The organism is Klebsiella sp. A52 (assembly GCF_018388785.1).
Lineage (GTDB): Bacteria > Pseudomonadota > Gammaproteobacteria > Enterobacterales > Enterobacteriaceae > Klebsiella > Klebsiella aerogenes.
In genome coordinates this window covers 4,017,728-4,130,744 of record NZ_CP074437.1, presented here as the reverse complement: position 1 = coordinate 4,130,744, position 113,017 = coordinate 4,017,728, and the positions used below count along the sequence as shown (strand labels likewise).

Here is a 113,017-nt window from a genome sequence, read left to right as displayed (position 1 = left end):
CAGATTGCATTAGACAAATAACAAGGAAAATCAATTTATTGATTTTCGGCTGATAACCACAAAGAAGGAAAAACCACGCTTTTTCCTTCTTTGTCAGCAGCCTGAAGGGCGCGAATGCGCCCGAATTAACTTAGTTGCCGAGACCTTTTCCGGCATCTTTCTCTTCGATCAGCTCAATTTTGTAGCCGTCCGGATCTTCAACAAAAGCGATAACCGTGCTGCCGCCTTTCACCGGACCTGCCTCGCGAGTGACATTGCCGCCGTTCTGACGAATACGTTCGCAGGCTTCCGCCGCGTTATCGACGCTCAGCGCAATGTGGCCATAGGCGGTACCGAGCTCGTAGCTATCAACGCCCCAGTTATAGGTCAGTTCGATAACCGCGGTATCGCTCTCTTCGCCGTAGCCGACGAAAGCCAGCGAGTATTTGTATTCAGGGTTTTCGCTGGTACGCAGCAGCTTCATGCCCAGCACGTTGGTATAAAACTCAATAGAACGTTGCAGGTCGCCAACGCGCAGCATGGTGTGAAGTAAGCGCATAATTTCCCCTATGCAGTTTGTTTTGATACATCAGAGTCTTGAGTATAGCGGCGATGGTACGCCGCTATCAATGGAGGGATTACAGGGTTGGATAATCGGTATAACCTTCCGCGCCGCCGCCGTAGAAGCTTTCCGGGCGCTGCGGGTTCAGCGCCGCTTTCTTCTGCAGACGCGCCACCAGATCCGGGTTGGCGATGTAATCGCGGCCAAAGGCCACGGCATCGATCAGTCCTTTATTGATAAGGTCGTTGGCTTTCTCCACCGTGTAGGCGCCAGCGCCGATAATCGCGCCCGGGAAACGATCGCGAACTTTCTGGCGGAATTCGTCGCTATATGGTTGGCCGCCGGCCCAGTCTGGTTCGGACATATGCAGATAAGCGATACCGCGTTTCGCCAGTTGCTCAATAAGATAGAGCGCATCGGCTTCTTCGTTCGGGCCGTTATCGACGTTCTGGAAACTACCGATTGGCGACACGCGAATGCCGATACGGTCGGCGCTCCACTCTTTGCTGACGGCATCGACCACTTCCAGCACCAGACGGGCACGGTTTTCAACGCTGCCGCCGTACTGGTCAGTACGCTGGTTAGAAGAAGGCGACAGGAACTGGTGCAGCAGATAACCATGCGCGGAGTGCAGCTCTACCAGATCGAAACCCACATCGCGGGCATTGCCTACCGCCTGACGGAAGTCATCAACGATGCCTGGGATTTCGTCCGTTTCCAGCGCGCGCGGCATCGACGTATCGACGCGAATGGCATGACCGTTTTCATCACGCAGCGAAGTACGCGTGCCTGCGCTCAGCGCCGATGGCGCAACCGGCGCGGCGCCGCCCGGCTGCAGACTGTTATGAGAAATACGCCCGGTGTGCCACAGTTGCACGGCGATATGACCATTTTCAGCATGAACGCCAGCGGTGATTTTTTGCCATGCGGCCATTTGCTCTGGGCTATGCAGGCCCGGCGCGCCGGCATAGCCTTTCGCCTGGGCGGAAATTTGCGTCGCTTCGGTGATAATCAGGCCGGAGCTGGCGCGCTGACGATAGTACTCAGCCATCAGCGGAGTAGGGATGTCGCCAGGCTCGATGCTGCGCAGACGGGTCAGCGGAGCCATAAATACGCGGTTAGGTACGGTCACCGCACCGACTTTTAACGGGCTGAACAATTTAGATTCTGACATAATGACTCCTGAGTAGACCGGTCGTCTTGTAACTGGTTAAATAAAACGCCTGTTAAACCGCAGGCGCTGCAATGATCTGTTTGGCGTGAGCAAGGGCGCTTTCCAGCGGCGTTGCGCTACGCGTAATTTTGGCCTGTAAATTGGCTCCCAACCACAACGAGTACAGCACCTGTGAAAGGGTAATTGCTTCCCCCTCAAACAGCAGGCTACCCTCCAGGCGGCCTTTTTCCAGCGCTTCGCCCAACAGGGCGATAATCTGGCTGGCGCCTTTATCCATGGCGGTACGCATATCTTCCGACAAGTCGCACACCTCTGCCGACAGCTTCACGGTTAAGCAACCGCTGATAATGCCCTGTTGGCAAAACTGATTCAGCGTGTGCTGATAGTAGGCCAGCAGTCGGTCGCGGTAGTTGCCTTCGCCATGGTCAAAATGGTCAACCAGGCGCTGCAGATAGCCGGTGTAGTGATGTTCAAGCAACGCGACGCCGAAGGCTTCTTTTGAGCGAAAGTAGTGATAGAAAGAGCCTTTCGGCACTTCCGCGGTTTTCAGAAGTTCACTTAAGCCCATTCCGGTAAAACCACGATGCATGCATAGTTGTTCGCCGGTGACGAGGATGTGTTCTCGGGTATCGCATTCGCTGTGTCTGTTCATGGGGCACACTGTAGTAGACCGATTGGTCTAATGCAAGCAAAATGATCATTCTGCGAGGATAACAAACCAACAAAAGTTGCGCGCGAGCGGCAGAGCGTCTTCAATGAGAGACAGAGAGAATAAACGGGAGAGCGGTGGTGGCAGAGCAGCTTGAGTTTTTCCCGGTACAGAGTCCGTGCCGGGGAATATGTCAGTCCGATGAACGCGGTTATTGTCGCGGCTGTTTTCGTAGCCGTGATGAGCGCTTCAATTGGCAAAAGCTGAGCGATGCGCAAAAACAAGAGGTCCTGCGTCTGTGCCGCCAGCGTTTACTGCGTAAAATTCGCGCGGCTAAGCAGGCGCCCGCGGAAGAACCGCAGCAACCCTCACTGTTTTGACGACAAATATGCGTATACTCAGAACACTTTTTTGTCGAGGAAGCGTTTATGGTTCAGCGTATTGCTATGGCTCCGCAGGGGCCGGAATTTTCACGTTTTGTTATGGGTTACTGGCGGCTAATGGACTGGAAAATGTCCACAGACGCGTTGGTTGGTTTCATTGAGCAGCACCTGGATCTAGGAATTACTACCGTCGACCACGCCGATATCTACGGCGATTACCAGTGTGAAGCCGCTTTTGGCGAAGCGATGAAGCGAGCGCCGCACCTGCGTAGCCGTATGGAAATCGTTAGCAAGTGTGGGATTGCGACTAAAGCGCGTGCGGAAAATACCATTGGTCACTATATCACCGATCGCGACCACATCATTCTTAGCGCCGAACAATCGCTGCGCAATCTGGCGACCGATCATCTCGATTTACTGCTGATTCATCGCCCGGATCCGCTGATGGATGCCGACGAAGTCGCAGAGGCTTTCCTCGCGCTACATCATAGTGGGAAAGTGCGCCACTTTGGCGTATCTAACTTTACGCCGGCGCAGTTTACGCTATTACAATCGCGCCTGCCTTTCACCCTGGCTACTAACCAGGTCGAGATCTCACCGGTACATCAGCCTCTATTGCTTGACGGTACCCTCGATCAGCTCCAGCAGTTGCGCATTCGACCGATGGCCTGGTCGTGTCTCGGCGGCGGACGCCTGTTCAATGACGAGAGCTTCCAACCGCTGCGCGACGAGCTGGCGCAAATTGCCCAGGAGCTCAATGCAGATAGCATTGAGCAAGTCGTCTATGCGTGGGTGCTGCGCCTGCCGTCGAAACCGCTGCCGATTATCGGCTCGGGCAAAATCGAGCGCGTGCGCTCGGCGATTGTGGCGGAAAAACTGCCTATGACGCGCCAGCAGTGGTTCCGCATTCGTAAAGCGGCGCTGGGTTACGACGTTCCTTAAACCATCTTACGCCTCCGGATGCCGCTACCTGGTTTACACTTATCAGGGATACGGCTAATCCGGAGGTGTTATGCAACGATGTTTACTCGCTATTTTCACTCTCGCATTTTGCGCTGGCGCGCAGGCCGCCAGTGAAGATGTCTCCCTCAATCTTGTCACCAGCCAGAGCGTTGGCCAGGCCGTCGGTAGCGTTAAAATTACTGAAACCGACAGAGGCCTTGAATTTACTCCCGATTTACGCGCGCTTCCGCCGGGCAAACACGGTTTTCATATCCACGCTGAGGGAAGCTGCCAGCCTGCGATAAAAGACGGTAAAGCGGTCGCCGCCGGCGCGGCGGGAGGTCATTTCGATCCGCAACATACCGGTAAGCATGAAGGGCCGCTGGGCGCGGGGCATCTTGGCGATCTTCCACTGCTGGTGGTCAACGACAATGGGGTGGCTAACCAACCGGTTATTGCCCCGCGTCTGAAAACGCTCGCGGAAGTGAAGGGCAAAGCGCTGATGGTTCATGTCGGCGGCGATAATATGGCCGATAGCCCGCAGCCGCTGGGCGGCGGCGGCGAGCGTTTTGCCTGCGGGGTGATTAAGTAGTCCGTTCAGTAATGGTGCCGGCAATCGGCGCCTGTTCCAGCTGCGATAGCGAGCAGTATAACCGCCAGATTATCGCCGCCAGCTCTTTAGCCGCCGGCTGATGATGATGGTTAAGGGTATCGCAGATCCGCTGCAACTCCAGCAACGTCGAGGCAAGTGGACGTTGCTGGACGCCGCGTTCGCTCATGACGTCGCGAAGCAGGCTGATACACAAGTCGCGTACTTGTGAGAGGGGGTCTGAACGTGTCTCCCAATCACGTAGTTGCCACACGACATGCGAGCAGTTGAGCAGCACTACGCCCCAGCGCAGCAGCCAACGCCGCGCCAGCGCGTCCTGGCTGCTGCTCAACTGGCTAATGTGGTGATACACCAGAGACTCAAATTCGTGCTCGCTATGCTGCGGGCGGCGGCTCAACTGATCGACAAAGTGACGCCGTAACGCACGGATATGGCGGCGACTTTTCCGCGCATCTGAGCCGGGACTGATAACCGCAAAGGCAAGCCACGCCAGACCAACACCGATAATTTTGCCGAGATTATCATTAAGAAACGAGGCAAAGTCATAAACCGGAGGGTTGGTGACCGAAATAAACGATCCCATAAAGACGATTAACTGCCCCCATAGCCCAGCGAACTTCGGCATCTGGAGTTTCAATAACTGCATGGTGGTGAGCAGCGGGAACAGAAACAGTAAAAACTGCCACAGGTCGGTTATCTGCACCATTAAGCCAAACTTCACCACAAAACTGAACAGCGACAACAGCACCAGGGTACGCATCAATAAGGTGAGCGATTTAAAGGGCGACGGCGATATTGAGTAGAGTACGCAGCTAATGGCGGCGAGGGTGAGCGCGGCGGCGCAGGCCTGCCATTGGGTGCTGATACCCCAGGCGCCCACGGCCACCAGCGCGCAGAAGGTACGTAAGCCGTTCCATAACGCTTCAGCCTGATCGGTATGACGCGACAGCGCCGGCGCTGAAGGGACATTAAACTCGGTGATAGCGCTGGCGTTCTCGATGCGGCGAAGCCAGCGGCTGCTTTCGAGATAGATACGACAGAAATAACGCAGCCGTTTCCAGAACGCCAGATGGCGATAGTCGGCGTTAGGGCCGGGGGCCAGCGGCACCAGAATCCGCGCCACGCTATAAACATTTGCGTGCGGATTGGCGAGCTCGCTGAGTAGCGTTTCGAGCACCGCCCGCGTATTGCCAGGCGCGTCCGGCCAGTTCAATAACATTCTTCGCAGGCTGGAGATGACGCTGGTCATTCGCAACTGCTGATGCAGCAGATAATTCAGCAAGGGATTCTGCCGTCTGAAACGGTAGTGGCTCCAGAAGGCCTGGATACGCAGCAAATTCATGGTCAGGATCTGGCCGATGACGCTTTCATGGGCGCTACGAATCGCATCGGTGGTTTCCGGCACCCACAGCAGGCTGGCATGCTCTAATAGCCGGGAATGCATATTCTTCAGTGCCGTCAGCAGCGTGACGCCATCTGAGGTACTGGGCAGGATCATCATCATGAACCCGCCGGACAATATCCCCACAATCACTTCACAAACTCGCGACTGAGCGATAGTCCACAGTTCATTCGCGTCGGCAACATTAATAACCGGGAAGGCGATAATTGCGCAGGTATAGCCTGCCAGTTGAAAAGCGTAGGCGACGTTATTGGTGAACATCGCGCAGGCCCAGGTACAGAGCGCAATCCAGGCTGAGATACTGAACAAGAATAGCCACGGGTCGTTAAGGGTATGGCCGGCCAACAGCAGGGCGGCGCAGGCGCCGAGCAGGCTGCCGGCGATACGGCCAAAGCTCTTGCTGATAACGCCGCCAACGGTCGGGAAGCTGACGACTGCGGCGGAGGTCATTGCCCAGTAGGGCTCATCAAGATCCAGCGCATAGGCGATGCTAAGCGCCAGACACATCGCAATGCCGTTGCGTAACGCGTAGCGCCATTGCGGACGGCTGGCTTTAAACCACGGCAGTGATTGCCAGCGCAGAGCCTGCAGCTTCATTACTGTCCGCCAATCGATACGGTGCAAGTGGTACCTGAAACCAGTGTGACGTCCGCAGGCAGCTTATCGAACTCAATACGTACCGGTACGCGTTGCGCGAGGCGTACCCATGGAATGTTGGGTTTAATATTAGCGACCAGCGCCGAACCGCCTTCGACGCTCTGATCAACGATGGCGCGGCCGATGCTGGAAACGTGACCCTGTAACGTTTGTTTGCTGCTATAGAGAACGACCTGAGCGCTAGCGCCTTCGCGGATGTGACGCAGTTTGGTCTCTTCAAAATAACCCAGGACATAAAAAGAATGACTATCAACCAACGCAAATACCGGGTGGCCGACGGAGGCGTAATCCCCGACCCGCGTTGACAAATTAGTGATCCAGCCATCAACCGGCGCTTTGACCTCGGTTTGCGTCAGCTGCCACTGCGCATGTTCCAGCGCGGCTTGCGCCACGCCAACCACCGCTTTAGCCGCCTCATAAGTGGTATTGGCGGTATTCAAAGCGGTATTAACGGTTTCCATATCTTCAGCGGAGATGAAGTTTTGCGAAAGACTGCGGCGGCGAGTAACGTCGCTGGCGGCCTTGGTTTGCTCGGCTTTGGCTTTTGCCAGTTCCGCTTTGGCTTTTGCCAACTGCGCCTGAGCGTTTAAAACCGCAATGCGATAGGGGGTATCGTCAATGCGGAACAAAACGTCGCCGGCTTTGACCAACTGGTTGTCTTTAACATTCAACTGCAAAATACTGCCGGAAACCTGAGGCGTAATGCCGACCTGTTCGGCGCGAATTTTGCCATCCCGCGTCCATGGTGACTGAGTGTAGTAATTCCATACCAGCCAGGCGGCGATAATCGCAATAGCGGCAATAATTAAGGTTGAGAGATATTTTAGTTTCTTCATGAAATGAGCATCACAAGAGAGTCAGGAGAACCAGCGCCAGGCAAACGGCCAGCGCAAACAGGGAAAGGTCCATCAGCAGGGGATGCCAGATTTCGCCGGCGTACATCCAGTCGCGTAGCTGACGATGAACGATTAACCAGATAAAGAAACCAAGCACGACGGCTTTAAATAACGGGGGAAAATAGATAGAAGCGCCGAACACCAGGTCCTGTAGCGACAATCCGGGAGTGTTAAGACTCAGTTTCACAAGCAAAAATCCTTTGCCGTTGCAGGGATAATGTTCTTGGTGATGAATTAGTTCACATTGTAAATCATTGTCTTGAATTTAGTGAATCAAGTAATTCATTTGTTTTGGTAATTTAAATGCTGCACACTATTCTAAAAGCAGTATAATAACTTAGCAAGCTAATTATAAGGAGATGAAATTGGAATCGCCACTTGGTTCTGATCTGGCACGTTTGGTACGCGTTTGGCGCGCGCTGATCGACCATCGCCTAAAACCTCTGGAGTTAACGCAGACGCACTGGGTCACGCTGCATAACATTCATCAGCTACCTCCTGAGCAGTCGCAAATCCAGCTGGCCAAGGCTATTGGTATTGAACAGCCCTCTTTGGTGCGCACGCTGGATCAACTGGAGGAGAAAGGGCTTATTTCTCGCCAGACTTGTGCAAACGATCGCCGGGCGAAACGTATCAAGCTCACGGAAAAGGCGGAACCGCTGATCAACCAAATGGAAGACGTGATCGGCAAAACGCGTGATGAAATCCTTGCGGGTGTATCTAAGCAGGAAGTCGAAACGCTGCTCAACTTAATCCGTAAACTTGAAAACAATATCCTCGATCTTCAGGCAAAAGACTAGCCGGGAAAAGGGCTTTGCGTTCGCAAAGCCCTTTCTCTTATTCCTGCCAGACCACCACGCGATTGCGGCCACCGTTTTTCGCCGCGTACATAGCCGCATCCGCGCGTTTGACGCACTCTTCAGCCCCAATGTTGGAGCTCGAAACGGTGTAGACCCCCATACTAATAGTCATCCGTTCCGGCAGTGATGCCTGCCCGGCGCTGACCCACTGGCGAATTCGCTCGGCTATCGCCAGCGCATCATCAGCATCAGTATTTACCAGCAACAGGGCAAACTCCTCGCCGCCGATACGGGCGGCAATATCCTCACGGCGCACATGAGTTTGTAGTACGCTGGCGGCAAACTGAATTACCTTGTCGCCCTGAACATGGCCGTAGTTGTCATTGATGCGCTTAAAATGATCGAGATCGCTGACGATGACCGATAGCGGTCGTGTTGCTGAAGTCTGCGGTAGCAAACCGCTGAGCGTGTCGTAAAAGTAGCTGCGGTTGTACAGTCTGGTCAGCGGATCGCGGATAGAGTTCTGATACGAATTGATGTATTTGTTGTTAGAGTCGCGATAGAGAATAAAAACGTCACTTAACAGTACGAACAGCATAAATAACGTACTCAAAGTTTCGAACAGACGCGCCTGATTCCAGGCGATAATATGCTGACTACCTGTCGCTGTGAGTAATACGTTTAGCGTAAATATATAGGCAGCACAGAAAAATGCGCCGCTATACCAGAAGATATTACGTAGCTTGGTTAGTATAACCAATAATATCAACGTAAATACCCAGGAGAAAAATAGCAGCCAGCCCATCCAGTTATGCCATAACGGAGTAAAAGTGCTGGTGATGTCGTCGATAAAATCGATGCTTAATAATGGGCTGTTACTGGAGTGTAACCACGATAAAATAAGAATAGTAGCGCTAAAAATAAAACATCCCGTTAATATTAAAGTATGCGCGCCGGCCGCTTGATTAAGATACTGACGGTAGCGGTATATAATAATGGCAGTGATGAACAACACGACCATCAAAATATTACGGAATGAGTAAAAAATCAGCGCGTCATTTTGTTTAACAATATATTCGCTGTTGCACAGGAGCCAGCCGGGATAGCTGCTCAGGGTGCCCAGCATCAGTAAGGCGGAGCTGGCAAAGGCGAAGGCGATAGGCATCAGATAGAGACGGCTTTTATCACACCAATACTTCATGCTCATGAAACATGAAATAGTAATGTGAAAAATCATTAATATAATTGTCAGCAAAGGAAAAAGTGGTGATGAAGTCGTAGGGATACGATTAACGACTGAATCAGATAGTATATCAATCGTAATAATTGCCAGGCTGCAGGCGATGATATAAGCAAATAAGCGGTGCGATAATCGATTTAAATTCAGAGGCACAGGTAAACTCCCGCGATAAAAATGGGGGGTAAAAACGACGCGCAGGTCGCTAAATGAGAAAATCCACTTCAGGCTAACGAATTAATTAACGGGAAATATTGCGCAAACGCAAGTTGCCGTGCAGAAATATCAATAATATTGATATATGTATGATGAATATTTTGTGGTAAATAATGAATCTGGAGAATTAATGCGGCCAATTAAGGCCGCATTAGAGAGGCTTAACGCGGGGAAACCGTCACTTGACTGCCGCTGCCGGCAATGGCTACGCGCTGACCAACGGAGAACGGGGTGCTGCCCTGTTTCTGAACCACCATGATGGTATTGCCGTCATCTTTGCGGATTTCCAGCTCAACACCTTGCGTTTTGTTCATCGCGCCCTGTACGCCCTGACCGGCTACGCCGCCGGCAACCGCGCCTGCAGCGGTTGCAAGAGAACGACCGGTGCCGCCGCCGATGGTATTACCAAGGAAGCCACCGAGTACCGCGCCGCCAATCGCGCCGATAGCATTGCTGTCATCGCCGCTTTGGATCTGCACCGCACGGGTATGTACGATGGTACCGTAGGTCACGCTTTGCACCTGCTTGGCTTCTGATGCTGTGTAAACATCGCCAGATAGACCGCTGCTGCTAACGCAACCCGCCAGGGTTAAGCCAATCATCGAGACAGCCAAAACACGTAAAATCATTTATGAATCTCCTGTGTACCAAAAATGTTCCAGTGAACTTCCATGTGGTCAATTATATGGCATTTAAGCGTTCGCTGGCATAGCTTCCTTATGGACTGTTTAAAAATAATAAGGTTCGCTTTAACGACGAATAAACGTAAGTACTTTACCTAACAAATTGTCGCGGCAGAACTATTGTTAAAAAGTATTAGTGCGCCATAGCATTGAACCCTGCTTTATGATGCACTGATGGTTCTGCAAAAGTCATGGAATGAGGGTAGGCGTATGAAATCAGGTCGTTTTATTGGCGTAATGTCTGGCACCAGCCTTGATGGCGTAGATGTCGTTCTGGCGGCGATAAATGAAAACATGGTGGCGCAGCAGGCGAGCCTCTCGTACCCCATCCCGGTCAAACTGAAAGAAGAAATATTAGCGATTTGCCAGGGGCAGCAGCTGACCTTGTCGCAACTGGGACGTCTGGATACCCGTTTGGGGCGGCTTTTTTCGGATGCAGTATTAGCGCTGATGCGCCAGCAGAACCTTCAGCCTGAAGATGTTGTCGCCATCGGTTGCCATGGTCAGACGGTGTGGCATGAACCGACCGGCGATGCCCCGCACACCATGCAAATAGGCGATAACAACCAGATCGCTGCGCATACCGGCGTGACCGTTGTGGGGGATTTCCGCCGCCGCGATATGGCGCTTGGCGGCCAGGGCGCGCCGCTTGTCCCGGCCTTCCATGAGGCTCTGTTGGCGCACCCGGTTGAAAGGCGCATGGTGCTTAACATCGGCGGCATTGCCAACCTCTCGTTGCTGGTTCCTGGGCAGCCGGTACGCGGTTATGACACCGGGCCGGGGAATATGCTGATGGACGCCTGGATCTGGCGCCAGTGCGGTAAACCCTACGATAAAGACGCGCAATGGGCCAGTGAAGGCAAAGTCTTACTACCACTTCTGCAGGATATGTTAAGCGACCCCTGGTTCGCGTTACCCGCGCCGAAGAGCACCGGTCGTGAGTATTTCAACTATGGTTGGCTGGAAAAGCATCTGGCGCGCTATACCCATCTGCGGGGGCAGGATGTTCAGGCCACGCTGACAGAACTGACCGCGGTGTCCATCAGTGAGCAGGTTTTGTTAAGCGGCGGCTGCGAGCGTTTGTTAGTTTGCGGCGGCGGGGCGCGGAATCCGCTGTTGATGGCGCGTCTGGCGGCATTGCTGCCAGGGACTGAAGTCACGACCACCGATGACGCCGGTATCAGCGGCGACGATATGGAAGCGTTGGCCTTTGCGTGGCTGGCGTGGCGTGCGCTTGCCGGTCTGCCGGGGAATCTTCCCTCCGTCACCGGCGCCAGCGAAGCGACAATTCTTGGCGCCATCTATCCCGCGAATCGAGCGCAGAATCAGAGTTAACTGAAGTCGCTATTTTTTATTTACCGGTAAACTGGACGAAATTCCGGGAGGGCGGTTTGCTCTCCTGACCGGGAAAGTCGAAGGCATACACATGAAAAAAATTCTTATTGCGGTAGTTCCTTTTATGCTCGCTGGGTGTAGCTATTACAACCAATTCGTTGAACGGATGCAGACCGACACCCTTGAATATCAGTGCGATCAAAAACCGTTGACCGTCCATTTGAACAACGCTCGTCAGCAGGTGAGCTTTATCTATGATAATCAGCAATTAAACCTGACCCAGGGGCTCTCGGCTTCCGGGGCTCGTTATACTGATGGCGTTTATGTGTTCTGGTCGAAAGGCGACAGCGCCACCGTTTATAAACGCGACCGCGCGGTGTTGGATAACTGCCAGTTACAGACCGCGAAACGTTGAGATTTCCGTAGCGGGGGCGCACAATAACGCCACCCTATGACAACGATCTCAATGGTTATGTCTGATAACGACGAATTGCAGCAAATCGCGCATCTGCGCCGTGAATATACCCGTGGCGGCCTTCGTCGCCACGATCTTCCCGCTGAACCCCTGACGTTATTTGAACGTTGGCTGCGTCAGGCCTGCGACGCTAAGCTCGCAGACCCGACGGCGATGGTAGTCGCGACCGTTGATGAAAACGGCCAGCCCTATCAACGCATCGTATTGTTAAAGCACTATGACGAAAAAGGGCTGGTGTTCTATACCAACCTGGGTAGTCGCAAAGCACATCAAATCGAAAAAAATCCCCGTATCAGCCTGCTGTTTCCCTGGCATATGCTGGAACGCCAGGTCATGGTAATAGGTCAGGCAGAACGTCTGTCGACGCTGGAAGTGGTGAAGTATTTCCACAGCCGACCGCGCGATAGCCAGATTGGCGCGTGGGTCTCCCAACAGTCCAGCCGTATCTCCGCTCGTGGGATCCTGGAAAGTAAATTCCTCGAGTTGAAACAGAAATTCCAGCAAGGCGAAGTGCCGTTGCCAAGTTTCTGGGGCGGTTTCCGCGTTAGCATCGAACAAATGGAGTTCTGGCAGGGCGGTGAACATCGTCTGCACGACCGCTTTTTATACCAGCGGCAAAATGATGGCTGGCAAATCGACCGTCTGGCGCCATAAAGGACGCAAAATGTTGTTTTAAGCGCTGGTGCTACGTGCTCCGGCGCTTTATTCTATGTACCTTTCGCGTCTGGCGAAAAGTCGTGTACCGGCAAAGGTGCAGTCGTTAATACATGGAGAATTTGATGGCAAGCAGTAACTTGATTAAACAATTGCAAGAGCGGGGGCTGGTAGCCCAGGTGACGGACGAAGAAGCGTTAGCAGAGCGACTGGCGCAAGGCCCGATCGCGCTCTATTGCGGCTTCGATCCTACCGCTGACAGCTTGCACTTGGGGCATCTTGTTCCATTGTTATGCCTGAAACGCTTCCAGCAGGCAGGCCATAAGCCTGTGGCGCTGGTCGGCGGCGCGACCGGTCTGATTGGCGACCCGAGCTTTAAAGCCGCTGAGCGTAAACTCAATACCGAAGATACCGTGCAGCAGTGGGTGGATAAAATCCGTAAACAGGTTGCGCCATTCCTCGATTTCAACTGCGGCGACAACTCGGCGATTGCCGCGAATAACTACGACTGGTTCGGCGGCATGAACGTGCTGACCTTCCTGCGTGATATCGGCAAGCACTTCTCTGTGAACCAGATGATTAACAAAGAAGCGGTGAAGCAGCGTCTGAACCGTGACGATCAGGGGATTTCTTTCACCGAGTTTTCCTATAACCTGCTGCAGGGTTATGACTTTGCTTGCCTGAATAAACTGCACGGCGTGGCGCTGCAAATCGGTGGTTCCGATCAGTGGGGCAACATCACTTCAGGTATCGACCTGACTCGTCGTTTGCACCAGAATCAGGTCTTCGGTTTGACCGTTCCGCTGATCACCAAGGCCGACGGCACCAAGTTCGGTAAAACCGAGGGCGGCGCGGTATGGCTGGATCCGAAGAAAACCAGTCCGTACAAATTCTACCAGTTCTGGATCAACACCGCGGACGCAGACGTTTATCGCTTCCTGAAGTTCTTCACCTTCATGGACATTGCCGAGATCAATGCGCTGGAAGAAGAAGATAAGAACAGCGGTAAAGCGCCGCGCGCGCAGTACGTACTGGCAGAGCAGGTGACGCGTCTGGTCCACGGCGAAGAAGGCCTGGAAGCGGCTAAGCGCATTACCGAAAGCCTGTTCAACGGCAATCTGAGCGACCTGAGCGAAGCGGATTTCGAACAGCTGGCGCAAGACGGCGTGCCAATGATCGAAATGGAAAAGGGCGCCGATCTTCTGCAGGCGCTGGTGGATTCCGAGCTGCAGCCGTCCCGCGGTCAGGCGCGTAAAACCGTAGCCTCCAACGCGGTGACCATTAACGGTGAAAAACAGTCCGATCCGGAATATGTATTCAGCGATAGCGACCGCCTGTTCGGCCGCTACACCTTACTGCGTCGCGGTAAGAAGAATTACTGCCTGGTTTGCTGGAAATAAAAAATAAAACCAGGGCGTGGGAAACCACGCCCTTTTTTCTTTTTAGGGTTGTGGTAAGAAAATGAAGAACATCCTCGCCATTCAGTCTCACGTCGTGTTTGGCCATGCGGGCAACAGCGCCGCTGAATTTCCGATGCGCCGTCTCGGCGCCAACGTCTGGCCCCTCAATACCGTACAGTTCTCCAACCATACGCAATACGGCAAATGGACCGGCTGCGTCATGCCGCCTTCGCATTTGACCGAAATCGTGCAGGGGATTGCCGATATCGATAAGCTGCAGAGCTGCGATGCGGTACTGAGCGGCTATCTTGGTTCCGCCGAGCAGGGCGAACATATTCTCGGCATCGTGCGTCAGGTGAAAGCGGCGAATCCGGCGGCAAAATACTTTTGCGATCCGGTTATGGGGCATCCGGAAAAAGGCTGCATCGTCGCTCCTGGAGTGGCTGAATTCCACGTACGCTATGCGCTGCCGGCCAGTGATATCATCGCGCCGAATCTTGTCGAGCTGGAGATCCTGTGCGGCCATCCGGTGGCCAACGTTGATGACGCCGTTAGCGCGGCCCGTGAGCTTATAGCGCAAGGGCCTCAGGTAGTGCTGGTGAAGCATCTGGCGCGGGCGGGTATGAGTATGGATCGCTTTGAGATGTTGCTGGTGACGGCGGATGAAGCCTGGCATATCAGCCGCCCGCTGGTCGATTTTGGCAGCCGTCAGCCGGTCGGCGTGGGCGATGTGACCAGCGGCCTGCTGCTGGTTAAGCTACTGCAGGGCGCCAGCCTGCGCGACGCCCTTGAGCACGTCACTGCGGCAGTGTATGAAATCATGCTGACAACCAAAAATATGCAGGAGTATGAACTGCAGGTGGTGGCGGCGCAAGACCGCATCGCCAAACCGGAACATTACTTCAGCGCAACGCAACTGTAAGCGCGATGGCATGCCCGCTTGCGGGCATGCCGATGATTTACTTCAGACCTTCCGCCGACAGCGCCGCCGCAACGGACGGACGCGCCGCGACATGCGCCATCCAGGCGCCAATATTAGCATAAGCTTCCATATTCAGTTTCACCGCATAGCCCCAGCGCAGGACCGTAAACAGGTAGCCATCGGCGATGGTGAAGCGATGCCCATTCAACCACTGTTTATCCTGTAGCGCCTCATCGACATACTGTAGCTTTTTCTCCAGCAGGGCGCGCACCGTTGGCTTGTAGTCTTCCGGGGTGTCCGGACGGAACAGCGGAGTAAAGCCTTTATGTAGTTCGGTGGCGACGTAATTCAGCCATTCCAGCGTCTGATAGCGGGCAATGGTGCCCACTGGCGCCAGCAGCTGGCGGTCGGGCACGCGGTCGGCAATATACTGCATGATGGCCACACCCTCGGTCAGCAGCACTTCATCGTCAAGCAGCAGCGCGGGAACCTGCCCCTTAGGATTAATCAGCAGGTAGTCATCGCCGTTTTCGAGGCGTTTCTTCGCCAGGTCGACGCTATCGATGGTAAAGTCGAGGCCGCTTTCGCGCAGGGCGATATGAGAGGCAAGGGAACAGGCGCCGGGCTTGTAGAACAGTTTCATCAGTAACTCCTCGTGGCTGCAGTTTCCTGTATGTTAGTCCCCCGTGGGGCAAAAAAAAAGCCGCTAACAAACGTTAGCGGCCTAAATTTATTGGTTTTCCCGGAGCATTTAAGCGGTTGCGGTTTCGTGCGCTTTGGCGACAGCGTCGTCATCCAGCGTCATACGGTTTAGCTTCGGCGCGGTCAGCAGCATCAGGAAGGCGATGACTGCGGTCGCGATACCAATTTGCAGGAACACGTGGCCGTAAACATCCAGAGAAACCAGCGGGTCGGTCACGTTTTCCGGTACTGCCATCAGGTTAGCGATTTTACCTGCAATGATGGCGGCGCCTGCGGTGGTCAGGAACCAGCTACCCATGATGAAGCCCATCAGACGTTGCGGTACCAGTTGAGCAACCATTGCCAGGCCGAGGCCGGAAATCATCAGTTCACCGATACTCTGCAGCGCGTAGCTGAGGATCAACCAGTTGACGGAGACGATACCGGCATCGCTGGCGAATTTGGTACCCAGCGGCAGCACCAGGAAAGCGCCGGAGCACAGCACCATACCGATGGCGAACTTATGCGGCATCGGCAGGCGGTCACCCATCTTGTTATAAATCGCGGCCAGAATCGGGCTACCAATCATAATCCAGAACGGGTTCAGCGCCTGATACTGCTCAGGTTCGAACGCGATACCCAGAATCGAGTGCTCAACGTTACGGATCGCGAAGAAGTTCAGCGAGGTTGGCATCTGGCTGTACAGTACGAAGAATACAATCGCTTCAACCATCAGCAGGAAAGCAACGATCATTTTACGACGCGCCGCGCCCTGCAGCGCCATGGCTTCTTTAGCGAAGATGATAACGATGCCCAGTGCAATGACGCCCAGCGCCATACGTGCGATGCCCTGATTGTGCAGCAGCCAGGTGGCAATAGCGACCAGCACTACCACGCCGACGATGGTCGCCAGCAGTTTGCCGACATGCACCGGAGCGAAGTCAGGTTTGGAACCGTACTGTTTAACCCACTTCTGGCAGAAGGCGAAGTTAACCACGGTGATCAACATGCCCACGACGCTCAGCGCGAACGCCACGCTCCAGCCGAACTTCGCTGCCAGCCACGGCGTGGCGAGCATAGAGAAGAAGGAGCCGATATTGACGGACATATAGTACATGGTAAATGCACCGTCCAGACGCGGGTCGTTCTTGTCATAGCAGGTGGAGAGCAGGGAAGATGGGTTAGCTTTGAACAAGCCGTTACCGACGGCGATAGTCGCCATACCCATATAGACGATGGCGGCATCGTGACCGGACCAGGCAACCAGCGCATAGCCGATAGCCAGAACAATCGCGCCAAGCATAATGACGCGTTTGGTGCCAAGCACCTTGTCGCCGAGCCATCCGCCGATAGCGACCAGGCCATAAACCAGTGCACTAAAGGAAGAGAACAGGGTGATAGAATCCGCTTCCGACATACCCAGCTGTTTTACCAGGTAAACGGCCATGATCCCTTGCAGGCCGTAATAACCAAAACGCTCCCATAACTCAATGGAGAAGATGAGATAAAACGCTCTTGGTTGTTTGAAAGCGTTCAAACTCACGCTTTCTGCTGGTTTATTGTTTGCAGTTGACACATATACCTCTTTTTTTACATCCCATATTAACGGGGGCTGTTTGGGGCGCAATCCCGGAGGACCGCCGCCTTTATAGTTATTCTTGGAGGGAAAACGGCAAGTAATGTTCACTATCCTGCCCCATCAGGCAATAGCTTTGTAATACTCTGTTACACATAACTAAGCCACTATAATTAGCCAGTCATACAAATGTTATACAGAGTTAAATTTCACCTTTTCGTTAAACCTGATATTTTAATCTACGCCGGGCGGCCATTGTGGGGATAAAGGCGATATATTCTGCTTTTTGACCTTGAAGGCAGTGGGATGACCTATATTCCTAAAAATAAGCAGGCTATTCTCCTGGTGACTGAGGCTCTGATATTGAAATTGCTGGCTTTTTGCAGCATTTTCGCAACAGTAATTTAACGACGAGTTGCGTGGATGATCTTGATCACAAATACATAGAAAATTTTCAGCGGTAAAAAACGATTGCGCTGATTGCTGGTTATATAACCGCATAATTATCCATCTAAATGGCAAAAGTATGGAGTCATTGTCGGTATGATTGATGAAAAATAGAACCATAACCACAGGTTAGGTTATGGCTCCGGGCGATCGTTGGTGAAAATAGCGGTGACTGACGAGGACGGTAATATTCAGCAGATATGCAAAAATCAGGACTCAACCTTCTCTTTATACTCGCACAAATCTTCTATCAGGCAGGAACCGCAGCGCGGTTTTCGCGCGACGCAAGTGTAACGGCCGTGAAGAATAAGCCAGTGGTGACAGTCAACTTTAAACTCCGCCGGAACCACCTTTAACAACTTTTCTTCGACTTGTTCAACGTTCTTACCGGGAGCAAATTGTGTCCGATTGCAAACGCGGAAGATATGGGTGTCGACGGCAATAGTCGGCCAGCCAAAAGCGGTATTCAGCACGACATTGGCGGTCTTACGACCGACTCCTGGTAGCGCTTCCAGCGCCGCCCGGTCTTCCGGCACCTCACCGTTATGTTTCTCCAGTAAGATGCGGCAGGTCTTAATGACGTTTTCGGCTTTACTATTAAACAAACCAATGGTTTTGATATAGGACTTCACGCCGTCAACGCCAAGCTCCAGCATCGCCGCCGGCGTATTGGCGACCGGATAGAGCTTCGCCGTCGCTTTGTTGACGCTAACATCAGTGGCCTGCGCTGACAGCAGCACCGCAATAAGTAGCTCGAACGGTGAGGTGAAATTGAGTTCAGTGGTTGGGTGCGGGTCGTTATCCCGCAGCCTGGTCAGGATCTCCAGGCGTTTGGCTTTATTCATCTTACGCTTTCCCTGTCACATCAGTTGGGGCGACGGAGACGGCCTGCGCCGCTTTCGCCTTACGCTGCTTAGTACGCTCATCGATGAGGTATTTTACCGCCAGCATCATACCGAGGCCAATGAAAGCGCCTGGCGGTAGCATCGCCAGCAGGAACGGCGTATCGGTATGGAAAACTTCAATGCGCAGGACTTTCGCCCAACTGCCTAATAAGCTATCGGCACCATCAAACAGCGTGCCATTACCGATTATTTCGCGCAGCGACCCCAGCACAAACATGGCGCAGGTCGCGCCCATACCAATGGAAAAACCATCGAGCGCTGACAGCGCCGGTCCTTTTTTGGCGGCGAACGCTTCGGCGCGCCCAACCACGATACAGTTGGTCACGATAAGCGGAATGAAGATACCCAGCGATTGATACAGGCCGAAAGCGTAGGCATTGATAAGCATTTGTACCACGCTGACTACCGAGGCGATAATCATCACGTAGATCGGAATACGGATCTCCGCCGGTGTCCAACGGCGCAGGCTGGAAATGGTGAGGTTGGTGAGCGTCAGCACCAGCGTGGTCGCCAGACCGAGGCCCAGGGCATTGGTAGCCGTCGAGGTAACCGCAAGCAGGGGACACATCCCCAGCAGCTGGACCAGCGCCGAGTTATTCTTCCACAACCCTTGAACAATGACGTCTTTTACTTCGCTCATGGCTTAGTCTCCGCAGGCGGTGAATTCAGGGATCTGCGCGGGCAGCGTTTGCGCATACAGTCCCGCGCGTTTAACGGCGTTTACCACCGCGCGTGGGGTAATGGTCGCGCCGGTGAATTGGTCGAAATCACCCCCGTCTTTTTTCACCGCCCAGTGGCTATCATTTTGGCCATGGATAACCTTGCCGCTGAAGTGGGTGATCCAGTCAGAAATACGCAGTTCAATCTTATCACCGAGCCCGGGGGTCTCATGATGCTCGGTGACGCGTGAGCCGAGAACGGTGCCTTTAAAGTCAGCTGCGACCAGAAGTTGAATCGCCCCGGAATAACCATCCGGCGCCGTGGCTTCCATCACCGCGCCGACCGGCGCATCGTTATGCTTTGCAATCCATACTTTATGCTGACCTTTGCCTAACTGCGGCGCGGTCACCAGATAACAGCTTTTCAGCAGATCGTTATTATAACTCTCCGCTGGCAGGACCTGATCGAACAGGGCCTTTTGCTGTAGCGCGGCCTGCTGCTCAATGGTGTTCTTGGTTAATTCATTGATGGCGGCCGTCAGTCCGGTAGAGCCAGCGGCAAAGAGCGCCAGCGTGATGCCGTGTTTACGCATGCTATTTAACATCGCGACTCCTCAACGGTGGCCATACACGCGCGGACGCGTGTAGTAGTCAATCAATGGGACGGTAATATTCGCCAGCAGCACGGCGAAGGCGACGCCGTCCGGATAACCGCCGAAGCTGCGGATTAGCCACACCAGTAAACCTGCCAGCGCGCCGAAAATCAGGCGTCCGCGGTTGGTAGTGGATGCCGTCACCGGATCGGTAAGGATAAAGAACGCTCCAAGCATGGTGGCGCCGGAAAGCAGATGCATCTGCGGCGATGCCAGGCTTTCCGGTGAGAAAATCCAGCCGAGAGTGGCACAAACGGCAAGGCTTAACAGGAAGCTTACCGGAATATGCCAGCGAATGGTTTTTTGCCAAAGCAGGAACAGACCGCCAGCCAGCCAGGCGAGGTTAACCCACTGCCAGCCGAGACCAGCCAGTTGGCCGCCGTAAATTGGATACTGCAGGATCTCTTTTGCGCTGTGTCCGGCATGCAGGGACGTTTTAAACGTATCCAGCGGCGTGGCCTGACTGATACCGTCGATTCCCATACGCAGGCTGTTCATATCGCCGCCGCTGGCGGTATGGCCGCTGAAAATAACCTGCAGCGCATCCATAAAACCAGGCACCTGAGCGGCAATCTCATGCGGTGGTAACCAGGAGGTCATCTGCACCGGGAAAGAGATCAGCAGAACAACATAGCCGATCATCGCCGGGTTAAAGGGGTTATGCCCTAATCCGCCGTACAGTTGCTTGGCAATCACCACCGCAAAGGCGGTGCCTAACACCACCATCCACCACGGCGCCAGCGGCGGAATACTGACGGCCAGCAACAGCCCGGTCAGCAGGGCGGAGTTATCCGCAAGGGTTGCCGCAATATTTTGTTTGCGCAACTTGAGAATAGCCGCTTCGGTTCCCCATGCGGTGAAGGCCGCGAGGATAATCTGCAACAGGGTACCCCAGCCGAAAAACCAGCTCTGGACGATAATACCAGGGATCGCCGCCAGCAGCACCAGTAGCATAATTCGCGAGGTCTGGCGCTGGTTGTGGGTATAAGGGGAGCTTGCAATTCTGAAAACCATTTATTCCTCGTTAACTGCCTGCTGTGTTGCTTTACGCGCCTGAACGCGAGCGATAGCTGCCGCGACGGCCGCCTTACGCGGATCGTCATTGGCGGCATCCGGCGCGGATTGTTGTTCTGCTTGTTGTGCGGCCTTTCGCGCTTTGGCACGGGCGATAGCGGCCTCAACGGCGGCTTTACGCGGGTCGACCACGGGGGCAGCCTCAACCAGTGTTTCACTTTCGGCAGAAGGTGCTGCGCTTTCAACTTGCTGTGCGGCCTTACGCGCTTTTGCACGGGCGATAGCGGCTTCAACGGCGGCTTTACGCGGGTCGACCGCGGGGGCAGCCTCAACCGGTGTTTCACTTTCGGTAGAAGTTGCGACGTTCTCAACCTGCTGTGCGGCCTTACGCGCTTTGGCACGGGCGATAGCGGCTTCAACGGCGGCTTTACGCGGGTCGACCGCGGGGACAGCCTCAACTGGTGTTTCACTTTCGGCAGAAGGTGCGACGTTCTCAGCCTGCTGCGCGGCTTTGCGCGCTTTGGCACGGGCGATAGCGGCCTCAACGGCCGCTTTGCGCGGATCGCTTGCTTCGGCTGTTGATTCAACAGCGGCTTGCTGTTCGGCTTTGCGCGCCCGAGCCTCGGCTTTACGCGCTTCGCGGGCGGCAATCGCTTCGCTGTTGTCCGGTTTGCTGCCGGACTGAATGACAATCGGCTGCGCCGCGTCACGCTGCTTATCGCGTACGCGGGCCAGCGCGGCGTTAATGGCATCCTGATCTTTCGCCGCCGGTTGTACGGCTGCTTTTTTGTGCCGCTCCTGACGCGCGGCTTTTTCACGTTCAAGACGTGCCTGTCGCGCTTCAAAACGAGCTTTCGCTTCGGCGGCGCGCTGTTCTTCCAGGCGAATGGCGGCTATTTCCGCTTTTTCCTGGCGGAAATATTGCACCAGCGGAATATTGCTGGGACAAACCCAGGCGCAGGCGCCGCATTCGATGCAGTCCGCTAAGTTATGCGTGGTGGCTTTATCGTGCTGCTGGCCTTTACTAAACCAATACAGCTGCTGGGGGAGTAGGTCTGCCGGGCAGGCATCCGCGCAGGCGCTGCAGCGGATACAGCCTTGTTCTTCCTGCGTTTCGCCCATCTCAGTTATCGACGGCGCCAGCAGGCAGTTAGTGATTTTCACGACAGGAACGTCAAGCCAGGGCAAAGTGAAGCCCATCAGCGGCCCGCCCATGATGACCATCGGCTCCGCGCTGGCGCAGAAACCGGCATCGCTCAGCAGATGACGCACCGGCGTACCAAGGCGCGCCCAAACGTTGCCCGGACGGCTAATCGCTTCGCCGGTTAAAGTGACGACGCGCTCGGTTAACGGCTCGCCGTCGATAACCGCGCGTTTAACAGCATAAGCGGTACCAACGTTCTGCATCAGGACGCCAATATCGGAGGAGCGGCCGCCGTGCGGCACCTGCTTACCGGTAAGAATTTGCGTGAGCTGCTTCGCGCCGCCGGAGGGATATTTCGTTGGGATCACCCGCAGCGCTATGCCATGGGCGTCGGATAATACCGCGCGCAGCATGGAAATAGCCTGCGGTTTATTATCTTCGATACCAATCAGCACCTGTTTGGGCTGCAAAATATGCGCAAGGATGCGGATCCCTTCAACGACCTGCGCCGCGCAGTCCTGCATCAGGCGATCGTCGGCGGTGATATAGGGTTCGCATTCCGCGGCATTGATAATCAGGGTGTCGATTTTATCACCGCCGCCGCGCAGTTTTGTTCCCGTGGGGAAGCCAGCGCCGCCTAGCCCGGCAACGCCAAACTGGTGGATACGCTCAATCAGTTCTTCACGTGATTTGTTGTGGTAGTCGCTCCAGCCGTCGCGCTCGATCCAGCAGTCATCGCCATCGGCGTCGATAATAACGCTCAGTTCCGCCAGCGCGGAAGGATGGGCGGTCGAGTGAGGCTCGATGGCCGTCACCGTCCCGGAAGTTGGGGCATGGACCGGCAGCATTCTGCCAAAACCGCGGGTCAACGGTTGGCCGCGCAGAACCTTATCGCCCGGTTGTACGCACAGTTCGCCTTCAGCACCGATGTGCTGCTTCAGCGGAATGACGAAACGCTGCGGCAGAGGAACCTGACGCAGCGGCGTGCCGTTGGACTGAGTTTTCATTTCCGGCGGATGAATACCGCCGTTGAAATTCCAGATCTTGTCTTTTCGGAAAGCGGAAAATAACTTAAACATGTTGTTCCACAGGAATATTGCGTACTGGGATGGTTTGCAGGTCCCATTTCCAGGTTTCGGTGGTCTGGGCGACTGGACGCAGGTCAATACACTGAGTCGGGCAGGGGGCCACACAGAGATTACAGCCGGTACACAGGTCGCTCATTACCGTATGCATGGCGCGGGTCGCGCCAACGATGGCATCGACCGGACAGGCCTGAATACATTTGGTGCAGCCAATGCAGTTGGCTTCATCAATCACCGCCAACATGCGAACCGGCTCTTGCTGCTGCTCGTCGCCGTCAATAGGCTGCGGATCGACATTCAATAACGCGGCGATTTTTAACATGACTGCTTCGCCGCCGGGGGCGCAGCGGTTGATTTTTTCACCCTGGGTGCCTACGGCTTCCGCGTAGGGACGGCAGCCCGGAAAACCGCACTGACCGCATTGGCTTTGCGGCAGCAGTTCATCAATTTTTTCTACCACCGGGTCGTCTTCCACCGCAAAACGGCGCGACGCGTATCCCAGTATTAAGCCGAAAATCAGCCCGAGCAGGCTGATGGCGATCACGGCTATCCAGACAGCGCTCATTACAACTTCACCAAACCACTAAAGCCCATGAATGCCAGTGACATTAATCCAGCGGTCACCAGCGCAATCGCGTTACCGCGAAACGGCGCGGGAACATCGGCAACCACCAGGCGTTCGCGAATGGCGGCGAATAACACCATCACCAGCGAGAAACCGACGGCAGCGGCGAAACCGTACAGCGCGGACTGCAGGAAATTATGCCCGAGGTTAATATTCAGCAATGCCACGCCCAGCACCGCGCAGTTGGTGGTGATTAACGGCAGGAAGATCCCCAGCAGACGATACAGCGCCGGACTGGTTTTACGGACCACCATCTCGGTAAATTGCACCACCACTGCGATGACCAGGATAAAGGCCAGGGTGCGCAGATAAACAAGGTTCAGCGGGATAAGGATCCAGGTATCAATCAACCAGGCGCAAATCGAGGCCAGCGTCATCACGAAGGTGGTGGCCAGTCCCATCCCCATAGCGGTTTCCAGCTTTTTGGAAACCCCCATAAACGGGCACAATCCAAGAAACTTCACCAGCACGAAGTTATTAACAAGGACAGTACCGACAAAGAGCAGTAAATAATCAGCCATTATTGGACCTGAAACGAAAAAAAGCCGCCTATTATCGAATAAATCGATACCGGCGACAACAGGTGAACTGTGTGGTTATTACGGATTGACGAAGGTCCGCTTAACCCGCGCAGAGCGTCGAAAATAGGGCGCAAACAACGCTGCGGCAAGCAACGGAAACAACAGCTGGCGCATGGCCAGAAGATCCGAAATCGGCGAAAAAGCGAACGCCTTAATCGCCAGCAGCAGAGAAATAAGCAGCCAGATAATGTAGTGCTTAGGTACCACCGCGCGGCGTTTGAAAAAAGCGATTGTCAGCCACAGGGTATAATACCACATCGCGACGGCGAACAGCAGGGAAGCCAGCCATAGCGCCAGGTGGCCGAAGCTCATTGCTTTCAGCAATGCCCAGGTCTGCGGCGCCATCAGCGCATTCGCGTACAGTATTAATGATAGAGAGGTGCTGAACAGCGCGAGCAGTAACCACGCCAGCGGCGCCAGTAGCCAGCCGCCGATACGTTCTGCAGATTGAGAGGACATCGTAACCCCCGGATTCAACGCCAGTTAGTTAATTTCAGGGCGGGAAGTATAAGCAACTGGCGTGAATGATAACAGCCTTTATTGCACGTAACGCCATACCGACTTCGGCACCTGGCCTACATCGAACAGTTTTCCGCCAGAGACTAACTCGGCGCGGCGGTGATCGGCGGCGCGATACATGTTGACGATTTCATTGGTGTCAGAGAGAGAATAGTTAAGATGATCAAAAAGTTTTTCCAGGCTTTCCAGCGAACTAATTTTGCGGAATTTTAATAAATAATCCTGTACGGTCATTTGTGTATCCATTTAATAATCGGAATTAAGTCGAATATTACCAATTTTCTGTAAACCGTGTTTCAACTAACAGCGCCTTCTTGATGGGCCGGCGGAATTATTTCGGTTGCCAATACTAAAAACAAGAACTGATTAGGGTCCTGGCATCGTAAAAAGAAATTTAAGAATATTCTACAACCAGATCAGGCGCCGGACGGCGCCTGGGAGGGAAGATTAACGCTGTTCGCCTCGGCTGGCAATAACGTTTTGATACCAGAAATAACTCTTTTTTCGTTTGCGAGCGCGGTTCTGCTGGTGATCGACGTAGACAAAACCGTACTGCTTCTGATAACCGTTGAGCCAGCTTAGCAGGTCAATAAAGGACCACGGGTAAAAACCACGGACATCCGCACCTAATGCTATTGCTTTTTCCAGCGCATTAATGTGGCTACTCAGATAGTCAATTCGCGGATCGTCGACAATTTCACCGTCAATTATCGGATCTTTTGCCCCCAAACCATTTTCGGTGATATAGATTGGGATATCGCCATAGCGCTCTTTTATCATCATGATGCCGTCGGTTAATCCCTGCGGCCAAATTTCCCAACCCCATTCAGTATAAGTACTTTGCGGATTGCGGACGAAATAAAATAATCCATCTACGCCGGACTCGCCGACGCCTGGACCCTCCTGCGGCGTGGCGGAGACCGTCTCCCGACGGTAATAATTCAGGCCAATAAAATCACAGCGGTTTTCCTTAAGCAGCGCATCATCGCCCGGGGCGAAGCGCGGTACATTCCACAGCGCCTGAGCCTGACGAAGCAAATCGTCTGGATAGACGCCTTTCAGTACCGGATCGTAGAACCAGTGGGTATGAATAGCATCGGCCAACGCAGTGGCCTTAATATCCTCCGCGCTTTGCGTCAACGGCGTATGGGGCTGCAGGACATTAACGAAACCAACCTGACCGTCAATGTTCATTTCACGAAAGCTCTTAACGGCCAACGCGTGGGCGATAAAGACATGGTGACAGGCCTGGATGGCGCGCGCCGGGTCGCGAACCGCCGGTGGGTGGCAGCCATTTATATAACCGTGGCCAATAAATACGATAGTTTCGTTAAAGGTGGCCCACAGTTTGACCCTGGAACCGAAGCGCTGATAGCACAGACGTGCGTATTCAGCGAAGGCTTCCGCGGTGCTGCGGGCCTCCCAACCGCCTTCGTCCTGCAATGCCTGCGGCAAATCCCAGTGATAAAGGGTGATCATCGGTTCGATATTGTGCGCCAGCAGTTCGTCGATCAGATCGCTGTAAAACTGTACGCCGGGTTCATTGACTTCGCCGCGGCCACGAGGCAATAACCGTGGCCAGGAGATAGAAAAGCGGTAGCTTTGGAGCCCCATTTCCGCCATCAGGGCGACATCTTCACGAAAACGATGGTAGTGATCGACTGCGATATCGCCATTGGTACCCTGAAAGGTGGTTCCCGGCTGGTGCGAGTAGATATCCCAAATAGAAGGGCCTTTGCCATCGGCATCGTGCCCGCCTTCAACCTGGTAGGCGGCCGTTGCGGCCCCCCAGAGAAAATCTTGCGGAAATGCGCCCATCAAAAAAACTCCTTATCAAGTGATAAAGAGAGTGTATTGAATGGCGCGACAAATCTGCAACCGGTTTCTGAAACCGGTTGCAGATTTGCGGCGAGTATCACTTTTTGCCGTTACTTTGCCTGAACGGTGCTGGCCGGAGGCGGGGACTGATAATCATCGATTTGATGCGCAACCACCAACAGCACAGCCGAAACGCCAAAAACAACCCAACCAATAAGTTCTACAATGCGGGTAAAAACAGTCGTCATAATTCTAAAGCAGAAAGTTAAAATGGACTGAAATGTTACTAAACCGCGGAAACAACGCAAGTACTACCGCCCATGCATTGCGCAAATGGCGCAAAGATGAACACCGTACACTGATAAGTGGAAGATTGCGGTTTATAGTTAAAGTCATGTTGCCTGTGAGGATGACGCCATGAGTGATGCTATACGGGTAGGGCTGATAGGCTACGGTTATGCAAGCAAGACATTTCATGCGCCTCTGATTTCCGGTACGCCGGGTATGGCGCTGTCGGCTGTGGTCAGTAGCGACGCGCAGAAAGTGCTGGCAGACTGGCCGGCGACCCAGGTGGTGGCTTCCGCGAATTCGCTCTTTGCTGACCCCGATATCGATCTCATTGTCATTCCGACCCCCAACGATACTCATTTTCCGCTGGCGCGAGCGGCGCTGGAGGCGGGCAAACACGTCATTGTTGATAAGCCTTTTACCGTGACACTGTCACAAGCGCGTGAGTTGGATGCCATCGCCAGAAGCCGTGGGCGTCTGTTATCAGTATTTCACAACCGGCGTTGGGATAGCGATTTTCTTACACTGAAGGCCTTGATTGCCGCTGGGGAATTGGGAGAGGTCAGTTACTTTGAATCACATTTCGATCGCTATCGTCCGCAAATTCGCGATCGCTGGCGTGAGCTAGGCGGCCCTGGCAGCGGTATCTGGTATGACTTAGGCCCTCATCTGCTGGATCAGGCGGTCAATCTGTTTGGCCTGCCGGTGAGTATTGCCGTCGATCTGGCGCAGCAGCGCCCCGGCGCTCAGGCGACGGATTATTTCCACGCGGTGTTAATTTATCCGCAACGACGCGTGATTTTGCACAGTACGCTGCTGGCGGCGGCGGAAACGGCGCGTTATATCGTCCATGGTTCACGAGGAAGCTATGTGAAATATGGTCTCGATCCGCAGGAAGAGCGTTTGAAAAGCGGCGAGCGGCTGCCGCAAGAGGATTGGGGCTACGATATGCGCGACGGCATATTGACCCGTGTTGAAGGTGAAGAGCGCGTCGAGGAAACCTGGCTGACGCTGCCGGGAAATTATCCCGCTTATTATGCGGCGATCCGCGATGCGCTCAACGGCAGCGGTGAAAACCCGGTACCCGCAAGCCAGGCGATTCAGATTATGGAACTGATTGAGCTGGGGATTGAATCGGCACGGCACCGGACGGCGCTGTGCCTGATTTAACCGCTTACTCCGCCTGTGCGGCGGAGCTTTGACTTAATGAGCCTGCAGGACGCGTTGCATTAGTGCCTCTTTTTCCTGACGACTCAGGAACGCCAGCTCCAGACCGTTAATTTGCGCCTGGCGGATCTGCGCACGGCTGAGGCCTGCCGCCGGTGCGGCGACATTGTACTCATGAATGATATCCACACCCTGTACCGCCGGATCATCGGTGTTAATGCAGGCCAGAACGCCGTGATCGAGGAAGGTCTTCAGCGGGTGCTGCGCCAGTGAGGCGACGGTACTGGTCTGGATGTTTGATGTCAGGCAGGATTCAATGCCAATACGTTCAGCGGCGAGGAAGTCCATCAGCTTCGGATCCTGCACCGCTTTCACCCCGTGACCGATACGTTCGGCGCCCAGTTCACGAATAGCCTGCCAGATACTTTCCGGCCCGGCGGCTTCACCTGCGTGGACGGTAATACGCCAACCCGCGTCACGTGCGCGGCGGAAATGATCCATAAACAGCGCGCCAGGGAATCCCAGCTCATCGCCAGCCAGATCCAGCGCGGTGATACCATCGCGATGGGCCAGCAGGGCGTCGAGTTCTTCTTCACAGGCCGCTTCGCCGAAGGTGCGGCTCATGATGCCAATCAGACGCGCTTCGACGCCAAAATCACGGCAGCCCTCACGTACTCCGGCAATCACCGCTTCGACGACGCCGGCGACCGGCAACTGATGGGTCATCGCCATATAACGCGGAGAAAAGCGCAGCTCAACGTAGTGCAGGCCGTTGCGCGCGGCGTCTTCAACGTTTTCCCAGGCAACACGCCGGCAGGCTTCCAGAGAAGCCAGCACCTTCACGCCCCAATCGAGTTTCGCCAGGAAGCTGACCAGGTCTGGTTCATTGCTGGTGACCTGCACATGCGGACGCAGCGTTTCAAGCGTGTCTGCCGGGAGAGTAATATTGAACTGGCGGCCAAGATCGAGAATGGTTTGGGCACGGATGTTGCCGTCAAGATGGCGGTGAATGTCAGTTAAAGGCAAAGTTGAATCAATCATGGACGCACTCGTTTTTTAGTTGAAGTGCACGACATTATACATCAGCAGCGGAACTGTTTAAAAGTAGGGAAAAAATCCTGTTGATACAGAGAGATGACTTGAACAAAGTCTGTTTTTGCGCAAATAAAGAGCCATTTTTTCTTTTTGTTGCGCAATTCGGCTGATGGACTGCCCGCCACAAAACTAACTGCGGGCCGCCTGAATATCCGGATGAGCGTTTAATAATTTTGCGATTAAAATGGCAGAATCATATTTTCCATATGCAATAACGTATTATCTTTTGACCAGTAATGGCGCGTTTTTTCATTAAGATCAACCACCCACTTGAATACCCCTGCATTTGCCAGTTCAGCGCAATAGATATCAAAAGGGGTGATACCGCTAAAGTGGCGTCGCGCAGCTTCTCGGGTAAGCGTTCTGCAGGCCTGCGAGTTAACACGCAGCAACTTTCTGTTGCTTTTCAGGGAAACGAAAGTATCTGATGACATAACAAAATTCACATTCCCGGTAGCGACAAAATAAATGTAATAAGAGACATTATTTTCAATAAGTACTTCAGTAAATGAAATAAAATCCGCATCAGTACGTACTCGCTCAAAAATGGTTCTGAGCAAATCCAGAAGCTCCATGGTTTTCCTTGTGGGCGTGAGACGGCTTCATATACGGTTGGTGTATATAAAACGTTCACATATCTATTTATTATAATGCTAATTATATAGACTTAATTTTAATGTGTGTAATGGTGTTGGAACAGTGTTTCAAGTGTTACAAAATATTGCTTCAGCGTCAGATATCGCGGTTGAGCTGGCAGGGAGTAAAACAGCGCGGCGACTTATCAATAGCATTTCGCTATTAGTCATAGAGAATCAGTATTTAATCTTAATATGCCGCTTTTATATAGTGTCACGGACTACTATTCCTGCCATCGTTAGCATGCTATTTTATAAAGGACGCTGGGAAAATGGCATTTACTCTGAAAAATTTGACGCATTCATTGGTTTTCGCTGGCGCATTGCTGCTGGCAGGCTGTGGGCCAAAAGATCAGGATCCGAATCATATTAAAGTGGGGATTAGCGCGGGGATCGACCAGCAAGTCTGGGCGGTGGTGCAAAAGGTCGCCAAACAAAAATATAACCTCGATGTCGAGGTGGTGACTTTCAATGACTTCGTCCTGCCAAACGAGGCGCTGAACAATGGCGATCTCGATATCAATGCTTTCCAGCATAAACCCTATCTGGATAAACAGATTCAGGAGCGCGGCTATAAGCTGGTAGATGTCGGTACCACATTTGTCTATCCGATAGCCGCTTATTCAAAGAAAATCACCGCCATTTCACAGCTTCCGGACGGCGCCCAGGTGGCGGTGCCTAACGACCCAACCAACCTTGGACGCTCACTGTTATTGCTGGAGAAGCAGGGGCTCATCACTCTGAAAGAGAGGGTTGGCCTGCTGCCAACCGCGCTGGATATCGTGAAAAACCCGAAGAAGCTGAAAATCGTCGAGATTGAAGCGCCGCAGCTGACCCGCGCGCTGGATGATAAACAGGTGACCATGGCTATCATTAATACCACCTTTTCCAGCCAGATTGGCCTGTCGCCGACGCGCAATGGTCTGTTCATTGAGGATAAAAATTCGCCGTACGTCAATATCTTCGCCAGCCGTGAAGATAATAAAGACAGCGCAAAGGTAAAGAACCTGGTGAAAGCCTATCAGACCGACGAAGTCGCCAATGCCGCCGCCGAATTGTATAAAGGTGATGCGGTGAAAGGTTGGTAGCTATTCTTCCCTCGCGGTCTGGCCCTGCGTATCCAGCACCTGAGTTAACACGCGCCGCGCATTAGCGGCGCAGTCAATGTCATCCGGCTTCTGTTGTATCTCATCAATAACGCTTACCAGCTGCGCTTTGCTGTGCGCGAGTTTCTGTTCCAGTTTTTCAATATCCGCCACTTTTTGTTGCAGGGTGGTGAGAAGCGTTTGTCGGTCCCAGTGGTTGAGATCGGACGGTAACAGGGCGGCGATTTCTTCAAGAGTAAATCCCGTCGCCTGAGCGGTAGTAATCAATCCCAGCACCACCAGCGCCTCTTCCGGGTAGCTGCGATAGCCATTGGCTTTACGCTGCACGGTTTTGAGGATCCCGGCGCGCTCGTAATAACGGATCCGCGAAGGCGTAAGGCCGCTGCGTTTTGCCAGAGTACCGATGTTCATTTTTATTCCTCATAAGCTGCTTGACCTTAAACTTAACTTTAAGGTTATGGTTTGTCCAGTACACTGACTGGAGCCCTGACATGACACTCTTTACTCCGCTGCGACTGGCCTCTGGCGTCGTCATTAACAACCGCATCGCTAAAGCGGCGATGGAAGAAAATATGGCCGATGCCGATCATGCGCCGTCAACGGAATTACTCACTCTCTATAAGGCCTGGGCGCAGGGGGGCGCCGGGGTGATTATTACCGGCAATGTGATGGTGGACGCCAGGGCGATGACCGGCCCGGCGGGCGTGGTGCTGGAAGATGAACGACATCTCGACAGGTTCCGCGCCTGGTCGCAGGCGGCGCGGGCGAATGGCGCGCAGGTGTGGATGCAGATCAATCATCCTGGGCGACAGATGCCTGCGGGCCTGGGACAGACGACGCTGGCCCCTTCGGCGTTGGCGCTGGATCTTGGGTCGCAATCTTCGCGCTTTCGCCTGCCGCGGGCCATGGATGAGAAGGATATCGCCGATGTGACGCGACGGTTCATCACCACCTCCCGGTTAGCGGAACGCGCTGGATTTCACGGCGTCGAAATCCATGCCGCCCACGGTTATTTGCTGAGCCAGTTCCTCTCGCCGCTCAGTAATCAGCGCACCGATCGATATGGCGGGAGCATTGAAAATCGCGCCCGTCTACTGCTGGATATCGTGCGCGGCGTACGCGAGACGGTGGCGGCGGATTTTACCGTTGTGGTCAAACTCAATTCAGCGGATTTCCAGCGCGGCGGCTTTTCGATTAACGATGCGAAGAGGGTGGTGCAAATGCTGGCGGAAAGCGGCGTCGATCTGGTCGAACTTTCCGGCGGCAGCTACGAAGCGCCGGCGATGATGGGCGCCATGCGCGATGAGCGGACGCTGGCGCGGGAAGCTTACTTCCTGCAGTTTGCCGAGCAGATCGCCGAAGTGGCGACGATTCCTTTAATGGTCACCGGCGGCGTGCGGCGGCGTGAAGTGGCGGAAAGGGTGGTGAATAGCGGGGTTGCGCTGGTGGGCATCGCCACGGCGATGGCGATTGTCCCCAGTCTGCCGCAGTACTGGCGTGAGGGGGAGTTCGATGCGCCACTGCTGCGTCAGGGTAACTGGAAGAACAAGGCCATTGCCGCCACCGCGCATATGGCGGCGGTGAAATATCAGCTGCAGCGGCTAAGCCGCCATCGCGCGGCGCGGCCGCAGGTCTCACCGCTATGGGCGCTGCTGACGGCGCAACTGACGGCGAAACGGCAGGCTAAACGTTATCGGCGCTGGATGGCGGGAAAGTAATGACAGCCGGTAGCGTGCTACCGGCCCCTCGCGTCACTTTTGAATCAGATAGCGGATTGTCGGCCCGTCCTGCTGAATATCCAGCACGGTGTAGCCGTGATTTTTAGCATCGTGCGGGATGTTGTTGATTGACTGCGGACAGTCGCTCACCACTTCCAGTATTTCCCCTTTTTTTAGTGCCGGCATCGCTTCAAGCGTGGCCACGGCTGGGTAGGGGCAAGGTTCGCCAACCATATCGAGGCGGTAATCAGGAACGATCTCTTTCATGCGGTTTCCTTAATACGGGTCGCCGAAGTGTTTTTCTGGCGAAAGAAGTGTTTTTCCCAGGTGATGACCAACATCAGCGCGATAAACAGCAGCAGGTAGGTGATAAGCAGGCCGCCGAACGGACCAAAAGTCGTCAGCAGGTTAATCTTATCCCAGTTGGTGGCAAGCGTCGGCGATAAATCATCCCAGAAGTAAGCCAGCAGGGTGGAGCCGATAACGTTGCCTAACCCGACCCACCAATAATGTACCTGGCCTTCAACGGCGCGATACATCCAACCGGTTTCGCAACCACCGGCCAGTACGATGCCAAAACCGAACAGCAGGCCGCCAATTACCGCGTTTGGCCCGGCCCACATGATTTTGGGCTCCATGCCGAGCTGCACATAGCTAAAGATACCGATAGCGCTGGCCGCCATCCCGAAGATGATTGCTTTGGCCATATAGGTGCGTCCGGTCACCCACATATCGCGAAAAGCGGAGGTGAAACAGATTTGCGCTCGCTCGATGAGCAGGCCAAAAGCAACGCCGAACAGCAGGGCCAGGCCCAGTTTAGGCTGATTGGCGGCGGTCAGTAGCCCCCAGCCGATCATAGCGACAAATACCAGCATTCCCAGACGAAAGCGGCGACGCGCCTGCGCGGGTTTTTGAGTTAACGGTGAGGCCGCGAAGACTTTCTCAATTTTGACCGGGATACGGAAAACAGGCAGCAGCGTAAAGCGCGCGCCGAACCAGGTCCCGATAGCGGTGGCGATGGCGAAGAACCATGCGTGCAGGGAAAACTGCGGGATCCCGGTGAAGAAAGCCGCCAGGTTACAACCCATTGCCAGCCGGGCGCCGAAGCCAGCGATAATGCCGCCGGCCAGCGCCTGGAAAATGCGAATGCGGCTACGCGGCATCCGCAGCTTGACGTTATTCGCCCACAGCGCGGCGGCCAGGCAGCCGCCAAACATGCCAAGGATCATCATGCCGTCGATACGCGTTAACGGCGTACCTTCGAGATGAATTAATTGGTAGTAACCCCAGTTTTCGGCCGGAACGCCCATCATCTGCAGCAATTGGCCGCCCCAGCGGGTAAATTCGCCGGTGACTGCCCAGAATGTACCGGTAATGCCAAAATAGTAAGTAGAAAGAATACCGGCGGCGATCACCGCAGGCGCTGGCGCCCAAAACTTAATTAGCCAGGCTTGTTTGAATTGTTGCCATGTCATAGAAATGCCTCTGAACTCAGAAGGTAATTCGCCCCGAAAGGGCTTGAAGAGCCGCGATAATACGCCGCTTAGCTTTCAGAATCACTCGACGAGATCAAAAGCGGGAAGAATGCCTCATGAAAAAGGCCGCCAGTCAGGGCGGCCTTAAATCAACAACGCTGGAATTAATTAAAGCCCAGGCGAATAAGATTCAATGGGCAATACAATTCATGGCTACCGTCTAATTCTACGCAGTCACTGCGGCGCAGCTGTTCGCTGTTTTTATTGGCGCCATGAATAGCCTTAATCACTCCCGTCGCGCCGCTGTCGGCCACCATGACCCGGCTGCCGGCATCAATAGCATTACGGTTACGATCGTAGGTTTTCATCATTTCCTCCTCTGCATTGTCATTCGGACGTGATTGTTTAGCGTTGTTTTAATACTCCTGTGTGGTTAAAAAGTTTTTGAGATATATCAAAATTATTTTAATTCAGGGCGCAATGACCGCAGAGCGGCAATCAATCCTTGAACCCCTTTCTCAAGCTTCACCCGCGGGCATCCGGCATTTAGCCTGATGAAACCGTTACCCTCTTCGCCATAGGTATAACCCGGCATGATCGCGAGTTTTTGCTCTTCAATCAGCGCTTTTTGCAGCGCGCGATCGTCGATACCGAGTGGACGCAGATCGATCCACGCCAGATAGGTGGCCTGTGGCGGCTGCCAGTTTAGCTGCGGGAAGGCCTGATTCAGCTGCCCGGCGATATAGCGCATGTTTTCCTGCAGATAATCGCGTAGCGCATCCAGCCATGGCGCGCCCTGACGATAGGCGGCGATATGCGCGACCAGCGCCGGAACCGACGGAGAAGATAGTCCATCGCGGCCTTTCAGCGCTTGCAGATAGCCATCGCGCGAAGCAGTATCGGCGATGAGCCCATAGGCGCCGGTAAATGCCGGGATATTGAAGCTTTTTGAGCCCGACGTGAACAGCGCCCAGGGGCCCTGCGCAACGGCGCACCAGGGGGTATGATGGTGTTCGCCCCAGGTCATATCCATATGAATTTCATCGCTAATAACCCGGACGTTATGCTTCGCGCACAGCTGCGCCATGGTGGTCAGTTCATCGCGGCTCCAGACTTTGCCCGTCGGATTGTGCGGGCTGCACAGCAGCAAAATGCGGTTGTCGGGATGGGCGAGCGCGGCTTCCAGTTCGTTCATATCGCAACGCCACTCACCCTCATCAAGCTTGAGCGCCACCGGGGCAATGCGGCGCTGGTTGCCGTCGATAGTTTTGTAAAACGCGTCGTAAGCCGGAGTATGGACCACGATGCCGTCCCCCGGATTCGACCATTGCCGAATCATTTCGGCCACCATGTAGATAACCGACGGGCCGTAAACGATGGCGTCGTGGTCGATGGGGCTATGAAAACGGCTGGCGAACCAGTGGCTGACGGCCCCGAGAAATTCGTCGTTTTTCCAGCGGCTATAGCCAAAAACGCCGTGCGCCAGGCGCTGGCTGACGGCGTCGATAATACAAGGGGCGGTAGCGAAATCCATATCAGAGATAGTGAACGGCAGGAGGTCGGCGGCGCCGAAACGGTCGGCAACGTAATCCCATTGGGTGCACCAGGTCCCGTGGCGATCGACTGGCGTGGCAAAATCAAACATCTGAACGTCCTTCGAAAATGCCCCCTACGCGTGGAAGGGGGCGTATGTTTAGGCCTGAACGGTATTCATCAGGGTGGCCATTTCATCTTTTACCGACTGAACCTGTGGGCCGATGACCACTTGCAGGTTGTGATCGTTAAGCTGGACCACGCCGATTGCGCGGTTGGCTTTCAGCGCGGCGGTATCGACTTTGCTCATGTCGTTCACCGACAGGCGCAGGCGGGTAATGCAGTTATCGAGCGTGACAATATTGTCGGCACCGCCGAGCGCGGCCAGAATCGCCGGCACGTTATAACCTGATTTGCCAATCGTTCCGGCAACCGCTTTTTCGATGTTAGTCGCCGTTTCGATATCGCGGCCCGGCGTTTTCAGATTGAAGCGGGTGATGGCGAAACGGAAGATACCGTAGTACACCGCGAACCAGATGGCGGCGACAACCGGCACCATATACCACTTGGTCGACAGCCCGTGCAGGATGCCAAAGACCACGAAGTCGATAATGTTGCCGTCGGTGTTGCCGATGGTGACGCCAAGTACCGCCATGATAGTGAAACCAAGGCCGGTCAGCAGGGCGTGGATGACGTACAGTACCGGCGCGACGAACAGGAACAGGAATTCCAACGGTTCAGTGGTACCGCCGACTACGCAGGCAATCACGCCGGAAATGAGCAGCCCTTTAATTTTATGACGGTTTTCTGGGCGGGCGCAGTGGTACATCGCCAGCGCCGCGCCGGGCAGGCCGCCGAGGAAGGCTGGCATTTTACCCTGTGACAGGAAGCGGGTCGCGCTTTCAGAGAAGCCGTGCGTCGTCGGACAACTCAACTGCGCCTGGAAGATGGTCAGCGCGCCGCTGACGCTGTGGCCGCAAACGTCCATGGTGCCCCCCGCTTCGGTAAAGCGGATCAGCGCCACCAGAATATGATGCAGGCCGAACGGCAGCAGCAGGCGTTCTCCGGTGCCGAAGATCATCGGGCCAAAATCGCCGGCGCTATTGATAACATGTCCTAGTCCGTTGATACCCATCGCGAACACCGGCCACACCAGTGGAATAACCAGGCCGACCAGGCCTAACACCACGGTGGTAATGATCGGCACAAAGCGCGTGCCGCCAAAGAAGGCCAGCGCGTCCGGCAGACGGATGTTGTGGAAGCGTTCGTGCAGCATCCAGACGATAATACCGGCGATCACCGCGCCGAGGATCCCGGTATCGATCGACTGAATACCGATAATATTCTGAATGTTGTTGGCCTTGAGGATCGCCGCGTCGGTCGTCGGCAGAATGCCTTTCGCCGTCAGCCAGAAGTTAACCGCGAGGTTCATGACCGCGTAGCCGACGAAGCCCGCGAAAGCGGCGACGCCTTTGTTTTCACGCGCCAGGCCGAGCGGAATAGCGATACAGAACATGACCGGCAGGAAGCTAAAAGCAAATGAGCCGACTTTACTCATCCAGACAAAAATCGCCTGCAGCAGCGGCACGTTTAGCCACGGCAGCAGCGTAATCACATCGTGGCTGCTTAACGAGCTGCCGATCCCCAGCATGATCCCGCAAAACGAGAGCAACGCCACGGGCAACATAAAGGTTTTTCCTAACTGCTGGAAAAACTCCCATAAGGTAATTTTTGGTGCTGTTTTCGCCGTCATACACGAATCCTGGTTCTGAAAAGGGTCGATAGGATGTAACGTAGCGGCAAGATAAAACGTTTTACCATTTTTTAGTGCGATAAAAATCACATAATCAAGCGATAATAAGGTTTATAAAGATAACATACTGATAAAACGTTTTATCGAAAGGCAAAGGGAGTCAGCCAGTCGTTATGGCTATCGCAAAAAAGACAACCATCAATGATGTGGCGCTGGCGGCTGGCGTCTCGGTTAGTACGGTATCGCTGGTGCTCAGCGGTAAAGGTCGCATCTCTTCGGCCACCGGCGAGCGCGTCAATCAGGCCATTGAGCAACTCGGTTTTGTGCGTAATCGCCAGGCGGCGTCGCTCCGCGGCGGGCAAAGCGGAGTGATTGGCCTTATCGTTAGCGATCTGTCGAAACCGTTTTATGCCGAACTAACCGCCGGGTTGACCGATGCGCTGGAATCACAGGGTAAAATGGTATTTCTCACCCAGGGCGGGCATCGCGGCGAGAAAATGCTCCAGCGCTTCGAAACGCTGGTCTCACAGGGCGTGGACGGGGTGATTATCGCCGGCGCTATCGACAAGGGCGGCGAACTGCGCGATCGTGCCGCCGAAGTGGGGATGCCGCTGGTTTTTGCCTCCCGCGCCAGCTATCTGGACGATATTGACCTGATCCGCCCGGATAACATGCAGGCGGCGCAAATGGTAACGGAACATCTGATTCGCCGCGGTCATCAGCGCATCGCCTGGCTTGGCGGACAAAGCGCGTCCCTGACCCGCGCCGAACGGGTGGGCGGCTATTGCGCCACCTTATTGAAGTACGGCCTGCCGTTTCATAGTGAATGGGTTGTCGAGTGTGGCTCCAGTCAGCAGCAGGCGGCGGAAGCCATGATCGCGCTGCTGCGACAAAACCCGACCATCAGCGCGGTACTTTGCTATAACAGCGTCATCGCCACCGGGGCGTGGTTCGGTCTTCTGCGCGCCGGGCGGCAGAGCGGCGAGGGTAGCGTGGAAAGTTATTTTGAGCAACGCATCGCGCTGGCGGCCTTTGCCGAAGTGCCGGAAGCGGCGCTCGATGATGTTCCCTTGACCTGGGTTACCACCCCCGCGCGTGAGATGGGGAACAGCCTGGCGGAGTGTATTTTACGCCGCCTCGAGGAGGGGCAAGGCAGCGCGCGTAATCAGATTATGCCGCCGCGGCTGGTTATTAGAAAATAGGGGCCGCCATCGATTAAGGTGGTTCCCGGGCTGCGGCTTACGCCTTGCCCGGGCAACCTGATTGCAGCCCGGTACGTGTTTTTACTGCTGCGGTTCGGCGGTGGGGAGCGTCAGGCCGAACATGGCGGCGAAATCAGCCAGCGGCATTTTCTGCCCGTTTAGCGTGACCTGGCCGTCAGCGTACTGCAGGCTGGAGGTAATCGCGTTATCTTCCATCGTGGTCAGACGGAACATCTGGCCCATCGCCGCCAGCCCTTTAACCTGCTGATCGGCAAGTTTTGCCGCATCCTCCGGCTGATAGCCTTCCAGCCCGGCAATCTGCGTCATCAGAGCGGTGGCCATATCCACCGGGATCACCAACTTGCCGTCCAGCGATTTAATGCTGCGGTCCAGTTCATCGGCGACGGTCTGCGGCGCGGCGGTCGTTTGCGCCGGATCCTGCATCAGCACCGACAGATTCAGGGTGCTTTCGCCTTTCGCATTTTGCCAGCTCAGCGGGGAAATCGTCAGCGACGGATTACCTTTCAACAGAATCGGCAGCGAGCTAAAGAAGATTTCGCTTAACGCCTGCTGATAGAGTTCCGGATTCTGCGCCAGCTCTGGCTTCGCCATCAGCGCCTGTGCCTGGGCGTTATACTGCTGGCTGAATTGATGCCACGCCTGTCCGTCGAGATTATCCAGCTTAACGGTGAGTTTGCCGCGGCCCATATCCTGGTTTTGCAGTTTCAGGCTGTTAAGGTTGTAATCAAGCTGGCTATTGATACGCTTGCCGTCATCGGAGAGCGTAGAGCGGCCGTCGATATTCATGCCTTCCAGCAGAGCCAGCTCTTTACCTTCAACGCCGATAGCCAGTTTATCAAGCGAGATCTTCTGCTTGCCGATACGCTCCTCAAAAGCGGTCATTTCGGTGGCGCCGTCAGCCTTCAGGTTGCTGAAATTGAGCTGAACTTTCTGGTTGTATTCGTTGACCGCGTTGATTTGCCCGCTGGCCGCTTCGCCGCTCAGGCTGATAGTTTTGCCATCGCGATCGGCATTGAGCTGGAACTGGCCGCCGCTAAAGATAACTTTTTCATTGTCTTTAGCGTAATCCAGCGGGTTAAGGAAGATGGCCGACTGGGTATCGCCGCTATAGGCAATACGGGTGTCGATGTTGAACGGCGCTTGCCCTTTAGCAATATCGAACAGCGCTTTGCTGGCGTCGTTATTCACGAGAGTCGTGTTGACGGAGGCCATTGCCGGCACGAGGTTAAAAGATTTTAACGAGGCAAGCGGGAAGGGGCCATGATCGACCTTTTCGTCAAACACCAGGCTTTGACCGGCGGCCAACAGGCTGTGTTCTTTACCGGCCTGCGGCTTTACCACCAATTGCAGATGGCTGCTGAATAACCCGCGCTGGTAGTCCTGATAGCTCAGCTCTACGCCCGCTTCCGGCGCGTTGCTCTGCAGTTGGGCGTTAGCCTGCTGCACCATTTCGGCAATACGATTTTCCAGTTGCTTACCGGTAAACCAGGCTCCGCCTGTCCAGACGACTCCGAGCGCGACGATAACTCCCGCGGCGACCAACGTTTTTTTCATAGCATTTGTCCATAAATGAAACCAGGCGGAACATGCCGCCTGGTTGTGTTGTCATGATGGGGGAAGTCTAGCAACTGCGGATTAAAAGTTCAGTAACTTACTTAAGCTTATTGAACACGCGCGCCAGACGACCGTTGCCGCTGACCTGTACCGGCGATTCGTTGCAGGCGATAAACGCCGATTCACCCGGCTGCAGGGTCAGACGCTGCTCGCCTTTACGCAGCGTTGCTTCGCCTTCCACACAGAACAGAATCGCGGCGCTCTCTTGCGCCAGAGAGGCTTCATTGCTGGTCAGATCGTGCAATGAAAATGCGAAATCGTCGACCGGGATTGGGAAATCCAGCTCGCTACCGCGTTGTTCCGGCTGGGTCAGCAGCTCAGCGGCAGGTTTGGCGACAAATTTCACGTTCGCCACCAGTTCCGGAATATCGATGTACTTCGGCGTCAGACCGGCGCGCAGCACGTTATCTGAGTTGGCCATCACTTCCAGCGCCACGCCCTGCAGGTAGGCGTGCGGGGTCTCGGCGAACAGGAACATCGCTTCGCCAGGATTCAGTTTCACCACGTTGAGTAGCAGCGGGGAGAAGAGGCCGCTGTCATCCGGGTAGAATTCAGCGATCAGACGAATGGTCTGCCACGGCTCGCCCTGCTGGCGGTCGAGGGCGTTTTGCAGCACGCTGAGCGCATGCGCTTTTTCTTCACCTTTCATATTCAGCAGGCTGGCGAATAGCTGGCTTAAATGCGCGGCATCCGGCTGTTGAATGAATTCGCCAATTGCCGGATGCGCCTCGGCAACCGGCTGCAGCAGTGCGACAATTTCATTAAATTCGCGGAACGCGTTCATGGCGAGGAACGGCGTCAGGGCGAAGACCAGCTCCGGCTTGTGGTTGGGATCTTTATAGTTGCGCTCGGCGGCATCCAGAGGAATACCCGCGGCGTTCTCTTTGGCAAAGCCAATTTCCGACGCGCGTTTATTCGGGTGAACCTGGATGGAGAGCGGCTGGGCGGCGCACAGTACTTTGAACAAGAACGGCAGTTCGCCAAAATGCTCGGCGACGTTAGCGCCGAGGAGGGCATTTTTATCGGCTTCAATGACCTCGCGCAGCGACTGCGGCTGGCCGTCGGCGTTAAGGATCCGCGAGCTGCTTTTCGGGTGTGCGCCCATCCACAGTTCCGCCATCGGCAGGTTGTCCGGATTGGCGATACCGTAAAGGTCGGTTAACGCGGTGTGACTTCCCCATGCATAGTTTTGCACTGAGTTAATGAGCTTCTGCATTCTCAATCCCTGTTTCCACATAAAAATGTTGGCTCTATTAAACCAACAAATCGTCGAGAAGCAACTGCTGAAAGAAAAAGTCGTCCTTGTCTCAGTTTTTGTTAAAAAATTGTGTAAGATTGATCGACTCGCTTTTCTACAGGCAAATGGAGTGTCTGCCTGAAACATAATCAGCCAAGCAGTAAGTGAGAGTACAATGTCGAACAAACCGTTTGTTTATCAGGATCCTTTTCCGCTTAAAAAGGATGACACCGAGTATTATCTCCTCAGCAGTGATTACGTCTCCGTCGCCGAATTCGCCGGCCAGGAAGTTCTGAAGGTTGAACCTCAGGCGCTAACCTTACTGGCCCAACACGCGTTTCACGACGCCTCCTTTATGCTCCGCCCGGCACACCAGCAGCAGGTCGCGGATATCCTCAACGACCCGGAAGCCAGCGAAAACGACAAATACGTCGCGCTGCAATTCCTGCGTAACTCCGATATCGCCGCCAAAGGCATTCTGCCGACCTGTCAGGACACCGGTACCGCGATCATCATGGGGAAAAAGGGACAGCGCGTTTGGACCGGCGGCGGCGATGAAGCCGCGCTGGCGCAGGGCGTGTACAACACCTATATCCAGGACAATCTGCGTTACTCGCAGAACGCGCCGCTGGACATGTATAAAGAGGTCAACACCGGTACCAACCTGCCGGCGCAGATCGATCTTTATGCAACTGATGGCGATGAGTATAAGTTCCTCTGTATCGCCAAGGGCGGCGGCTCCGCGAACAAAACCTATCTGTACCAGGAAACGAAAGCGTTAATCACCCCGGCGAAGCTGAAAAACTACCTCGTCGAGAAGATGCGCACCCTCGGTACCGCAGCCTGTCCGCCTTACCATATCGCCTTTGTTATCGGCGGCACCTCAGCGGAAGCCACGCTGAAGACGGTGAAACTGGCCTCGACCAAATACTACGATGGTCTGCCGACCGAAGGTAACGAACATGGCCAGGCGTTCCGCGATGTGCAGCTGGAGCAAGAGCTGCTGCTGGAAGCGCAGAACCTCGGCCTCGGCGCGCAGTTCGGCGGCAAGTACTTCGCCCACGATATCCGCGTGGTCCGCCTGCCGCGTCACGGCGCCTCCTGTCCGGTGGGGATGGGAGTCTCCTGTTCCGCTGACCGTAACATCAAAGCTAAAATCAACCGCGACGGCATTTGGCTGGAGAAACTGGAGAGCAACCCAGGGAAATACATCCCTGAGCACCTGCGCCAGGCCGGCGAAGGCGAAGCCGTGAAGGTGAACCTCAATCAGCCGATGAGCGAGATTCTGGCGCTGCTGTCGCAGTATCCGGTGTCGACGCGTCTGTCGCTGAGCGGCACGATCATCGTGGCCCGCGATATTGCCCATGCCAAGCTTAAAGAGCTTATCGATAATGGCGAAGCGCTGCCGCAGTATGTCAAAGATCACCCGATCTACTACGCCGGCCCGGCGAAGACGCCGGATGGTTACGCTTCCGGTTCTCTGGGGCCGACGACTGCTGGCCGCATGGACTCATATGTCGATCTGCTGCAATCGCACGGTGCGAGTAAAATCATGCTGGCCAAGGGTAACCGCAGCCAGCAGGTGACCGATGCCTGCCACAAACACGGCGGTTTCTATCTCGGTAGTATCGGCGGCCCGGCGGCGGTTCTCGCGCAGCAGAGTATCCGCAGCCTCGAGTGCGTGGCTTATCCGGAGCTGGGAATGGAAGCTATCTGGAAAATCGAAGTGGAAGATTTCCCGGCCTTTATCCTCGTTGATGATAAAGGTAACGACTTCTTCCAGCAGATCCAGACGTCGCAGTGTTCGCGCTGCGTGAAGTGAACGATGCCGCCCTTCGGGGCGGTTTTTGTTTGTGCCGCTTAGCGGCACGAACGACCAAAACAACTAATAAATCTGGTTAATACTTAATCCTTTAAGCAGGTGAGCTTTGTCGCTATGACGCACTTTGAATCCAAGGAGAAAGTAATGACAACGCATCGCAGTGAAAAAGACTCGATGGGCGCAATCGACGTCCCGGCCGATAAACTTTGGGGCGCGCAGACCCAGCGCTCGCTTGAGCATTTCCGTATCTCAACGGAGAAAATGCCTGATGAACTGATCTACGCGCTGGCGCTGACCAAGCGCGCGGCGGCGAAGGTTAACCAGGACCTGGGCCTGCTGGCGGCGGATAAAGCGAGCGCCATCATTGCCGCTGCGGATGAAGTCCTCGCCGGCAAGCATGCGCAGGAGTTTCCGTTGGCTATCTGGCAAACCGGCTCCGGTACCCAAAGCAACATGAATATGAATGAAGTGCTGGCTAACCGTGCGAGCGAGTTGCTTGGCGGCGAGCGCGGCATGGGGCGCAAAATTCATCCCAATGATGACGTCAATAAAAGCCAGAGCTCGAATGATGTTTTTCCAACGGCGATGCACGTCGCGGCGCTAATCGCGCTGCACGAAAAGCTGATCCCGCAACTACAGGCGCTGCGGGCCATGCTACAGGAAAAGTCGCTGGCCTTCGGTGACATCGTTAAAATTGGCCGCACCCACCTACAGGACGCTACGCCGCTGACGTTAGGGCAGGAGATCTCCGGTTGGGTCGCGATGCTGGAACATAATCTCCGCCATATTGAACACAGCCTGCCGCATCTCGCAGAGCTGGCGCTGGGCGGTACGGCGGTTGGCACCGGCTTGAATACGCACCCGGAATATGCGGTGCGGGTGGCGGCGGAACTGGCGTCGCTTAGCGGACTGCCGTTCGTCACCGCGCCCAACAAATTTGAAGCGCTGGCCACCGTGGATGCGCTGGTTCACGCCCACGGCGCGCTGAAGGGGCTGGCGGCTTCGCTGATGAAAATCGCCAACGATGTGCGCTGGCTGGCCTCCGGGCCGCGCTGCGGCATAGGTGAAATCGCCATTCCGGAGAACGAACCGGGATCCTCCATTATGCCAGGCAAGGTCAACCCGACGCAGTGCGAAGCGTTGACGATGCTGTGCTGCCAGGTGATGGGTAACGACGTGGCGGTGAATATCGGCGGCGCATCAGGGAACTTTGAGCTTAACGTCTATCGGCCAATGGTCATCCACAACTTCCTGCAGTCGGTACGCCTGCTGGCGGACGGCATGGAGAGCTTTAATGAGCACTGCGCGGTGGGTATTGAGCCGAACCGAGAGCGGATCAACCAGTTGCTTAATGAGTCGCTGATGCTGGTGACCGCGCTCAATACCCATATCGGCTACGATAAAGCGGCGGAGATCGCCAAAAAAGCGCACCATGAAGGGTTGACGCTGAAAGCCGCGGCGCTATCGCTTGGTTACCTGACGGAAGCCGAATTCGATAGCTGGGTTCGCCCGCAGGATATGGTTGGCAGCCTCACTACTCGCTAGCCAGCCATAAATGCAGACGCGGGATCAGTAATCGTAACGACTGCGCCTGCGGCTTGTGGCGATACTGCACGTTATCAGCATCGTAATTCAAAAGTTCGCCGAGATCCGGCACGCTCACCCCGTGGGTGCCGGAGATTAGCGCAATCAGCGGGCCGGGGCAGGCGTACTGCACCTGCTTCTGCTCGCCGGCATACCACACCCGGGCAATCGGCTGTACCTTGACCGGGCGTTTGATTTTCAATTTTGCGCGCTGCGGCAGGGCGGCGATATCCTGAAATTCCCGTTCCAGCTTGCTTTGCCACTGTTCGCGGGTCCAGGGCGGCACCGCGCGCGGCGATTGCAGGCTCTTCTCTAACTGCATTAATACTTCATCGCGGGTCAGATTTTTAATCACATGCTTATTGGCCCAGCCGAAGCGGATGGTGCTGGGATCGAGCAGCGGCGTCAGGGTACGATAGGCGCTAAGGGTAATCAGGCCGGGCAGGTGGCGGTGAACCCATTCGAAACGCGCTGCGGCCGGCAATCCGGAATCGACGGTCACTATTTTCTCAAACGCCGCTTTCAGCGCGTTAATGGCGCTGATTTTCTCCAGCAGGTCTGCCTGCTGTTGCGTATCAACCGCCAGGCAAATCGCCCCGGGGAGGCGTACCGCCGCCTTGCTGCTGCGGTTTTCCGACTGCTGCTGTATAAACAGATGGCTGTAGTGCCTGAGCGCCATCTCCAGCGCGCTTTGCCCGACGTGCTGGGTGACCTGAATGGTATCCAGCGGCGCGTGCTCCGCCTCTTTACTCACCGCCGGTAATTCGAAAACCCGCGCCGCCAGCAGACGGCAGCGGCTCAGCGACGCTTTGAAGGTTTGTAGTTCGCGCTCAAGCTCACGGAAGGTGTCATTTAAGCGCGCAACGAGGTCGTAGCTTGCCATGATTACCGCCTTAGTTACAACATACTGTTTGAGTATAAACTATACGCAGGCCGTAACGCCTGCGCAAGCTCGGCTAAGCAGAAGTAAAAGCGGGAAGCTGGTGGTAAATAGGCCAGCTGAAAATGAACGCCGCGCCGCCGAGCGAGCTTTCGTCGCAGCGGACTTCACCGGCCATCGCCTGAGCAATACTGTGTACGATAGCCAGCCCCAGGCCGCAGCCGCCGGTGGCACGATCGCGGCTGGGATCGAGACGGACAAACGGCTCGAATACCCGTTCGCGTTCCTCAAGGGCGATACCCGGGCCATCATCTTCCACTCGCAGCGTCGCCCGTGAACCGGCCAGCGACAGGCTGATATGAATATGTTGATGGCTGTAGCGCAGGGCATTATTGACCAGGTTATCCAGCACGCGCTCCATTAAACGCATATCCAGCGCGCCGTAGTCGCCGGCCGTCAGCTGGCGCAACGCGACTTCACGCTGCGGATTGACCAGTTGAATGTCCTCGACGTGCGCGCGGATCCAGGCCGGGAAATCCGGGGTGGTCAGGTTGAGTTCGTTCTGCGGGCGATCGAGACGAGCGTAGGTCAGTAATTCTTCAATCAGCGCTTCCAGTTGCCCGATATCGCGGTTGAGAGCCTGCGACTCGGCCTCGGTCAGATTTTCGCTCATCTCCAGGCGATAGCGCAGGCGCACCAGCGGCGTGCGTAGTTCATGAGCGATACCGTCAATAAGCTGTTTTTTACTGGCTATCAGGGCGTTGATATTATCCGCCATTTGGTTAAAGGCCACGCCGAGTCGCTCGAAGCTCGACATGCTATCGAAATGGATGCGCTCGCTAAAATGGCCTTCGCCGAAGCGCTGTGCGGCGGTTTCGATACGCAACATATCCTGCCAGTGCGGACGCATCCAGATAAACACCGGAAAAGCCAGTGAAATAGCGATAAACGCCATCAGCGCGACGTCCAGCAGGCGCATCTCATGCAAAAAATAGAGATAGGGCACCGGGCCGACTGACAATACGTAATGGCTGCGCGGGATGCGTTGAATAAAGGTGTACTGATCGTCCAGCGCCACGATATCGCCCGCGCGCAGATGCTGCATCGAGCTTTCCGAGAGCTTGAATTTGCTTAACGGTTCAATGTGCAGATCGAAAGAGAGATTAAGATCCAACTCTTTCAGCGTGTTGCTCCAGTCGCGCGGCGGGATCTCGCGCAGTTCGCTGCGCATCAGATACAGCGAGCTTTTCATCAGATCGTCCAGCGACTGGCGTCCGGCGCGCTCGGCGGTGAATTTATACACCAGGCCGACCAGCATGGTCATGACGAGGAAGCAGACGAACAGCAAAAGGTAAAACTGCACAAACAGTTTTTTCATTAATCATCACCGGTCATTAACTGGGTTATCTCGCAACAAAAGATTCTACAGGAGAAGGATCCCGCTCGGCAAAGTTCTCACCGACGCGCCAGGCCGAATGACCGAGAGCCATTTTAAGCCGGCTGCCCGTCCTGTCACGTGCCAGCCTCTCTGTTAATTTAAGCGCCCCTTAAATGATGGAGAGCGCCAGATGACTAAGCCCGTGTATTTGCATACTGATAATGATGTTGAGATTTTAAAAACCTTCGATATGGTCCTTAGCCATATGCAGGCGATCGCCGACCCTTATCAGTGGAAGTGGGTGATTACCGGCTGGCACAGCATCCTGCAGAACGCGATGGTGTTGGCGCTGTGTCAGGGCAATGACTTTCAGGTCTACCTGGCCGACGGTAAAGCGTCGACACAAGAAATCTTTCAGCAAATCTGTAACGACGATTTCACCAACATCGACAAGCTGCAGCTGCCGTCCTTCATGGCGCTATACCGTGCGACGAGGGAGAGCAGCGCATTCACACCCAGCGAAGTCTGTACGGTGGCGGTGGGCAAGCTTCACCAGCTGCGTAATGATTTCATCCACTATCATCCGCGAGGCTGGAGTCTACAGGTCGATGGTTTACCGCAATGGATTCTGGCGAGCGGTGAATTACTGGATCATTTCCTCGCCAGCGGTGAGGTCGTACGCTGGTATGACGAAAACGATGAAAAGGCATTCAGAGAGAAATACGCTGAATTTCAAGACCGACTACATGGCGTGATATCGGTCTATTCCTGACACCGATTAATTATCCCAGGCGTGCGGAGCGAACAGATAACCTTTGTTGCGCACCGTCTTGATGCGGTAGGGCTCGTTGGCGTTGTCGAGCAGCTTTTTACGCAGGCGTGAAATCGCGACATCGACGCTGCGATCCATGCCGTCGTAGCTGACGCCACGGAGATTTTTCAACAGCGCATCGCGATCCATAATCTGCCCGGCATGGGTCGCCAGCTCCCACAGCAGGTCGAAATCGGCGGTGGACAAAGCAACGTTGTCGCCGCCGAGCAATACCTGACGGTTAACCGGGTCGATCGACAGCGAACCAAAGACAATGGCTTTATGCGGCGTCAGGGTTGCGGGAGCAGGCATCGACGGCGAAGCCACATGCTGGCGCAGATGCAAACGTAACCGGGCCAGCAGCACCGCAGGCGGGGTGGTCTTGAGGATATAATCACTGGCGCCCATCTCCAGCGACAGAATATGGTTCATATCGCTATCGAGCGAGGTCAGCAACACGATCGGACCCTGCCACTGGCTGCGCAGGTCGCGGCACAGCGTCATTCCGTCTTTGCCAGGCAGCATGATATCCAGCAGTACCAGATCGGGTTGTTCACGAGCAATAACCTCTTCGGCCCGGTCGCCGCGCGGTTCAACGACCACGTCCATATCATGCTTCCCCAGATAGGCGGCGATAAGCGCGCCAACTTCGGGCTCATCCTCAACAAAAACGATCTTATTCATATCTTACGCGTATAAATTAAAAAGCTAACATACACCGCCCGCAAATTGCCCGCCATTAATCTTTCATAAACAAATGTTCTTCCGTTATGCTGGTAGAAATTGTTGTTCAAATGTTAAGGCATAAAATGGGGCTGTTGATTAAAGCGCTGCTGGGAGCGCTGGTGGTGGTACTGATAGGCGTACTGTCAAAAACCAAAAATTACTATATTGCCGGTTTAATTCCGTTATTTCCGACCTTCGCGCTTATTGCCCACTATATCGTCGCCAGCGAGCGCGGCATTGAAGCGCTGCGCACAACTATCGTCTTCGGCATGTGGTCAATCATCCCGTATTTTATCTACTTACTTTCGTTATGGTACTTCACCGGCGTAATGCGCCTGCCTTACGCGCTGGCAGGCGCGGTGATCTGCTGGAGTCTGGCGGCCTGGCTGCTGATCCTCGGCTGGAGCCGTTTCCACTAGCGCAGCGGTCGGCCGCCGTCGACCGCGAAAGAGCGGCCGGTGACGTAGCAGCTGGTGAACAGATAATCGATGAGGTCGATAATCTCTTTTTCACCCGGTGCGATTTTCATCAGCGATTTATCCAGCGCCTGTTTACGGTATTCAGCGTCATCATGCTCGTTGAACATAATCAGCGATGGCGCGATGGCGTTGACCTTCACTTCCGGGGCCAGCTTACGGGCGAAAGAGCGGGTCATATTATCAAGCGCCGCTTTACTGGCGGCATAGGCGATATGCTTATCGCTGCCGCGTTCCACCACGTAGTCGGTAATGTGAATAATATCGCTGGCGGCGTGACCAAAACCGCGCAGCAGGCTCTCCAGCGCGTGGTTAAGCAGATAGGGCGCGTGGACGTGAATTTGCATCATCCGCGATATCACCGTGGATAACGGCACCCCCGGTTTCTCCGCCATCCAATCACTGGCGTTATGAATAATCGCGCGCAGGCCGCTGGTCTGCGCCTTCACCGCTTCCGCGAAGGTAAGAATACCGTCGTCGCTACTGAAATCGGCCTGCAGACACACCGCGCCGGCTTCGCGCAGGGTGTCAATCGATGGATAATGCTGGCGATAGCTGACGATCACCGGTTGCTGCTGGTTTAAAAAATGGTGTGCCAGAGCGAGGCCGATACGGCGGCCTGCTCCCGTGATCAGGACCGGACGAGGCTGTGCTTCAGCCATGGGTATCTCCTTTCAAGTTCAGCGGTAGGGCAACCGCTTACCCCACCAGCATCCACGTTGCCGGAACGGCGGCAACCAGCAAAAAACCAATTAATGCCATTTCACGGCGTTTGAGCATGCGATCGTGCTGGTGCGTACGGCGGGCGTACAGGAAAACCAGAAGACCCGGAGCGTAAAGTACCACCGACAATAACAAATGCACAGGACCGGACGCATACAATAACCATAAGCCATAAACGCACGCGCCGACACCCACGGCTTTATGTAACGGACGTACGGCAATCCTAAGCAGGAAAGCGCCGACGAGGAAATAGGGCACCAGAATCATTTCTGAGGCGATGGTTAGCAGGGTACCGTAGTCGGATCCGGTAAGCCAAATCAGCACCAGACAAATCTGCACGCTGATGTTGGTCAACCACAGCGAGGAAGAGGGGGCGTTATTCTTATTGGTTTTGGCGAACAGGCGTGGGAACGCTTTATGCGTCGCCGCCAGATACGGCACTTCAGCGGCCATAATGGTCCAGCTTAAATAGGCGCCGCAGACGGAGATAATTAATCCCGCGGCGATCACTACCTCGCCCCACGATCCCATCATCTTGACCATCAGGCCAGCCATCGACGGGTTGCGCATTTCAGCCAGTTCCGGGCGGGCGACAACGCCCAGCGACAGCAGGGTGACCAGCAGATAAACCGCCAGCGCCGAGACTACCGCCAGCAGCGTCGCGCGGCCAACGTCGCGCTTATGACGGGCGCGGGCAGAGACCACTACCGCGCCCTCCACGCCGATAAATACCCACAGGGTAATCAGCATGGTGTTTTTCACCTGTTCCCATACCGGTACGCCGAGCGCGATACCGCTGAAGTCGAGACGGAAAGTATCGAGCCGGAACGCGATAGCGGCCAGCGCCACAAACGCGCCGAGCGGCAACAGCTTCGCCAGCGTCGCCACCAGGTTAATGCCTGCCGCGGTCTGTACCCCACGCAGCACCAGAAAATGGACCACCCAGAGCAGCACGGACGCGCCGACGATCGCCTGCCAGGTGTTACCGTCACCAAAAATACGCATCTCCGGCGTATCGGTGAAGAAACTCAGGGCCGAGAAGACGATAACCAGATAGGAGACGTTGGCAATCACCGCGCACAGCCAGTAGCCCCAGGCGGAACAGAAACCGATCAGCTCGCCAAAACCTTCCCGGGCATAGGTAAAGATGCCGCCATCCAGTTCCGGGCGGATACGGGTCAGCAATAGCATGGCGAATGCGAGGAATAAAATCCCGACGCCGGTGATGGCCCAGCCGATAAGCAGAGCGGATGGGCTGGCGACGGCAGCCATGTTTTGCGGCAAACTGAAAACGCCCGCGCCCAGCATGGAGCTGAGTACCAGTGCGGTCAGGGCGCTAAGGCCCAGTTTCTTTTCCATTGTATTCCCGAGGTGGCAACAGTGAATCAAGAATATTTATTTGGCGAAATCGCATAAAAATGGAGGATTACGCTAAGGCGCGGGATTTTACGGAGTGTCTTGTACGCATGCAATGGCGGCGGGCGAAAAAATGCAAAAAGGCGACATCATGTCGCCTTTTTGAGCAGCTGAAACCGATTACTTATACAGGTCGGCGCTAATGGTGATGTTACCGCCACGTTCCTGCCACTGGCGGGTGATGTGGTAGTATTTCGCTCCTTTCTTCGCCGCGCGTTTCGCGGTCTGATAGGAGATTTCCGTCATGTTGCCGTAGTTACCGGTGAATTTGATGCTATCAAACGGCACCATCTGCGCGGCGGTGATTTTGTTCACCTCTTCGACTTTCGTGCCGTCCGGCAGGGTGACAGTGTAACGTCCGCCTTTCGACGATTGGGTTTCGTAGAACAGACCTACGCCGGTACCGGCACCGACCGCGGCAGAGGAGGCCACGCCTGGGATTTCGACGTTTTTAGCCGCCTCGCCGCCTTTAGCCAGAGCGGCGCGACCGGCTTCGGAATCAGCAGGAATCGCATCCGGGCTCTGCAGTACGCGCTTCTGCGCATCCTTTTTATAAATATAAGCGGTGATGCGCTGGTTGCCGCCCTGGTTGGCGTCAACCTGGCGGACGATGAAGAAGGCATACGCGCCTTTAGCTTTTGCCGCTTTGGCGATGGCGTCGTTGACTTCCGGCTGGCTACGGTAGAAGCCCTGCACGGTTACGGTGTCATACGGCATCAGCGCGACGGCCTGATCTTTCGGCAGTTCCATCACGCCGTTAATAATACGGTTTTTCGGGGTATCCGCCTGCGGGGCGTTTTCTTTATAAAAATCCGCCGTTACGCGCCAGTTGCCGCCGTTGCCGAAATCTGAGGTGTCGACAACATAAAAGGAAGCTGCGCCATCTTTATCCGCCTTGCGGGAAACCGCCTGTACGGCATCGCCAATCGCGTTAAAACGGCCAGTGACGACGACGCGGTCATAGGGCTTCAGCGCTGCCGCTTGCTCCGGAGTCAGCTCGGTCGCTGCATGGGCAGACAACGCGGTGGTAGCCAGAAGAGCAGACGCCAGGAGTGTGTTCTTAAGCTTCATAAAAATAATCCTTTGCCTTGCGCAAACCATGTACTGGTATTGTTGTTGACTGAAAACAGGTGATTATTGCATTTAAACAACGTAACTGTCTGCGTCATTTTTCACTTCCCGCCCGAATCGTTCGTTACAAAAATATAACAAATACTGATATGTTGAAAAAACAGCCCCTTGAACAGCAAAATCGATAATCAATATCACTTTTATAAGTTAACGTAATGTTAATGCAATGATACTAGCGGTAATAAATGGCGAATTAACCGCAAAGGTAAGCGAATTATCAGGTTCTGGCATAAAATTAAGGCAAATATTGCTGCCTGACGCAGTCAGGACTAATTTTTCTCAATAAAATCAAAAATTCTGTTTTAACGATGTAGATCACAATCGGTATTTTCAGTAGGTTATAAAAAGTTTGTTACTGTTTCATTTTCCAGATGAATACCTGTGCGGCGTTTTTGCGCCGCCGCTGGCGCATTTGTGAAAAAAATAAACCATCATCAAAAACCGATGGAAGGGAAAACTATGCGAATTGGGATACCAAAAGAGAGCTTAGCTCAGGAAACCCGGGCCGCTGCGACGCCGAAGACGGTCGAGCAGCTGCTTAAGCTCGGGTTTAGCGTGGCGGTCGAGAGCGGGGCCGGGAAACTGGCGAGCTTCGACGATGAAGCCTTCGAACAGGCGGGCGCAGAAATCGTCAGCGCGGATAACGTCTGGCACTCCGACGTTATCCTCAAGGTTAACGCGCCGAACGATGCGGAAATTGCGAAGCTCAACCCGGGCACCACGCTGGTGAGTTTCATCTGGCCGGCGCAGAATCCGGATCTCATGGAAAAGCTGGCCGCTCGCGGTATCAACGTCATGGCTATGGACTCGGTGCCGCGTATTTCCCGCGCCCAGTCGTTAGATGCGCTGAGTTCGATGGCTAACATCGCCGGTTATCGCGCGATTGTCGAAGCGGCGCACGAATTCGGCCGCTTCTTTACCGGCCAGATCACCGCTGCGGGTAAAGTACCGCCTGCGAAGGTGATGGTAATCGGCGCAGGCGTCGCCGGCCTCGCAGCGATCGGCGCGGCGAACAGCCTCGGCGCCATCGTCCGCGCCTTCGATACCCGTCCGGAAGTGAAAGAACAGGTGCAGAGTATGGGCGCCGAGTTCCTTGAACTGGACTTTAAAGAAGAAGCGGGCAGCGGCGATGGTTATGCCAAAGTCATGTCTGAAGCCTTTATCAAAGCCGAAATGGCGCTGTTCGCCGCGCAGGCTAAAGATGTCGATATCATTGTCACCACCGCGCTGATCCCGGGTAAACCGGCGCCGAAGCTGATTACCCGCGAAATGGTTGACTCCATGAAGTCGGGCAGCGTGGTTGTCGACCTGGCGTCGCAAAACGGCGGCAACTGCGAATACACCGTGCCGGGCGAAGTCGTGACCACCGCTAACGGCGTGAAAATTATCGGTTATACCGACCTGCCGGGTCGTCTGCCGACGCAATCTTCCCAGCTCTACGGCACTAACCTGGTAAACCTGCTGAAGCTGCTGTGCAAGGAAAAAGACGGCAATATCACCATCGATTTCGACGATGTGGTGGTACGTGGCGTTACCGTGGTCCGCGAGGGCGAAATTACCTGGCCGGCGCCGCCGATTCAGGTATCCGCGCAGCCGCAGGCGGCGGCGAAAACCGTCGAAGCGCCAAAAGAAGAGGCCAAACCAGGCTCGCCGTGGCGTAAATACGCGCTGATGGCGCTGGCGATTATCCTCTTTGGCTGGCTGGCGAACGTCGCGCCTAAAGAGTTTCTGGGTCACTTTACCGTCTTCGCGCTCTCCTGCGTAGTCGGCTACTACGTGGTGTGGAACGTGTCGCACGCGCTGCACACGCCGCTCATGTCGGTAACCAACGCCATTTCAGGGATCATTGTCGTTGGGGCATTGCTGCAGATAGGGCACGGCGGCTGGGTCAGCTTCTTGAGCTTTATCGCGGTGCTGATCGCCAGCATTAATATTTTTGGTGGTTTCACCGTCACTCAGCGCATGCTGAAAATGTTCCGCAAAAACTAAGGGGTAGCACATGTCTGGAGGATTAGTTACAGCTGCATACATTGTTGCCGCTATTCTGTTTATCTTTAGCCTTGCGGGGCTGTCAAAGCACGAAACGTCGAAGCAGGGGAACCTGTACGGCATCGCCGGGATGGCGATTGCGCTGATTGCCACCATTTTTGGGCCGGACAGCGGTAACGTCGGCTGGATCATCGTGGCGATGGTTATCGGCGGGGCGATTGGTATCCGTCTGGCGAAGAAAGTCGAAATGACCGAGATGCCGGAGCTGGTGGCGGTGCTGCATAGCTTCGTTGGTCTGGCGGCGGTGCTGGTTGGCTTCAACAGCTATCTCGACCACGGACCGGGCCTCGATCAGGTGCTGGCGAATATTCACCTGACCGAAGTATTCCTCGGTATCTTTATCGGCGCCGTAACCTTCACGGGCTCGATCGTTGCCTTTGGTAAGCTGCGCGGCAAAATTTCGTCAAAACCGCTGATGTTGCCGAATCGCCACAAGCTGAACCTGGCGGCGCTGGTCATTTCCTTTCTGCTGCTGGTGGCCTTCGTGCGTACCGACAGCACCGGAACCCAGGTACTGTGCCTGCTGGTGATGACCATTATCGCCCTGGCGTTCGGCTGGCACCTGGTGGCGTCTATCGGCGGCGCGGATATGCCAGTCGTGGTATCGATGCTGAACTCCTACTCCGGTTGGGCGGCGGCGGCGGCGGGCTTCATGCTCAGCAACGACCTGCTGATCGTGACCGGCGCGCTGGTTGGTTCTTCCGGTGCCATCCTCTCCTACATTATGTGTAAGGCGATGAACCGTTCGTTTATCAGCGTTATCGCCGGCGGTTTCGGCACCGATGGCGGCAGTTCCAGCGGCGATGAAGAAGTCGGTGAGCATCGTGAAATCAGCGCCGAAGAGACGGCTGAAATGCTGAAAAACTCGCATTCCGTGATCATCACGCCGGGCTACGGTATGGCGGTGGCGCAGGCGCAGTATCCGGTCGCGGAAATCACCGAGAAGCTGCGCGCGCGCGGTATCAAGGTGCGCTTCGGCATCCACCCTGTCGCCGGGCGACTGCCGGGGCATATGAACGTGCTGCTGGCGGAAGCGAAAGTACCTTACGACGTGGTGCTGGAAATGGACGAAATCAACGATGATTTCGCCGATACCGATACCGTACTGGTGATCGGCGCGAACGACACCGTCAACCCGGCGGCGCAGGACGATCCGAAGAGCCCGATCGCCGGTATGCCGGTGCTGGAAGTGTGGAAGGCGCAAAACGTGGTGGTCTTCAAACGTTCGATGAACACCGGCTATGCTGGCGTGCAGAATCCGCTGTTCTTCAAAGAGAACACCCACATGCTGTTTGGCGACGCTAAAGCCAGCGTGGATGCCATTCTGAAAGCGCTGTAATAGCGCAACGCTCTAAGCCGTCTCTGTTGAGACGGCTTTTTTATATAGACAGTGAAACCATGATTTTGCTCATAAAGTGAACGGCGATGGGTGTTATACTATGCCTGTTTTTTCACCACACTGAGGATATTATGGATACCGAGTTAACCCCCACGCAGATGGCCATCGAGTACCTGCGCCGCGACACTTCCGTTATGACCCCCGCGCAGTACCTGAAGAAGCTCAAACTCCTCGAGCTCGAGTTTGCCGATCTGATGTCGCTTTCATCAATGGAGCTGAAAGAAGAGATCGACCTGGCCTGGCGTTTAGGTATCCACTAACGCATTCTGTAAGTATGTTCAATTAGCGTTGATATCCCGGGCCGTATGGCCCTTTTTCTTTTTTAGCGGGCCGACAAAAAAATCCCCCGACGGGCGGGGGATGATTAGATAAAACTTCAGGCCTGATGAGACGCCGTTAGTCGTCGTCTTCATCGTCCAGTTCAACTGGAGTTTGATAGGCCTCCGGTTTCAGTACCAGCAGGTCGCAGCGCAGGTGGTCGATAACCTGTTCCGCGGTATTGCCGAGAAACGCGGCAGAGATGCCGGTGCGGCCAACGGTGCCCAGCACCACAATCCCGGCCTGCAGGTGTTCAGCTAAATCAGGGATAACCTCTTCAGGCAGCCCTTTTTCTACGTGGGTGCGACTTTCATCGATGCTGAATTTCTGACGCAGCGCTTTCATTGCCAGCAGATGCTGGCCGCGAATCGCATCGTTATAGATGCTCGGGTCAAAATCAGGTAATTCAATGGCGATGTTAATAGGCGTCACCGGATAGGCGCCAACCAGATGTACTTCGGTATGGTTAACCTGATCGGCGAGGGCGATGGTCTCCCGCACCAGTTTTTCATTAAGGGCGTTGTGATAGTTCTCTTCACTGGCCAGATTAACCGCCACCAGCGCTTTACCGCCTTCCGGCCACGGCTGATCTTTAACCATCCATACCGGGCATGGACATTTGCGCAGCAGGTGCCAGTCGGTCGGGGTGAAGATGACCGCTTCGAGTTTGTCGTGCTGATGGGCCATTTTCAGCAGCAGGTCGTGTTTATCGCTGATGATTTCCTGAATGATGGCTTCAAAGGGGCGGTTGTGCCACACCACTTTGATATCGATTGGCACCCCGGATTCAATGTAAAACTTGGCCTGTTCACGGATCCAGGCGCTGCGTTGGCTAATCACGCCCTGGCGCATCGCCGTCCGCTCGTCGGGCGACAGCAGGGTAGTCATTTCGTAGGAAAAATCATAAATCGGCAAAAAGGCTTTGATGCGTCCACCAATCCGTTGGTGCAGATACACCGCGCGCCGTAATGCAGGCTGGTCGTCCTGGTTAGGGTCGATTACTACCAGCATGTTCTGATACTTCGCCATACAGGGTCTCCTTACAGCTGTAGCTACAGTCAGTATTTAAAAAGATAACCTATATGGATGAATTGAAACAGGGGATGACCCTGGCCAGATCAACAAATTAGAAAAAAATGTCGATCCGGCACAAGGTGGAAGAGAGTATAGCGGAGATAAATCAGGCGACGTTGCGCGCCTGGCCTGCCAGTTGCGCCAGCAGATCGCTGTTTTCGATGGTGATATATTTCCCTTTTACCGCCAGCATACCGCTTTTCTGGAAACGACCAAGCAGGCGGCTGATGGTTTCAACCGTCAGGCCCAGATAGTTGCCGATGTCGCCACGGGTCATGGTCAGACGGAACTCACGCGGTGAGAAGCCGCGCTGCGCGAAACGGCGGGACAGGTTGTAGATAAAGGCCGCCAGCCGTTCTTCTGCGTTCTTTTTGGAAAGCAGCAGGATCATGTCCTGATCGCCTTTGATCTCGCCGCTCATCAGACGCATCATCTGTTGACGCAGGTTCGGCATTTTACCGGAAAGATCATCCAACGTTTCGAACGGAATTTCGCAGACCATTGAGGTTTCCAGCGCCTGCGCAAAGCTTGGGTGCAGGGCGGTGCCAATGGCGTCAAAACCGACCAAATCACCCGCCAGATGGAAGCCGGTAATCTGCTCATCGCCTTGTTCGGTGATGGTGTAGCTTTTGATGGTCCCTGAACGGATAGCGTACAGCGACTTCAGCTCATCACCCGCTTTGAACAGGGTTTGCCCTTTCTGAATAGGCTTTTTACGCTCGATGATATTATCAAGCTGATCCAGCTCATGTTCGTTCAAAGTAAAGGGGATGCAGAGCTGGCTAATGCTGCAATCCTGACAATGGATTGCACAACCACCAGACTGAATGCGTCGTATAATTCGCTTTTCCGGGATCATATGTCTGCTCAAGCTTTAATTGATATTGGTCAATTTTAACATCTTTTTGAGGAGCAAGTAAGTCTCGAAACCCGGAAAGACGTAATATTAGAAGGGTAAATATGTCGATCGCCATATCTCTTTGATAACAAGAAAATTATTAAGCGATTAATTATTGTAAAGTTACCTGTAATTTCCAAAAAAGGCATTATCTGTTAAAGCAGCAAATAGCCCTCATGGCGCAATAACCACTCTTTACGCTGTACGCCGCCGGCGTAGCCGGTCATGGTGCCGTTGCGGCCAATTACCCGATGGCAGGGAACCACAATGCTGACCGGATTGGAACCGTTTGCCGCGCCAACCGCACGGGCCGCGCCCGGACGGCCAAGAACCTCGGCTAACTGACCGTAATGCATCACCTGCCCGCAGGGAATCGTGCGCAGCGCTTGCCACACCTGACGTTGAAAGGGGGTACCGGCGGTTGCCGTCGGCAGGGTATCGATAATTGCGAGATCGCCGTCGAAGTATTGCTGCAGCTTCGCGCTCAGCCCGCCAGGATCGCGCGCATCAACGCGTTTATAACCCTCGTGACGGTAGTGGATGTCGAGCAGTTGCTCCATGCGGTCGCGGTGCTGATCCCACTCTACGGCGCGCAGGTTGAATTGTTCATCGCAAATGACCCACAGCGGCCCCAGCGGGGTGTCGATTTTATCTTGCAGCAGCGTCAGCATCGGGCGTCCTTCTACGAGGTTAATTCGGCAAGGGCACACCATATCATGACGTGCAGCCTGCAAACTATACCTCCGAAAGGTCAGCAAATAATGAAACCTGTACTATTAATTTATAAATACGAATCGCAGTCATTTAAATTCAGTCATTCCGTTGCCTGATGGTTAATCGTCGGAATAAAGGAAGGGGTGGAGCAATGTTTATTTTTGCATTAACTAGCAGGCGCGGCGTGATGGGCATTTTGCTACCTTTGTCTGGCGGCGAATTTCCCTGTGCGGAGGAGCGTTCAGTTCAAATCTCTATGCAGTTTGTCATACGCACGCGGATTAGTGTGAACTGGCTAATTCACCGGGAGGCACCCGGCGCCGCAGATAAATATACAGGCATTCCTTGAGTCAATTATTTTTTCCAGCGCTTTGGCGCTGGTTTTTTTTAACTACAAGAAAGGTGGCGATATGCAATACATGTTAACGGGAGTTGTTGTGTTGATTATCAGCGGATTAGCTATCAATTTGCTGTCGGTGGTCATCGAAAGTCTGTATAAAACGTTCCTGAACCGCACCACATCGCGTTAACTTACGCAGGCCATCCCTGGCCTGTCGCCGCGTTATGGCAAGCGTGGATAAATACCTGGGCCAATCGGTAGCCCTACCAGGTACCAGCCCACCAGCAACAGCAGCCAGACGGCTAAGAAAATCAGCGGGTAGGGTAATACCAGCGAATAGTAGGTACCCAGTCTGGCATCGGGCCGGTAGCGCTGTAAAAAGCCGAGAAACAGCGGTACAAATGGCGATACCGGCGCGAGCGGCAGTACGGACGAATCGGCGATACGAAACAGGATCTGCGCAAACGCCGGGTGAAAGCCCAGCAGCATAAACATCGGTACAAAAATGGGCGCCAGAATCGACCAGATAGCCGAACCGCTGGCGATAAACATACACAGAAATGCCGACAGCAGCGCCAGACCGACAAACGCCGGCACGCCATTCATTCCCGCACTTTCCAGTATATCCGTTAATCCTACCGCCATGAATTTCCCCATATTGCTCCAGTTGAACATGGCGACAAACTGGGCCAGCGGGAAGACCATCACGATGAAGCCGGCCATCTCCTTCATCGGCTCGATCATTAACTGCGGCAGGTCAGCCTGACGGCGAATTTTGCCGGTGGCGATGCCGTAAGCTAAAGATACGACGAAAAAGAAAAAGATAATCAGCGGTACGATGCCTTTAATAAAAGGCGAGGGCATCACGGTATGTTTGATAGGATCGCGCAGGATGCCGTTTTCCGGCACCACCATCAGTGCGATAACCGCCAAAAACAACAGCGCCGCAATACCGGCAATGCGCAGCCCGAAGCGCTGTTCCGCCGTCAGCGTCTGCAGCGTTTCATCGCTCTGGCCTTGCCACTTTCCTAGCCGCGGCTCGACCAGTTTATCGGTAATCAACCCGCCGACCAGCGTCAGAACGATGACTGAGGTGGCCATGAAATACCAGTTGTCGATAACGCTAACATGCAGCGAGGCATCAAGCGTTTTCGCCGCTTCGGTACTAATACCAGAGAGCAACACGTCGGTAGTGACAATAAGTAAATTTGCCGTGAATCCGCAGCCGACGCCGGCGATTGCCGCCAACAACCCGGCTACCGGATGGCGGCCGACGGCGAGAAACATTAACGCCCCTAGCGGCGGCATAATGACCAGCGCCGCGTCGGAAGAGATGTGGCTGAAGAAGGCGATAAATAACACCATGTAACTGGCGTAACGCGCGCTAACGTGCGATGACATCTTGACCATCAGCGACGGCAGCAGGCCGACACGTTCGGCGAAACCGGCGCCGAGCACCAGCGCCAGAATCGCCCCCAGCGGCGCGAAGCCGCTAAAGTTTTTAATCACGTTTGGCAGAAACCAGTGCAGCCCTTCAACGCTGAGCAGATTCTTTACCACCACTCGCGAACCGTCGGTGGGGTTCTGTACGCCGACGTTTAGCGCCGACAAAATGGCGGTGGCGGCCATCAGCGCGACGATCAGATAGATAAACAGCAAAAATGGATGCGGAACCTTATTACCTATTTTTTCAACCCAGCCATACAGCTTACCGGTGGGGGAATGCGACGGTATGGATGACATACTCATGGGCGTTCCTCAGTTGTCGTTGTTGTGTTGTTTGCGGCATGCCTCAGGGGTTGTCAGCTGTTATTTTTATTGGCGATTGCCATCACGCTGTACGCTATCCCAGAGGCTAATTTTTCTTATTTTAAAATTGATGGTACGACGTCACGTGGGATCGGGCACTGGTATGGAGTTACCGCCAGTACCTGAGCCAGTTCCTGCTGGCTTGCTTCGAGTAACGGCCTGTCGCTGAACAAACGAATCGCCGTTGCTCCCAGAATTTTACCCGCCAGCAGCATCCCTTTATGGGCGATGGAGGTTCTTCCCTGGCTCACCAGTTGCCAGCTATGCAGCGGCGTACCGATGGCGAAACAGGGGCTAAAACACTGGGCCACCGGCGCTTTCCTGCTCACGTCGCCGACGTCGGTAGAGCCCGCCAGCACGTTTTCCGTTGCCGCCCACGGCGCGACCTCATCGATCAACACCGTGTCGTGATGACGGCGGGCAAACGCTTTTCCTTCTTCACCGCTGGTGCCGGCAATATTCTTCAGGCTGTTATTTATATCGTTCACGCCGAGCGTGGCGCGAATATCCGCCGCGAAAGCGCGCTCTTCGTCACACCACTGCGGCGTACCGTAATGACATACGGCCTGATACATTGCCGCTTCCAGCGTGCGATTGGGGAGATAGCTGGAACAGGCTTTTTCAAAACGGCAACTGACGCTGGTTTCGGTCATCAGCGCGGCGCCCTGGGCGATTTTCTCAATACGGGCGAAGATTTGCTGCACATCGGCCATCTCCGGAGCGCGAATCAAATACAGCACTTCAGCTTGCGCCTGCACCACGTTGGGCGACACGCCGCCGGTATCGGTAATGGCGTAGTGCACACGCGCTTTCTCGATAATATGCTCATTGAGGAAATTACTGCCGGTGGTCATCAGCGTGACGGCGTCCAACGCGCTCCGCCCCAGATGCGGTGAGTTTGCCGCGTGCGCAGCGGTTCCGGTAAAGCGCCACGCCGCCTGAATATTGGCCAGCGTGCTGGTACTGAACATCCCGGCCCAGGCTTCCGGATGCCACGTGAGGGCGGCGTCAATATCATCGAATAATCCCTCGCGCACCATAAAGGTTTTACCCGAGCCGCCTTCTTCCCCCGGGCAGCCATAAAAGCGCAGGGTGCCCGCTCCGCCTTGCTGCTGCAGCCACTGTTTCGCGGCGACGGCGGCGGCGAACGCCGCGGTGCCGAGGAGATTATGCCCACAGCCGTGGCCGTTTTCCCCCGGCGTCGCGGATGTTGGTTCAGCACTGTGCGCCTGTTGGCTGAGTCCTGCCAGCGCATCAAACTCGCCGAGCAGGGCGATGACCGGTTTACCCTCGCCATAGCTGGCGATAAACGCATTGGGTATGCCGCCAGCGTGACGGGTTAGCTGAAAACCTTCCGTTTCCAGCGCATCGGCCAACCGCGCGGCAGACCAGAATTCCTGGAAGCGGGTTTCCGGATGATCCCAGATATCATCGGCAATAGCGCAAAAATCGTCGCGCCGTGACGTAATGATGTCATCGACAAATTGATAGATCTTTTCCATCACACACCTCGCTGCCAGGGAAAGTTGAGCGCGATGCGCGCCAGCGTCTCGACCGCGATGACCATCACGCCTTCGTCGAAATCAAATTTCTCGTTGTGATGTCCGGCGCTCAGTTCAGTACCGAAAATCATGTATGAAGCCAGTCCGCCGCGATCCTGTACCCGCGCCATCATCAAAGTGGCATCTTCAGATCCCGCCGGCGCGGCAATATGATCCACTGCTTCTACTACCCCCGGCACCTGCGCTGCCTGCTCACGCAGGTATTGCACCCACGCCGGAGAGGGGGCGCTGGAGGTTGCCGCGCCCATGAGCCGAAGTTCATAGCGGGCTTCATACATCGCTGCGGCGCCGGCAATCACGTTTTGCGCCCGCTCAAACACATACTGGTTGATAGCTTCCGTCTCGCCGCGGGTTTCCACTTTAATTAGCGCCGATGAGGGGACCACGTTACGCCCGGTGCCGGCCTGTATGACGCCGACGTTAACCCGCGAGGCGCCTGCGCTGTGCGGCGCGATGGCGTGTAATGCGAGGGCTGCCTGGGCGGCGGCCAGTAGCGCGTTGCGCCCATCTTCCGGTTTGCCGCCGGCGTGAGCGGCGACGCCCTCGAATTGCACGTCGAATTTGGTGGTCGCCATAAAGTTGTCACCGCCGCAGACCACGGTACCGTTGGGAACGCCGGTACCGATATGAATGGCGGTGAAGTAGTCCACGTTATCGAGCACGCCTGCCGCCACCATCGCGCGCGCGCCGCGGGTGCCTTCTTCGGCAGGCTGGAAAATCAGCTTGATGATCCCGTTGAGCCGATCGGCACACTGCTTTAGCACGTGCGCCAAACCCAGCCCAATGGCGGTATGTCCGTCATGGCCGCAGGCGTGCATCATCCCGGCGTTGCAGGAGGCGAAACACGCGCGATGCGGGCGATGGCGATCGTCGTGTTGTTCGTTAAGATCGAGCGCGTCCATATCGACGCGAAACGCAAGCGTAGGGCCGGGGCGGCCGGTGTCCAGGGTGGCGACGACGCCGGCGAATCCGCCTTCAAAAGCCGGCAGCCAACGTTCCGGCGCTCCCTGTTCGCGGGCGCGCTGGAATGCCTGCTCCAGGCTGGCATCGTCGGGCAGCCCCATCCGGCTGTCGGCATCGATAACGTCGCGACCCAGCGCCAGTTGATAACCGAGGCCGTCTAAGATCTCGGCAACCTTGCTGGCGGTGCGAAATTCCAGCCAGCCGGACTCCGCGTGCAGGTGAAAATCACGACGCCATTGCGTCATTTCCGGCGCCAGCTGGCTTACCAATTCATGAAGTTGCGGCATAACCCTTCCTGTCATAATTAAAAAGTGTGACGGCGTTCACGGTGTGATAGCTTTTAATTATCACAAACGCCTTTCTGGCAATCTCACCCTTAACCTGCCACAGCATGATGGATTACAGTAGATGTCATTTTCTTCTGTCTGATAAACAGTGGTTATCACTTAAAACATGTCATTTCAGATTAAATTTCATCAAATTCGCGCCTTCGTTGAGGTCGCTCGTGAGGGGAGTATTCGCGGCGCCAGCCGGGCGCTGGCGATCTCGCAGCCCGCGTTGACCAAAGCGATTAAAGAGCTGGAAGAAGGGCTTTCCGCCCAACTGTTTGTCCGCCGCAGCCAGGGGGTGGCGCTGACGGAAAACGGCGAAAGTTTTTATCAACATGCGAGCCTGATCCTTGAAGAGCTTCGGGCGGCGCAGGATGAACTCCTGCAGCGTCAGGGGGAGCAGGCGGGGCAGATTAATATTGGTCTCGGCGCCAGCGTCGCCCGTTCGCTGATGCCATCGGTTATCTGTCGTTTTCATCAGCAGCATCCGCTGGTGAAGGTTCGGATCATGGAAGGGCAACTCCTGGCGATGATTAATGAACTGCGTCAGGGTGAGCTTGATTTCACTATCAACACCTACTACCCCGGCCCGTACGATCATGAATTCAGCTTTGAAAAACTGTTTGAGAAACCGTTCGCGGTATTCGCCCGCGCAGGGCATCCGGCGGCGCGCGCCACTTCCCTGACTGAATTGCTCGATCACCACTGGACGATGCCAACGCCGCGCGGTAGCTACTTCAAACAGTTGCAGGAGATGTTTAATCAGGCCGGGCTGGCGCCCAAGGTCGATATCGTTTGCGAAACCTTCTCTTCGTGCATCAGTCTGGTGGTGAAGAGCGATTTCCTTAGTATTCTGCCGGTAGAGCTCGGAAACGATCCGATGATGGCGGATAAACTGGTGATGATCCCCATACGTGAGGTATTGCCCAGAGCAACCTACTACCTGATCCAGCGGCGCGACACGCGACCAACGCCGTTAACGGCTTCGTTAATCACCCTGTTTCGTCGTCAAAGCCGTCAATTGTTTCCTTAAATATCCCGCGTTGGTCTATTTGCCAGCAGTTGCGGCTAAACGCGTTGAGGGGTAGGCGTGAGGCGGCTATAGTAGCAGGCGATAGCCGCTGGAGGAGTGACCATGAACCTTGACGACAAATCCCTGTTTCTTGACGCCATGGAGGATGTCCAGCCTCTGAAACGCAATAATGACGTACACTGGCATCGTGAACGACCCGCGCGCGCGCCGCAGCGTATTGATACCCTACAGCTCGATAATTTTCTGACCACCGGCTACCTCGATATTGTGCCGCTCGCCGTGCCGCTGGAGTTCAAACGGGAAGGGCTGCAAAGCGGAGTGCTGGAAAAGCTGCGGCGTGGAAAATACAGCCAGCAGGCAAGCCTGTCGCTGTTGCGTCAGCCGGTCGAACAGTGCCGGCAAATGCTGTTCGCCTTCGTGATACAGGCGCAAAAAGAGGGGCTGCGTAATTTACTTATCATCCACGGCAAAGGCCGTGATGACCAGGCCCATGCCAATATTATTCGCAGCTACCTGGCGCGCTGGCTGCCAGAGTTGCCCGAGGTACAGGCGTTTTGCGCCGCGCTACCGCACCACGGCGGCAGCGGCGCTTGTTACGTGGCGCTGCGTAAATCCGAACAGGCTAAGCAGGAGAACTGGGAGCTGCACGCTAAACGCAGCCGCTAGCGCAGCAGCAGCGTTAGCTCGCGGGCGGCTTTTTGTAATTCCGGCAGCACTCTGTCCAGCATTTCGCGGGTCGACATCTGGCCCGCGTGAACCCCGACGTTCAGCGCTGCTTCCACCTGTCCCTGCGGGTTATATAGCGGTACCGCCAGCGAACGCAGCCCCATTTCCAGTTCCTGATCGTTCAACGCATATCCCTGCTGATGCACGCGTTTTAGCTCCGCGCGCAGCTTATTCACCGAATCTACCGTTTGCGGGGTGTAGCGAATCATCGTCACCCGGCCCAGCATGTCGTTCAGCCTTTCTTCCGGCTGATGGCTTAACAGCACGCGCCCCATGGAGGTTGCCCACGCCGGCAGACGGCTGCCGATATCAAGATCGATCGTCATAATGCGCGAACTGGAGGCGCGGGCGATATACAGGATATCGTCGCCATCCAGGGTGGCGATTGAGCAGGACTCATTGAGCATTTCGCTCAGATGCTTGAGCACCGGCTGCGCCGAGCGCGCCAGCGGCGTTGAGGCCAGCCAGGCGTGACCGAGGGCAAGTATCCGTGGACGCAACTGGAAATTCTTGCCGTCTTCGGCGTAGACGAAACCCAGCTTGCTTAGGGTGTACAGGCAGCGACGTACCGCCGCTCGGGGGATGCCGGTCTTTTGGCTGATCTGCGAAATCGACAGTACCGGGCGCTGCGGGGTAAAAGCCTGAATCACTTCCAGCCCGCGCGCCAGCGATGCCATAAAGTTCGGATCGCCCTTAAACGGATCGCCGTCGCCCGCCACTACATCATCTGGATGCTTGTCCATTTTGTTCTCCGTATTTGCCATCGATCACATTCTTTCGCTAAAGATATACGATGTTCGATTATCGCACCATATTTCGATTATCGCCCTTGACCAGCATCGTTAAGCGGGTCACATTTTGTGCGAACAACGCATATAAGTGCGATTACCGCACGTTAAGGAGCGACCTGATGATTGATAAAAGCGTGTCGACGCTGAGTGAGGCCATTGCCGGGATCCACGACGGCGCGACCATCATGATCGGCGGATTTGGCCCCGCCGGGCAGCCGACGTATCTGATCGATGCCCTGATTGACCAGGGCGCCCGCGACCTAACCATTATTAATAACAACGCGGGTAATGGCGAGGTGGGGCTGGCGGCGCTGCTCAAAGCCGGACGGGTGCGCAAAATGATCTGCTCATTCCCGCGCCAGGTAGATTCACAAATTTTCGATGACCTCTATCGCCGCGGCAAAGTTGAGCTGGAACTGGTGCCGCAGGGCAACCTGGCGGCGCGGATCCAGGCCGCTGGCGCAGGTCTCGGCGCGGTCTTTACCCCTACCGGCTACGGCACGCCGCTGGCGGAAGGCAAAGAAACCCGGGAAATCGACGGCCGTCATTACGTGCTTGAATATCCAATTAAAGCCGATTTTGCGCTGATTAAAGCCCATCAGGGCGACCGCTGGGGCAACCTGGTCTACCGCAAAGCGGCGCGCAACTTCGGCCCGATTATGGCGACCGCCGCCAAAACCACCATTGTTGAAGTCTCGCAACTGGTCGCCCTTGGCGAACTCGACCCGGAAAACATCATCACGCCGGGGATTTTCGTCCAGCGCGTATTCTCGCTGGAAAATCTGTCCGCCGCGCAAAGCGCCTGAGGAGCCGAAGATGCAAAAACTGACTCGTGACGAAATGGCCCAGCGCGTCGCCCGCGATATTCCGGAAGGCGCTTACGTAAACCTCGGTATTGGCCTGCCGACCCGTATCGCCAACTATCTACCTGCCGATAAAGAGGTGTTCCTGCACAGTGAAAACGGGCTACTGGGAATGGGGCCGAAGCCGCAGCCCGGCGAAGAGGACCCGGAGCTGATCAACGCGGGTAAAGAGTATGTCACCCTGCTGCAGGGCGGCTGTTTTTTCCACCATGGCGATTCCTTCGCCATGATGCGCGGCGGGCATCTCGATATTTGCGTGCTGGGCGCCTATCAGGTTTCCGCCAGCGGCGATCTCGCTAACTGGAGCACCGGCGCGCCGGATTCGATCCCGGCGGTCGGAGGGGCGATGGATTTGGCTATCGGCGCCCGCCAGGTGTTTGTGATGATGGACCATCTGACCCGCGATGGCGAATGCAAACTGGTCGAGCAGTGCAGCTATCCGCTGACCGGCGTTGGCTGCGTCAGCCGTATCTATACCGATCTGGCGGTCATCGATATTACCGACCGTGGTCCGGTGGTACGCGAAATCTTTAACGGCCTCTCATTTGAAGAGCTACAGCGCATCACTCCGGTGGCGCTAACTTTTGAACAACTGGCGGAAAGCGCGTAAGGAACCTATGATGAATCAGGCATTTATCTGTGATGCGGTGCGTACGCCGTTTGGCCGTTTTGGCGGCGCATTATCCGGTATGCGCGCTGACGATCTGGCGGCGCTGCCGCTGAAAGCGCTGCTGGAGCGTAATCCGGGTCTCGATCCGGCGCTAATTGATGATGTGATCTACGGCTGCGCCAACCAGGCCGGAGAAGATAACCGTAACGTGGCGCGTATGGCGCTGTTGCTGGCCGGGCTGCCGCAGAGCGTTCCCGGCAGCACGATTAACCGCCTGTGCGGCTCGAGCCTTGATGCGATCGGCGTCGCGGCGCGGGCGATTAAAAGCGGCGAAACCCAGCTGATGATCGCCGGCGGGGTGGAGAGTATGTCGCGCGCGCCGTTTGTGATGGGCAAAGCCGAGAGCGCCTTTAGCCGCTCGATGCAGATGGAAGATACCACCATTGGCTGGCGTTTTATTAACCCGCAGATGAAAGCGCTGTACGGCGTGCACTCGATGCCGGAAACCGCGGAAAACGTCGCCGATGAGTTTGCCATTTCTCGCGCCGACCAGGATGCTTTTGCGCTTCGTAGCCAGCTGCGTACCGCTGCGGCGCAGGAAGCGGGGCGTTTCGCCGATGAACTGATCGCCGTATCGGTACCGCAACGCAAAGGTGAGCCGCTGTGTTTCAGCCGCGATGAACACCCGCGCAGCACCTCGCTGGAGGCGCTGGCCAAATTGCGCGGCGTGGTCCGAGCCGACGGCAGCGTTACCGCCGGTAACGCCTCCGGCGTCAATGATGGCGCCTGCGCGCTGCTGTTGGCCAGTGAACAGGCCATGTCAGCGAATGATTTACAGCCGCTGGCGCGGGTTGTCGGCGTGGCGACGGCAGGGGTGGCGCCGCGAATTATGGGCTTCGGCCCGGCGCCGGCGGTGCGTAAGGTGCTGGCGCAAACCGGGCTGACGCTGGCGCAGATGGACGTCATCGAATTGAATGAGGCTTTTGCCGCACAGGCGCTGGCGGTTACCCGTGATTTAGGTCTGCCGGATGATGCCGCCCACGTTAACCCCAACGGCGGGGCCATCGCGCTGGGCCATCCGCTAGGCGCTTCCGGCGGGCGTCTGGCGATGACCGCCGCTTATCAGTTGAAGCGAACCGGCGGCCGCTATGCGCTGTGCACCATGTGTATCGGCGTGGGCCAGGGGATTGCGCTGATTATTGAACGCGTTTAAGGAGTAGCGATGAGTTTGTTGACCCCCATGTTGCGCAGCAGTCCGCTAACCGACTGGTTTAGCGATGCGCAGCGGGTACAGGGCATGCTGGATTTCGAAGCCGCGCTGGCGCAGGCGCAGGCCGACTGCGGGCTGGTGCCGAAGGCGGCAGTCTCGCCGATAGTCAACGCCTGCCGGCATGCGCTTATTGATTTCGACGCGCTGGGACAGGCTGCGGCCAGCGCCGGTAATCTGGCAATTCCGCTGGTCAAACAGCTGACCGCGCGTGTGAAAGCGCAGGATCCTGACGCCGCGCGCTATGTCCATTGGGGCGCCACCAGCCAGGACGCTATCGATACCGGGTTTGTTTTGCAACTGCGCGGCGCGCTGGCGGCGACGGATAGCCTGCTACAAAGCCTGATTGATGCGCTTGCCGAACAGGCGCAGCGCTATCAGCATACGGTGATGCCGGGGCGCACCTGGATGCAGCATGCGCTGCCGGTCACCTTTGGCCTTAAACTGGCGGGGACGCTGGATGCGCTGCTGCGCTGGCAGCAGCGGTTGATCGAGATGCGCCCACGGGTGCTGGCGCTGCAGTTTGGCGGCGCGGCTGGCACGCTTGATTCATTGAAACAGCAGGCGCCGCAGGTCGCGCAGGCGTTAGCGCAAACCCTCGAGCTGCAGTTGCCGGATACGCCATGGCATAGCCAGCGCGACCGTTTCCTCGAAGTCGGCGCCTGGTTCGCCGGCGTTTGCGGCACCCTGGGAAAATTCGCCAATGATTTTTCGCTGCTGATGCAAACCGAGGTTGCGGAAGTCGGCGAGCCGCTGGCGGAAGGGCGCGGGGGCTCCTCGACCATGCCGCACAAACGTAATCCGGTCTCCTGCGCGGCGATTTTAACCGCGGCGCAGCGCACGCCGGGGCTGGTCGCCACCCTTTACGCCGGTCAAATCCAACAGCATGAGCGCGCGCTCGGCGGCTGGCAGGCGGAATGGGAAACGCTACCGGAGCTGATTATGCTGGTGGGCGGGGCGCTGGCGCAAACTGACATGCTTGTGCGCGAGATGCAGGTTTTCGTGCATAAGATGCGTGCCGACCTTGATATTACCCACGGGCTGATTATGGCGGAAGCGGTGACCCTGGCGCTGGCGGAGTTTATCGGCAAAGCCGAGGCGCATCACCGTGTAGAAGCGCTGTGCCGCCAGGCTCTGGACAGTCACGGTTTGCTTGTCGATCTGCTGGCGGCTGACCCGCTGGTCAGTCAGTATCTCTCCCGCGAACGTTTAAACATGCTACTGGATCCGGCAACGGCCACCGGTAGCGCCGAACGCTTTGTGCGCCAGGTACTGGCGCGTTATCAGGAGCAACGTCATGAATCTTGATTATCAACTCGACGGGCCAGAAGGCGCGCCGGTTATCGTGCTGTCGAATTCGCTTGGCACCACGCGCGCAATGTGGCAGCCACAAATGGAGGCCCTGACGGCGAATTTTCGCGTACTGCGTTATGACACCCATGGCCATGGTAAAACGACGAAAAACGGCAAGGTGGCCCTGGCGCAATTGGGTGAAGATGTGATTGCGCTGCTCGATCACCTAAATATCGACAAAGCGCTGTTTTGCGGTATTTCGATGGGCGGGCTGACGGGATTATGGCTGGCGCGCTTTGCGCCGGAACGTTTTTACGCGGTGGCGGTGGCCAATACCGCGGCGCGGATCGGCGATCAGTCGGGCTGGCTTTCTCGCGCCCGCGCGGTACGTCAGGAAGGGATGGATGTGGTTGCCGCGGGGGCGGCGGATCGCTGGTTCAGCGATGCTTTCCGCCAGCGCGCGCCGGAGGTGGTCGAGGCATTATGCCATCAACTGACTCATAGCGACGCCGAAGGCTACGCTGCCTGCTGCGAAGCCCTGGCGGCGGCAGACCTGCGGGGGGAGGTCGGGCAAATTGCGATTCCTGTGCTGATTATTGCCGGAGAAAGTGACCCTGTCACGACTGTCGCCGACGCTAACTTCCTGCATCAGCAGATCGCCACTTCACAGGTGGTGGTGTTGAAGGCGTCGCATCTGTCGAACATTGAAGCGCCTGCTGCCTTTAACGCCGCGCTGAACGGCTTTTTGCTGGGGGAGCAAAATGGAAGATAAACAACGTTACCAGCAGGGAATGGAGGTTCGCCGCAAGGTATTAGGCGATGCTCACGTTGACCGTACTCTGCAGAATCTGACGCCGCTGAACGAGGAGTTTCAGGATTTCATTACCCGTTACGCCTGGGGAGAAACCTGGACCCGTCCAGGGCTCGATCACCATACCCGCAGCATGATCACTATTGCGATGCTGATTGCGCTGAACCGCGAGGCGGAACTTAAGATGCATCTGCGCGCCGCCTTTAATAACGGCGTGACCCGTGATGAGCTGAAAGAGCTGATTATGCATTCGGCGCTGTACTGCGGCTTACCGGCGGCGAACGCCACGTTGCACCTGGCGCAGCAGGTGTTTGCCGAGATCGACGCCGCGCAGGCGTAGCGGGGCGGCGCATTGCGCCTTGTACGGGCTACTAAATCGCACAGCGCTGTAGCCCCGGTAAGCGGTAGCGCCACCGGGGATTTTGAGTTGTAGGCCGGATAAGCGCAGCGCCATCCGGCATTGCCTGATGGCGCTGCGTCGGCGTGGGACGACGTTACCTGTCGCGCTCCTGCGGCGCGACCGCCGGGGCGGTATACCAATCCTCTTTGGCGACCACCACCGCGCCTTTCGGTTGCATGACAAAATTGGGCGACATAATCTGCACGCCAAATTCGTTAAATACATCGATAATGCTGCTGTGCAGCGCGTTGCGCCCCTCCGGCAGTGTCGTTTCGGGTAACAGCCGCACCTGCAGTTCATACGACGTATACCAGTCGAGCAATCCCAGTTTGCGAACCACCGGCGGCACCTGATGATCCACTCCCTGGGCGCGGTGGGCCGCCAGTTCCAGCATCGCCTGTACCTGCCGCCACGGCGTGTCGTAACCAATGGTCACGCCGGTGGTGAGGTTGATTCCCTGTTGCGGGTCACTGGCGCTGAGATTGGTGATTTTACCGCTGACCACCACCGCGTTCGGCAGGGTGACAATATAGTTTTCGCGGGTCAGGATTTTGGTCGCCAGCATGCCGATCTCGCTGACCTGGCCTTCGTTATCGGCGATGCGGATCCAGTCGCCTTTGTGCAGCGCGCGGGTATAAATCAGCACCAGGCCGCTCATGGCGTGATTCATCACCCCCGCTGAGCCCAGCGTCAACATCAGACCGAAGAACACGCTAATCCCCTTGAAGGCCAGAGAGTTTGCGCCAGGCAGGAAAGGATAGGCGGCGGAGAGCGCAAAAAGCCAGATAACCACGGCGATAAGCTTTCGCGTGGCGCCGACGGTTTCCGGATGCAGACCGGGGATCTGCAGACGTCCGGCGGCGACCTGATCCAACACCACCTTCAGCAGGCGGATGATAAACCACGTAATCAGAAAGATAAGCAGTACGATCATCAATCCCGGCAGCGCCGACACGATGGACAGCGAAATATCGCGAATCACCCCTACCGACCACTCACCGAGCGACTCTCCCCATACCCGGGTCCACGGAAACAGGCTGAATACCCAACTCAGCCAGACATAACCCGCCAGTACCCCAAGCAGTATGACCAGCAGCGCGTATAATCGGCTTTCAATGTTGCCGAGAAAACGCCGCCAGTTATGCGGGATCATGCTGCGTTTTTCGAGGATCCGCAGATGGAAAAAGCGCCTCACTCGCCGCCACGAACGGAAAGCGAGATAGCAGGCCAGGGCGAGGAGCAACGCGCCGGCGGCGGATTTTAGCGCCGCCAGCAGCAGATAGCGGGTATTGTACTGTTCGCGCAGCGACGTCCGCTGCGCTTCCATACGGGCAAGAACGCGCTGCGCCGCCTGATCGAGGGTAAGATCGTCGCCTTCATCGAGGTCCGCCTGGCTTAGCAACATAATAGGTTTGCCATTCATCAGAAACAGCCGTCCCGGCTGGTTGTAGCGGGTGACTGGCACCACCTGTAGCGGCTGGCTGATATCGGCCTCGGTAAAGGCGCGTAGCGTATTGCGGATGCGCAGAACCCGTTCTTCCGGCGTGGTCTGGCCGAAGGTGGCCTGCAGCATGACGATCGGTTGATGGAAAATAGCGACGGTTCGCGCCTGCTCGCGAGCGGTGGGCTGCTGACGCGGTTCTGCCGCCGAAAGCGGGAAGGCCAGCCATAGCAGAAAACACGCCGTTAATAACGCCTGGATCCTGTTCATATGCGACACCGGAAAAGGGGGAATTATTGTTATTTTTCAGCTGGTCAAACTCTGAACGGCTGCTGGATTGAGCATAGTTCAGCGTCGGGTGAATTCAAGAGTAAAGGGGGAGAATACGCCCGACGATGAGCCGCCGGGCGTGGAGGGAATTAGCCGTGTTGTTTACAACCGGCGCACTGCTGATTTTGGATCTGTTGGAAGAAATCGTTACCTTTATCATCAACGAGAATAAAGGCAGGGAAATCTTCGACTTCGATTTTCCAGATAGCTTCCATTCCCAGCTCCGGATAAGCCACGCACTCGAGGCTCTTAATGCTCTGTTGGGCAAGGACTGCCGCCGGGCCGCCAATGCTGCCGAGGTAGAAGCCGCCGTGTTTATGGCAGGCGTCGGTCACCTGCTGGCTGCGGTTACCTTTGGCCAGCATCACCATGCTGGCGCCGTGCGATTGCAGCAGATCGACGTAGGAATCCATACGTCCCGCGGTGGTCGGGCCCAGGGAGCCGGAGGCGTAACCAGCCGGCGTTTTGGCCGGACCGGCGTAGTAGATCGGGTGATCTTTCACGTACTGCGGCAGCGCTTCGCCGTTATCGATAAGCTCTTTCAGCTTCGCGTGGGCAATGTCGCGGGCCACGATAATCGTGCCGTTAAGGCTCAGACGCGTGGAGACCGGGTGCGCCGACAGCTGTGCCAGGATTTCGCTCATCGGCTGGTTCAGGTTGATGCTAACCACATTGCCTTCGCCTTGCTGGCGCAGGTGTTCAGGAATGTATTTCCCCGGGTTGCTTTCCAGTTTTTCAATCCAGATGCCGTCGCGGTTGATTTTAGCTTTGATATTGCGGTCGGCGGAGCAGGAGACGCCCATGCCGATCGGGCACGACGCGCCGTGGCGCGGCAGACGGATAACGCGAATATCGTGGGCGAAATATTTCCCGCCGAACTGCGCGCCGAGACCGAGATTTTGCGCTTCCAGCAGTAGCTCTTGCTCCAGCTGCACATCGCGGAACGCCTGACCGTGTTCGTTGCCTGCGGTCGGCAGGTCGTCATAGTAGCGGGCGGAAGCCAGCTTAACGGTCTTCAGCGTCGCTTCCGCTGAGGTGCCGCCAATCACAAAGGCGATGTGGTAGGGCGGGCAGGCCGCGGTACCGAGGGTACGCATCTTCTCGACGAGGTAGTTTTTCAGCTTCGCCGGGGTGATTAACGCTTTGGTTTCCTGGTACAGATAGGTTTTGTTGGCGGAACCGCCGCCTTTCGCCATGCACAGGAATTTATATTCGTCGCCGTCGACGCTGTAGAGATCGATCTGCGCCGGCAGGTTGGTGCCGGTGTTGACCTCTTTATACATATCCAGCGGCGCATTCTGCGAGTAACGCAGGTTGTCTTCGGTATAGGTGTTATAGACGCCCTGCGCCAGCGCGGCTTCATCGCCGCCGCCGGTCCAAACGCGCTGGCCTTTTTTACCCATGATGATGGCGGTGCCGGTATCCTGGCAGGTGGGCAGCACACCTTTGGCGGCGATTTCGGAATTACGCAGGAACTGCAGCGCGACGTATTTGTCGTTTTCGCTGGCCTGCGGGTCGAGCAAAATGGCCGCGACCTGCTGCTGATGCGAAACGCGCAGCATAAAAGCGGCATCGTGGAAGGCCTGCTGCGCCAGCAGGGTTAACGCCTGCGGTTCAACCTGCAATACTTCCTGGCCAGCGAATTTGGCGACGGAGACGTGCTCTTTGCTGAGCAAATAGTATTCGGTATCGTCATGCGCCATCGGGAACGGGTCTTGATAAACAAAGGGTTTCGTCGACATATTCACATACTCCATAAAGATAAAAACCGCCGGGGGAAGACCCGGCGGTTATGAATCAGAACATCATGGACATCCACGGATAGCCAATCAGCAGCAGGGCGGCCAGGAAGATGGCGCCGAAGATGGTGCCGAGGCGCCAGTAGTCTTTGGTCGGCAGATAGCCGCTGCCGTAGTAAATCGGGCTCGGACCGGTACCGTACGGGGTGATGATGCCCATCACGCCCAGCGAGGTCACCATCAGCAGGACGAAGACTTCCATATTCATTCCCGGGATAGTCGAAGCGATGGTCAGCATGGCCGGCAGCAGCGCGGTAGTGTGCGCGGTGGTACTGGCGAACAGGTAGTGCAGCAGATAGAACGCCAGCAGCAGGACGATGGTCGCAACCCCCGGAGAAATACCGCTCATCAGCGCGCCGCCTTCTTTACCCAACCAGGCGATGAAACCAGTGGAGGAGAGACCGTCAGCCAGCGCGACCAGCGTGGCGAACCAGACAAAGGTATTCCACGCCGCTTTGTTGTTGGTGATATCGCTCCAGGACAGCACGCCGGTCCACAGCATCAGCACGATAACCAGCAGGGCAGCCAGCGCCGGTTCAATCCAGTCGGCGGCGAAGATCCACATCATCAGCGCGAAGCAGACGAACACCAGCAGCAGGATTTCATTGCGCGACAGTTTGCCCAGTTTCTCCAGTTCACGAGCGGCCCACAGCGGCACTTCGTTATTGATTTTAACTTCTGGCGGATAGAACCAGTACGCCAGCAGCGGCATGGCCAGGATCAGCAGGATACCGAGCGGCAGGAAGGCGATAAACCAGGTACCCCAGGAGATGTTGATACCAACGATGCTTTTTACCAGCGCCAGCGCCAGCAGGTTCGGCGCCAGCGCCGACAGGAACATGGAACTAGTGATACAGGCGGCAGTAATGGCTACCCACATCAGATAAGAGCCAATACGGCGTGCGCTCGGATCGTTAGGTTTAGAACCGTACAGCGGCGGCAGGTTAGCGATAATCGGGTAGATGGTCCCGCCGCTACGTGCGGTGTTGGACGGGGTAAACGGCGCCAGCAGCAGGTCAGCGAAGGTAATGGCGTAGCCCAGCGTCAGGCTGCGGCGGCCAAGATATTTTACCAGAATCAGCGCCAGACGGCGGCCGAACTGGGTTTTGTCATAGCCGGCGGCGAACATGAACGCGCCGAAGATAAGCCACACGGTAGAGTTGCCAAAGCCGCTCACCGCCCATTTAAATGACGCGCCGGCCAGCTTAAAGCTTGGCGCCGCCATCTGTTCCGGGCTGAACAGTAGCCACTGGCTACATAAAGCAATCACCACCACCCCGGTGATACCGATAACGGCGCCCGGCAGCGGTTCGAAGATAAGGCCGACGATGACGCCAACGAAGATAGCAAAATAGTGCCAGGCGAAAGGCGGTAAGCCGTCAGGCACCGGGACGAACAGCAGCAGTACGGCGACGATAATGGGCAACGCCATCATGATCAGACGTTTATACGCCGCGTTAGACGCGGCACCGGCAGGCGGTATGGTTGTCTTTTTCTCTTTCATAATGAGTATCTGCTAGTAGTTGAAAATACGGTTCCGTCTTCGCTTACAACACTCGATTTTTTTAGTTGCGAAAGTTTCTTTAATTATTAATTGTCGAGATTGCTTGTTGCTTAAACGGTTATTTAACGCGTTTTTCGCGGCGTTAAATTAAATTCATTGGGTATTTATATATTGCGCTTTCACGTTGCATTGCAATTGATCGAGATCAAAAAAAACAGGTGATCTGGATCTTTTTTTTCGTTTGGCAATAACCACATATGATGATGTGGTTATTATCCGCAAGAAACGTCAATTGTTAAGGGAACGCTTAAAAAATAATAAATGGCTAAAGCAATTAATTATTTAACTTATTGAAATTTCGTGTTTTATTTTTGTTTTTCGCGTTTTTCTAGCGTTAACAAAAGTGACCGAAATGTTATCATTCATTTGTATTATGTAAATGCGATATATAAATTTAATAATACAATGGAGGTATTGCTGTTATTGCAGGTATTAAATAGTTTTTTAACTAACGTAATTAATTTAGTAACTAAAAAACACGCTATATTATTGGCATGACAACAGGAATGAAAATAAACAATCAATAAAATTTCCGTCACCCAATTCTGAATTTCAATATTTAAAATCTGGAGTGTTAATATGACCAGTAACGAACGAATTCTGCAGCCATTTACTTTACCGAATGGGACTGAACTGAAAAACCGTTTGCTAATGGCGCCAATGACCACCTGCACCGGTTATTTCGATGGTACCGTCACCAGCGAGCTCGTTGAATACTATAGCGCCCGCGCCGGCAGCATCGGGACTATCATCGTTGAATGCTGCTTTATTGATGATTATGGTCTGGCCTTCCCGGGCGCTATCGGCATCGATAACGATGAAAAAATCGCCGGGCTGGCGAAAATCGCCGAAGCGATTAAAGCGGAAGGCTCAAAAGCGATTCTGCAGATTTACCACGGCGGCCGCATGGTTGACCCACAGTTGATTGGCGGTCGCCAGCCGGTGGCGCCAAGCGCTATTGCCGCGCCGCGTGAGGGCGCCGCGATGCCGCGGGCGCTGAGCGGAGAAGAAGTGGAAGGGATGATCGCCAAGTTTGGGGACGGCGTCCGTCGCGCGATTCTTGCCGGTTTCGACGGCGTCGAAATCCACGGCGCCAACACCTATCTTATCCAGCAGTTCTATTCGCCGAACTCTAACCAGCGTGACGATGAGTGGGGCGGCAGCCGCGACAACCGCGCCAGATTCCCGCTGGCGGTACTGGACATCACGCATAAAATGGCCCGTCAGTACGCTGACGATGCCTTTATTATCGGCTATCGCTTCTCGCCGGAAGAGATGGAAGTCCCGGGGATCCGCTTCGACGACACCATGTATCTGCTGGAAAAACTGGCCGCCCGCGGCGTCGATTATCTGCATTTCTCGGTTGGCGCGACGCTGCGCCCGTCTATCGTCGATACCCGCGATCCGACGCCGCTGATTGAAAAATACTGCGCCATGCGTTCTGAAACGCTGGCGCAGGTGCCGGTGATGGGTGTCGGCGGAGTGGTTAACGCAGCCGACGCCGAACAGGGCCTCGATCACGGTTATGACCTGATGGCCGTCGGCCGCGCCTGCATCGCCTATCCGGACTGGGCGGCACGCATCGCCGCCGGTGAAGAGCTGGAGCTGTTTATCGACAGCACCCAGCGCGAGGCGCTGCATATTCCGGAACCGCTGTGGCGTTTCTCGCTGGTCGAAGCGATGATCCGCGACATGAGCATGGGCGACGCCAAATTTAAGCCGGGGATGTTTGTTGAAACCGTTCAGGACGATGCCAATGAACTGGTGATCAACGTCAGCCTCGAAAATGATCATATTGCCGATATCGAACTGGCGGCGAGCCCGGTGCAGACCGTCGAGTTCACCACCAGCTTCGAAGAGATCCGCGAACGTATTCTGACCGCCAACACCCCGCACGTGGACGCCATTTCCGGTGCCACCAGCCAGAGCGAAGCGGTGAAAAAAGCGGTCGCCAAAGCGATGCTGAAATCCAGCAAAGCGCTGGCCGCGGAAGAGGGCGGCAACGATACCGCGCCGAAAAGCTATGACGTTGTGGTGGTGGGGAGCGGCGGCGCCGGTCTGGCTGCGGCGATTCAGGCCCACGACGAAGGCGCCAGCGTGCTGATCGTCGAAAAAATGCCGACTATTGGCGGCAATACCATCAAAGCTTCCGCCGGGATGAACGCCGCGGAAACCCGCTTCCAGCGCGTCAAAGGTATTCAGGACAGTAAAGAGTTGTTCTATCAGGAAACCCTGAAGGGCGGCCACAACAAAAACAACCCGCAGCTGCTGCGCCGTTTCGTTGAAAACGCGCCGCAAGCCATTGAATGGCTGGCGGACCGTGGGATTATGCTTAACGATATCACCACCACCGGCGGGATGAGTATCGACCGTACCCACCGTCCGCGCGACGGATCGGCGGTTGGCGGCTACCTGATTAGCGGTCTGGTGCGTAATATCACCAAACGCGGTATCGATGTGCTGCTGGATACCTCGGTAGAAGAGATCCTGATGCGCGACGACGAAGTGAGCGGCGTGCGTCTTATCAACGATGAACAAGAGATCATCGAAGTGCAGACCAAAAGTATTATCGTGGCGACCGGCGGCTTCAGCGCCAACAGCGCGATGGTGGTGAAATATCGTCCTGACCTCGAAGGCTTCGTGACCACCAACCATAAAGGGGCGACCGGTAGCGGTATCGCGCTGCTGGAACGTATTGGCGCCGGCACCGTGGACATGGGCGAAATTCAAATTCACCCGACCGTTGAGCAGCAGACCTCGTACCTGATTTCCGAATCGATTCGCGGCGGCGGCGCTATTCTCGTTAACCAGCAGGGGAACCGCTTCTTCAACGAGATGGAGACCCGCGATAAAGTGTCTGCGGCGATTATCGCGCTGCCGGAACACTATGCTTACATCGTCTTCGACGAGCATGTGCGGGCGAAAAACAAAGCCGCCGACGAGTATATCGCCAAAGGCTTCGTCACCAGCGCCAGCTCGCCGCGTGAACTGGCGGAGAAACTGGGGATGGATTACCATGCGTTCCTCGCTACCCTGGAATGCTACAACGGCGCGGTGGAAAAACAGCACGATGAAGCGTTTGGCCGCACAACCGCGCTGCGCGCGCCGATTAACGAAGGCCCGTTCCACGCCATTCGTATTGCCCCAGGGGTACACCACACTATGGGCGGCGTGACCATTAATACCGATGGCGAAGTGCTGAATGTGGCACAGCAGCCGATTCGCGGCGCCTACGCCGCGGGTGAAGTGGTTGGCGGTATCCATGGCGGTAACCGCATCGGCGGTAACGCGGTCGCGGATATCATCATCTTCGGTACCCTCGCGGGCCATCAGGCGGCGAAACGTGCCAGAGGATAATAGGTAATTGCTGATGCCGGGCTGGCTTAGCCGCCCGGCTTATCCCTTCTAAGGAGAGCCCGATGTCCGATAACCGCGTCTATAGCTACTCCGCCGTGTTGATGGGCTCGCCCATCCTGCTCAAACTCTATTCCCACGATGAGGCACTGGCCTCCCGCGTATTTCAGTTAATTAAACGCTACGAAGATCTGCTCACCGTTAACCGCGCGCAGTCGCAGGTAATGAATATCAACCATGCCGCCGGGCGTCATCCCGTTACCGTTAGCCGTCCGGTGTACCAGCTGATTAAGTGCGCTAAAGCCGCCAGTATGGTGCGCGACAGCGCCTTTAATCTGGCTATTGGCCCGCTGGTTAAACTGTGGCGCATTGGCTTTCAGGGGCATAGCGTGCCGTCGGCGGCGGATATTGCGGCGCGGCTGCCGTTAACCCGCCCGCAGGATGTCATTCTTGATGACGAAAAGCAGAGCGTGTGGCTGGCGCAGGCTGGAATGGAAATTGACCTTGGCGCAATCGCCAAAGGATATATCGCCGACCGGGTACGCGATTACCTGGGCCAGCAGGGGATCGAACAGGCGCTGATTAACCTTGGCGGCAATGTACATACGTTAGGGGAATGGGCGATTGGGCTGAAAAAACCCTTTGCCGCGGCGCAGGAACTTATCGGCTCGATAGCCGTTAGCGGGCAGTCGGTTGTCACTTCAGGCACCTATGAACGCTATTTCGAGCAGGATGGCAAACGCTGGCACCATATCCTCGATCCGCGCAGCGGCTATCCATTGGATAACGAACTCGACAGCGTCACGGTCATTTCCGCGGATTCACTGGACGGCGATATCTGGACCACGCTGCTGTATGGCCTTGGCGTGGAGAAGGGCTGCGCGGCGCTGCGCCAGCGGGACGACATTGAAGCGATCTTTGTCACCAAAAACCGCAACGTGATTCTATCGTCACCGCAGCGCATCCGCTTTCAGCTGCGCGACAGCGGCTACCAGATTACTGACTGTACTGCTTGAGCAGGCCGTACTGCTCGGCGACCAGCCGGTAGCGATACACCGGTCGGCCGGTCGCGCCGTAATGGATGGTGGTGTAGAGAATATTGATCTGCGCGAGCCAGATCAGATATTTGCGGCAGGAGACGCGCGAGATATTCACCGCCGCCGCCAGCTCATCGGTAGAAAATTCCACATCAGGGTGGCTGTCAATCCACTGGCACAGTGTGCGTAGGGTTTGCGCCGTTAAGCCTTTCGGTAGCTTACGCGCGTCAGCCGCTTCCGGCGCGCCGCCGTGCAGTAGACGATCGACATCCGCCTGCTCGTAATAGGGCTGGCCGGTCATCAGTTTGCGCTTTTCGCGCCATGCGGTCAGCGCCTCTTCAAAGCGCGGGAACTGGAAAGGTTTAATCAGATAATCCACCACGCCGTAGTGCATGGCGGTTTGAACGGTGGCGGCATCGGCGGCGGAGGTTATCATAATCACGTCGATGGCGCGGCCGCTGGCGCGAATGGTCGGCAGCAGATCCAGGCCGCTATCCTGCTGCATATAAACGTCCAGCAGTACTAAATCGATCGCCATCTGCGGGTCGTTAATCATCTCCTGGGCTTTGCCGAGCGTCGACGCGGTGCCGCAGCAGCTGAAACCGGGGATGCGCGCCACGTACAGGCGGTTCAGCTCGGCAACCATCGCATCGTCGTCAACAATCAATACATTTATCACGCTTTTTTCCTTTTACTATCCCAGGGCAGGTGAACAAAAAATTGGGTAAATACGCCAGGCTCGGACTCAACGGCTAGCGTGCCGCCGAGTTCGTGGAGCTGCTGGTTGGCGAGAAACAGGCCGACGCCGCGATTCTCGCCTTTGGTGGAGAAGCCCTTATTAAAAATGGCGTCGATATTGGCCGCCGGGATCCCCGGGCCGTCGTCGCTGACTTCACCGCTTAGCCAGCCATCCTGATAGTGCAATAGCAGGCTCACTTCGCCTTCCGCCTGGCCGCTCATCGCATCCAGCGCATTTTCAATGAGATTACCTAATACCGTTACCAGCACGGTGACCTGTTTTTCATTCGGGCAATCCGGCACAAGGCTTTCTTCGGCGAGGTTCAAGGTGAAGCCTCGCTCTTTGGCGCGCTGGATTTTACCAATCAGGAAGCCGGCGACCACCGGCGATTTTATCCGGTGCTGAATTTCGCCGATGTCGGCCTGATAGGCATGGGCGGTTTGCAGTACATATTCTTCCAGCTTGTCATAGCTTTTCATATTCAGCAGGCCGAGGATCACGTGCAGCTTGTTCATAAATTCGTGCGAAGTGGTGCGCAGGGCATCGACGTAGCTCATCATGCCATCCAGCCGTTGCACCAGTTGACTCATCTCGGTTTTATCGCGGAAGGTGCTGATGGCGCCGACGATGGCGTTCTGGCTGCGCACCGGGACGGTATTGCTAATCAGCAACAAGCCATTACAGCCGAGCGCGCGGTCATAGATGGGCTCGCCGCTGCGCAGAACTTCCTGCAGGTCCGCCAGCAGCGGGGTGCGATCGATGCTTTTATCCGGCCCGCTAAGTAACATGCCGCGGGCGGCCGGGTTAATCAGCGTGACCTGGCCGCTGCTATCCACGGCAATCACGCCTTCTTTGAGCGAGTGCAGCATCGCCTGACGCTGTTGGAACTGGGTAGAGATATCCTGCGGCTCCAGCCCCAGCAAAATACGCTTCAAGCCGCGCACCAGGCTCCAGGTGCCGATTGCGCAGACCAGCGCGCTGAACAGAATGGTCAGCAGGACGTCCCAGCGGCTATTGGCGATCTGTTCGTCGACTTTACTCAGCGAAATCCCCACCACCACCACGCCTATCTGTTGATGCTGTTCATTGAATACCGGGGTGAACACGCGCAGCGCCGGCGCCAGTACGCCGTGGTTAATCGCCACGTTTTCGCGCCCGGCGAGCGTCGGGCGGATATCTTCGCCGATAAACGGTTTACCGATGATGGCGCTATCCGGATGCGAATAGCGGATACCGCGCATGTCGGTTACAATCGCGTAAAGCAGATCGTTACGTCGGGTAATGGCCTGCGCCAGCGGCTGAATAATATTGCTCTGCGGCGGCTCGCTGAGGCCGCGCTTCACCTGCGGCATATCGGCCATGGTGCGCGCCACCGCCAGCGCCGTCTCTTTTAAGCCGTCGCGGGTGGCGTTGCTGATCTGCATAAACCATAGCGCGTAGACCAGCAGTAGCACCGCGCCGATAACGCTGCCAATCATCAGCGTGACAGCGGTACTTAATTTCAGGCTGCGGGCGCGCTTACGGGCGGGCGGCTGTAGCTCGGCTTCCTTCATGACAACCCCGGTCAATTCGTTGAACGATCATTATCGCCGATAGGGCGGCTTTCATAAAGCCGTGTAATAACAGTAAAACCGGCTTACCGGGTATCCGCTGCCTGACATGCGTAGCCCTCATGCTCGGATAACGCGCAATCGCGCCGCGATTAGGTGTCGAGTGAACAAACTGTGACCCCCGTGGCGGTAAAACCGTGGATGAAGGCTTTACACTGGCCGCATCAATCAAATAGCCGTGATGAATGAATGGATATGTCATTGCTATTGATGTAGCCGCAGTGAGTTCGGTTTTAAATGGAGGTTTTATGAGCAGTAAGCCAACCGCATCAATGCTGGAACGACGCCACCCGCAAACGCGCCATATCGATACGCTCGCCACCCTCGATATGCTGACCCTGCTGCAGCAGGATAACAAACAGATAGCCGTCGCCATCGATGCCTGCCTGCCGCAGATTACCCGGCTGGTGGATAACGCCGCGGCGACCCTGAGCCGGGGAGGACGGCTGGTGATCATTGGCGCCGGGGCATCCGGGCAGGCGGCGTTGCAAACGGTTAATGACTATTCCCCTGAAGCCAATCACTCACTGGTGGCGATTATCGCCGGCGGCGAAGAGAGCTCGCTGCAGGCGGCCGAGATGGCGGCTAACGATTATGACGCGGGCGTGCGCGATTTGCAGCTACATGCCTTCAGCGCCAACGATATGCTGCTGGCCCTTTCCGTCAGCGGCAAAATACCGTGGGTGTGGGGAGCCATGCGTCACGCCTGGTCGCTGGGAGCGCCGATTGCGCTACTGACGCAGCTGAGCGACAGCGAGGCTGCGCAGCTGGCGGATATTATTATTGCGCCGCAGACCGGGCCGGAGGCGGTAGCCGGTTATGGCAACCCGAAAGCGCAACTGGCGCAGCGGCAGATCCTCACCCTGTTAACTACCGGCCTGGCGGTACGCAGCGGCAAGGTGTACGGCAACCTGCGCGTAGACCTCCAGGCAACCAGCCCGCGTTGGGAGGAGCGGCAAATCGCCATGGTGATGGCCGCCACAGAGTGTACGCGCGCGCAAGCCAAAGCCGCGTTGGCCAGTTGCAATCAGCATTGTCGGACGGCGATTCTGATGCTGATGACGGGGCTTGATGCCTGGCAGGCGCGGGATCTGCTCAGCGAAAACAACAACCATCTGCGTATCGCCCTGGGTGAAGCGCAAGAGAAAACGCCATGTAACGTCAATTAATTTCCTCGCCGGTTTGTTAAATAACTAAATAAACCGGCGCTATATTTCTTATCGCCTGAATAATCCTGCTTTTTTTGCCGCTATTTTCACAATAACCGCCAGTGAAATAAATAAACTGCTTTTTTAAGTTAAAAAACTGTTTGCATTAAAATATCGAAGTGTAAATGATATTTTAAAATAAAGTAAAAGTGCGTTAATATGACGGCTCTTATTACACTTTTGCTACGCGATATTTCTATTATGCCTGCAATTAAAAAAACGATTATATCTATGACCGCATTAGCGATGTTCGTCAGTACGGCGACCTACGCGAATGGCGATACCTCGAAAAAAACTGATTTTCTGCTGATCGGCGGCGGTATCATGAGCGCTTCGCTGGGCACCTGGCTGCAGGAACTGCAGCCGGAGTGGAAACAGGTGATGGTGGAGAAACTCGACGGCGTCGCGCTGGAGTCCTCTAACGGCTGGAATAACGCCGGTACCGGTCACTCAGCAAATATGGAACTGAACTACACGCCGCAGCGTGCAGACGGTTCTATTGATGTCAGCAAAGCGCTGGATATCAATGAACAGTTTATGATTTCGCGCCAGTTCTGGTCGGCGCAGGTCAAACGCGGTATTTTGCACGACCCGCACTCGTTTATTAATTCCACGCCGCATATGAGTTTCGTGTGGGGCGATAATGTGGATTATCTGCAAAAGCGTTATAACGCGCTGCAGCAGACTACCTTATTCCAGGGAATGAAATTCTCCACCGATCACGCGCAAATTAAACAGTGGGCGCCGTTGGTCATGGAAGGACGCGATCCGCAGCAAAAAGTGGCCGCCACCTGGACGCCGGTCGGTACCGACGTGAACTACGGTGAAATCACCCGTCAGCTGATCGGCAGCCTGAAAAAGAGCAGCAATTTCTCGCTGCAGACCTCTTCTGAAGTCACCGATTTCAAACGCAATGCCGACAACTCCTGGCACGTGACGATTAAGAACGTGAAGAGCGGTGAAGAGCAGGCTATCGACGCCAAATATGTCTTCATCGGCGCCGGCGGCGGCGCGCTGAAGCTGCTGCAGAAAACCGGCATTCCGGAAGCGGACAACTATGCGGGCTTCCCGGTAGGCGGCTCGTTCCTGATGACCGAAAACCCGGAGCTGACTAAACTGCACCAGCAGAAAGTCTATGGTCAGGCCTCGGTTGGCGCGCCGCCGATGTCGGTACCGCACCTGGATGCTCGTTACCTTGATGGTAAGCGCGTGGTGCTGTTCGGACCATTCGCCACCTTCTCCACCAAGTTCCTGAAAAACGGTTCGTTCTTCGATCTGCTGAGCACCACCACCACCAGCAACGTACTGCCGATGACCCACGTTGGCCTCGACAACTTCGATCTGGTGAAGTACCTGATTAGCCAGGTTATGCTCAGCGATGATGACCGCTTTGCGGCGCTGAAAGAGTACTACCCGAACGCGCGCAAAGAAGACTGGAAACTGATTCAGGCCGGTCAGCGCGTGCAGATCATCAAAAAAGACGCGGAGAAGGGCGGCGTTCTGAAGCTCGGTACCGAAGTGGTGGTCGATCAGCAGAAAACGATTTCTGCGCTGCTCGGCGCATCGCCAGGTGCTTCCACCGCCGCGCCGATCACCCTGAACGTTCTCAAGCAGATGTTCCCGCAGCAGTTTAACTCGCCGGAATGGCAGAGCCGCATTCGCGCCATCGTGCCGAGCTACGGCGAGAAGTTAAACGGTAATGTGGCCCTGACCCAGCAGGTTTGGGATGACACCGCCGCGACGCTGCAGTTGACTAAGCCTCCGGTCATTCAGATGCCAGAGTCCGCGCCGACCGCGACCGCCAAACCGGCAGAGACGCCGCGCGAAGCCTCGCCGCAACACGATATGGCGCTGTAACGACGCATCCAGGCAGTGAATAAAAGGGAAGACCATGGTCTTCCCTTTTTTGCGTTATTTACCGGCTGACGCCGCGCGCTGCCTGCAACTTTGGCCTCATAAAAGATATACTGGTTTGAATTGAAACAGAAAATTAAACCAGGAGTGTGGAAGGGCTATGAAAGACGATATCAACCAGGAGATCACCTTCCGCAAGCTGTCGGTCTTTATGATGTTTATGGCGAAGGGCAATATCGCCAGAACCGCCGAAGCCATGAAGCTCAGCAGCGTTAGCGTTCACCGCGCGCTGCATACGCTCGAAGAGGGAGTCGGCTGCCCGCTGTTTGTCCACAAAGGGCGTAACCTGCTGCCGCTGCAGGCGGCGTGGACGCTGCTCGAATACTGCCAGGATGTGATGAGTCTGATGAGTCGCGGGCTTGAGGCGACGCGCAAAGTCGCCGGCGTTGGTCAGGGGCGGTTGCGCATTGGTACTCTCTATTCGCTGACGCTGGAAACCGTTCCGCGCATCATTATGGGGATGAAGCTGCGTCGCCCGGAGCTTGAACTGGATCTGACGATGGGCTCCAACCAGATGCTGCTGGATATGCTGGAAGACGATGCCCTTGACGCTATTTTAATCGCCACCAATGAAGGCGAGTACAATAATTCGGCCTTCGACGTGGTGCCGCTGTTTGAAGATGATATCTTCCTCGCCGCGCCGGCGACGGAACAGCTGGATACCTCGCAGCTCGCCGACCTGCGCGATTACGCCGATCGCAAGTTTGTCTCGCTGGCGGAAGGGTTTGCGACTTATGCCGGGTTTCAGGAGGCTTTTCAGGTAGCCGGTTTTGAGCCGGAAATTGTGACCAGGGTGAATGATATCTTTTCGATGATAAGCCTGGTGCAGGCGGGCGTCGGCTTCGCGCTGCTGCCGGGGCGCATGAAGAAAGTCTATGAAAACGATGTGCAGCTGTTAAAGCTGGCGGAACCCTATCAGATGCGCCAGCTGATCTCTATCGTCTATTCACACCATCGCGAGCGCGATGCCGACCTGCTGGCGCTGGCGGCGGAAGGGCGCATGTACGCCCGCAGCATTAATCGCTAAGCCGCTTTGCAAGATGGCGGGCGACGTCTACGCCGCTGCGCTCCAGCGCAATGGTCTCGCCGCGCCAGCCCGCCTGGCGGGTCAGGCAGGTGAGCACGCCGCCGGGCGGCATCTCGATTGCCAGTCTCGCGTCGCGTTCATCGGCGGCGATCATCGCCTCCTGCCAATGTACGGTGCGCGCCATGTTCATCGCCAGATCGTCGGCGATCCGCTGCGGATCCCACAGCACGCGCGCCGTCGAGCCGCTTAAATAGGCGCGCTGAGGGCGCGTTAAGGTGACCTCGGCGAAGGCTTTTGCCAGGGCGACGGCCGGTTTAGCCAACAGCGCGCAGTGCGACGGCACGCTGACCGCCAGCCGTTGGGCTTTACTGGCGCCAGCCTGCAGCGCCAGCTGCGCCACCTCGGCCATGGCGTCATCACGCCCGGCGATCACGATCTGCGTTTCGGCGTTCAGATTGGCGAGATACACCTCGTGGCCCTGCATCAGCGCCTCAATCCGCGGGCGTGTCAGCCCCATAATCGCCGTCAGCCCGTAACCTTCGGGATAAGCCTGCTCCATTAAATCGCCGCGCAGCGCCACCAGCCGCAGCGCGCTGGCGAAATCGAGTGCGCCGGCAATCACAGCAGCCGGAAACGCGCCGATGGACAGACCGCTGACCATCTGCGGATCCACGCCCTGACGCTGTAGCTCGCGCGCCCAGGCCACCCCGGCGATCAGCAGACAAAGCTGGACCGCACGGGTATGCTTTAGCGCATCGGCGCTATCGAGAGTATCGACTTCATCCCCCAGCACGGCGCGCGCCTGGGAGAGGATAGCCTCGCGATCGGGGATTGCCGCCAGCATTGCGGGGCGCTGGCCGCCCTGACCGGGAAAAGTAAATAAAATCTTCATCATTCCTCCCTGTGCCACGGCGTCGCGGTTAAGCGCGCGCCGCGGGATGTTTTCAGCAGCGCGCGGCCATCGCGCAGCCACTCATTAAGGGCGAAGGCGCCGTAGGGGGTTTCTACCTGGGTATCGGCGCGGCACGGTAGTTGGGCCACCCGGGCCTGCCATTCCAGCAAGGCCTCACGGTCCAGCGGCTGCGGCGCGCGGATCAGCAGATCCAGATCGCTTGCCGCATGCAGCACCGGGATTTCGGTTGCCAGCGCGTAGCCGGTACTGCCGGTGACGCCCCAGCCCCAGGGCCAGCGGTGTAAGGTGAGGGCGATAGCCGCCTGGACCGGCGGCTGCGAGACAAACGGCGAGCTGAGTAATGCTTCGCGCTCGACAAGCATCTCCGGGGTGACGCTGCGCACGATATTGTGCGCCTGTACCCAGCCGGCGGCGCGCTGCTTGCGCTTCATGCCCCGCACCCCAACCGGGATGCGGGTCTGGTCGTCAACGTCGCGCCTCACCACCACCGGCAGCGCGGCTCGCCACTGCTGAGCCACCCACGGCTCGGCAATAGCTTCCAGGGCGCTGGCGTGGTTTAACCAAACTAAATCGTGGGGACGCGGCGTTGATGACATGGTTTACAGTCCTGAAGTCAAAGAGATAAACAGCGGTAGCGACAGGATACACAGAACCGAGCTTAACAGCAGCACGGCTTCAGCATCCGGAGACTGCACGCCGAAGCGGTTGCCGAAGACCACGCCGAAGAAGCCGGCGGCCAGCGCAATCATCAGGATCGCGGTAATGGCGATAGAGCCGTGCAGACCAAGTAACATCACCAGACCCCAGGCAATAAACGGCTGCACCAGCAGTTTCACGATGGTTGAGGTAGCGATCAGCGCATTGAGCTGCAGTTTACGTGCCGACAGGATCACCCCGGTGAGGAACAGCGCGGCGGCGGTGGCGGCCAGGCCCAGCGGTTTGATCGACGCCAGCAGCAGGTCCGGCATTTTAATGCCGATAGCAGAAAGCACCACCCCAAGCAGCGGGCCCCAGACGATCGGTTTTTTCACCGAACGCCACATCAGCACCGGCAGCATCGCCAGCGTAGAACCGCTGTTTTCACCCGCGGCGCGGGCTTTTTCACGCTCCAGAATCAGCAGGCAGAACGGGGTCATCAGCACCGAGCCGCAGGCGATAGAAACCGCCACCGACAGCGAGGTTGACGCGCCTTCACCCAGCACGCTGCCGAGGATCGGCAGACCCAGCGCGGCATAGTTTGGCAGGGCGACGGTGAGGGTCAGCACCGCGGCATCCTGCGGCGTGCGTTTGAACACGCTGGTGGCGAGGAAGTAGATTGCGGCATAGGTGATCCACATCGCGCCGGTCAGCACCAGCACCAGCGGCGACTGGGCGACGATACCGGCCCACGGCGTTTGTACCGTCGCGCTAAACAGCGTGGCGGGTAAGGCAAAATCCATTACAAAAATATTAAGCAGCGAGACGTTTTTGTTATCTACCATCCCGGCCTTTCCGGCCCAGAAACCCAGCAGCATAATGACGAAAATGGGCGCGAGAGCATGAATAATCACATAAGTCATAAATCACCTGTAAATAAAATAGAGTACTGGCGCGATTGTTATTTTTTCTAAAAGCCGTCCCTTCCCGGAGCGTTTATTCCGCGCTCCGGGAGACTGCTTCCGGCAGGTTTTCTTCTACTACTTACGTACGAACGTCTTACCAGCTGGCGCGCATGCGATCGCGAACCAGTTGTGAGCTGCGGCGGTTTTCCGCGCCCAGGCGGCACTTCAGTGAGGTATCGGTGCGCGCGTCAGCGATGGCGTCGCGCAGGGTACGGCTGACCAGCGACAGATCGCCTTCGTCTGGCGCATCCGGATGGTTGATATCGAGCAGGGCGGAGAGCAGGCCGAGCGTAGCGTAGTTGCTGACGTCGTAGGCCATCGGCGGGATCGTCGCCGCCAGTTTCTCCAGCGCTTCTACGGTACGCAGCGTAATACGCGCCGCCGATTCTTTACCCATCGCGTGAACCAGCACGCCGCTATCGTTAAAGGCGATCAGGCGGTTGGCCTGATAGCCGTGGGCCAGAAACGCCCCGGACATCGCTTTTCCGACAATCAGGCCAATCACCGGGTGGCCGGCAAGACGGGCTTTGGCGTAGGCGCCTGCCGCCCCGGCCAGGGCCTGGTGGATGCCAAAGGCTTCTTCGCGGCGGCCATAGGCCTGGCTCGGGACATCAATTACCGCGACGATCGGCCGTTTGACAGGCCGATCGGCGTCGGCGGCGATGGTTTCGTTGACCACTTTCGCCAGCGTCCAGCCTTCCAGCAGGCCGACTTCGCCGCCGGCGGCGCGCGGGTAGTGGTTGTTGGCGTCAGGTACCACGGCGATAAAGCGGACGTTTTCGCCCTCAATCTGGCCATCTGCAACCTGAACAGAGGCGCATAACCCGCTCATCAGCGGCGCGTTGGGCGCCAGTTTGTTCAGCCATAGCGCGGCGCGGTTTGGGAACTGACTCATTATTTATCCTCCCGGGCAAAAAGCTGTTTAATCTTCGCGGTATCCGCCTGCTGGCGGGTATCGAATTGGCTCAAGCGACGCAGATAATCGTCATAGTTGTCGCTGCGGTGTTGTGCCGGTACACCTTTGGCGATCGCCTCATTCATTGCGGTTTTAACGGCGTTAACGCCATCGTTAACCAGCGCGTCGACCAAGCCGCTGGCGGCGCGAATTTCGCCGCCGGTCATGCTCCAGATAAACGGACGGTTACGGGAGTCGTACTCTTCAATTCCGGCTTCCTGCTCGATAACCTGCGGGCCGTTGAGGCCGAGACGGGCTTCACGGGTGACGATAAGGTAGCTGCACAGCGCCGCGGCGATGGACATGCCGCCGAAGCAGCCGACGGTACCGGTAATAATGCCGACCACCGGGGTGTAGCGGCGCAGGTCGACAATCGCGGCATGAATATCGGCGATGGCGGCCAGACCGAGGTTGGCCTCCTGCAGACGTACGCCGCCGGTTTCGAGGCACAGTACCGCCTGCGTCGGGATACCGTTGCGGTTATCTTCCGCCGCCAGCTCCAGCGCGGCGGCCATTTTGGCGCCGGAGACTTCGCCCATGCTGCCGCCCTGGAAGGTGCCTTCGATGGCAATTACCACCGCAGGTTGGCCGTTGATCGTGCCTTTGGCGACCACCATACCGTCGTCGGACTGCGGGACGATGCCCTGCGCGCCGAGCCACGGCGACATAATGCCTTCAAACGGATCCAGCAGTTCGCGGTAGCTGCCGTCGTCCAGCAGGGCGTGGGCGCGTTCGCGAGCGCGCAGTTCAATAAAGCTGCGATCGTTACGCATGAGCAGCCTCCTCAAATACTTGTTCAATACGAATACGGGCGACGCCCGGCGTGGCGCCGAAGTCGTGAATAATCAACTGCCCGGCGGGCAGACCGTTGATCAGGTTCAACCTGTCGAACAGCGCCTGCCAGCGCGCCTGGCTGTTATCCACTGAGGTGGTGATTTGTACGTTGAGCGTGGCGCCCTGTGCGGCGGTATAAAGCACTTCCATATCGCCTGAACCTACGACCCCTGCCAATGCTTTGCCGCTGAGGGCGCGGTTGGCAGGAAATGACAATGTAATCTGTTCCATAACATCCTCTGAATGCGTTAGCCGGAAACCCGGTCGAGAAACAGGGTGGCGGCAAGGAGATCGGCCGCGCCACCCGGCGAGGCGTTTTGCGCCAGCATCTGCGCATCGAGGCGCGCCAGCGCGGCGCGACCGGCGACGCTGGCGCAACCGCCAGCCGCCAGAACCTCACGGGCGCCTTGCTGCATGGCTTCCAGGCCGTTCATGCCGGCCCGCGACAGCACGCAGGTATCGCTCAGCGAGGTCATGATGGCCATCAGCGCGTCGAGGCGCGCCTGCGGCTCGCTGGCGCCTCGCGCCCGGCTTTGCTGTAGTTGCGGCAGCGCCAGGGCGGTAACATGCGGAAATCCGCGCTGCGCTTCCTCGCGTGCCCCGGGCACCTGCCAGCGACGGCTGGCGCGCAGCCCTTTACTAAAGGTTTTCGGCGCGAAGCCGTCAGGCAGGCGGGCGAGGGAGGCGGCGGCGGCGGCGATCGCCTGTGATTGACCCTCTCCACCCAACATCGCCACCGCGCTGACCAGCAGGCCCAGCGCCCAGATAGCGCCGCGGTGGGTGTTAACTCCATCCGTCGCCATCATCATCTGCGCTTCACCTTCGCGACCGAGGCGGCCGACGGTTTCGCGCAGGGCGATATCCGCCGGACGCTGCCAGCTTTGCTGCGCCAGCGCATGAAACGTCGGCTGTAGGCTGCGGGCGGAGCGTTCCATCAGGTCCAGATTGAGATCCTGATGCGCGCCGTTGCCGCGACTATCGACCAGACCCGGTTTCGGGCTCAGACGGGCTTCGTCAATCAGACACGCGCTGGCGGTATGCGCCAGCCAGCTGACGCGGCTTTCTGCGTGTAGGGGGGAGAGTTTTTTCATTACCAGCTCCGGAATTTTGCCGGTGGGTTGTACAGTCCGTCGGACCATTCCACCAGCTCGGCGACGCTGCCGGCGGCCAGTAGCGAGCGGGTGGCATCGCTGCGGCGAATGCCGATATCTTCCGGGTAGACGACCTTGCCGCTCTGGCGCAGCGCGGCGACGCGTTTGGCGTCTACACCGAGGCCAATATCGGTGATCCCGGCCACCGCGGCGACCATCACCCGGCGCTCTTCAAGGCTCTCGGCCCGGTACAGGTAAGCGATACCCTCTTCGGTCAGCACGTGGGTCACGTCATCGCCGTAAATCATCACCGGCGCCAGCGGCATGCCGGAAGTTTTGGCGACCTCGACCGCATCGAGCGTTTCAACGAAGGTCGGTTTCACGCCGGCCTGGAAGGTTTCGACCATCTGCACCACCAGTTTTTTACCGCGCTGCATCGGGTCTGGTTCAGTGATCATATTGAGCCAGGCCGGGGTGGCGTGGCGGCGACCGTGCGGGTCGTGGCCCATGTTCGGCGCGCCGCCGAAGCCGGAAAGGCGGCCGCGGGTGACGGTGGAGGAGTTGGCCAGACCATCAACCTGCAGGGTCGAACCGATAAACATATCTACCGCGTACTGACCTGCCAGCTGGCAGAAGGCGCGGTTAGAACGCATCGACCCGTCCGGGCCGGTAAAGAAGATATCCGGGCGGGCGCGGATGTACTCTTCCATCCCCAGTTCGCCGCCGAAGCAGTGCACGCTCTCCACCCAGCCGCTCTCGATGGCCGGGATTAAGGTAGGGTGCGGGTTCAGCGTCCAGTGTTTACAGATTTTGCCTTTCAGGCCGAGCTGTTCGCCGTAGGTGGGCAGCAGCAGCTCGATGGCGGCGGTATTAAAACCGATACCGTGGTTAAGCGACTGCACCTGATGCTCCGCGTAGATGCCTTTAATCGCCATCATCGCCATCAGAATGTGTTCTTGCTTAATCAGACGCGGGTCGCGGGTGAACAGCGGTTCAATAAAGAACGGTTTGTCGGCGACCACCACGTAATCGATCCACGAGCCGGGGATATCGACGCGCGGCAGATCGCATTCGTCGTCCACCAGTTCGTTGACCTGGGCTATCACAATGCCGTCGTGGAAGGCGGCGGCTTCAACCAGCGCCGGGGTATCTTCGGTACTCGGTCCGGTATACAGGTTGCCTTTACGGTCAGCTTTATAGCCGGCGATCAGCGCGACGTTTGGCGACAGATCGACATACAGGCGGGAGTAGAGTTCGATATAGGTGTGGATGGCGCCGATTTCGAGCAGACCATCTTCCAGCAGTTGCGAGATGCGCAGGCTTTGCGTGCCGGAGAAAGAGAAATCCAGTTTACGGGCAATGCCTTTTTCAAACAGGTCCAGATGCTCGCTGCGCCCGACGCTTGGCATAATCATATGCAGGTCGTGGATTTTCTGCGGATTGACCTCGGCGAGCATGCGGGAGAGGAAATCAGCCTGCTTCTGGTTATTACCTTCCAGTACTACCCGGTCGCCAGGGGCGAGCAGATTTTCCAGTACGCTGACCAGTTGGTCAGTGGGTATGACTTTGCCGGCAATCTTCGTTTCAGCCAGCCGCCGCTGTTTTTCCGTCCGGCGACGGTTCCAGACCCGTCCCGTCGTTTGTTCAGCATTCATTGTTAACCTCCTGATTCGACAAATCGTTTCGTTTGTCCTGGTGGAAGTTAGTGTGCGATGCGCAGCGCTGCGCATCAATTAAGCACGCCGGCTAATCGTTAGCTTTAGAGTAATGATTGGATATGCCCATTTGTGATGGGGATCAATAATAAAAAAGGAGTAACGGTCTAAGCGGAAAAGATGAAAGGAGGGGAAGGCTGGCGGATAGGCCAGCCAGATTGCCGGTTATTCTTTACTTAAGTCGCTGAGTAAGAAAGCAATACTCTGCCCGCCGTTGGTTTGCTCAAGGGCGATTTTCACAATGATGGTCAACGGCACCGACAGCAGCATGCCGACCGGGCCAAGCAACCAACCCCAGAATATTAACGACAGAAATACCACCAGCGTGGAGAGCCCCAGTCCGCGGCCCATAATGCGCGGTTCGAGAATATTGCCGAACACCAGGTTGATAATAAGGTAACCGGCAGTGACGATCAGCGCCTCATACAGGCCGCCAAATACCATTACCTGCAAAATCGGCGGGATGGCTGCCAATACCGAACCGATATTGGGAATGTAGTTCAGCGCAAAAGCCAGCAACCCCCACATAAAGGCGAAACGGACGTCCAACAGCGCCAGCATACCCCAGACCACCAGTCCGGTGACCAGGCTTATCGCGGTTTTCAGCACCAGATAGTGGGACACGCTATCAATCGCCCGCTGAATGGCGCCCATCCCCTCAACCGGCCGCGACATCAGCTGCTGGAGCTTGGCGGGCAGTTGCGGCACTTCCAACAGCATAAATACTACGGTGAGCAGCAACAGAAAAATGGACGACATCGCATTCGACAACTGGGTCAACAGGCTGGTAACCAGCGTCATCACCGCGTTGGGATCGATATACTTATTCAGCTCAATGGCGGAGACGGTAAAACCAAAGCGCTGTAGCCATGGCGTGACCGTTTTTAGCGGTTCGGCCAGCGACGTGCGGTATTGTGGCAGAGTGCGCGCCAGTTCGTTAAGCGAGGTGCCAAGCGACGCCAGCAGTACCACCGCCAGCAGGACGATAGCGCCCACCAGTAGCGAAATCGCCAGCACCCGGGGCACCCGACAGCGCACCATCAGCTGGACCAGCGGATTGATCACCACCGCAAGGAACAGCGCTAAGATAAAGGGGACGATAATGTCGGCGGCAAAACGGATGCCCGTAAGGATGATAACCAACATGCCCAGCATGATGACGATCTTGAGTCCATTAAGGGTGATGATGGGTTTGGCCATTGGGTTCCTTACGGTAAAGATGAAAACGTCCTTGATCATAGCGACTTTGCTATACACGTTTATGATGGAGATCAGTTTGAGAAAATACTAATTGAAATCGCGCCTTAGACGTAAAGAATTGCAAAGACTTTGAGTTAATATTAACACTATGGTACAAATTTACTTGTGTTTAACTACCGAGGACAATTTTTTTCCGCAATGACGAGAAGCAACACCGCGGATAATTGTAATTTTATGAACAATCAGTTCAGCTTTTATTTTTCGACTCATCACGCATTACCTTTCATCCTTTCCCGATTTGCTGGCGAACAGCACTGGCGCTCCGCGCTATAGTCCCATTCTCTCTGCCTGAGCTGGCGCACCGCGCACGGCTAAAACTACGTCAGAATTTTTTCGGTTTACCTTCGTAAGCCGTCATGGATTGTATTCTCAAGCAGGAGAAGGGATTATGTTTTATTGGATTTTATTAGCCTTAGCTATCGTTGCTGAAATAACCGGCACGCTGTCTATGAAATGGGCAAGCGTCAGCGGCGGTCATACGGGCTATATTTTAATGCTGGCAATGATTGCGCTTTCATATATTTTCCTGGCCTTCGCCGTTAAAAAGATTGCTCTCGGTGTGGCGTATGCGCTATGGGAAGGTATCGGTATTCTGTTGATTACCGTATTTAGCGTGCTGCTGTTCGATGAAAGCCTGTCTATCGTAAAACTGGCCGGGCTGGCAACGCTGGTCGCGGGTATTGTGCTGATTAAGTCCGGCACAAAGAAAGCGGTGAAACAGCGTGAGGAGACAGCTCATGCAACAGTTTGAGTGGATTCACGGCGCCTGGCTGGCGCTGGCTATCGTACTGGAAATTACCGCGAACGTATTTCTGAAATTTTCCGACGGTTTTCGTCGTAAAATATACGGTATCCTGTCGCTGGCGGCGGTGTTAGGGGCTTTTAGCGCTCTTTCGCAGGCGGTAAAAGGTATCGATCTTTCCGTCGCTTATGCGTTGTGGGGAGGGTTTGGGATCGCGGCGACTATCGCCGCCGGTTGGATCCTCTTTGGACAACGCCTTAACCATAAAGGCTGGGTTGGCGTCGTGCTGCTGGTAGCCGGCATGGTATTGATAAAACTGGCTTGATATGATGCCGCCTGCGTAAGCTGGCGGCAAATTCTGTCCTCTGTATTACGCTTAAAAAGCAGATTCGGCCTGGTTTCGGTAGGCCGCTATGAGGACAGCGCATGATCCCTTTGCCAGGCTGGCGGAATATTCCCTCTGCCAAAATTCTTTCTGTACTGGTCTTTTTCGCCGGCCTGGGGCTGGTGGTCTCCGTTATTTCTCTTTTCTATTTGTCACAACACCTGGTCAGTATAAAAACCAATGAAATTGATAAGCACCGTTCGATGCTCTCGGTGCAAGGGGCCGTACAGACATCGGTCAATCGGGTGTTGTCTTTGGTATTGGATAATTCGATTTGGGATGATGCGGTTAAACAAACCTATACGCCCCATCTTGACCCACGCTGGCTGTATGATTCGTGGGGGTCGGGTTTTAAGATTAATAATCTCTACGACGGGACTTTTATCCTGGATGAAAACTACCGGATCCTGTGGGGCGCTTTTCGCAGCGAGCCATTTACCGAACCCGATATTGGTTTTTTTGGCAGCGGGCTGCAAGCCCTTATCGAGCAACACGCGAACGCGCTGAGACGTGGTGAAAATGCCTTTGCTGGTATTACCCGCACCCGGGAGGGTATCGCGTTTGTGGGTATCGGCTTGATTCGCCCGACGATCGGTCGCTTACCGGTTTATGACAAGACCCGTCGCTATCTGGTTATTACCCGCCACATTAATCCGACCATGCTGGAAAACCTGGGGAATACTTTCCAGATTAATCGCCTGCATACGACGCAGCTCGCCGGCGAATACAGCGTACCATTGCGCACAGAAGGCGGGGAAACGCTGGCATATCTGAGCTGGCAACCGCGTCTTCCCGGAGCGGAGGCGGCGCGAGCCGCGTCAAACAGCATCAGGCTCATCGCCATTCTGGCGGCGAGTTTGATTCTGCTATTTATTCTGCTCAGTAGCCTGGGGTTATACAAACTGGCGCGCGGCGAACAGCAGGCGCGAAAAAATGCGTTAATCGATTGGCTGAGCCGTTTGCCGAACCGTCGGGCGCTGATTGAACGCTTAAATGCGATGGGCGAATGCGGCAAGAATGAAATGCAGAGCGTGGTATTTATCGATCTCGATGGCTTCAAAGACGTTAATGACAACTATGGCCATGATGTTGGCGACGCGCTAATCGCACGCATTGCCCGCGAATTACGCGACCGTGTTCCGGCGGGGGCGATGCTGGCGCGGATGGGCGGTGATGAATTCGCCATGACCGTCAGCGGTGAACAAGCGGTTAATCAGGCTTCCGCGTTTGCCTGGGCGGTGCTTGAGTTATTAAAAGCCCCTATTGAACTCAGCGAGCGCAAAATATACATCAGCGCCAGTATCGGTATTGCCAGCGGCGTACCGGCATTATGCTCCAGTACCGAGTTATTCCGCCGCGCCGACATGGCTATGTATCACGCGAAGAAGAGCGGTAAGGGGAGAGCGTCCTGGTACGATGATACCCTCAACGAAACGCGTCAGCACCAGTTGCACATTGAAAATGGTATCCGGGAAGGGCTGGAAAGGGGCGAATTTGACGTCTGGTATCAGCCGATCGTCAACGCCGAAACGCTGGCGATGGAAGGAGTTGAAGCGTTACTACGCTGGCCGCGGCGGCCTGAAGGCCCACTTGCGCCAGATGCTTTTATTTCTATCGCTGAAAGTAGCGGATTAATCTACGCGCTAGGTCAATTTGCCTTATCGCAAGCCTGTTACGACTTACAACCGATGGGGGATTTGTTGCTTTCCGTCAATATTTCACCGGCGCAATTCCGCGACCCGGAATTCGAAACGCGGGTGGTCCAAACCCTGGGACGCTGTCAGTTTCCTGCTCGCCGCCTGCAGCTTGAAGTGACCGAAAGCTATGTACTGGAAAACCCGGAGCGCGCCCGCGTGGCTATCGAGAACCTGAAAGCGTTGGGTATCGCCGTCGCGCTGGATGATTTCGGCATTGGCTATTCCAGTATTGGTTATCTACGCAGCTGTCGTTTTGATAGCCTCAAGATTGATAAGTCGTTAGCCGGGGTGGTGGATGTCGACCCACAGGCGGCAGAACTGGTGCGCGGCACGGTACGTATCGCTAATGCGCTGGGGATCACCGTGGTTGCCGAAGGGGTAGAAACTCAGCAGCAGCTGGCGCTGCTGCGGCGGGCGGGATGCGATCGACTGCAGGGATTTTATTTCAGCCAACCGATGCCTATCGACTCATTGCTTCAACTGCGCCAGCAGCAGGGATAATTACTCTTTGGCCAGCGCTTCCAGCTTGTCGAGAAAACCGGTCACGGCAATGGCCCGGTTATCGGCACGATAGCGATCTTTCGGCCCCGGCGCCGAGCTTTGCACCGCAATGACCTGCCAGCCGTTATCCGTTTTCAACAGCAGTGGAGAACCGCTGTCGCCCGGTAGCGTATCGCATTGATGCGATAACACCGACGTTTGCGCCCATCCCGTCACCAGACAATCCTGGTGGCTATAGAGACTATCCAGATGATCTTCCGGGTAGCCGGATTGCGTCACTTTGCGGTCCGTGGCTTTTAGCGCCGCGGTCAGCGCTTCTTTATCACCACTAAAAACAGGAACAGGCGTAATGCCGCCTGGCGCGTAGCGCAGGACGATCAGGCCAAAGTCCCAGGGGGCTGCGGAAGAGGGGACAATCCAGCCATCGCCGTCAGCTTTAAGCCGTTTGCCTAGCGATGGGTCGGTACGGCCGTCAATCCCGTGAATTTCATAGACCCAGTTGCCTTTACGCGAGATAAAACGCAACGCGACGGCCATGTCCGGCTTGCCTTTCGGCGGCTGCAGCAAACAGTGACCGGCGGTGAGGGCCAGATGCGGAGAAATCAGCGTTGCGGTACACAGATTACCGCTGGCGGTTTCTAATTGACCGATGGCATCCCAGGGGGAACTGGCCGGATCGCTGACCGCTTTACGATCGTCATGGCCGAAAAAAAGCGTTTTGATATCTTTCGCGCTCATGCCGTCATCATCGGCGTGAGCATACAGGGGAAATACACAAAACGAACACAGTAATAACAGTACGTCTCTACGCATATCACTCTCTGGGGAGATAATTATGTCTATTGAAAGTAGCAGGAGATTTAAGTTTATGAAAGTTAAGAATAATTTTTATTAAGCCAAACGGCACATAAAATGACTCCTGAAGACATTTCATCTCTGCGAGAACCATGGTAATTCAGAGGGTTAACGCATAATCTCTGCTGTCGTCATTTCCGCAGAAAGCGGCGGGCAACGCAACATAATTCGTGTATCGGAACGTACGTAAAGCGCGGGGAAAATAATCACTTTGCCTTGCAGAACATTCGCAAAGCGCAATTTTTAGCGGGCGTTTTAGTTGCCTGAAGTACGCAAAAGTTCATCGTCATTGGCGTTTTTTTACCATCTTCTCAATTATTTTCACTACGAAACATTTTCTCACTGTAAACATTGTTTTCGCCGGTTCCCATTGAGTGAAATGTGAGGTTGACCCGGCCATCATAAGCACAAGGTCATTTCCTGCAGTGGGAGGGTGTATGTCTAAACAAGGTATTCGCGCGTTAGTTTATGTTTCGTTAGTTTCAATTTTTATGTGGGGAGCGATGGGGTATCTCGTGATTGAGGCGGTACATGCCCTGTAACGAGCCGCCAGCGCCGCTGAGGTGGCGTTGGCTATAATATCTGCCAGTGAATGCAGAACTGGCGGACATGATGACTATCGATGAGACGCAATTACGGGCGGTGATTACAGGAGCGAAAACCGAAGTGTCGGCCGCTGAATTGGCGGTGGAGTTGCTGGCGGCGCGGCAAAAAATTAGCGAGCTGGAACGTCAACTGGCGACGCCGATTCGCTTGCCTTTCTCCAGCGCGAGCCCGGTATGTGAAATTGAAGCGGGATATGCTGCAGGAGTCAGCGATTGCCGTCAGGCTATTCGTGAAGCCGGTTTTCCCATTGAGGGGGAAGATTAGCGGCGCCTAATAGAGGAAAAAGCGGGTTGCCACCAGCGCGCAGATTATCAGCAGTATCAGGATGAGCTCAAAACGATAACGTCGCAGCATAGCGCTCTCCAGAAAAAAACGGCGCTGAAACAGCGCCGATTTATACAAGACCAGACTAACCGGAAAGATTATGCAGCCGGCTGAGCAGCAGGTTTAGCTGCGGTGTGTTTAGTGGTTTTGTGGTGTTTTTTGGCAGCCTGAGCTTTCTGCGTTACTGGTTTAGCGGCAGTTTTGTGGTGCTTTTTGGCAGCCTGAGCTTTCTGCGCAGCCGGTTTAGTGGCGGCTTTGTGGTGTTTTTTCGCTGCCTGAGCTTTTTGCTCTACAGCAGGTTTTGCCGCGGCTTTTTTGTGTTTCTTGGCAGCCTGGGCTTTCTGTTCTGCAGCTGGTTTGGCGGCAGCTTTGTGATGTTTTTTATGGTGAGTGGTCTTGGCAGTGGTGCTGTGAGTTGCAGCAGCAGGTGCCTGAGTGGTGCTTACTGCATCAGCAGCGAAAGCAGCGGAAGACAGACCCATAGCAGCGGCAACGACCAGAGCTAATACTTTTTTCATTCTGATATCCTCGAAAAGGTTTCTTCATTTCAACCCCACTGCGGGGCCGTTGAAGTAACTATATGCTTGTCTTTTCGAGCTTTCCGTGAGTGTTTGGTATCGGCGTGTAACCGTTTGTACAATACGCGCCAGGCGGGGGTAAAGCGCCGGAGCAGGCCCCGGCGCGCAGGCTTAGAGATAACGGGCGGTAAGATGCTGGCGGAAATACTCGCTGTTGAGATCTTCACCGGTGGCATTCTTAATCAGCTGCGAAGTGGTAAAGCGGCTGCCATGTTGCCAGATATTTTGCCGCAACCAGTCGAACAGGGCGTTAAAATCGCCGCCGGCGATATCCTGTGCGAGATTCGGTAGCGCGCGTCTGGCGGCCGCCATCAGCTGTGCGGCGTACATCGCCCCCAGCGTATAAGAAGGGAAATAGCCGAAACCGCCATCGGTCCAGTGAATATCCTGCATACAGCCGTCACGATAGTTGCCGAGGGTCGAAATACCCAGCCAGCTCTGCATTTTCTCATCCCACAGGGCCGGAATATCGTCTACTTCAATATCGCCGTCGATCAGCGCCCGCTCGATTTCATAGCGCAGAATGACGTGCGCCGGGTAGCTGACTTCGTCGGCATCGACGCGAATGAAGCCCGGCTTCACGCGCTGGTTCCAGGCGATAAAGTTTTCCGCGCTGAACGCCGGCTGGTCGCCAAAGCGCTGACGCACGGCGGGCAGCAGGCGGTTGAGGAAGGCTTCGCTGCGGCCAAGCTGCATTTCGAAGAACAGGCTCTGAGATTCGTGAATCGCCGTTGAGCGAGCCAGCCCAACTGGCTGATCGACCCAGTTGCGCGGGAGGTTCTGTTCATAGCGCGCGTGGCCGGTTTCGTGGATCACGCCAAATAGCGCGCTGAGCAGATCGTTTTCGTTATAGCGGGTGGTGATCCGGACGTCCTCTGGCACGCCGCCGCAGAAGGGGTGCGCGCTAATATCCAGACGCCCGCCGTCAAAATCAAAGCCTAAAACCCGCATCGCTTCCAGGCCCAGCTCACGCTGATCGGCGATGGCGAAGGGCCCCTGTGGCTCGAGCAGCGTCTTCTGCGCTTGCTTATCGACGACGTTTGCCAGCAGCGACGGCAGCCAGGATTTCAGATCGGCGAATAGCACGTCAAGACGCGCGCTGGTCATGTCGGGTTCAAAAATATCCAGTAGGGCGTCGTAGCGGGAACACCCTTTCGCTTCGGCTCGGATTTGCGCCTCTTCGCGACTGAGCTTAACGACTTCGCACAGGTTTTCGGCAAATCCCTGCCAGTCGTTAGCCGGACGCTGGCTGCGCCACGCGTGTTCGCAGCGGCTGCCGGCCAGTGATTTCGCCTCCACCAGGCTCTCCGGCAGTAGCGCCGCCTGCTGGTACTGCCGGGTCATTTCGCGCAGGTTAGCTTGCTCCAGATCGTTAAGATCTTCCTGCAGGGCGTTTTCCAGCCATTCGCCAACCTTCTTATCGGTCAAAATTTGGTGCTGCAGCACCCCGAGCTCCGCCAGCGCTTCGCCGCGCGCGCGGCTGCCGCCGGGCGGCATCATGGCGAACATATCCCAGCCGGCGATGGCGGCAAGGTGTGAGAAGCGGGAGAGCCGTTGGAAAGTGCGGGTGAGCTGCTGATAGTTGTTGTTTTCAGTCATAGTCTCTGCTGGCCTGTGGCGAGTGAAATAAATCTGTTGTCAGTGGGTACACTAGCGCGTCGGGGGGATTTGGTCGAGTCGTGGGCACGACATTTTGCGTGCGGCGAAAAATGCGCATGTGATGACTATAACGGACGGCGCGCCACGCCAGCGGCTACACTGATAACAGGCGCTGGCTGTCAGCGGAGGCGAGTATGAATCCGTTCACGTGGGTGTTTTTCGCACTGCTCTCTATGGATGCTCTCAGAGAACTGTTGGGGTTGCCGTCGGTGCTCGGGCTATGGTGAGCGGACGTGACCCGTAAGGTCACGTCGTTTAACGATTATTTCAGGCGGTTGTGCAAACAGGCGCCGGTCAGCAGCGCGGCCATTAACAGGAGCGCGATAAAGCCGCCGACGCCGTTCCAGCCGTAGTGATGCCAGAAGACCCCGCCCAGCGTCCCCGCAATACTGGAACCCAGATAATAGCTGAACAGATATAGCGAAGAAGCCTGGCCACGCGCGCGACGCGCCCGTGGGCCGATCCAACTGCTGGCAACCGAGTGCGCGGCAAAAAAGCCGGCGGAGAACAGCAACATGCCGATGAAAATCAGCCACAGGGGCGAGAATAGCGTCATCAGCAGGCCAAACAGCATCACCGCAATAAAGAACAGCATCACCGGTCCGCGGCCATAGCGCACCGTCAACGCGCCGGCTTTTGGCGAACTCCAGGTCCCGGTCAGGTAGGCGACCGACAGCAGACCGACCACCGCCTGATTCAGCGACCACGGCGACATCATCAAGCGGTAGCCAATATAGTTAAACAGGGTCACAAATGCGCCCATCAGCAGGAAACCTTCGAGGAACAATAGCGGCAGGCCGCGATCGCGCCAGTGCAGATGGAAGTTAATCAGCAGCGTTTTCGGTTTCAACGAAATAGGGCGGAAGTGGCGCGACTCGGGAAGAATACGCCAGAACATGATTGCCGCCGCGAGGGCGAAGGCGCTTATCACCGCCAGCGCCACGCGCCAGCCGAAGAAATCGGTAAAGACCCCGGTGAGCAGGCGGCCGCTCATGCCGCCTATCGAGTTACCGCTGATATAAAGCCCCATTGAAAACGCCACCACGCTTGGGTGGATCTCCTCGCTGAGATAAGTCATCCCAACGGCGGCTACGCCGCTTAACGAAAGACCAATCAGCGCGCGCATGATCAGAATCCCGTGCCAACTGGTCATCATTGTTGATAAGAGGGAGCAGCACGCGGCCAGCAGTAACGCGGTGACCATCACCGGTTTACGGCCAATGGCATCCGACAGCGGGCCGGTAAATAGCAGGCCGACGGCGAGCATCGCGGTGGAAATCGATAACGAAATACTGCTGCTGGCGGGGCTTACGCCGAACTCGCCCGACAGCACCGGCAGAATGGGCTGCACGCAGTAGAGCAAGGCGAAGGTTGCCAGTCCGGCGGAAAACAGCGCCAGGGTGACGCGGATAAACGCCGGGGTACCGCGTTTAATAAATTGATTTGGCTGGTTTACCGCCTTATCACCGGCGCTGCTCGCCGGCGCGGTGCCGGCGGTTGTTGTGTTGCTCACGGAGAATTCCTTGCTTATATACAGCTGGATTACAAACAAACTGATGTGACCATTCAGCTCACATTTTTAGGGTATAAAATTGTAAATATTCCGTCTAATATATTAATAATCTCAAATAAGATGTTTTAAATATGAATATCGAGCTGCGTCATTTGCGTTACTTCGTCGCCGTGGCGGAAGAGCTACATTTTGGCCGTGCGGCGGCGCGCCTCAACATCTCTCAGCCGCCGTTAAGCCAGCAGATTCAGATTCTCGAACAGCAAATTGGCGCGCGACTGTTTGCCCGCACTAACCGCAGCGTCAGCCTGACGGCGGCGGGGAAGCAATTTCTCGCCGATAGCCGACAAATTCTGACGCAAGTTGAAGATGCCGCCGCCCGCGCCGGGCGCCTGCATCACGGCGAAACCGGTGAACTGCGCATTGGTTTCACTTCATCGGCGCCATTTATCAAAGCGGTTTCCGATACGCTTTCCACTTTTCGCCGCCGCTTTCCCGATGTCCATATCCAGACTCGCGAAACCAACACCCGCGAACAGATAGTGCCGTTAACTGAAGGGGCGCTTGACCTTGGCCTGATGCGCAACACGCAGCTGCCGGATACGTTGTGCTGGGAAAAAGTGCTGCGCGAACCGCTACTGGCGATGGTGCCCAGCGATCATCCTCTGGCCCGTCAGCAGGCGGTCAGTCTGCTTGAGCTGGCGCGCGAGCCGTTTGTCTTTTTCGACCCGCACGTTGGTACCGGCCTGTACGACGATATTCTCGGACTGATGCGCCGCTACGGTACCGCGCCGGTTATCACCCAGGAGGTCGGCGAGGCCATGACCATCATCGGCCTGGTGGCTTCTGGTCTTGGGGTATCAATCCTACCGGCCTCGTTTAAGCGGGTGCAGCTGAATGAAATGCGCTGGCTGCCGATTAGTGAACCCGATGCGGTGTCGGAAATGTGGCTGGTGTGGGCCAAACATCGCGAACAGGGACTGGCGGCGCAGCGTTTTCGCGATTATCTCCTCGCCGCCGCCGCGTTAGCAAAATGAGACAAAAAAGACCCAAAAACGTGCGGTAAATCACAAGGCTAAGTAAAAATTTGACGTGTACCATCGAAGTGCTTCACCATAGCCGAAAGTTTATTTCGAAGCGCGAAAATAAAGGGAGTCAACGGTGGTAGCGGACAGTCAACCAGGCCATATCGATCAAATAAAGCAGACCAACGCAGGAGCCGTGTATCGCCTGATTGATCAGCTTGGCCCGGTGTCGCGTATCGATCTTTCCCGATTTGCGCAACTGGCGCCGGCCAGCATTACCAAAATTGTTCGCGAGATGTTGGAAGCGCATCTGGTGCAGGAGACCGAAATCCAGGAGCCGGGGAGCCGCGGCCGCCCGGCGGTCGGGCTGATGGTTGAAACGGAAGCCTGGCATTATTTGTCGTTGCGCATCAGCCGGGGGGAGATTCATCTGGCGCTGCGCGATCTGAGCAGCAAACTGGTGGTGGAAGAACAACTGGAACTGCCGCTGCAGCATGCGCAACCGCTGCTGACGCGGATCATCGAGCACATCGACCAGTTTTTTATTCGCCATCAGCACAAGCTCGAGCGCCTTACCGCTATCGCCATCACCTTGCCAGGGATCATCGATACTGAAAACGGCATCATTCACCGGATGCCATTTTACGATGATGTGAAAGACATGCCGCTTGGTGAAACGCTGGCTAATCACACCGGGGTGTCGGTCTATATTCAGCACGATATCAGCGCCTGGACCATGGCCGAATCGTTGTTTGGCGCGTCACGCGGGGCGCGTGACGTCATCCAGGTGGTGATCGACCACAACGTCGGCGCTGGCGTCATCACCGATGGCCGCCTGCTGCATGCCGGTAGTAGTAGCCTGGTGGAGATCGGCCATACCCAGGTCGACCCTTATGGTAAACGCTGCTACTGCGGCAATCACGGCTGCCTGGAAACCATCGCCAGCATCGAAAGCGTGCTGGAACTGGCTCAGATGCGCATGGCAAAATCGATGAGCTCGATGCTGCATCAGCAGCAGTTGAGCGTTGAATGGTTATGCCAGGCGGCGCAGCAGGGTGATTTACTGGCGCGGGACATCATTACCGGTGTTGGTACGCACGTGGGGCGTATTCTGGCCATTATGGTTAACCTGTTTAATCCACAAAAAATCCTTATCGGTTCGCCGTTCAACCAGGCATCCGATATTTTGTTTCCGGCAATTTCTGACTGTATTCGGCAACAGGCGCTGCCAGCATATAGTCGTCATATTGCGGTTGAGAGTACCCAGTTCTCAAACCGCGGCACGATGGCTGGCGCGGCTCTGGTGAAAGACGCCCTCTATAACGGATCGCTCCTTATCCGACTGTTACAGGGTTAACATTTTTTCATAGTCGCACCAAAAATTGCGCTATCTCAATCTGGGCCCCGACGGCTTCGCGTAGACTTTTCCCACTGTTGATTATTTCTCTTATGTATCTTTCGTATAGACAACTTTGGGGTTAGTGATGTTTAAGCGTTTCTTTATAACAGGTACTGACACTGCTGTCGGGAAGACGGTAGTTTCCCGCGCGTTGCTGCAGGCACTTGCTGCCAGCGGTAAAAGCGTCGCCGGGTATAAGCCTGTGGCGAAGGGCAGCAAAGAGACGCCGGACGGACTGCGTAATAAAGACGCGCTGGTATTACAGAGCGTGTCGACGTTGTCGCTGCCGTATGATGCTGTCAATCCCATCGCGTTAAGCGAAGAAGAAAGCAGCGTGGCGCACAGCTGCCCGATCAACTACGGTTTACTCAGCGACGGGCTGCAGCAGCTCAGCGGCAGGGTCGATCATGTCGTAGTGGAAGGTACCGGCGGCTGGCGCAGCCTGATGAACGATTTACGCCCGCTCTCCGAGTGGGTGGTACAGGAACAACTGCCGGTAGTGCTGGTGGTGGGTATTCAGGAAGGGTGTATCAACCATGCCCTGTTGACTGCTCAGGCGGTGGCTAACGACGGTTTGCCATTAATCGGTTGGGTCGCCAACCGCATTAATCCTGGTCTTGCGCACTACGCTGAAATCATTGATGTACTGAGCAAAAAGCTACCCGCGCCGCTTATTGGCGAGCTGCCTTATCTGCCGCGCGCCGAACAACGTGAACTCAGCCAGTATGTTGACTTAGACGTTCTCGGCAGCGTCATGGCGATAGATCGAATCCCGGCGTAACGTTCGCGACAGTACCGAGGCCAGTACGCAGGCGATCAATAAACCGGGCAGCAGCACATACTGCCCGGTCATCTCACAAATCATCAGCGTTGACATAATCGGCGCATGCGTTGTCGCGGCGAGAAACGCCGCCATCCCGGTTAACCCAATCATAATCGCCATGTTCTGATCGTTATCTAACCATAGCCCGCTAAAACTGGCGAACAGCATGCCCAGCGCCAGCCCGACGAAAAGCGTCGGGGTAAAGACGCCGCCCGGGGCGCCGGAGCCGCTGCTGGCCAGCACCGCCAACAGCTTACAGACAAAGACGATGATAATGACGCTAAATAGCGGCGGCGACAGCAGGTAGCTTTGCACCACGCTATAACCGTTGCCCCACACCGCTGGGGTAATGAGCGATAACATGCCGACGATCAGTCCACCTATCGCCAGCTGCCACGGCGGTGACAGTTTCAGCCTCACGAAGCCACGGTGGCTGTAGTTCATCAGCCAGATAAATAGCGGCCCACACAGCCCGGCCAGCAGGCCGGTCGCCAGCATTAAAACGTAATGCAGCGCGTTCAGGTTTTGCTGAAAGACGACGTGGTACAGCGGCGCGGCGCCGCCGTTGAGCAGATTCGTTAGTAACAGGGCGATTACCGCCGAAATGACTACCGGGCCGAGCGAGGCCAGCATCAGGGTGCCAAAGAGGATTTCGGCGATAAACAGGCTACCCGCCAGCGGCGCATGATAGGCGCTGGCCATCCCGGCGGCGGCGCCGCAGGCGACCCACAGCTTCCATTCAGCGCGCGGGGTAAAGCGGCGGGCGAACAGCGAGGCGGCCAGCGCGGCCAGCAGGATCATGGCTCCTTCGCGGCCAATGGCGCTGCCGGTCACAACCACCAGCAGCGACGCCAGCGATTTCACGAGGCTTGCCGGCGTATCGAAACAACCATCGCCGGTTTCCAGCGCTTCCATGTAATCGGTCGGGGCGTGCGGACGCGACACGCTGCGCCGTTGCCATAACCACAGCAATGTCCCCGCGGCCAGTCCGCCAAGCGCTGGCGTCAGCAGCCGACGCCACCACGGCAGCGACTGTGCGGCGTTCACCAGGCTACCGCTATCGTTACCGAGAAATAATGTTTCCAGCACGACCATCGAGTGGCGAAACAGCGCCACGGCCAGCGCCGCAAAGATGCCGACGAGCGTGGCGATGAGCAGGCGACGGAACATCACCTGCACATCAGGATAGTTATGAAGACGGTGCATTAGCGGGCGTGAAATTGGGAGTCATGGCGTTATTGTGATAGGGAATAACCTTAGATGCAAAAGCTATAAGTGCCGCGCCGGGGATCGACGCGGCGGGTGAGTTAACGATACAGCTGCTTTTCTGCCACCGCGATGGGCAAATGTGCCTGCCAGTTAGCCAGCGTCGACTGCGCCAGTTGGCCCAGCGCCCGATAGAACGGATGCCCGGCGTTTTCCATAAAGACGCTCAGGAAACGCCCGGACCACGGCAGCAGATGCCAGGCCAGCAGTTGCGCAAACAACTCATCCTGATTTGTTTCGCACAGCCATGCAGCCAGCAGCAGCAAGGTGCCGAAGTGATCTTCGGGTTCGTTGCGCTCAAGAGCCAGCGCGATACCGCTGGCCCGCATCCATTCGCGCAGCGCAAGCGTCGAGTCGCCGAATAACACCGACTCTTTATCCAGCCACACCGAGCCCCACGGCGGAGCGGGCAGCGCCCATGGGCCGATAAACAGACGCTGCCAGGCTTGCGGCAGCGTCTCGTCGCTGCTGGCGGCGAATTCCATTGCCAGTGAATCGGAGACCGGGAACGGCCACTGCGGCTGCCAGCTACCATCGAGAAAAGCGGCGACCAGCGGCGCGTTTTGCTCGCTGTCCGGTACAAAAGAGAACAGCGCGCCCAGCGTACGGGCGCTTAGTGCGACGGCGTCGCGATTTGGGATCTGCATCATTACCCTATTCCTTACTGCGGCGCGCACAGGCGCGCCGTCTCGTTAACCCGCAACCGCCATACCTACGGTCATATGCAGGCCATAAAACAGGCCGCGGCCTATACACTCCGCGACTAAAACCATTATCAGCCCGATCAATAACCCGGCGGCGCGCGGCGGCTGGCGGCGGAGAAGCGGACACAGCCAGCAGCCGAGACCGAGCGCCAGCAGGATCAGCCGTAGAACCTGCAGTCTGCCGTAATCCGGAAGAAGGGCGTTCGCCTGTTGTACTGAACTGTGGATCGTGCCGAGGTCAGCGCTTTGCAAGACAACAACGGCCACGCTGATGATGAGGGCGGCGACGCTAATCGCGGCAAAAAACCAGCCGTTGAAGTCAACTTTCGCCAGCTTCAGCAGCAGGGCGGCGAACAGCGGCCCGCTGAGTAGTACCGTCAGGAAGAACGCGCTGGTAGTGTAGCCATTATACCACGTCGGCACGGTGTCAATTTGGTAGACGCGGGTCATCGCCATCACAAACAGCAACCCCAGTAGCATGGTGAGAAACAACCAGATTTTGCCGAGCGCCTCCGGCATTTTTCCTGGCACCGCCAGTAGCCACCAGAATCCGCCAACGGCGAAGAAGAGGGCGCCGCTGGCGATTTCATTACTGAGCGCTGAAGCGCCAACGCGATTCAGTGAATTAAATGCGCGTAGCGGCGAGCCGAGATGGATTACGGAAGCGAGAAAACCTATTCCCATCAATAGCCAGATAAAGAACATGCTGCGCACCAGCCGCTCTCGCGCTTTGCGCTGACCGGAGAGCGACACCCAGCCCAGGCCGCTGACGATGACTGCGCCAGCGACGCATTGCCCCAGTACCGTAAACAGAACCAGCGGCCATTCATGCCATCCATTTCCCATTTCAGACCTCCTGCGGATTGGCCAGATAGCCGGTGGTATCCCCACACGGACGGCTGTTGGCGTTAGGTTTTATTACAATGCTCGGCCTGGTGAAGTGCGCTGAAGGCAGCGGCGCCACGGCGGCCAGCTGGCCGTGTTTTTCCCGCAGTTCGGCAATCGGCCCGAAGTCCAGCGCGCGCAGCGGGCAGGACTCGACGCAAATCGGTTTCTTGCCTTGTGCGACACGCTCGTGACAGCCGTCGCATTTGGTCATATGTCCTTTAGCGGCGTTGTACTGCGGCGCGCCATACGGGCAGGCCATATGGCAGTAGCGACAGCCGATGCACACCTCTTCATTGACCACTACAAAACCGTCTTCGCGCTTGTGCATCGCCCCGCTCGGGCAGACCTTGGTGCACGCCGGGTCTTCACAGTGGTTACAGGCGATAGAAAGGTAATAGGCAAAAACGTTCTGATTCCAGACGCCGTTGTCCTCCTGCCAGTCGCCGCCGGCATACTCATAGATACGACGGAAGCTGACGTCCGGCGTCAGGTTCTTGTAGTCTTTACAGGCCAGCTCGCAGGTTTTGCAACCGGTGCAACGGGCGGAATCGATAAAAAATCCGTATTGAGCGCTCATGGTTTACTCCTTAAACCTTCTCGATTTCGACCAGGTTGGTATGCTGCGGATTTCCCTTCGCCAGCGGTGAAGGCCGGTGGGTGGTGAGGGTATTCATGCAGGCGCCGTGGTCGACGCGATCGCCAGACATATTGGCATCGTGCCATGCTCCCTGACCCATCGCCGTCACCCCAGGCATAATACGCGGCGTGACCTTCGCCGGAATACGCAGTTCGCCGCGCTGATTAAAGACGCGCACCATGTCGCCGTTGTTAATCCCACGTTTTTCGGCATCGATGGGGTTAAGCCACACTTCCTGGCGGCAGGCCGCTTGTAAGACATCGACGTTGCCGTAGCTGGAGTGGGTACGCGCCTTATAATGGAAGCCAAACATTTGTAGCGGGAACTGGCTGCGTAACGGATCGTCCCAGCCTTCAAAGGTGGAGGCATAGACCGGCAGCGGGCTAATGACGTCGCCTTTTTCCAGCTCCCAGCGGGCGGCAATCTCGGCGAGGCGGCTGGAGTAAATCTCAATTTTGCCGGAGGGGGTTTTTAGCGGATGCGCTTCAGGATCGCGACGGAAATCACGATAGGCGACGAAATGGCCGTTCGGGTCTTTACGCTTGTAAATACCCATTTTTTTGAGCTCGTCATAGCCCGGCAGCGCCGGATCTTTAGCGACCATTTTGGCGTACAGGTACTGTAACCACTGCTCCTGAGTCCGGCCTTCGGTGAAGCGCTGATGCACGTCGTCGCCAAGGCGTTTTGCCACTTCACTTAGGATCCAGTAGATAGGTTTGCGTTCGAACTTCGCCGTGGTGGCGGGCTGGATGAAAATCAGATAGCCCATATTGCCGGCATAGTCGTTAGGAATGATATCTTCCTGTTCTACGGTCATCAGGTCCGGCAGCAGAATATCGGCATATTTTGCCGACGAGGTCATAAAGTTTTCAATAACCACGATCGTCGAGCATTTGCTCTCGTCCTGCAGGATATCGTGGGTTTTATTGATGTCGGAATGCTGGTTAATGATGGTGTTGCCAGCATAGTTCCACAGGAATTTGATGGGAACCGTCAGCTTCTCTTTGCCGCGCACGCCGTCACGGGTGGCGGTCATCTCCGGTCCGCGGGCGATAGCGTCGGTCCAGCTAAAGCAGGAGATGGCGGTTTTTACCGGATTTTCCAGTACCGGCAGACGCTCAATGGTGATGGTATAGGTCGATTCGCGGGCGCCGCTGTTGCCGCCGTTGATGCCGACGTTGCCGGTTAAAATCGGCAGCATGGCGATAGCCCGCGCGGAGAGCTCGCCGTTCGCCTGGCGCTGCGGCCCCCAGCCCTGGCAGATATAGGCGGGTTTGGTCATACCGATTTCGCGCGCCAGTTT

At 56.0% G+C, this 113,017-nt stretch carries 109 protein-coding genes (1 of these 109 only partly in view); 42 read left to right on the top strand and 67 right to left on the bottom strand.

Going from position 1 to position 113,017, the window contains the following annotated elements; genetic code table 11:
* Positions 1-130 precede the first annotated feature (130 nt).
* The 3 genes from gloA to KGA69_RS19515 form a co-directional block, all read right to left on the bottom strand.
* A complete protein-coding gene (gene gloA / locus KGA69_RS19525) occupies positions 131-538 on the bottom strand; it encodes a lactoylglutathione lyase (protein WP_045373539.1) in 408 nt (135 codons plus the stop codon).
* A gap of 79 nt (positions 539-617) precedes the next feature.
* Complete coding sequence (locus KGA69_RS19520; RefSeq protein WP_045392480.1) at positions 618-1,715, bottom strand: alkene reductase; 1,098 nt, start codon at positions 1,713-1,715, stop codon at positions 618-620.
* A 52-nt stretch (positions 1,716-1,767) separates the two neighbouring features.
* Positions 1,768-2,367: a TetR/AcrR family transcriptional regulator gene (locus tag KGA69_RS19515; RefSeq protein ID WP_045392477.1), complete on the bottom strand. Its 600-nt coding sequence runs from the start codon at positions 2,365-2,367 to the stop codon at positions 1,768-1,770.
* A gap of 134 nt (positions 2,368-2,501) precedes the next feature.
* Between KGA69_RS19515 and KGA69_RS19510 the strand changes: the two genes are divergently transcribed.
* The 3 genes from KGA69_RS19510 (at position 2,502) to sodC (ending at position 4,281) form a co-directional block, all read left to right on the top strand.
* Entirely contained in the window at positions 2,502-2,744 is a 243-nt protein-coding gene (locus KGA69_RS19510) for a DUF1289 domain-containing protein (RefSeq protein WP_161801910.1), read from the top strand.
* A 48-nt stretch (positions 2,745-2,792) separates the two neighbouring features.
* Positions 2,793-3,689 (top strand): aldo/keto reductase, encoded by an 897-nt coding sequence (locus KGA69_RS19505; RefSeq protein ID WP_045392474.1) that lies wholly within the window; start codon positions 2,793-2,795, stop codon positions 3,687-3,689.
* A gap of 70 nt (positions 3,690-3,759) precedes the next feature.
* Positions 3,760-4,281: a superoxide dismutase [Cu-Zn] SodC gene (gene sodC, locus KGA69_RS19500; RefSeq protein WP_045392471.1), complete on the top strand. Its 522-nt coding sequence runs from the start codon at positions 3,760-3,762 to the stop codon at positions 4,279-4,281.
* Here the strand turns inward: sodC and KGA69_RS19495 are convergent.
* The 3 genes from KGA69_RS19495 to KGA69_RS19485 are packed head-to-tail and all read right to left on the bottom strand — an operon-like array spanning position 4,274 to position 7,441.
* The gene (locus KGA69_RS19495) at positions 4,274-6,298 is read right to left on the bottom strand and encodes an FUSC family protein (RefSeq protein WP_045392468.1); all 2,025 of its coding nucleotides are present in this window, start codon (positions 6,296-6,298) and stop codon (positions 4,274-4,276) included. The two genes, sodC and KGA69_RS19495, sit on opposite strands and share 8 nt — an antisense overlap.
* Positions 6,298-7,194, bottom strand: a complete 897-nt coding sequence (locus KGA69_RS19490; RefSeq protein WP_045392466.1) for an efflux RND transporter periplasmic adaptor subunit — start codon at positions 7,192-7,194, stop codon at positions 6,298-6,300. Before KGA69_RS19490 ends, KGA69_RS19495 begins: the two co-directional genes overlap by 1 nt.
* 10 nt (positions 7,195-7,204) lie before the next feature.
* Complete coding sequence (locus KGA69_RS19485; protein ID WP_015366868.1) at positions 7,205-7,441, bottom strand: DUF1656 domain-containing protein; 237 nt, start codon at positions 7,439-7,441, stop codon at positions 7,205-7,207.
* A gap of 172 nt (positions 7,442-7,613) precedes the next feature.
* Here KGA69_RS19485 and slyA point away from each other — a divergent pair, with 172 nt between their 5' ends.
* Complete coding sequence (slyA, locus tag KGA69_RS19480; protein ID WP_020078997.1) at positions 7,614-8,054, top strand: transcriptional regulator SlyA; 441 nt, start codon at positions 7,614-7,616, stop codon at positions 8,052-8,054.
* 37 nt (positions 8,055-8,091) lie between these two features.
* On the opposite strand, the gene KGA69_RS19475 is transcribed toward slyA, so the two are convergent.
* Together KGA69_RS19475 and slyB are read right to left on the bottom strand one after the other, a co-directional pair.
* Positions 8,092-9,447 carry a sensor domain-containing diguanylate cyclase gene (locus KGA69_RS19475; protein WP_213292603.1) on the bottom strand — a complete coding sequence of 452 codons (1,356 nt, stop codon included), beginning with the start codon at positions 9,445-9,447 and terminating at the stop codon, positions 8,092-8,094.
* 221 nt (positions 9,448-9,668) lie between these two features.
* On the bottom strand, positions 9,669-10,136 hold the full coding sequence (slyB, locus tag KGA69_RS19470; RefSeq protein ID WP_045392464.1) for an outer membrane lipoprotein SlyB: 468 nt from the start codon (positions 10,134-10,136) through the stop codon (positions 9,669-9,671).
* A 264-nt stretch (positions 10,137-10,400) separates the two neighbouring features.
* On the opposite strand from slyB, the gene anmK reads away from it, so the two are divergent.
* The 5 genes from anmK (at position 10,401) to pdxY (ending at position 14,976) form a co-directional block, all read left to right on the top strand.
* Complete coding sequence (gene anmK / locus KGA69_RS19465) at positions 10,401-11,525, top strand: anhydro-N-acetylmuramic acid kinase (protein WP_047077704.1); 1,125 nt, start codon at positions 10,401-10,403, stop codon at positions 11,523-11,525.
* Between the two features lie 85 nt (positions 11,526-11,610).
* Positions 11,611-11,940, top strand: coding sequence for a C-type lysozyme inhibitor (mliC, locus tag KGA69_RS19460; RefSeq protein ID WP_161801899.1), 330 nt, complete (start codon positions 11,611-11,613; stop codon positions 11,938-11,940).
* Positions 11,941-11,997: 57 nt separating this feature from the next.
* Positions 11,998-12,654 (top strand): pyridoxamine 5'-phosphate oxidase, encoded by a 657-nt coding sequence (pdxH, locus tag KGA69_RS19455; RefSeq protein WP_045392565.1) that lies wholly within the window; start codon positions 11,998-12,000, stop codon positions 12,652-12,654.
* A 125-nt stretch (positions 12,655-12,779) separates the two neighbouring features.
* Positions 12,780-14,054, top strand: coding sequence for a tyrosine--tRNA ligase (gene tyrS, locus KGA69_RS19450; protein ID WP_045392458.1), 1,275 nt, complete (start codon positions 12,780-12,782; stop codon positions 14,052-14,054).
* Between the two features lie 61 nt (positions 14,055-14,115).
* Positions 14,116-14,976 carry a pyridoxal kinase PdxY gene (gene pdxY, locus KGA69_RS19445; RefSeq protein WP_049059723.1) on the top strand — a complete coding sequence of 287 codons (861 nt, stop codon included), beginning with the start codon at positions 14,116-14,118 and terminating at the stop codon, positions 14,974-14,976.
* Positions 14,977-15,013: 37 nt separating this feature from the next.
* Here pdxY and gstA read toward each other — a convergent pair whose 3' ends face one another.
* The 13 genes from gstA to blr all read right to left on the bottom strand — a co-directional run bounded on the left by gstA (position 15,014) and on the right by blr (position 26,931).
* Complete coding sequence (gene gstA, locus KGA69_RS19440; protein WP_045392456.1) at positions 15,014-15,619, bottom strand: glutathione transferase GstA; 606 nt, start codon at positions 15,617-15,619, stop codon at positions 15,014-15,016.
* Positions 15,620-15,727: 108 nt separating this feature from the next.
* A complete protein-coding gene (gene dtpA, locus KGA69_RS19435) occupies positions 15,728-17,233 on the bottom strand; it encodes a dipeptide/tripeptide permease DtpA (protein WP_045392562.1) in 1,506 nt (501 codons plus the stop codon).
* Between the two features lie 656 nt (positions 17,234-17,889).
* On the bottom strand, positions 17,890-18,525 hold the full coding sequence (nth, locus tag KGA69_RS19430) for an endonuclease III (protein WP_045392454.1): 636 nt from the start codon (positions 18,523-18,525) through the stop codon (positions 17,890-17,892).
* Position 18,526: 1 nt separating this feature from the next.
* Complete coding sequence (locus KGA69_RS19425; protein ID WP_015366856.1) at positions 18,527-19,225, bottom strand: electron transport complex subunit E; 699 nt, start codon at positions 19,223-19,225, stop codon at positions 18,527-18,529.
* Positions 19,226-19,228: 3 nt separating this feature from the next.
* On the bottom strand, positions 19,229-19,849 hold the full coding sequence (rsxG, locus tag KGA69_RS19420) for an electron transport complex subunit RsxG (RefSeq protein WP_045392452.1): 621 nt from the start codon (positions 19,847-19,849) through the stop codon (positions 19,229-19,231).
* A gap of 9 nt (positions 19,850-19,858) precedes the next feature.
* Complete coding sequence (gene rsxD / locus KGA69_RS19415) at positions 19,859-20,911, bottom strand: electron transport complex subunit RsxD (RefSeq protein ID WP_045392450.1); 1,053 nt, start codon at positions 20,909-20,911, stop codon at positions 19,859-19,861.
* Entirely contained in the window at positions 20,912-23,134 is a 2,223-nt protein-coding gene (gene rsxC / locus KGA69_RS19410) for an electron transport complex subunit RsxC (RefSeq protein ID WP_213292602.1), read from the bottom strand. It lies immediately after the preceding gene.
* Entirely contained in the window at positions 23,127-23,705 is a 579-nt protein-coding gene (gene rsxB, locus KGA69_RS19405; protein WP_045392444.1) for an electron transport complex subunit RsxB, read from the bottom strand. The genes rsxC and rsxB overlap by 8 nt, the downstream gene beginning before the upstream one ends.
* The gene (rsxA, locus tag KGA69_RS19400) at positions 23,705-24,286 is read right to left on the bottom strand and encodes an electron transport complex subunit RsxA (protein ID WP_015366851.1); all 582 of its coding nucleotides are present in this window, start codon (positions 24,284-24,286) and stop codon (positions 23,705-23,707) included. Before rsxA ends, rsxB begins: the two co-directional genes overlap by 1 nt.
* Positions 24,287-24,364: 78 nt before the next feature.
* Positions 24,365-24,805, bottom strand: a complete 441-nt coding sequence (locus KGA69_RS19395) for a DUF2569 domain-containing protein (RefSeq protein WP_047042807.1) — start codon at positions 24,803-24,805, stop codon at positions 24,365-24,367.
* A 78-nt stretch (positions 24,806-24,883) separates the two neighbouring features.
* The gene (gene ydgT, locus KGA69_RS19390; RefSeq protein WP_015366849.1) at positions 24,884-25,099 is read right to left on the bottom strand and encodes a transcription modulator YdgT; all 216 of its coding nucleotides are present in this window, start codon (positions 25,097-25,099) and stop codon (positions 24,884-24,886) included.
* 213 nt (positions 25,100-25,312) lie between these two features.
* The gene (locus tag KGA69_RS19385) at positions 25,313-26,683 is read right to left on the bottom strand and encodes a GH1 family beta-glucosidase (RefSeq protein WP_063447906.1); all 1,371 of its coding nucleotides are present in this window, start codon (positions 26,681-26,683) and stop codon (positions 25,313-25,315) included.
* A 110-nt stretch (positions 26,684-26,793) separates the two neighbouring features.
* Positions 26,794-26,931, bottom strand: a complete 138-nt coding sequence (gene blr / locus KGA69_RS19380) for a division septum protein Blr (protein WP_015366847.1) — start codon at positions 26,929-26,931, stop codon at positions 26,794-26,796.
* Positions 26,932-27,100: 169 nt separating this feature from the next.
* Between blr and KGA69_RS19375 the strand changes: the two genes are divergently transcribed.
* The gene (locus KGA69_RS19375) at positions 27,101-28,141 is read left to right on the top strand and encodes an oxidoreductase (RefSeq protein WP_045392435.1); all 1,041 of its coding nucleotides are present in this window, start codon (positions 27,101-27,103) and stop codon (positions 28,139-28,141) included.
* A gap of 33 nt (positions 28,142-28,174) precedes the next feature.
* Here the strand turns inward: KGA69_RS19375 and add are convergent, their stop codons facing one another.
* Together add and KGA69_RS19365 are read right to left on the bottom strand one after the other, a co-directional pair.
* Entirely contained in the window at positions 28,175-29,179 is a 1,005-nt protein-coding gene (add, locus tag KGA69_RS19370) for an adenosine deaminase (RefSeq protein WP_045392433.1), read from the bottom strand.
* A 233-nt stretch (positions 29,180-29,412) separates the two neighbouring features.
* Positions 29,413-29,808 carry a DUF1398 domain-containing protein gene (locus KGA69_RS19365; RefSeq protein ID WP_045392431.1) on the bottom strand — a complete coding sequence of 132 codons (396 nt, stop codon included), beginning with the start codon at positions 29,806-29,808 and terminating at the stop codon, positions 29,413-29,415.
* 332 nt (positions 29,809-30,140) lie between these two features.
* Between KGA69_RS19365 and metQ the strand changes: the two genes are divergently transcribed.
* Positions 30,141-30,956 carry a methionine ABC transporter substrate-binding lipoprotein MetQ gene (gene metQ / locus KGA69_RS19360; RefSeq protein WP_045392429.1) on the top strand — a complete coding sequence of 272 codons (816 nt, stop codon included), beginning with the start codon at positions 30,141-30,143 and terminating at the stop codon, positions 30,954-30,956.
* Here metQ and KGA69_RS19355 read toward each other — a convergent pair whose 3' ends face one another.
* The gene (locus KGA69_RS19355; protein ID WP_045392427.1) at positions 30,957-31,385 is read right to left on the bottom strand and encodes a MerR family transcriptional regulator; all 429 of its coding nucleotides are present in this window, start codon (positions 31,383-31,385) and stop codon (positions 30,957-30,959) included.
* Positions 31,386-31,465: 80 nt separating this feature from the next.
* Between KGA69_RS19355 and KGA69_RS19350 the strand changes: the two genes are divergently transcribed.
* Positions 31,466-32,692, top strand: coding sequence for an NADH:flavin oxidoreductase/NADH oxidase family protein (locus tag KGA69_RS19350; RefSeq protein ID WP_045392425.1), 1,227 nt, complete (start codon positions 31,466-31,468; stop codon positions 32,690-32,692).
* Positions 32,693-32,725: 33 nt separating this feature from the next.
* Here the strand turns inward: KGA69_RS19350 and yedF are convergent, their stop codons facing one another.
* The 5 genes from yedF to malX form a co-directional block, all read right to left on the bottom strand.
* Positions 32,726-32,959, bottom strand: a complete 234-nt coding sequence (gene yedF, locus KGA69_RS19345) for a sulfurtransferase-like selenium metabolism protein YedF (protein ID WP_015366840.1) — start codon at positions 32,957-32,959, stop codon at positions 32,726-32,728.
* Positions 32,956-34,167, bottom strand: a complete 1,212-nt coding sequence (gene yedE, locus KGA69_RS19340; RefSeq protein ID WP_045392423.1) for a selenium metabolism membrane protein YedE/FdhT — start codon at positions 34,165-34,167, stop codon at positions 32,956-32,958. Before yedE ends, yedF begins: the two co-directional genes overlap by 4 nt.
* 164 nt (positions 34,168-34,331) lie before the next feature.
* Positions 34,332-34,535, bottom strand: coding sequence for a putative selenium delivery protein YdfZ (gene ydfZ / locus KGA69_RS19335; RefSeq protein ID WP_015705242.1), 204 nt, complete (start codon positions 34,533-34,535; stop codon positions 34,332-34,334).
* Positions 34,536-34,627: 92 nt separating this feature from the next.
* On the bottom strand, positions 34,628-35,812 hold the full coding sequence (locus KGA69_RS19330) for a MalY/PatB family protein (protein ID WP_213292601.1): 1,185 nt from the start codon (positions 35,810-35,812) through the stop codon (positions 34,628-34,630).
* Positions 35,813-35,860: 48 nt separating this feature from the next.
* Positions 35,861-37,453 (bottom strand): maltose/glucose-specific PTS transporter subunit IIBC, encoded by a 1,593-nt coding sequence (gene malX, locus KGA69_RS19325; RefSeq protein WP_045392419.1) that lies wholly within the window; start codon positions 37,451-37,453, stop codon positions 35,861-35,863.
* 173 nt (positions 37,454-37,626) lie between these two features.
* On the opposite strand from malX, the gene KGA69_RS19320 reads away from it, so the two are divergent.
* Positions 37,627-38,655, top strand: a complete 1,029-nt coding sequence (locus tag KGA69_RS19320; protein WP_015705245.1) for a Mal regulon transcriptional regulator MalI — start codon at positions 37,627-37,629, stop codon at positions 38,653-38,655.
* Between the two features lie 81 nt (positions 38,656-38,736).
* Here the strand turns inward: KGA69_RS19320 and KGA69_RS19315 are convergent, their stop codons facing one another.
* Together KGA69_RS19315 and manA are read right to left on the bottom strand one after the other, a co-directional pair.
* The gene (locus KGA69_RS19315) at positions 38,737-40,230 is read right to left on the bottom strand and encodes a YdgA family protein (protein ID WP_045392417.1); all 1,494 of its coding nucleotides are present in this window, start codon (positions 40,228-40,230) and stop codon (positions 38,737-38,739) included.
* Between the two features lie 97 nt (positions 40,231-40,327).
* Positions 40,328-41,506, bottom strand: coding sequence for a mannose-6-phosphate isomerase (gene manA / locus KGA69_RS19310; protein WP_213292600.1), 1,179 nt, complete (start codon positions 41,504-41,506; stop codon positions 40,328-40,330).
* Positions 41,507-41,702: 196 nt separating this feature from the next.
* Here manA and fumA (KGA69_RS19305) point away from each other — a divergent pair, with 196 nt between their 5' ends.
* Both fumA (KGA69_RS19305) and fumC read left to right on the top strand, forming a co-directional pair.
* Entirely contained in the window at positions 41,703-43,349 is a 1,647-nt protein-coding gene (gene fumA / locus KGA69_RS19305) for a class I fumarate hydratase FumA (RefSeq protein WP_032714392.1), read from the top strand.
* A gap of 144 nt (positions 43,350-43,493) precedes the next feature.
* The gene (gene fumC, locus KGA69_RS19300) at positions 43,494-44,894 is read left to right on the top strand and encodes a class II fumarate hydratase (RefSeq protein ID WP_213292599.1); all 1,401 of its coding nucleotides are present in this window, start codon (positions 43,494-43,496) and stop codon (positions 44,892-44,894) included.
* On the opposite strand, the gene tus is transcribed toward fumC, so the two are convergent.
* Both tus and rstB read right to left on the bottom strand, forming a co-directional pair.
* Positions 44,884-45,816: a DNA replication terminus site-binding protein gene (gene tus, locus KGA69_RS19295; RefSeq protein WP_047077715.1), complete on the bottom strand. Its 933-nt coding sequence runs from the start codon at positions 45,814-45,816 to the stop codon at positions 44,884-44,886. The two genes, fumC and tus, sit on opposite strands and share 11 nt — an antisense overlap.
* Before the next feature lie 73 nt (positions 45,817-45,889).
* On the bottom strand, positions 45,890-47,191 hold the full coding sequence (gene rstB / locus KGA69_RS19290; protein WP_015705253.1) for a two-component system sensor histidine kinase RstB: 1,302 nt from the start codon (positions 47,189-47,191) through the stop codon (positions 45,890-45,892).
* A 190-nt stretch (positions 47,192-47,381) separates the two neighbouring features.
* Here rstB and KGA69_RS19285 point away from each other — a divergent pair, with 190 nt between their 5' ends.
* The gene (locus KGA69_RS19285) at positions 47,382-47,963 is read left to right on the top strand and encodes a hypothetical protein (RefSeq protein ID WP_045392405.1); all 582 of its coding nucleotides are present in this window, start codon (positions 47,382-47,384) and stop codon (positions 47,961-47,963) included.
* Between the two features lie 6 nt (positions 47,964-47,969).
* On the opposite strand, the gene rstA is transcribed toward KGA69_RS19285, so the two are convergent.
* The gene (rstA, locus tag KGA69_RS19280) at positions 47,970-48,686 is read right to left on the bottom strand and encodes a two-component system response regulator RstA (RefSeq protein WP_015366827.1); all 717 of its coding nucleotides are present in this window, start codon (positions 48,684-48,686) and stop codon (positions 47,970-47,972) included.
* Between the two features lie 125 nt (positions 48,687-48,811).
* Here rstA and KGA69_RS19275 point away from each other — a divergent pair, with 125 nt between their 5' ends.
* The gene (locus tag KGA69_RS19275) at positions 48,812-49,147 is read left to right on the top strand and encodes a GlpM family protein (protein ID WP_015366825.1); all 336 of its coding nucleotides are present in this window, start codon (positions 48,812-48,814) and stop codon (positions 49,145-49,147) included.
* On the opposite strand, the gene folM is transcribed toward KGA69_RS19275, so the two are convergent.
* The 3 genes from folM to ydgH all read right to left on the bottom strand — a co-directional run bounded on the left by folM (position 49,144) and on the right by ydgH (position 52,414).
* Positions 49,144-49,866: a dihydromonapterin reductase gene (gene folM / locus KGA69_RS19270; protein WP_047064908.1), complete on the bottom strand. Its 723-nt coding sequence runs from the start codon at positions 49,864-49,866 to the stop codon at positions 49,144-49,146. The two genes, KGA69_RS19275 and folM, sit on opposite strands and share 4 nt — an antisense overlap.
* Before the next feature lie 37 nt (positions 49,867-49,903).
* On the bottom strand, positions 49,904-51,286 hold the full coding sequence (locus tag KGA69_RS19265; protein WP_063447900.1) for an amino acid permease: 1,383 nt from the start codon (positions 51,284-51,286) through the stop codon (positions 49,904-49,906).
* Between the two features lie 177 nt (positions 51,287-51,463).
* The gene (gene ydgH / locus KGA69_RS19260; protein WP_032711543.1) at positions 51,464-52,414 is read right to left on the bottom strand and encodes a DUF1471 family protein YdgH; all 951 of its coding nucleotides are present in this window, start codon (positions 52,412-52,414) and stop codon (positions 51,464-51,466) included.
* Between the two features lie 519 nt (positions 52,415-52,933).
* Between ydgH and pntA the strand changes: the two genes are divergently transcribed.
* From pntA to KGA69_RS19240, 3 genes are all read left to right on the top strand, one after another.
* Complete coding sequence (gene pntA, locus KGA69_RS19250; RefSeq protein WP_045392560.1) at positions 52,934-54,463, top strand: Re/Si-specific NAD(P)(+) transhydrogenase subunit alpha; 1,530 nt, start codon at positions 52,934-52,936, stop codon at positions 54,461-54,463.
* Between the two features lie 10 nt (positions 54,464-54,473).
* Positions 54,474-55,862 (top strand): Re/Si-specific NAD(P)(+) transhydrogenase subunit beta, encoded by a 1,389-nt coding sequence (pntB, locus tag KGA69_RS19245; RefSeq protein ID WP_020078971.1) that lies wholly within the window; start codon positions 54,474-54,476, stop codon positions 55,860-55,862.
* Between the two features lie 131 nt (positions 55,863-55,993).
* A complete protein-coding gene (locus tag KGA69_RS19240) occupies positions 55,994-56,182 on the top strand; it encodes a YdiH family protein (protein WP_045392396.1) in 189 nt (62 codons plus the stop codon).
* Between the two features lie 136 nt (positions 56,183-56,318).
* On the opposite strand, the gene uspE is transcribed toward KGA69_RS19240, so the two are convergent.
* The 3 genes from uspE to ogt form a co-directional block, all read right to left on the bottom strand.
* Entirely contained in the window at positions 56,319-57,269 is a 951-nt protein-coding gene (gene uspE, locus KGA69_RS19235; RefSeq protein ID WP_045392393.1) for a universal stress protein UspE, read from the bottom strand.
* Positions 57,270-57,420: 151 nt separating this feature from the next.
* On the bottom strand, positions 57,421-58,173 hold the full coding sequence (fnr, locus tag KGA69_RS19230) for a fumarate/nitrate reduction transcriptional regulator Fnr (RefSeq protein ID WP_004862555.1): 753 nt from the start codon (positions 58,171-58,173) through the stop codon (positions 57,421-57,423).
* A 194-nt stretch (positions 58,174-58,367) separates the two neighbouring features.
* Positions 58,368-58,883 carry a methylated-DNA--[protein]-cysteine S-methyltransferase gene (gene ogt / locus KGA69_RS19225; protein WP_045392390.1) on the bottom strand — a complete coding sequence of 172 codons (516 nt, stop codon included), beginning with the start codon at positions 58,881-58,883 and terminating at the stop codon, positions 58,368-58,370.
* 453 nt (positions 58,884-59,336) lie between these two features.
* Here ogt and KGA69_RS19220 point away from each other — a divergent pair, with 453 nt between their 5' ends.
* Positions 59,337-59,456 (top strand): hypothetical protein, encoded by a 120-nt coding sequence (locus tag KGA69_RS19220; protein ID WP_045392558.1) that lies wholly within the window; start codon positions 59,337-59,339, stop codon positions 59,454-59,456.
* A gap of 32 nt (positions 59,457-59,488) precedes the next feature.
* Here KGA69_RS19220 and abgT read toward each other — a convergent pair whose 3' ends face one another.
* The 3 genes from abgT to KGA69_RS19205 form a co-directional block, all read right to left on the bottom strand.
* Positions 59,489-61,015 (bottom strand): p-aminobenzoyl-glutamate transporter, encoded by a 1,527-nt coding sequence (gene abgT, locus KGA69_RS19215; RefSeq protein ID WP_063447898.1) that lies wholly within the window; start codon positions 61,013-61,015, stop codon positions 59,489-59,491.
* 116 nt (positions 61,016-61,131) lie between these two features.
* A complete protein-coding gene (locus KGA69_RS19210; protein ID WP_063447897.1) occupies positions 61,132-62,577 on the bottom strand; it encodes a M20 family metallopeptidase in 1,446 nt (481 codons plus the stop codon).
* Positions 62,577-63,887 (bottom strand): M20 family metallo-hydrolase, encoded by a 1,311-nt coding sequence (locus KGA69_RS19205; RefSeq protein WP_213292598.1) that lies wholly within the window; start codon positions 63,885-63,887, stop codon positions 62,577-62,579. The genes KGA69_RS19210 and KGA69_RS19205 overlap by 1 nt, the downstream gene beginning before the upstream one ends.
* A 166-nt stretch (positions 63,888-64,053) precedes the next feature.
* On the opposite strand from KGA69_RS19205, the gene KGA69_RS19200 reads away from it, so the two are divergent.
* Together KGA69_RS19200 and smrA are read left to right on the top strand one after the other, a co-directional pair.
* Positions 64,054-64,962, top strand: a complete 909-nt coding sequence (locus KGA69_RS19200) for a LysR family transcriptional regulator (RefSeq protein WP_045392375.1) — start codon at positions 64,054-64,056, stop codon at positions 64,960-64,962.
* 102 nt (positions 64,963-65,064) lie between these two features.
* Positions 65,065-65,628 (top strand): DNA endonuclease SmrA, encoded by a 564-nt coding sequence (gene smrA, locus KGA69_RS19195; protein ID WP_047077719.1) that lies wholly within the window; start codon positions 65,065-65,067, stop codon positions 65,626-65,628.
* Here smrA and KGA69_RS19190 read toward each other — a convergent pair.
* A complete protein-coding gene (locus KGA69_RS19190; protein WP_015366809.1) occupies positions 65,625-66,431 on the bottom strand; it encodes an IclR family transcriptional regulator domain-containing protein in 807 nt (268 codons plus the stop codon). The genes smrA and KGA69_RS19190 overlap by 4 nt on opposite strands.
* A 167-nt stretch (positions 66,432-66,598) precedes the next feature.
* Between KGA69_RS19190 and KGA69_RS19185 the strand changes: the two genes are divergently transcribed.
* From KGA69_RS19185 to pcaC, 6 genes are read left to right on the top strand one after another with little or no spacing between them, the layout of a single operon-like run.
* Entirely contained in the window at positions 66,599-67,285 is a 687-nt protein-coding gene (locus tag KGA69_RS19185) for a 3-oxoacid CoA-transferase subunit A (protein WP_045392371.1), read from the top strand.
* A 10-nt stretch (positions 67,286-67,295) separates the two neighbouring features.
* Positions 67,296-67,952: a 3-oxoacid CoA-transferase subunit B gene (locus KGA69_RS19180; protein WP_015705262.1), complete on the top strand. Its 657-nt coding sequence runs from the start codon at positions 67,296-67,298 to the stop codon at positions 67,950-67,952.
* A gap of 10 nt (positions 67,953-67,962) precedes the next feature.
* Entirely contained in the window at positions 67,963-69,165 is a 1,203-nt protein-coding gene (gene pcaF / locus KGA69_RS19175) for a 3-oxoadipyl-CoA thiolase (protein WP_045392368.1), read from the top strand.
* A 9-nt stretch (positions 69,166-69,174) separates the two neighbouring features.
* The gene (locus KGA69_RS19170; RefSeq protein ID WP_045392365.1) at positions 69,175-70,527 is read left to right on the top strand and encodes a 3-carboxy-cis,cis-muconate cycloisomerase; all 1,353 of its coding nucleotides are present in this window, start codon (positions 69,175-69,177) and stop codon (positions 70,525-70,527) included.
* Complete coding sequence (gene pcaD / locus KGA69_RS19165; RefSeq protein ID WP_213292597.1) at positions 70,517-71,284, top strand: 3-oxoadipate enol-lactonase; 768 nt, start codon at positions 70,517-70,519, stop codon at positions 71,282-71,284. The genes KGA69_RS19170 and pcaD overlap by 11 nt, the downstream gene beginning before the upstream one ends.
* Positions 71,274-71,663, top strand: coding sequence for a 4-carboxymuconolactone decarboxylase (gene pcaC / locus KGA69_RS19160; protein WP_015705266.1), 390 nt, complete (start codon positions 71,274-71,276; stop codon positions 71,661-71,663). Before pcaD ends, pcaC begins: the two co-directional genes overlap by 11 nt.
* Positions 71,664-71,817: 154 nt before the next feature.
* On the opposite strand, the gene KGA69_RS19155 is transcribed toward pcaC, so the two are convergent.
* The 3 genes from KGA69_RS19155 to KGA69_RS19145 all read right to left on the bottom strand — a co-directional run bounded on the left by KGA69_RS19155 (position 71,818) and on the right by KGA69_RS19145 (position 76,797).
* Positions 71,818-73,434: a mechanosensitive ion channel family protein gene (locus KGA69_RS19155; protein WP_047050051.1), complete on the bottom strand. Its 1,617-nt coding sequence runs from the start codon at positions 73,432-73,434 to the stop codon at positions 71,818-71,820.
* Between the two features lie 149 nt (positions 73,435-73,583).
* Positions 73,584-75,236 carry a class I fumarate hydratase FumA gene (gene fumA, locus KGA69_RS19150; protein WP_213292596.1) on the bottom strand — a complete coding sequence of 551 codons (1,653 nt, stop codon included), beginning with the start codon at positions 75,234-75,236 and terminating at the stop codon, positions 73,584-73,586.
* Positions 75,237-75,291: 55 nt separating this feature from the next.
* A complete protein-coding gene (locus tag KGA69_RS19145) occupies positions 75,292-76,797 on the bottom strand; it encodes an anion permease (protein WP_032707943.1) in 1,506 nt (501 codons plus the stop codon).
* Between the two features lie 639 nt (positions 76,798-77,436).
* Here KGA69_RS19145 and KGA69_RS19140 point away from each other — a divergent pair.
* Both KGA69_RS19140 and KGA69_RS19135 read left to right on the top strand, forming a co-directional pair.
* Positions 77,437-80,214 carry a flavocytochrome c gene (locus KGA69_RS19140; protein ID WP_213292595.1) on the top strand — a complete coding sequence of 926 codons (2,778 nt, stop codon included), beginning with the start codon at positions 77,437-77,439 and terminating at the stop codon, positions 80,212-80,214.
* A 62-nt stretch (positions 80,215-80,276) separates the two neighbouring features.
* Entirely contained in the window at positions 80,277-81,227 is a 951-nt protein-coding gene (locus KGA69_RS19135) for an FAD:protein FMN transferase (protein WP_047077725.1), read from the top strand.
* On the opposite strand, the gene dcuR is transcribed toward KGA69_RS19135, so the two are convergent.
* Positions 81,208-81,927, bottom strand: coding sequence for a two-component system response regulator DcuR (gene dcuR, locus KGA69_RS19130; RefSeq protein ID WP_047042881.1), 720 nt, complete (start codon positions 81,925-81,927; stop codon positions 81,208-81,210). The two genes, KGA69_RS19135 and dcuR, sit on opposite strands and share 20 nt — an antisense overlap.
* On the bottom strand, positions 81,924-83,540 hold the full coding sequence (locus tag KGA69_RS19125; protein ID WP_045392345.1) for a sensor histidine kinase: 1,617 nt from the start codon (positions 83,538-83,540) through the stop codon (positions 81,924-81,926). The genes dcuR and KGA69_RS19125 overlap by 4 nt, the downstream gene beginning before the upstream one ends.
* A 305-nt stretch (positions 83,541-83,845) precedes the next feature.
* Between KGA69_RS19125 and KGA69_RS19120 the strand changes: the two genes are divergently transcribed.
* The 3 genes from KGA69_RS19120 to KGA69_RS19110 all read left to right on the top strand — a co-directional run bounded on the left by KGA69_RS19120 (position 83,846) and on the right by KGA69_RS19110 (position 87,746).
* Positions 83,846-84,766 carry an N-acetylmuramic acid 6-phosphate etherase gene (locus tag KGA69_RS19120; protein ID WP_213292594.1) on the top strand — a complete coding sequence of 307 codons (921 nt, stop codon included), beginning with the start codon at positions 83,846-83,848 and terminating at the stop codon, positions 84,764-84,766.
* A gap of 285 nt (positions 84,767-85,051) precedes the next feature.
* Entirely contained in the window at positions 85,052-86,662 is a 1,611-nt protein-coding gene (mqo, locus tag KGA69_RS19115) for a malate dehydrogenase (quinone) (protein WP_242436987.1), read from the top strand.
* Positions 86,663-86,819: 157 nt separating this feature from the next.
* Positions 86,820-87,746, top strand: a complete 927-nt coding sequence (locus tag KGA69_RS19110; protein WP_045392340.1) for a LysR family transcriptional regulator — start codon at positions 86,820-86,822, stop codon at positions 87,744-87,746.
* On the opposite strand, the gene mdcH is transcribed toward KGA69_RS19110, so the two are convergent.
* The 9 genes from mdcH to KGA69_RS19065 all read right to left on the bottom strand — a co-directional run bounded on the left by mdcH (position 87,736) and on the right by KGA69_RS19065 (position 96,055).
* Positions 87,736-88,638: a malonate decarboxylase subunit epsilon gene (gene mdcH, locus KGA69_RS19105; RefSeq protein ID WP_042892381.1), complete on the bottom strand. Its 903-nt coding sequence runs from the start codon at positions 88,636-88,638 to the stop codon at positions 87,736-87,738. The two genes, KGA69_RS19110 and mdcH, sit on opposite strands and share 11 nt — an antisense overlap.
* Entirely contained in the window at positions 88,638-89,255 is a 618-nt protein-coding gene (locus tag KGA69_RS19100) for a malonate decarboxylase holo-ACP synthase (RefSeq protein WP_213292593.1), read from the bottom strand. The genes mdcH and KGA69_RS19100 overlap by 1 nt, the downstream gene beginning before the upstream one ends.
* 3 nt (positions 89,256-89,258) lie before the next feature.
* A complete protein-coding gene (locus KGA69_RS19095; RefSeq protein ID WP_004148291.1) occupies positions 89,259-90,218 on the bottom strand; it encodes an AEC family transporter in 960 nt (319 codons plus the stop codon).
* A gap of 136 nt (positions 90,219-90,354) precedes the next feature.
* On the bottom strand, positions 90,355-91,155 hold the full coding sequence (gene mdcE / locus KGA69_RS19090) for a biotin-independent malonate decarboxylase subunit gamma (RefSeq protein WP_045392331.1): 801 nt from the start codon (positions 91,153-91,155) through the stop codon (positions 90,355-90,357).
* Positions 91,155-91,988 (bottom strand): biotin-independent malonate decarboxylase subunit beta, encoded by an 834-nt coding sequence (locus tag KGA69_RS19085; RefSeq protein ID WP_213292592.1) that lies wholly within the window; start codon positions 91,986-91,988, stop codon positions 91,155-91,157. Before KGA69_RS19085 ends, mdcE begins: the two co-directional genes overlap by 1 nt.
* Positions 91,981-92,280, bottom strand: coding sequence for a malonate decarboxylase acyl carrier protein (gene mdcC / locus KGA69_RS19080; RefSeq protein WP_008805033.1), 300 nt, complete (start codon positions 92,278-92,280; stop codon positions 91,981-91,983). Before mdcC ends, KGA69_RS19085 begins: the two co-directional genes overlap by 8 nt.
* Positions 92,281-92,297: 17 nt before the next feature.
* Positions 92,298-93,140, bottom strand: coding sequence for a triphosphoribosyl-dephospho-CoA synthase (locus KGA69_RS19075; RefSeq protein ID WP_045392329.1), 843 nt, complete (start codon positions 93,138-93,140; stop codon positions 92,298-92,300).
* Positions 93,140-94,795: a malonate decarboxylase subunit alpha gene (gene mdcA, locus KGA69_RS19070; RefSeq protein ID WP_045392326.1), complete on the bottom strand. Its 1,656-nt coding sequence runs from the start codon at positions 94,793-94,795 to the stop codon at positions 93,140-93,142. The genes KGA69_RS19075 and mdcA overlap by 1 nt, the downstream gene beginning before the upstream one ends.
* A 225-nt stretch (positions 94,796-95,020) precedes the next feature.
* Positions 95,021-96,055 (bottom strand): AI-2E family transporter, encoded by a 1,035-nt coding sequence (locus tag KGA69_RS19065; RefSeq protein WP_015366785.1) that lies wholly within the window; start codon positions 96,053-96,055, stop codon positions 95,021-95,023.
* Between the two features lie 448 nt (positions 96,056-96,503).
* Between KGA69_RS19065 and mdtJ the strand changes: the two genes are divergently transcribed.
* The 3 genes from mdtJ to KGA69_RS19050 all read left to right on the top strand — a co-directional run bounded on the left by mdtJ (position 96,504) and on the right by KGA69_RS19050 (position 99,440).
* Entirely contained in the window at positions 96,504-96,866 is a 363-nt protein-coding gene (gene mdtJ, locus KGA69_RS19060; RefSeq protein WP_021463805.1) for a multidrug/spermidine efflux SMR transporter subunit MdtJ, read from the top strand.
* Complete coding sequence (gene mdtI / locus KGA69_RS19055; protein WP_045392324.1) at positions 96,853-97,182, top strand: multidrug/spermidine efflux SMR transporter subunit MdtI; 330 nt, start codon at positions 96,853-96,855, stop codon at positions 97,180-97,182. Before mdtJ ends, mdtI begins: the two co-directional genes overlap by 14 nt.
* Before the next feature lie 101 nt (positions 97,183-97,283).
* Positions 97,284-99,440, top strand: a complete 2,157-nt coding sequence (locus KGA69_RS19050; protein WP_213292591.1) for a putative bifunctional diguanylate cyclase/phosphodiesterase — start codon at positions 97,284-97,286, stop codon at positions 99,438-99,440.
* Here the strand turns inward: KGA69_RS19050 and KGA69_RS19045 are convergent, their stop codons facing one another.
* On the bottom strand, positions 99,441-100,253 hold the full coding sequence (locus KGA69_RS19045) for a trypsin-like serine peptidase (RefSeq protein ID WP_213292590.1): 813 nt from the start codon (positions 100,251-100,253) through the stop codon (positions 99,441-99,443).
* Positions 100,254-100,907: 654 nt separating this feature from the next.
* Here KGA69_RS19045 and KGA69_RS19040 point away from each other — a divergent pair.
* On the top strand, positions 100,908-101,165 hold the full coding sequence (locus KGA69_RS19040; protein WP_052667954.1) for a hypothetical protein: 258 nt from the start codon (positions 100,908-100,910) through the stop codon (positions 101,163-101,165).
* A gap of 158 nt (positions 101,166-101,323) precedes the next feature.
* Here KGA69_RS19040 and asr read toward each other — a convergent pair whose 3' ends face one another.
* The gene (gene asr, locus KGA69_RS19035) at positions 101,324-101,743 is read right to left on the bottom strand and encodes an acid resistance repetitive basic protein Asr (protein WP_213292589.1); all 420 of its coding nucleotides are present in this window, start codon (positions 101,741-101,743) and stop codon (positions 101,324-101,326) included.
* 171 nt (positions 101,744-101,914) lie between these two features.
* Entirely contained in the window at positions 101,915-103,402 is a 1,488-nt protein-coding gene (locus tag KGA69_RS19030; protein WP_047042915.1) for a carboxypeptidase M32, read from the bottom strand.
* 194 nt (positions 103,403-103,596) lie between these two features.
* Between KGA69_RS19030 and KGA69_RS24380 the strand changes: the two genes are divergently transcribed.
* Complete coding sequence (locus KGA69_RS24380) at positions 103,597-103,689, top strand: KPN_01571 family protein (protein WP_020078946.1); 93 nt, start codon at positions 103,597-103,599, stop codon at positions 103,687-103,689.
* Positions 103,690-103,724: 35 nt separating this feature from the next.
* Here the strand turns inward: KGA69_RS24380 and KGA69_RS19020 are convergent, their stop codons facing one another.
* Positions 103,725-104,993, bottom strand: a complete 1,269-nt coding sequence (locus KGA69_RS19020) for an MFS transporter (RefSeq protein ID WP_323129992.1) — start codon at positions 104,991-104,993, stop codon at positions 103,725-103,727.
* Between the two features lie 113 nt (positions 104,994-105,106).
* Between KGA69_RS19020 and KGA69_RS19015 the strand changes: the two genes are divergently transcribed.
* From KGA69_RS19015 to bioD, 3 genes are all read left to right on the top strand, one after another.
* Positions 105,107-106,009: a LysR family transcriptional regulator gene (locus tag KGA69_RS19015; RefSeq protein ID WP_047077732.1), complete on the top strand. Its 903-nt coding sequence runs from the start codon at positions 105,107-105,109 to the stop codon at positions 106,007-106,009.
* Positions 106,010-106,133: 124 nt separating this feature from the next.
* Complete coding sequence (mlc, locus tag KGA69_RS19010; protein WP_045392308.1) at positions 106,134-107,354, top strand: sugar metabolism global transcriptional regulator Mlc; 1,221 nt, start codon at positions 106,134-106,136, stop codon at positions 107,352-107,354.
* 127 nt (positions 107,355-107,481) lie between these two features.
* Positions 107,482-108,177 carry a dethiobiotin synthase gene (gene bioD, locus KGA69_RS19005; protein WP_045392306.1) on the top strand — a complete coding sequence of 232 codons (696 nt, stop codon included), beginning with the start codon at positions 107,482-107,484 and terminating at the stop codon, positions 108,175-108,177.
* On the opposite strand, the gene clcB is transcribed toward bioD, so the two are convergent.
* The 5 genes from clcB to ynfE all read right to left on the bottom strand — a co-directional run.
* Positions 108,130-109,425 (bottom strand): voltage-gated ClC-type chloride channel ClcB, encoded by a 1,296-nt coding sequence (gene clcB, locus KGA69_RS19000; protein ID WP_045392304.1) that lies wholly within the window; start codon positions 109,423-109,425, stop codon positions 108,130-108,132. The two genes, bioD and clcB, sit on opposite strands and share 48 nt — an antisense overlap.
* Positions 109,426-109,526: 101 nt before the next feature.
* Positions 109,527-110,135, bottom strand: coding sequence for a Tat proofreading chaperone DmsD (gene dmsD, locus KGA69_RS18995; RefSeq protein WP_045392302.1), 609 nt, complete (start codon positions 110,133-110,135; stop codon positions 109,527-109,529).
* 42 nt (positions 110,136-110,177) lie between these two features.
* Positions 110,178-111,035, bottom strand: a complete 858-nt coding sequence (locus KGA69_RS18990; RefSeq protein WP_045392300.1) for a DmsC/YnfH family molybdoenzyme membrane anchor subunit — start codon at positions 111,033-111,035, stop codon at positions 110,178-110,180.
* 1 nt (position 111,036) lies between these two features.
* The gene (locus KGA69_RS18985; RefSeq protein ID WP_101704515.1) at positions 111,037-111,654 is read right to left on the bottom strand and encodes a DMSO/selenate family reductase complex B subunit; all 618 of its coding nucleotides are present in this window, start codon (positions 111,652-111,654) and stop codon (positions 111,037-111,039) included.
* Between the two features lie 10 nt (positions 111,655-111,664).
* Positions 111,665-113,017: the 3' portion of a selenate/tellurate reductase subunit YnfE gene (ynfE, locus tag KGA69_RS18980; RefSeq protein WP_213292588.1), read on the bottom strand. The gene runs 1,083 nt beyond the window's last position; the window shows 1,353 of its 2,436 coding nt (coding positions 1,084-2,436); the start codon falls outside the window, past its right edge — the gene reads right to left on this strand; the stop codon is at positions 111,665-111,667.

What these genes read in the sequence shown, in the direction of transcription:
- gloA (WP_045373539.1), bottom strand. Translation starts at nt 538, where the DNA reads ATGCGCTTACTTCACACCATGCTGCGCGTTGGCGACCTGCAACGTTCT.
- KGA69_RS19520 (WP_045392480.1), bottom strand. Translation starts at nt 1,715, where the DNA reads ATGTCAGAATCTAAATTGTTCAGCCCGTTAAAAGTCGGTGCGGTGACC.
- KGA69_RS19515 (WP_045392477.1), bottom strand. Translation starts at nt 2,367, where the DNA reads ATGAACAGACACAGCGAATGCGATACCCGAGAACACATCCTCGTCACC.
- KGA69_RS19505 (WP_045392474.1), top strand. Translation starts at nt 2,793, where the DNA reads ATGGTTCAGCGTATTGCTATGGCTCCGCAGGGGCCGGAATTTTCACGT.
- sodC (WP_045392471.1), top strand. Translation starts at nt 3,760, where the DNA reads ATGCAACGATGTTTACTCGCTATTTTCACTCTCGCATTTTGCGCTGGC.
- KGA69_RS19495 (WP_045392468.1), bottom strand. Translation starts at nt 6,298, where the DNA reads ATGAAGCTGCAGGCTCTGCGCTGGCAATCACTGCCGTGGTTTAAAGCC.
- KGA69_RS19490 (WP_045392466.1), bottom strand. Translation starts at nt 7,194, where the DNA reads ATGAAGAAACTAAAATATCTCTCAACCTTAATTATTGCCGCTATTGCG.
- slyA (WP_020078997.1), top strand. Translation starts at nt 7,614, where the DNA reads ATGAAATTGGAATCGCCACTTGGTTCTGATCTGGCACGTTTGGTACGC.
- slyB (WP_045392464.1), bottom strand. Translation starts at nt 10,136, where the DNA reads ATGATTTTACGTGTTTTGGCTGTCTCGATGATTGGCTTAACCCTGGCG.
- anmK (WP_047077704.1), top strand. Translation starts at nt 10,401, where the DNA reads ATGAAATCAGGTCGTTTTATTGGCGTAATGTCTGGCACCAGCCTTGAT.
- pdxH (WP_045392565.1), top strand. Translation starts at nt 11,998, where the DNA reads ATGTCTGATAACGACGAATTGCAGCAAATCGCGCATCTGCGCCGTGAA.
- tyrS (WP_045392458.1), top strand. Translation starts at nt 12,780, where the DNA reads ATGGCAAGCAGTAACTTGATTAAACAATTGCAAGAGCGGGGGCTGGTA.
- pdxY (WP_049059723.1), top strand. Translation starts at nt 14,116, where the DNA reads ATGAAGAACATCCTCGCCATTCAGTCTCACGTCGTGTTTGGCCATGCG.
- gstA (WP_045392456.1), bottom strand. Translation starts at nt 15,619, where the DNA reads ATGAAACTGTTCTACAAGCCCGGCGCCTGTTCCCTTGCCTCTCATATC.
- nth (WP_045392454.1), bottom strand. Translation starts at nt 18,525, where the DNA reads ATGAATAAAGCCAAACGCCTGGAGATCCTGACCAGGCTGCGGGATAAC.
- KGA69_RS19425 (WP_015366856.1), bottom strand. Translation starts at nt 19,225, where the DNA reads ATGAGCGAAGTAAAAGACGTCATTGTTCAAGGGTTGTGGAAGAATAAC.
- rsxG (WP_045392452.1), bottom strand. Translation starts at nt 19,849, where the DNA reads ATGTTAAATAGCATGCGTAAACACGGCATCACGCTGGCGCTCTTTGCC.
- rsxD (WP_045392450.1), bottom strand. Translation starts at nt 20,911, where the DNA reads ATGGTTTTCAGAATTGCAAGCTCCCCTTATACCCACAACCAGCGCCAG.
- rsxC (WP_213292602.1), bottom strand. Translation starts at nt 23,134, where the DNA reads ATGTTTAAGTTATTTTCCGCTTTCCGAAAAGACAAGATCTGGAATTTC.
- rsxB (WP_045392444.1), bottom strand. Translation starts at nt 23,705, where the DNA reads ATGAGCGCTGTCTGGATAGCCGTGATCGCCATCAGCCTGCTCGGGCTG.
- rsxA (WP_015366851.1), bottom strand. Translation starts at nt 24,286, where the DNA reads ATGGCTGATTATTTACTGCTCTTTGTCGGTACTGTCCTTGTTAATAAC.
- KGA69_RS19395 (WP_047042807.1), bottom strand. Translation starts at nt 24,805, where the DNA reads ATGTCCTCTCAATCTGCAGAACGTATCGGCGGCTGGCTACTGGCGCCG.
- ydgT (WP_015366849.1), bottom strand. Translation starts at nt 25,099, where the DNA reads ATGACCGTACAGGATTATTTATTAAAATTCCGCAAAATTAGTTCGCTG.
- KGA69_RS19385 (WP_063447906.1), bottom strand. Translation starts at nt 26,683, where the DNA reads ATGGGCGCATTTCCGCAAGATTTTCTCTGGGGGGCCGCAACGGCCGCC.
- blr (WP_015366847.1), bottom strand. Translation starts at nt 26,931, where the DNA reads ATGACGACTGTTTTTACCCGCATTGTAGAACTTATTGGTTGGGTTGTT.
- KGA69_RS19375 (WP_045392435.1), top strand. Translation starts at nt 27,101, where the DNA reads ATGAGTGATGCTATACGGGTAGGGCTGATAGGCTACGGTTATGCAAGC.
- add (WP_045392433.1), bottom strand. Translation starts at nt 29,179, where the DNA reads ATGATTGATTCAACTTTGCCTTTAACTGACATTCACCGCCATCTTGAC.
- KGA69_RS19365 (WP_045392431.1), bottom strand. Translation starts at nt 29,808, where the DNA reads ATGGAGCTTCTGGATTTGCTCAGAACCATTTTTGAGCGAGTACGTACT.
- metQ (WP_045392429.1), top strand. Translation starts at nt 30,141, where the DNA reads ATGGCATTTACTCTGAAAAATTTGACGCATTCATTGGTTTTCGCTGGC.
- KGA69_RS19355 (WP_045392427.1), bottom strand. Translation starts at nt 31,385, where the DNA reads ATGAACATCGGTACTCTGGCAAAACGCAGCGGCCTTACGCCTTCGCGG.
- KGA69_RS19350 (WP_045392425.1), top strand. Translation starts at nt 31,466, where the DNA reads ATGACACTCTTTACTCCGCTGCGACTGGCCTCTGGCGTCGTCATTAAC.
- yedF (WP_015366840.1), bottom strand. Translation starts at nt 32,959, where the DNA reads ATGAAAGAGATCGTTCCTGATTACCGCCTCGATATGGTTGGCGAACCT.
- yedE (WP_045392423.1), bottom strand. Translation starts at nt 34,167, where the DNA reads ATGACATGGCAACAATTCAAACAAGCCTGGCTAATTAAGTTTTGGGCG.
- ydfZ (WP_015705242.1), bottom strand. Translation starts at nt 34,535, where the DNA reads ATGAAAACCTACGATCGTAACCGTAATGCTATTGATGCCGGCAGCCGG.
- KGA69_RS19330 (WP_213292601.1), bottom strand. Translation starts at nt 35,812, where the DNA reads ATGTTTGATTTTGCCACGCCAGTCGATCGCCACGGGACCTGGTGCACC.
- malX (WP_045392419.1), bottom strand. Translation starts at nt 37,453, where the DNA reads ATGACGGCGAAAACAGCACCAAAAATTACCTTATGGGAGTTTTTCCAG.
- KGA69_RS19320 (WP_015705245.1), top strand. Translation starts at nt 37,627, where the DNA reads ATGGCTATCGCAAAAAAGACAACCATCAATGATGTGGCGCTGGCGGCT.
- KGA69_RS19315 (WP_045392417.1), bottom strand. Translation starts at nt 40,230, where the DNA reads ATGAAAAAAACGTTGGTCGCCGCGGGAGTTATCGTCGCGCTCGGAGTC.
- manA (WP_213292600.1), bottom strand. Translation starts at nt 41,506, where the DNA reads ATGCAGAAGCTCATTAACTCAGTGCAAAACTATGCATGGGGAAGTCAC.
- fumA (WP_032714392.1), top strand. Translation starts at nt 41,703, where the DNA reads ATGTCGAACAAACCGTTTGTTTATCAGGATCCTTTTCCGCTTAAAAAG.
- fumC (WP_213292599.1), top strand. Translation starts at nt 43,494, where the DNA reads ATGACAACGCATCGCAGTGAAAAAGACTCGATGGGCGCAATCGACGTC.
- tus (WP_047077715.1), bottom strand. Translation starts at nt 45,816, where the DNA reads ATGGCAAGCTACGACCTCGTTGCGCGCTTAAATGACACCTTCCGTGAG.
- rstB (WP_015705253.1), bottom strand. Translation starts at nt 47,191, where the DNA reads ATGAAAAAACTGTTTGTGCAGTTTTACCTTTTGCTGTTCGTCTGCTTC.
- KGA69_RS19285 (WP_045392405.1), top strand. Translation starts at nt 47,382, where the DNA reads ATGACTAAGCCCGTGTATTTGCATACTGATAATGATGTTGAGATTTTA.
- rstA (WP_015366827.1), bottom strand. Translation starts at nt 48,686, where the DNA reads ATGAATAAGATCGTTTTTGTTGAGGATGAGCCCGAAGTTGGCGCGCTT.
- KGA69_RS19275 (WP_015366825.1), top strand. Translation starts at nt 48,812, where the DNA reads ATGGGGCTGTTGATTAAAGCGCTGCTGGGAGCGCTGGTGGTGGTACTG.
- folM (WP_047064908.1), bottom strand. Translation starts at nt 49,866, where the DNA reads ATGGCTGAAGCACAGCCTCGTCCGGTCCTGATCACGGGAGCAGGCCGC.
- KGA69_RS19265 (WP_063447900.1), bottom strand. Translation starts at nt 51,286, where the DNA reads ATGGAAAAGAAACTGGGCCTTAGCGCCCTGACCGCACTGGTACTCAGC.
- ydgH (WP_032711543.1), bottom strand. Translation starts at nt 52,414, where the DNA reads ATGAAGCTTAAGAACACACTCCTGGCGTCTGCTCTTCTGGCTACCACC.
- pntA (WP_045392560.1), top strand. Translation starts at nt 52,934, where the DNA reads ATGCGAATTGGGATACCAAAAGAGAGCTTAGCTCAGGAAACCCGGGCC.
- pntB (WP_020078971.1), top strand. Translation starts at nt 54,474, where the DNA reads ATGTCTGGAGGATTAGTTACAGCTGCATACATTGTTGCCGCTATTCTG.
- KGA69_RS19240 (WP_045392396.1), top strand. Translation starts at nt 55,994, where the DNA reads ATGGATACCGAGTTAACCCCCACGCAGATGGCCATCGAGTACCTGCGC.
- uspE (WP_045392393.1), bottom strand. Translation starts at nt 57,269, where the DNA reads ATGGCGAAGTATCAGAACATGCTGGTAGTAATCGACCCTAACCAGGAC.
- fnr (WP_004862555.1), bottom strand. Translation starts at nt 58,173, where the DNA reads ATGATCCCGGAAAAGCGAATTATACGACGCATTCAGTCTGGTGGTTGT.
- ogt (WP_045392390.1), bottom strand. Translation starts at nt 58,883, where the DNA reads ATGCTGACGCTGCTGCAAGATAAAATCGACACCCCGCTGGGGCCGCTG.
- KGA69_RS19220 (WP_045392558.1), top strand. Translation starts at nt 59,337, where the DNA reads ATGCAATACATGTTAACGGGAGTTGTTGTGTTGATTATCAGCGGATTA.
- abgT (WP_063447898.1), bottom strand. Translation starts at nt 61,015, where the DNA reads ATGAGTATGTCATCCATACCGTCGCATTCCCCCACCGGTAAGCTGTAT.
- KGA69_RS19210 (WP_063447897.1), bottom strand. Translation starts at nt 62,577, where the DNA reads ATGGAAAAGATCTATCAATTTGTCGATGACATCATTACGTCACGGCGC.
- KGA69_RS19205 (WP_213292598.1), bottom strand. Translation starts at nt 63,887, where the DNA reads ATGCCGCAACTTCATGAATTGGTAAGCCAGCTGGCGCCGGAAATGACG.
- KGA69_RS19200 (WP_045392375.1), top strand. Translation starts at nt 64,054, where the DNA reads ATGTCATTTCAGATTAAATTTCATCAAATTCGCGCCTTCGTTGAGGTC.
- smrA (WP_047077719.1), top strand. Translation starts at nt 65,065, where the DNA reads ATGAACCTTGACGACAAATCCCTGTTTCTTGACGCCATGGAGGATGTC.
- KGA69_RS19190 (WP_015366809.1), bottom strand. Translation starts at nt 66,431, where the DNA reads ATGGACAAGCATCCAGATGATGTAGTGGCGGGCGACGGCGATCCGTTT.
- KGA69_RS19185 (WP_045392371.1), top strand. Translation starts at nt 66,599, where the DNA reads ATGATTGATAAAAGCGTGTCGACGCTGAGTGAGGCCATTGCCGGGATC.
- KGA69_RS19180 (WP_015705262.1), top strand. Translation starts at nt 67,296, where the DNA reads ATGCAAAAACTGACTCGTGACGAAATGGCCCAGCGCGTCGCCCGCGAT.
- pcaF (WP_045392368.1), top strand. Translation starts at nt 67,963, where the DNA reads ATGAATCAGGCATTTATCTGTGATGCGGTGCGTACGCCGTTTGGCCGT.
- KGA69_RS19170 (WP_045392365.1), top strand. Translation starts at nt 69,175, where the DNA reads ATGAGTTTGTTGACCCCCATGTTGCGCAGCAGTCCGCTAACCGACTGG.
- pcaD (WP_213292597.1), top strand. Translation starts at nt 70,517, where the DNA reads ATGAATCTTGATTATCAACTCGACGGGCCAGAAGGCGCGCCGGTTATC.
- pcaC (WP_015705266.1), top strand. Translation starts at nt 71,274, where the DNA reads ATGGAAGATAAACAACGTTACCAGCAGGGAATGGAGGTTCGCCGCAAG.
- KGA69_RS19155 (WP_047050051.1), bottom strand. Translation starts at nt 73,434, where the DNA reads ATGAACAGGATCCAGGCGTTATTAACGGCGTGTTTTCTGCTATGGCTG.
- fumA (WP_213292596.1), bottom strand. Translation starts at nt 75,236, where the DNA reads ATGTCGACGAAACCCTTTGTTTATCAAGACCCGTTCCCGATGGCGCAT.
- KGA69_RS19145 (WP_032707943.1), bottom strand. Translation starts at nt 76,797, where the DNA reads ATGAAAGAGAAAAAGACAACCATACCGCCTGCCGGTGCCGCGTCTAAC.
- KGA69_RS19140 (WP_213292595.1), top strand. Translation starts at nt 77,437, where the DNA reads ATGACCAGTAACGAACGAATTCTGCAGCCATTTACTTTACCGAATGGG.
- KGA69_RS19135 (WP_047077725.1), top strand. Translation starts at nt 80,277, where the DNA reads ATGTCCGATAACCGCGTCTATAGCTACTCCGCCGTGTTGATGGGCTCG.
- KGA69_RS19125 (WP_045392345.1), bottom strand. Translation starts at nt 83,540, where the DNA reads ATGAAGGAAGCCGAGCTACAGCCGCCCGCCCGTAAGCGCGCCCGCAGC.
- KGA69_RS19120 (WP_213292594.1), top strand. Translation starts at nt 83,846, where the DNA reads ATGAGCAGTAAGCCAACCGCATCAATGCTGGAACGACGCCACCCGCAA.
- mqo (WP_242436987.1), top strand. Translation starts at nt 85,052, where the DNA reads ATGTTCGTCAGTACGGCGACCTACGCGAATGGCGATACCTCGAAAAAA.
- KGA69_RS19110 (WP_045392340.1), top strand. Translation starts at nt 86,820, where the DNA reads ATGAAAGACGATATCAACCAGGAGATCACCTTCCGCAAGCTGTCGGTC.
- mdcH (WP_042892381.1), bottom strand. Translation starts at nt 88,638, where the DNA reads ATGAAGATTTTATTTACTTTTCCCGGTCAGGGCGGCCAGCGCCCCGCA.
- KGA69_RS19100 (WP_213292593.1), bottom strand. Translation starts at nt 89,255, where the DNA reads ATGTCATCAACGCCGCGTCCCCACGATTTAGTTTGGTTAAACCACGCC.
- KGA69_RS19095 (WP_004148291.1), bottom strand. Translation starts at nt 90,218, where the DNA reads ATGACTTATGTGATTATTCATGCTCTCGCGCCCATTTTCGTCATTATG.
- mdcE (WP_045392331.1), bottom strand. Translation starts at nt 91,155, where the DNA reads ATGAGTCAGTTCCCAAACCGCGCCGCGCTATGGCTGAACAAACTGGCG.
- KGA69_RS19085 (WP_213292592.1), bottom strand. Translation starts at nt 91,988, where the DNA reads ATGCGTAACGATCGCAGCTTTATTGAACTGCGCGCTCGCGAACGCGCC.
- mdcC (WP_008805033.1), bottom strand. Translation starts at nt 92,280, where the DNA reads ATGGAACAGATTACATTGTCATTTCCTGCCAACCGCGCCCTCAGCGGC.
- KGA69_RS19075 (WP_045392329.1), bottom strand. Translation starts at nt 93,140, where the DNA reads ATGAAAAAACTCTCCCCCCTACACGCAGAAAGCCGCGTCAGCTGGCTG.
- mdcA (WP_045392326.1), bottom strand. Translation starts at nt 94,795, where the DNA reads ATGAATGCTGAACAAACGACGGGACGGGTCTGGAACCGTCGCCGGACG.
- KGA69_RS19065 (WP_015366785.1), bottom strand. Translation starts at nt 96,055, where the DNA reads ATGGCCAAACCCATCATCACCCTTAATGGACTCAAGATCGTCATCATG.
- mdtJ (WP_021463805.1), top strand. Translation starts at nt 96,504, where the DNA reads ATGTTTTATTGGATTTTATTAGCCTTAGCTATCGTTGCTGAAATAACC.
- mdtI (WP_045392324.1), top strand. Translation starts at nt 96,853, where the DNA reads ATGCAACAGTTTGAGTGGATTCACGGCGCCTGGCTGGCGCTGGCTATC.
- KGA69_RS19050 (WP_213292591.1), top strand. Translation starts at nt 97,284, where the DNA reads ATGATCCCTTTGCCAGGCTGGCGGAATATTCCCTCTGCCAAAATTCTT.
- KGA69_RS19045 (WP_213292590.1), bottom strand. Translation starts at nt 100,253, where the DNA reads ATGCGTAGAGACGTACTGTTATTACTGTGTTCGTTTTGTGTATTTCCC.
- KGA69_RS19040 (WP_052667954.1), top strand. Translation starts at nt 100,908, where the DNA reads ATGACTATCGATGAGACGCAATTACGGGCGGTGATTACAGGAGCGAAA.
- asr (WP_213292589.1), bottom strand. Translation starts at nt 101,743, where the DNA reads ATGAAAAAAGTATTAGCTCTGGTCGTTGCCGCTGCTATGGGTCTGTCT.
- KGA69_RS19030 (WP_047042915.1), bottom strand. Translation starts at nt 103,402, where the DNA reads ATGACTGAAAACAACAACTATCAGCAGCTCACCCGCACTTTCCAACGG.
- KGA69_RS24380 (WP_020078946.1), top strand. Translation starts at nt 103,597, where the DNA reads ATGAATCCGTTCACGTGGGTGTTTTTCGCACTGCTCTCTATGGATGCT.
- KGA69_RS19015 (WP_047077732.1), top strand. Translation starts at nt 105,107, where the DNA reads ATGAATATCGAGCTGCGTCATTTGCGTTACTTCGTCGCCGTGGCGGAA.
- bioD (WP_045392306.1), top strand. Translation starts at nt 107,482, where the DNA reads ATGTTTAAGCGTTTCTTTATAACAGGTACTGACACTGCTGTCGGGAAG.
- clcB (WP_045392304.1), bottom strand. Translation starts at nt 109,425, where the DNA reads ATGCACCGTCTTCATAACTATCCTGATGTGCAGGTGATGTTCCGTCGC.
- dmsD (WP_045392302.1), bottom strand. Translation starts at nt 110,135, where the DNA reads ATGATGCAGATCCCAAATCGCGACGCCGTCGCACTAAGCGCCCGTACG.
- KGA69_RS18990 (WP_045392300.1), bottom strand. Translation starts at nt 111,035, where the DNA reads ATGGGAAATGGATGGCATGAATGGCCGCTGGTTCTGTTTACGGTACTG.
- KGA69_RS18985 (WP_101704515.1), bottom strand. Translation starts at nt 111,654, where the DNA reads ATGAGCGCTCAATACGGATTTTTTATCGATTCCGCCCGTTGCACCGGT.